110 protein-coding genes and 8 pseudogenes (2 of these 118 only partly in view) are annotated in these 112,306 nt (G+C 69.3%); 48 read left to right on the forward strand and 70 right to left on the reverse strand.

All coding sequences use genetic code 11. The features are described from left to right. Together MJQ72_RS28355 and MJQ72_RS44695 are read right to left on the reverse strand one after the other, a co-directional pair. Positions 1-83 carry the 5' portion of a hypothetical protein gene (locus MJQ72_RS28355; protein WP_240594153.1) on the reverse strand. The gene continues 271 nt to the left of window position 1, outside the view, so the window shows 83 of its 354 coding nt (coding positions 1-83); it begins with the start codon at positions 81-83; the stop codon falls past the left edge of the window. A gap of 225 nt (positions 84-308) precedes the next feature. Further along, a complete protein-coding gene (locus MJQ72_RS44695) occupies positions 309-440 on the reverse strand; it encodes a hypothetical protein (protein WP_256464089.1) in 132 nt (43 codons plus the stop codon). A gap of 152 nt (positions 441-592) precedes the next feature. Between MJQ72_RS44695 and MJQ72_RS28360 the strand changes: the two genes are divergently transcribed. Then, positions 593-1,183, forward strand: coding sequence for a hypothetical protein (locus MJQ72_RS28360; RefSeq protein ID WP_240594154.1), 591 nt, complete (start codon positions 593-595; stop codon positions 1,181-1,183). On the opposite strand, the gene MJQ72_RS28365 is transcribed toward MJQ72_RS28360, so the two are convergent. Continuing rightward, the gene (locus tag MJQ72_RS28365) at positions 1,180-2,553 is read right to left on the reverse strand and encodes an NAD(P)/FAD-dependent oxidoreductase (protein ID WP_240594155.1); all 1,374 of its coding nucleotides are present in this window, start codon (positions 2,551-2,553) and stop codon (positions 1,180-1,182) included. The two genes, MJQ72_RS28360 and MJQ72_RS28365, sit on opposite strands and share 4 nt — an antisense overlap. A 156-nt stretch (positions 2,554-2,709) precedes the next feature. Between MJQ72_RS28365 and MJQ72_RS28370 the strand changes: the two genes are divergently transcribed. Next, a complete protein-coding gene (locus MJQ72_RS28370; RefSeq protein WP_396426882.1) occupies positions 2,710-3,426 on the forward strand; it encodes a histone-like nucleoid-structuring protein Lsr2 in 717 nt (238 codons plus the stop codon). A gap of 94 nt (positions 3,427-3,520) precedes the next feature. Here the strand turns inward: MJQ72_RS28370 and MJQ72_RS28375 are convergent, their stop codons facing one another. The 5 genes from MJQ72_RS28375 to MJQ72_RS28395 form a co-directional block, all read right to left on the reverse strand. After that, positions 3,521-4,264, reverse strand: a complete 744-nt coding sequence (locus MJQ72_RS28375) for a lipoate--protein ligase family protein (protein ID WP_240594157.1) — start codon at positions 4,262-4,264, stop codon at positions 3,521-3,523. Continuing rightward, on the reverse strand, positions 4,261-5,646 hold the full coding sequence (locus MJQ72_RS28380) for an NAD(P)(+) transhydrogenase (Re/Si-specific) subunit beta (RefSeq protein ID WP_125737942.1): 1,386 nt from the start codon (positions 5,644-5,646) through the stop codon (positions 4,261-4,263). Before MJQ72_RS28380 ends, MJQ72_RS28375 begins: the two co-directional genes overlap by 4 nt. Beyond that, positions 5,643-5,942 (reverse strand): NAD(P) transhydrogenase subunit alpha, encoded by a 300-nt coding sequence (locus MJQ72_RS28385; protein WP_007032801.1) that lies wholly within the window; start codon positions 5,940-5,942, stop codon positions 5,643-5,645. The genes MJQ72_RS28380 and MJQ72_RS28385 overlap by 4 nt, the downstream gene beginning before the upstream one ends. After that, a complete protein-coding gene (locus MJQ72_RS28390) occupies positions 5,942-7,048 on the reverse strand; it encodes a Re/Si-specific NAD(P)(+) transhydrogenase subunit alpha (protein WP_240594158.1) in 1,107 nt (368 codons plus the stop codon). Before MJQ72_RS28390 ends, MJQ72_RS28385 begins: the two co-directional genes overlap by 1 nt. A 268-nt stretch (positions 7,049-7,316) precedes the next feature. Further along, entirely contained in the window at positions 7,317-7,937 is a 621-nt protein-coding gene (locus tag MJQ72_RS28395) for a TetR family transcriptional regulator (RefSeq protein WP_396426883.1), read from the reverse strand. Positions 7,938-8,062: 125 nt separating this feature from the next. On the opposite strand from MJQ72_RS28395, the gene MJQ72_RS28400 reads away from it, so the two are divergent. The 6 genes from MJQ72_RS28400 (at position 8,063) to MJQ72_RS28425 (ending at position 12,558) form a co-directional block, all read left to right on the forward strand. Next, a complete protein-coding gene (locus MJQ72_RS28400; RefSeq protein WP_240594160.1) occupies positions 8,063-9,154 on the forward strand; it encodes a ferredoxin reductase in 1,092 nt (363 codons plus the stop codon). A 13-nt stretch (positions 9,155-9,167) separates the two neighbouring features. Then, positions 9,168-10,283, forward strand: a complete 1,116-nt coding sequence (locus MJQ72_RS28405) for an acyl-CoA desaturase (RefSeq protein WP_240594161.1) — start codon at positions 9,168-9,170, stop codon at positions 10,281-10,283. 10 nt (positions 10,284-10,293) lie between these two features. After that, positions 10,294-10,494 carry a hypothetical protein gene (locus tag MJQ72_RS28410; RefSeq protein WP_240594162.1) on the forward strand — a complete coding sequence of 67 codons (201 nt, stop codon included), beginning with the start codon at positions 10,294-10,296 and terminating at the stop codon, positions 10,492-10,494. Between the two features lie 150 nt (positions 10,495-10,644). Next, a complete protein-coding gene (locus tag MJQ72_RS28415) occupies positions 10,645-10,797 on the forward strand; it encodes a hypothetical protein (protein ID WP_240594163.1) in 153 nt (50 codons plus the stop codon). A gap of 23 nt (positions 10,798-10,820) precedes the next feature. Next, positions 10,821-11,876, forward strand: coding sequence for a sensor domain-containing protein (locus MJQ72_RS28420; protein WP_240594164.1), 1,056 nt, complete (start codon positions 10,821-10,823; stop codon positions 11,874-11,876). Positions 11,877-11,913: 37 nt separating this feature from the next. Further along, positions 11,914-12,558, forward strand: a complete 645-nt coding sequence (locus MJQ72_RS28425; RefSeq protein WP_037342386.1) for a response regulator transcription factor — start codon at positions 11,914-11,916, stop codon at positions 12,556-12,558. A 91-nt stretch (positions 12,559-12,649) separates the two neighbouring features. Here MJQ72_RS28425 and MJQ72_RS28430 read toward each other — a convergent pair whose 3' ends face one another. Further along, the gene (locus MJQ72_RS28430; RefSeq protein WP_240594165.1) at positions 12,650-13,180 is read right to left on the reverse strand and encodes a GNAT family N-acetyltransferase; all 531 of its coding nucleotides are present in this window, start codon (positions 13,178-13,180) and stop codon (positions 12,650-12,652) included. Between the two features lie 31 nt (positions 13,181-13,211). On the opposite strand from MJQ72_RS28430, the gene MJQ72_RS28435 reads away from it, so the two are divergent. The 3 genes from MJQ72_RS28435 to MJQ72_RS28445 are packed head-to-tail and all read left to right on the forward strand — an operon-like array spanning position 13,212 to position 15,011. After that, positions 13,212-13,775, forward strand: coding sequence for an XRE family transcriptional regulator (locus tag MJQ72_RS28435; RefSeq protein ID WP_240594166.1), 564 nt, complete (start codon positions 13,212-13,214; stop codon positions 13,773-13,775). A gap of 10 nt (positions 13,776-13,785) precedes the next feature. Further along, positions 13,786-14,595 (forward strand): DUF3626 domain-containing protein, encoded by an 810-nt coding sequence (locus MJQ72_RS28440; protein ID WP_240594167.1) that lies wholly within the window; start codon positions 13,786-13,788, stop codon positions 14,593-14,595. 5 nt (positions 14,596-14,600) lie between these two features. Next, positions 14,601-15,011, forward strand: coding sequence for a secondary thiamine-phosphate synthase enzyme YjbQ (locus MJQ72_RS28445; RefSeq protein WP_126736027.1), 411 nt, complete (start codon positions 14,601-14,603; stop codon positions 15,009-15,011). Here the strand turns inward: MJQ72_RS28445 and MJQ72_RS28450 are convergent. Then, complete coding sequence (locus MJQ72_RS28450) at positions 14,949-15,947, reverse strand: ABC transporter permease (RefSeq protein WP_240594168.1); 999 nt, start codon at positions 15,945-15,947, stop codon at positions 14,949-14,951. The genes MJQ72_RS28445 and MJQ72_RS28450 overlap by 63 nt on opposite strands. Positions 15,948-16,074: 127 nt before the next feature. On the opposite strand from MJQ72_RS28450, the gene MJQ72_RS28455 reads away from it, so the two are divergent. The 4 genes from MJQ72_RS28455 to MJQ72_RS28470 all read left to right on the forward strand — a co-directional run bounded on the left by MJQ72_RS28455 (position 16,075) and on the right by MJQ72_RS28470 (position 20,800). Then, positions 16,075-16,761, forward strand: a complete 687-nt coding sequence (locus tag MJQ72_RS28455; RefSeq protein ID WP_240601439.1) for an HAD hydrolase-like protein — start codon at positions 16,075-16,077, stop codon at positions 16,759-16,761. Between the two features lie 9 nt (positions 16,762-16,770). Then, on the forward strand, positions 16,771-17,700 hold the full coding sequence (locus tag MJQ72_RS28460; protein ID WP_240594169.1) for a hypothetical protein: 930 nt from the start codon (positions 16,771-16,773) through the stop codon (positions 17,698-17,700). Further along, positions 17,697-18,554: a hypothetical protein gene (locus MJQ72_RS28465; RefSeq protein ID WP_240594170.1), complete on the forward strand. Its 858-nt coding sequence runs from the start codon at positions 17,697-17,699 to the stop codon at positions 18,552-18,554. Before MJQ72_RS28460 ends, MJQ72_RS28465 begins: the two co-directional genes overlap by 4 nt. A gap of 71 nt (positions 18,555-18,625) precedes the next feature. Further along, positions 18,626-20,800, forward strand: coding sequence for a bifunctional lysylphosphatidylglycerol flippase/synthetase MprF (locus tag MJQ72_RS28470; protein WP_240594171.1), 2,175 nt, complete (start codon positions 18,626-18,628; stop codon positions 20,798-20,800). On the opposite strand, the gene MJQ72_RS28475 is transcribed toward MJQ72_RS28470, so the two are convergent. After that, on the reverse strand, positions 20,737-21,663 hold the full coding sequence (locus tag MJQ72_RS28475; RefSeq protein ID WP_240594172.1) for a hypothetical protein: 927 nt from the start codon (positions 21,661-21,663) through the stop codon (positions 20,737-20,739). The genes MJQ72_RS28470 and MJQ72_RS28475 overlap by 64 nt on opposite strands. Further along, entirely contained in the window at positions 21,663-23,411 is a 1,749-nt protein-coding gene (locus tag MJQ72_RS28480) for a proline--tRNA ligase (RefSeq protein WP_240594173.1), read from the reverse strand. The genes MJQ72_RS28475 and MJQ72_RS28480 overlap by 1 nt, the downstream gene beginning before the upstream one ends. Before the next feature lie 126 nt (positions 23,412-23,537). Between MJQ72_RS28480 and MJQ72_RS28485 the strand changes: the two genes are divergently transcribed. Together MJQ72_RS28485 and MJQ72_RS28490 are read left to right on the forward strand one after the other, a co-directional pair. Continuing rightward, positions 23,538-23,894 (forward strand): VOC family protein, encoded by a 357-nt coding sequence (locus MJQ72_RS28485; protein ID WP_240594174.1) that lies wholly within the window; start codon positions 23,538-23,540, stop codon positions 23,892-23,894. A 28-nt stretch (positions 23,895-23,922) separates the two neighbouring features. Continuing rightward, a complete protein-coding gene (locus MJQ72_RS28490; RefSeq protein ID WP_240594175.1) occupies positions 23,923-24,837 on the forward strand; it encodes a 2-hydroxyacid dehydrogenase in 915 nt (304 codons plus the stop codon). A 184-nt stretch (positions 24,838-25,021) separates the two neighbouring features. Here the strand turns inward: MJQ72_RS28490 and MJQ72_RS28495 are convergent, their stop codons facing one another. Both MJQ72_RS28495 and MJQ72_RS28500 read right to left on the reverse strand, forming a co-directional pair. After that, complete coding sequence (locus MJQ72_RS28495; RefSeq protein WP_240594176.1) at positions 25,022-25,957, reverse strand: aminoglycoside phosphotransferase; 936 nt, start codon at positions 25,955-25,957, stop codon at positions 25,022-25,024. Between the two features lie 73 nt (positions 25,958-26,030). After that, positions 26,031-26,999, reverse strand: coding sequence for a GNAT family N-acetyltransferase (locus tag MJQ72_RS28500; protein WP_240594177.1), 969 nt, complete (start codon positions 26,997-26,999; stop codon positions 26,031-26,033). A gap of 59 nt (positions 27,000-27,058) precedes the next feature. Here MJQ72_RS28500 and yaaA point away from each other — a divergent pair, with 59 nt between their 5' ends. After that, positions 27,059-27,814 carry a peroxide stress protein YaaA gene (gene yaaA, locus MJQ72_RS28505; RefSeq protein ID WP_240594178.1) on the forward strand — a complete coding sequence of 252 codons (756 nt, stop codon included), beginning with the start codon at positions 27,059-27,061 and terminating at the stop codon, positions 27,812-27,814. A gap of 87 nt (positions 27,815-27,901) precedes the next feature. After that, on the forward strand, positions 27,902-29,353 hold the full coding sequence (locus tag MJQ72_RS28510) for a trypsin-like serine protease (RefSeq protein WP_240594179.1): 1,452 nt from the start codon (positions 27,902-27,904) through the stop codon (positions 29,351-29,353). A 65-nt stretch (positions 29,354-29,418) separates the two neighbouring features. Here MJQ72_RS28510 and MJQ72_RS28515 read toward each other — a convergent pair whose 3' ends face one another. The 3 genes from MJQ72_RS28515 to MJQ72_RS28525 form a co-directional block, all read right to left on the reverse strand. After that, positions 29,419-30,942, reverse strand: a complete 1,524-nt coding sequence (locus MJQ72_RS28515) for an NAD(P)/FAD-dependent oxidoreductase (RefSeq protein WP_240594180.1) — start codon at positions 30,940-30,942, stop codon at positions 29,419-29,421. Positions 30,943-31,014: 72 nt separating this feature from the next. Further along, positions 31,015-32,562 carry a S8 family serine peptidase gene (locus MJQ72_RS28520; protein WP_240594181.1) on the reverse strand — a complete coding sequence of 516 codons (1,548 nt, stop codon included), beginning with the start codon at positions 32,560-32,562 and terminating at the stop codon, positions 31,015-31,017. Continuing rightward, positions 32,562-33,725, reverse strand: a complete 1,164-nt coding sequence (locus MJQ72_RS28525; protein ID WP_240594182.1) for a S8 family peptidase — start codon at positions 33,723-33,725, stop codon at positions 32,562-32,564. Before MJQ72_RS28525 ends, MJQ72_RS28520 begins: the two co-directional genes overlap by 1 nt. Positions 33,726-33,995: 270 nt before the next feature. On the opposite strand from MJQ72_RS28525, the gene MJQ72_RS28530 reads away from it, so the two are divergent. From MJQ72_RS28530 to MJQ72_RS28550, 5 genes and pseudogenes are all read left to right on the forward strand, one after another. Continuing rightward, positions 33,996-35,201 carry an AAA family ATPase gene (locus MJQ72_RS28530; RefSeq protein WP_240594183.1) on the forward strand — a complete coding sequence of 402 codons (1,206 nt, stop codon included), beginning with the start codon at positions 33,996-33,998 and terminating at the stop codon, positions 35,199-35,201. A gap of 1,064 nt (positions 35,202-36,265) precedes the next feature. After that, complete coding sequence (locus MJQ72_RS28535; protein WP_240601440.1) at positions 36,266-36,859, forward strand: helix-turn-helix transcriptional regulator; 594 nt, start codon at positions 36,266-36,268, stop codon at positions 36,857-36,859. Between the two features lie 396 nt (positions 36,860-37,255). Beyond that, positions 37,256-38,196: pseudogene (locus MJQ72_RS28540) on the forward strand (serine protein kinase RIO). Between the two features lie 345 nt (positions 38,197-38,541). Further along, positions 38,542-40,041, forward strand: coding sequence for a DEAD/DEAH box helicase (locus MJQ72_RS28545; RefSeq protein WP_240594184.1), 1,500 nt, complete (start codon positions 38,542-38,544; stop codon positions 40,039-40,041). Between the two features lie 158 nt (positions 40,042-40,199). Then, on the forward strand, positions 40,200-41,387 hold the full coding sequence (locus MJQ72_RS28550; protein WP_240594185.1) for an 8-amino-7-oxononanoate synthase: 1,188 nt from the start codon (positions 40,200-40,202) through the stop codon (positions 41,385-41,387). Here the strand turns inward: MJQ72_RS28550 and MJQ72_RS28555 are convergent. Both MJQ72_RS28555 and MJQ72_RS28560 read right to left on the reverse strand, forming a co-directional pair. Continuing rightward, a complete protein-coding gene (locus tag MJQ72_RS28555; RefSeq protein WP_240594186.1) occupies positions 41,353-41,835 on the reverse strand; it encodes a GNAT family N-acetyltransferase in 483 nt (160 codons plus the stop codon). The two genes, MJQ72_RS28550 and MJQ72_RS28555, sit on opposite strands and share 35 nt — an antisense overlap. Before the next feature lie 33 nt (positions 41,836-41,868). Beyond that, positions 41,869-42,702 carry a trypsin-like serine protease gene (locus MJQ72_RS28560; protein ID WP_240594187.1) on the reverse strand — a complete coding sequence of 278 codons (834 nt, stop codon included), beginning with the start codon at positions 42,700-42,702 and terminating at the stop codon, positions 41,869-41,871. A 334-nt stretch (positions 42,703-43,036) separates the two neighbouring features. Here MJQ72_RS28560 and MJQ72_RS28565 point away from each other — a divergent pair. Continuing rightward, positions 43,037-43,698, forward strand: a pseudogene (locus MJQ72_RS28565) (M15 family metallopeptidase). 74 nt (positions 43,699-43,772) lie between these two features. Then, positions 43,773-45,167: a mycothione reductase gene (locus MJQ72_RS28570; RefSeq protein WP_240594188.1), complete on the forward strand. Its 1,395-nt coding sequence runs from the start codon at positions 43,773-43,775 to the stop codon at positions 45,165-45,167. Positions 45,168-45,246: 79 nt separating this feature from the next. Here MJQ72_RS28570 and MJQ72_RS28575 read toward each other — a convergent pair whose 3' ends face one another. Beyond that, positions 45,247-45,759, reverse strand: a complete 513-nt coding sequence (locus MJQ72_RS28575; protein ID WP_240594189.1) for a hypothetical protein — start codon at positions 45,757-45,759, stop codon at positions 45,247-45,249. Between the two features lie 55 nt (positions 45,760-45,814). Further along, positions 45,815-47,061, reverse strand: a pseudogene (locus tag MJQ72_RS28580) (CynX/NimT family MFS transporter). Positions 47,062-47,109: 48 nt separating this feature from the next. Here MJQ72_RS28580 and MJQ72_RS28585 point away from each other — a divergent pair. Beyond that, positions 47,110-47,799, forward strand: a complete 690-nt coding sequence (locus tag MJQ72_RS28585; RefSeq protein WP_240594190.1) for a FadR/GntR family transcriptional regulator — start codon at positions 47,110-47,112, stop codon at positions 47,797-47,799. Between the two features lie 58 nt (positions 47,800-47,857). Here MJQ72_RS28585 and map read toward each other — a convergent pair whose 3' ends face one another. The 6 genes from map to dxr all read right to left on the reverse strand — a co-directional run bounded on the left by map (position 47,858) and on the right by dxr (position 55,292). Next, positions 47,858-48,715, reverse strand: a complete 858-nt coding sequence (map, locus tag MJQ72_RS28590; RefSeq protein WP_063270782.1) for a type I methionyl aminopeptidase — start codon at positions 48,713-48,715, stop codon at positions 47,858-47,860. A gap of 23 nt (positions 48,716-48,738) precedes the next feature. Next, entirely contained in the window at positions 48,739-50,544 is a 1,806-nt protein-coding gene (locus MJQ72_RS28595) for a penicillin-binding transpeptidase domain-containing protein (protein ID WP_240594191.1), read from the reverse strand. A 50-nt stretch (positions 50,545-50,594) separates the two neighbouring features. Then, positions 50,595-51,449, reverse strand: a complete 855-nt coding sequence (locus MJQ72_RS28600) for a GNAT family N-acetyltransferase (RefSeq protein ID WP_043848294.1) — start codon at positions 51,447-51,449, stop codon at positions 50,595-50,597. Between the two features lie 122 nt (positions 51,450-51,571). Next, positions 51,572-52,723, reverse strand: a complete 1,152-nt coding sequence (gene ispG, locus MJQ72_RS28605) for a flavodoxin-dependent (E)-4-hydroxy-3-methylbut-2-enyl-diphosphate synthase (RefSeq protein WP_167373562.1) — start codon at positions 52,721-52,723, stop codon at positions 51,572-51,574. A 118-nt stretch (positions 52,724-52,841) separates the two neighbouring features. Beyond that, positions 52,842-54,083, reverse strand: coding sequence for an RIP metalloprotease (locus MJQ72_RS28610; protein WP_240594192.1), 1,242 nt, complete (start codon positions 54,081-54,083; stop codon positions 52,842-52,844). Positions 54,084-54,086: 3 nt separating this feature from the next. Next, entirely contained in the window at positions 54,087-55,292 is a 1,206-nt protein-coding gene (gene dxr, locus MJQ72_RS28615; RefSeq protein WP_240594193.1) for a 1-deoxy-D-xylulose-5-phosphate reductoisomerase, read from the reverse strand. Positions 55,293-55,387: 95 nt separating this feature from the next. Between dxr and MJQ72_RS28620 the strand changes: the two genes are divergently transcribed. Then, entirely contained in the window at positions 55,388-55,657 is a 270-nt protein-coding gene (locus MJQ72_RS28620) for a DUF2631 domain-containing protein (RefSeq protein WP_037342353.1), read from the forward strand. Between the two features lie 12 nt (positions 55,658-55,669). Here MJQ72_RS28620 and MJQ72_RS28625 read toward each other — a convergent pair whose 3' ends face one another. Further along, positions 55,670-56,272, reverse strand: a complete 603-nt coding sequence (locus MJQ72_RS28625) for a hypothetical protein (RefSeq protein WP_240594194.1) — start codon at positions 56,270-56,272, stop codon at positions 55,670-55,672. A gap of 257 nt (positions 56,273-56,529) precedes the next feature. Here MJQ72_RS28625 and MJQ72_RS28630 point away from each other — a divergent pair, with 257 nt between their 5' ends. Further along, the gene (locus MJQ72_RS28630) at positions 56,530-57,204 is read left to right on the forward strand and encodes a peptidylprolyl isomerase (RefSeq protein WP_240594195.1); all 675 of its coding nucleotides are present in this window, start codon (positions 56,530-56,532) and stop codon (positions 57,202-57,204) included. Between the two features lie 43 nt (positions 57,205-57,247). On the opposite strand, the gene MJQ72_RS28635 is transcribed toward MJQ72_RS28630, so the two are convergent. From MJQ72_RS28635 to MJQ72_RS28645, 3 genes are all read right to left on the reverse strand, one after another. Further along, positions 57,248-57,541, reverse strand: coding sequence for a hypothetical protein (locus tag MJQ72_RS28635; RefSeq protein ID WP_240594196.1), 294 nt, complete (start codon positions 57,539-57,541; stop codon positions 57,248-57,250). Then, positions 57,538-57,822 (reverse strand): hypothetical protein, encoded by a 285-nt coding sequence (locus MJQ72_RS28640; RefSeq protein ID WP_240594197.1) that lies wholly within the window; start codon positions 57,820-57,822, stop codon positions 57,538-57,540. The genes MJQ72_RS28635 and MJQ72_RS28640 overlap by 4 nt, the downstream gene beginning before the upstream one ends. 142 nt (positions 57,823-57,964) lie before the next feature. Further along, a complete protein-coding gene (locus MJQ72_RS28645; RefSeq protein WP_240594198.1) occupies positions 57,965-58,483 on the reverse strand; it encodes a hypothetical protein in 519 nt (172 codons plus the stop codon). A gap of 275 nt (positions 58,484-58,758) precedes the next feature. Here MJQ72_RS28645 and MJQ72_RS28650 point away from each other — a divergent pair, with 275 nt between their 5' ends. From MJQ72_RS28650 to MJQ72_RS28665, 3 genes and pseudogenes are all read left to right on the forward strand, one after another. After that, positions 58,759-59,847, forward strand: a complete 1,089-nt coding sequence (locus MJQ72_RS28650; RefSeq protein ID WP_240594199.1) for an acyltransferase — start codon at positions 58,759-58,761, stop codon at positions 59,845-59,847. Positions 59,848-59,990: 143 nt separating this feature from the next. Continuing rightward, positions 59,991-63,599 carry a methionine synthase gene (gene metH / locus MJQ72_RS28655; RefSeq protein ID WP_240594200.1) on the forward strand — a complete coding sequence of 1,203 codons (3,609 nt, stop codon included), beginning with the start codon at positions 59,991-59,993 and terminating at the stop codon, positions 63,597-63,599. 12 nt (positions 63,600-63,611) lie between these two features. Continuing rightward, positions 63,612-65,047, forward strand: a pseudogene (locus MJQ72_RS28665) (PLP-dependent aminotransferase family protein). On the opposite strand, the gene MJQ72_RS28670 reads toward MJQ72_RS28665, so the two are convergent. Further along, the gene (locus MJQ72_RS28670; protein ID WP_240594203.1) at positions 65,044-65,772 is read right to left on the reverse strand and encodes an alpha/beta fold hydrolase; all 729 of its coding nucleotides are present in this window, start codon (positions 65,770-65,772) and stop codon (positions 65,044-65,046) included. The pseudogene MJQ72_RS28665 and the gene MJQ72_RS28670 sit on opposite strands and share 4 nt — an antisense overlap. A 48-nt stretch (positions 65,773-65,820) precedes the next feature. Between MJQ72_RS28670 and MJQ72_RS28675 the strand changes: the two genes are divergently transcribed. Continuing rightward, positions 65,821-67,071: a cytochrome P450 gene (locus tag MJQ72_RS28675; RefSeq protein ID WP_240594204.1), complete on the forward strand. Its 1,251-nt coding sequence runs from the start codon at positions 65,821-65,823 to the stop codon at positions 67,069-67,071. A 52-nt stretch (positions 67,072-67,123) separates the two neighbouring features. Here the strand turns inward: MJQ72_RS28675 and MJQ72_RS28680 are convergent, their stop codons facing one another. Continuing rightward, entirely contained in the window at positions 67,124-68,581 is a 1,458-nt protein-coding gene (locus MJQ72_RS28680) for an MFS transporter (RefSeq protein WP_240594205.1), read from the reverse strand. A gap of 86 nt (positions 68,582-68,667) precedes the next feature. On the opposite strand from MJQ72_RS28680, the gene MJQ72_RS28685 reads away from it, so the two are divergent. Further along, a complete protein-coding gene (locus MJQ72_RS28685) occupies positions 68,668-69,054 on the forward strand; it encodes a MarR family winged helix-turn-helix transcriptional regulator (RefSeq protein WP_240594206.1) in 387 nt (128 codons plus the stop codon). A 64-nt stretch (positions 69,055-69,118) separates the two neighbouring features. Here MJQ72_RS28685 and MJQ72_RS28690 read toward each other — a convergent pair whose 3' ends face one another. After that, positions 69,119-70,015 (reverse strand): LLM class flavin-dependent oxidoreductase, encoded by an 897-nt coding sequence (locus MJQ72_RS28690; protein WP_240594207.1) that lies wholly within the window; start codon positions 70,013-70,015, stop codon positions 69,119-69,121. Positions 70,016-70,129: 114 nt separating this feature from the next. On the opposite strand from MJQ72_RS28690, the gene MJQ72_RS28695 reads away from it, so the two are divergent. From MJQ72_RS28695 to MJQ72_RS28715, 5 genes are all read left to right on the forward strand, one after another. Continuing rightward, complete coding sequence (locus MJQ72_RS28695; RefSeq protein ID WP_240601441.1) at positions 70,130-70,552, forward strand: hypothetical protein; 423 nt, start codon at positions 70,130-70,132, stop codon at positions 70,550-70,552. Beyond that, a complete protein-coding gene (locus tag MJQ72_RS28700; protein ID WP_240594208.1) occupies positions 70,546-70,761 on the forward strand; it encodes a helix-turn-helix transcriptional regulator in 216 nt (71 codons plus the stop codon). The genes MJQ72_RS28695 and MJQ72_RS28700 overlap by 7 nt, the downstream gene beginning before the upstream one ends. A gap of 14 nt (positions 70,762-70,775) precedes the next feature. Then, complete coding sequence (locus MJQ72_RS28705) at positions 70,776-71,738, forward strand: NAD(P)-dependent alcohol dehydrogenase (RefSeq protein ID WP_240594209.1); 963 nt, start codon at positions 70,776-70,778, stop codon at positions 71,736-71,738. An 83-nt stretch (positions 71,739-71,821) separates the two neighbouring features. Continuing rightward, positions 71,822-73,357, forward strand: a complete 1,536-nt coding sequence (locus tag MJQ72_RS28710; protein WP_240594210.1) for an alkaline phosphatase — start codon at positions 71,822-71,824, stop codon at positions 73,355-73,357. 163 nt (positions 73,358-73,520) lie between these two features. Further along, complete coding sequence (locus tag MJQ72_RS28715) at positions 73,521-73,862, forward strand: hypothetical protein (RefSeq protein WP_240601442.1); 342 nt, start codon at positions 73,521-73,523, stop codon at positions 73,860-73,862. A gap of 37 nt (positions 73,863-73,899) precedes the next feature. On the opposite strand, the pseudogene MJQ72_RS28720 reads toward MJQ72_RS28715, so the two are convergent. Both MJQ72_RS28720 and MJQ72_RS28725 read right to left on the reverse strand, forming a co-directional pair. Beyond that, positions 73,900-74,762, reverse strand: a pseudogene (locus tag MJQ72_RS28720) (alpha/beta fold hydrolase). 28 nt (positions 74,763-74,790) lie between these two features. Beyond that, positions 74,791-75,615 carry an ANTAR domain-containing protein gene (locus MJQ72_RS28725; protein WP_395868912.1) on the reverse strand — a complete coding sequence of 275 codons (825 nt, stop codon included), beginning with the start codon at positions 75,613-75,615 and terminating at the stop codon, positions 74,791-74,793. Positions 75,616-75,962: 347 nt separating this feature from the next. Between MJQ72_RS28725 and MJQ72_RS28730 the strand changes: the two genes are divergently transcribed. Next, positions 75,963-76,730, forward strand: a complete 768-nt coding sequence (locus MJQ72_RS28730) for a hypothetical protein (protein ID WP_240594211.1) — start codon at positions 75,963-75,965, stop codon at positions 76,728-76,730. Continuing rightward, positions 76,727-77,386: a SpoIIE family protein phosphatase gene (locus tag MJQ72_RS28735; RefSeq protein ID WP_240594212.1), complete on the forward strand. Its 660-nt coding sequence runs from the start codon at positions 76,727-76,729 to the stop codon at positions 77,384-77,386. Before MJQ72_RS28730 ends, MJQ72_RS28735 begins: the two co-directional genes overlap by 4 nt. A 6-nt stretch (positions 77,387-77,392) precedes the next feature. Here the strand turns inward: MJQ72_RS28735 and MJQ72_RS28740 are convergent, their stop codons facing one another. The 6 genes from MJQ72_RS28740 to MJQ72_RS28765 all read right to left on the reverse strand — a co-directional run bounded on the left by MJQ72_RS28740 (position 77,393) and on the right by MJQ72_RS28765 (position 83,951). After that, positions 77,393-77,947 (reverse strand): isochorismatase family protein, encoded by a 555-nt coding sequence (locus MJQ72_RS28740; protein ID WP_240594213.1) that lies wholly within the window; start codon positions 77,945-77,947, stop codon positions 77,393-77,395. Positions 77,948-78,014: 67 nt separating this feature from the next. Beyond that, a complete protein-coding gene (locus MJQ72_RS28745; RefSeq protein ID WP_240594214.1) occupies positions 78,015-78,842 on the reverse strand; it encodes an acetylxylan esterase in 828 nt (275 codons plus the stop codon). Positions 78,843-78,980: 138 nt separating this feature from the next. Next, positions 78,981-79,532, reverse strand: coding sequence for a hypothetical protein (locus MJQ72_RS28750; protein WP_063270762.1), 552 nt, complete (start codon positions 79,530-79,532; stop codon positions 78,981-78,983). Between the two features lie 251 nt (positions 79,533-79,783). Then, positions 79,784-80,965 (reverse strand): cysteine desulfurase-like protein, encoded by a 1,182-nt coding sequence (locus MJQ72_RS28755; RefSeq protein WP_240594215.1) that lies wholly within the window; start codon positions 80,963-80,965, stop codon positions 79,784-79,786. An 80-nt stretch (positions 80,966-81,045) separates the two neighbouring features. Next, positions 81,046-83,031 (reverse strand): peptidase S8/S53 subtilisin kexin sedolisin, encoded by a 1,986-nt coding sequence (locus tag MJQ72_RS28760; protein ID WP_240594216.1) that lies wholly within the window; start codon positions 83,029-83,031, stop codon positions 81,046-81,048. A 116-nt stretch (positions 83,032-83,147) separates the two neighbouring features. Next, positions 83,148-83,951 (reverse strand): sulfite exporter TauE/SafE family protein, encoded by an 804-nt coding sequence (locus MJQ72_RS28765; protein ID WP_240601444.1) that lies wholly within the window; start codon positions 83,949-83,951, stop codon positions 83,148-83,150. A gap of 91 nt (positions 83,952-84,042) precedes the next feature. On the opposite strand from MJQ72_RS28765, the gene MJQ72_RS28770 reads away from it, so the two are divergent. The 3 genes and pseudogenes from MJQ72_RS28770 (at position 84,043) to MJQ72_RS44700 (ending at position 85,690) form a co-directional block, all read left to right on the forward strand. Continuing rightward, positions 84,043-84,816 carry a helix-turn-helix domain-containing protein gene (locus tag MJQ72_RS28770; protein ID WP_240594217.1) on the forward strand — a complete coding sequence of 258 codons (774 nt, stop codon included), beginning with the start codon at positions 84,043-84,045 and terminating at the stop codon, positions 84,814-84,816. Between the two features lie 97 nt (positions 84,817-84,913). Beyond that, positions 84,914-85,440 (forward strand): annotated as a pseudogene (locus MJQ72_RS28775) (SDR family NAD(P)-dependent oxidoreductase); the annotation flags it as partial. Positions 85,441-85,501: 61 nt separating this feature from the next. Beyond that, entirely contained in the window at positions 85,502-85,690 is a 189-nt protein-coding gene (locus MJQ72_RS44700; RefSeq protein WP_256464211.1) for an SDR family oxidoreductase, read from the forward strand. 3 nt (positions 85,691-85,693) lie between these two features. Here the strand turns inward: MJQ72_RS44700 and MJQ72_RS28780 are convergent, their stop codons facing one another. Both MJQ72_RS28780 and MJQ72_RS28785 read right to left on the reverse strand, forming a co-directional pair. Next, the gene (locus tag MJQ72_RS28780; RefSeq protein WP_240594218.1) at positions 85,694-86,509 is read right to left on the reverse strand and encodes a DUF1206 domain-containing protein; all 816 of its coding nucleotides are present in this window, start codon (positions 86,507-86,509) and stop codon (positions 85,694-85,696) included. 92 nt (positions 86,510-86,601) lie between these two features. Beyond that, entirely contained in the window at positions 86,602-87,012 is a 411-nt protein-coding gene (locus tag MJQ72_RS28785; RefSeq protein ID WP_240594219.1) for a hypothetical protein, read from the reverse strand. A gap of 110 nt (positions 87,013-87,122) precedes the next feature. Here MJQ72_RS28785 and MJQ72_RS28790 point away from each other — a divergent pair, with 110 nt between their 5' ends. Beyond that, positions 87,123-87,707: a dihydrofolate reductase family protein gene (locus tag MJQ72_RS28790; protein WP_240594220.1), complete on the forward strand. Its 585-nt coding sequence runs from the start codon at positions 87,123-87,125 to the stop codon at positions 87,705-87,707. A gap of 32 nt (positions 87,708-87,739) precedes the next feature. Here MJQ72_RS28790 and MJQ72_RS28795 read toward each other — a convergent pair whose 3' ends face one another. Both MJQ72_RS28795 and rlmN read right to left on the reverse strand, forming a co-directional pair. Then, complete coding sequence (locus tag MJQ72_RS28795) at positions 87,740-88,033, reverse strand: hypothetical protein (protein WP_240594221.1); 294 nt, start codon at positions 88,031-88,033, stop codon at positions 87,740-87,742. Between the two features lie 31 nt (positions 88,034-88,064). Further along, positions 88,065-89,171 (reverse strand): 23S rRNA (adenine(2503)-C(2))-methyltransferase RlmN, encoded by a 1,107-nt coding sequence (rlmN, locus tag MJQ72_RS28800; RefSeq protein ID WP_240594222.1) that lies wholly within the window; start codon positions 89,169-89,171, stop codon positions 88,065-88,067. Positions 89,172-89,395: 224 nt separating this feature from the next. On the opposite strand from rlmN, the gene MJQ72_RS28805 reads away from it, so the two are divergent. Beyond that, positions 89,396-89,968 carry a PadR family transcriptional regulator gene (locus MJQ72_RS28805; RefSeq protein WP_240594223.1) on the forward strand — a complete coding sequence of 191 codons (573 nt, stop codon included), beginning with the start codon at positions 89,396-89,398 and terminating at the stop codon, positions 89,966-89,968. On the opposite strand, the gene MJQ72_RS28810 is transcribed toward MJQ72_RS28805, so the two are convergent. Then, on the reverse strand, positions 89,902-90,753 hold the full coding sequence (locus MJQ72_RS28810) for a class I SAM-dependent methyltransferase (protein ID WP_240594224.1): 852 nt from the start codon (positions 90,751-90,753) through the stop codon (positions 89,902-89,904). The genes MJQ72_RS28805 and MJQ72_RS28810 overlap by 67 nt on opposite strands. Before the next feature lie 115 nt (positions 90,754-90,868). On the opposite strand from MJQ72_RS28810, the gene MJQ72_RS28815 reads away from it, so the two are divergent. Continuing rightward, positions 90,869-91,714: a VOC family protein gene (locus tag MJQ72_RS28815; protein WP_240594225.1), complete on the forward strand. Its 846-nt coding sequence runs from the start codon at positions 90,869-90,871 to the stop codon at positions 91,712-91,714. Between the two features lie 41 nt (positions 91,715-91,755). Here MJQ72_RS28815 and MJQ72_RS28820 read toward each other — a convergent pair. From MJQ72_RS28820 to rpsB, 6 genes and pseudogenes are all read right to left on the reverse strand, one after another. Continuing rightward, a pseudogene (locus MJQ72_RS28820) lies at positions 91,756-93,302 on the reverse strand (carboxylesterase/lipase family protein). Between the two features lie 45 nt (positions 93,303-93,347). Then, entirely contained in the window at positions 93,348-94,244 is an 897-nt protein-coding gene (locus tag MJQ72_RS28825; protein WP_240594226.1) for a phosphatidate cytidylyltransferase, read from the reverse strand. Further along, the gene (gene frr, locus MJQ72_RS28830; RefSeq protein WP_240594227.1) at positions 94,244-94,801 is read right to left on the reverse strand and encodes a ribosome recycling factor; all 558 of its coding nucleotides are present in this window, start codon (positions 94,799-94,801) and stop codon (positions 94,244-94,246) included. The genes MJQ72_RS28825 and frr overlap by 1 nt, the downstream gene beginning before the upstream one ends. Before the next feature lie 51 nt (positions 94,802-94,852). Continuing rightward, positions 94,853-95,596 (reverse strand): UMP kinase, encoded by a 744-nt coding sequence (pyrH, locus tag MJQ72_RS28835; protein WP_005154669.1) that lies wholly within the window; start codon positions 95,594-95,596, stop codon positions 94,853-94,855. A 93-nt stretch (positions 95,597-95,689) separates the two neighbouring features. Further along, positions 95,690-96,514: a translation elongation factor Ts gene (gene tsf / locus MJQ72_RS28840; RefSeq protein WP_240594228.1), complete on the reverse strand. Its 825-nt coding sequence runs from the start codon at positions 96,512-96,514 to the stop codon at positions 95,690-95,692. 92 nt (positions 96,515-96,606) lie between these two features. Continuing rightward, positions 96,607-97,479: a 30S ribosomal protein S2 gene (gene rpsB / locus MJQ72_RS28845; RefSeq protein WP_016336222.1), complete on the reverse strand. Its 873-nt coding sequence runs from the start codon at positions 97,477-97,479 to the stop codon at positions 96,607-96,609. A gap of 382 nt (positions 97,480-97,861) precedes the next feature. Here rpsB and MJQ72_RS28850 point away from each other — a divergent pair, with 382 nt between their 5' ends. Then, entirely contained in the window at positions 97,862-98,467 is a 606-nt protein-coding gene (locus tag MJQ72_RS28850) for a murein hydrolase activator EnvC (RefSeq protein WP_240594229.1), read from the forward strand. A 555-nt stretch (positions 98,468-99,022) separates the two neighbouring features. Here MJQ72_RS28850 and MJQ72_RS28855 read toward each other — a convergent pair. From MJQ72_RS28855 to ffh, 17 genes and pseudogenes are all read right to left on the reverse strand, one after another. Next, the gene (locus tag MJQ72_RS28855; RefSeq protein ID WP_091600115.1) at positions 99,023-99,871 is read right to left on the reverse strand and encodes a FliA/WhiG family RNA polymerase sigma factor; all 849 of its coding nucleotides are present in this window, start codon (positions 99,869-99,871) and stop codon (positions 99,023-99,025) included. Positions 99,872-99,978: 107 nt separating this feature from the next. Beyond that, positions 99,979-100,974: a tyrosine recombinase XerC gene (locus MJQ72_RS28860; RefSeq protein ID WP_240594230.1), complete on the reverse strand. Its 996-nt coding sequence runs from the start codon at positions 100,972-100,974 to the stop codon at positions 99,979-99,981. Between the two features lie 105 nt (positions 100,975-101,079). Then, complete coding sequence (gene dprA / locus MJQ72_RS28865; protein ID WP_240594231.1) at positions 101,080-102,219, reverse strand: DNA-processing protein DprA; 1,140 nt, start codon at positions 102,217-102,219, stop codon at positions 101,080-101,082. Continuing rightward, positions 102,216-103,726, reverse strand: a pseudogene (locus MJQ72_RS28870) (YifB family Mg chelatase-like AAA ATPase). The gene dprA and the pseudogene MJQ72_RS28870 overlap by 4 nt, the downstream one beginning before the upstream one ends. After that, complete coding sequence (locus MJQ72_RS28875) at positions 103,727-104,113, reverse strand: YraN family protein (protein ID WP_240594232.1); 387 nt, start codon at positions 104,111-104,113, stop codon at positions 103,727-103,729. A 245-nt stretch (positions 104,114-104,358) separates the two neighbouring features. Continuing rightward, entirely contained in the window at positions 104,359-104,682 is a 324-nt protein-coding gene (locus tag MJQ72_RS28880; protein ID WP_003096226.1) for a DUF2469 domain-containing protein, read from the reverse strand. After that, positions 104,679-105,458, reverse strand: a complete 780-nt coding sequence (locus MJQ72_RS28885) for a ribonuclease HII (RefSeq protein ID WP_240601445.1) — start codon at positions 105,456-105,458, stop codon at positions 104,679-104,681. Before MJQ72_RS28885 ends, MJQ72_RS28880 begins: the two co-directional genes overlap by 4 nt. A gap of 58 nt (positions 105,459-105,516) precedes the next feature. Beyond that, on the reverse strand, positions 105,517-106,446 hold the full coding sequence (gene lepB / locus MJQ72_RS28890) for a signal peptidase I (RefSeq protein ID WP_240594233.1): 930 nt from the start codon (positions 106,444-106,446) through the stop codon (positions 105,517-105,519). Between the two features lie 31 nt (positions 106,447-106,477). Then, positions 106,478-106,846 carry a 50S ribosomal protein L19 gene (gene rplS / locus MJQ72_RS28895; protein ID WP_063271552.1) on the reverse strand — a complete coding sequence of 123 codons (369 nt, stop codon included), beginning with the start codon at positions 106,844-106,846 and terminating at the stop codon, positions 106,478-106,480. A gap of 160 nt (positions 106,847-107,006) precedes the next feature. Further along, entirely contained in the window at positions 107,007-107,771 is a 765-nt protein-coding gene (gene trmD / locus MJQ72_RS28900) for a tRNA (guanosine(37)-N1)-methyltransferase TrmD (protein ID WP_240594234.1), read from the reverse strand. After that, positions 107,771-108,283, reverse strand: coding sequence for a ribosome maturation factor RimM (rimM, locus tag MJQ72_RS28905; RefSeq protein ID WP_037342315.1), 513 nt, complete (start codon positions 108,281-108,283; stop codon positions 107,771-107,773). The genes trmD and rimM overlap by 1 nt, the downstream gene beginning before the upstream one ends. 16 nt (positions 108,284-108,299) lie before the next feature. Continuing rightward, complete coding sequence (locus MJQ72_RS28910) at positions 108,300-108,539, reverse strand: RNA-binding protein (protein ID WP_003103110.1); 240 nt, start codon at positions 108,537-108,539, stop codon at positions 108,300-108,302. Beyond that, positions 108,536-108,982: a 30S ribosomal protein S16 gene (gene rpsP, locus MJQ72_RS28915; protein WP_240594235.1), complete on the reverse strand. Its 447-nt coding sequence runs from the start codon at positions 108,980-108,982 to the stop codon at positions 108,536-108,538. The genes MJQ72_RS28910 and rpsP overlap by 4 nt, the downstream gene beginning before the upstream one ends. Before the next feature lie 195 nt (positions 108,983-109,177). Then, positions 109,178-109,996 carry a CPBP family intramembrane glutamic endopeptidase gene (locus MJQ72_RS28920; RefSeq protein ID WP_240594236.1) on the reverse strand — a complete coding sequence of 273 codons (819 nt, stop codon included), beginning with the start codon at positions 109,994-109,996 and terminating at the stop codon, positions 109,178-109,180. 57 nt (positions 109,997-110,053) lie between these two features. Further along, positions 110,054-110,803 (reverse strand): CPBP family intramembrane glutamic endopeptidase, encoded by a 750-nt coding sequence (locus tag MJQ72_RS28925; protein ID WP_240601446.1) that lies wholly within the window; start codon positions 110,801-110,803, stop codon positions 110,054-110,056. Between the two features lie 130 nt (positions 110,804-110,933). Then, positions 110,934-112,007, reverse strand: coding sequence for an amidohydrolase family protein (locus MJQ72_RS28930; RefSeq protein WP_240594237.1), 1,074 nt, complete (start codon positions 112,005-112,007; stop codon positions 110,934-110,936). Positions 112,008-112,010: 3 nt separating this feature from the next. Beyond that, positions 112,011-112,306 carry the 3' end of a signal recognition particle protein gene (gene ffh / locus MJQ72_RS28935; RefSeq protein WP_063271547.1) on the reverse strand. The gene runs 1,246 nt beyond the window's last position, so the window shows 296 of its 1,542 coding nt (coding positions 1,247-1,542); its start codon lies beyond the right edge, outside the window; it ends in the stop codon at positions 112,011-112,013.

Raw genomic sequence — 112,306 nt, forward strand, 5'->3', positions numbered from 1 at the left:
ACGGACGCGCTCTCGCTGTCCGCCGCGTGCACGCACAAGATCGCCGACGTCGCTCCCGGCGCCGGGCCGATCGGCACGATCATCGCCGTCGGCCCCTACGTGGAGACGGTCGACCAGCCCGCCGCGGATCTCGCCGGTTCGGTCCGCGTCCTGTATCCGACGGCGACGACGATGCTCGCCGCGACGGTCTCCCTGGCCACCGCGCCCCGGCCCCGTTCGGTCCAGCAGGCGCGGGACCTGATCGCCGCGCTCGCGCCGGACGCGCCGCCGATGCCCGAGGAGATGTTGCTCGGGGAGGGGTTCAGCGCCTACTCCGACGACGAGCCGACGGTGATCCGCGAGAACCCGCTCGTCGCGATCGCGCCGACGGTCCCGGTCCAGCATCCGGGGAAGGGCAAGAGACCGGCGAAACCGGCGGTGTCTCCCCCACCTCCCGTCAAGCCTGCCCCGCCCGTTCAGCAGGCCGCCGCTGCCAAGCCCGCCCGCCCGTTCAGCAGGCCGCCCCGCGAAGCCCGTTCCCCCGGTCCGGCAGGCCCCGGCGGCGGCCGCTCCCGCCGAGCCCGCCCCGAAGCCGTCGCGACAGTCCAAGACGGTGAAATGGCTCCCGGTCGCCGCGATCGGCTTGCTCATCGTGCTGCTGATCGCGGCCATCAGCGTGGCTTCCGGCGGCGACGACACCGCGTCCACCCAGCCTCCCCCGCCGCCGACCCCGGCGACCAGTCCCCCGCCGCCGAGCAGCAGCGCGGTGGAGAACATCCAGTTCACCTCGCGGGCGTCGGCCGCGGACCAGAAATGCGCGTCGCACGCGTACGGCGACGTCCAGTCGAGCCTTCAGCAGACGAGTTGCTCGGCGGTGAAACGGGCCAGCTTCGCCAGTTCCATCGACGGCCGGGCCGCGGCGGTGACCATCGCCGTCGTGGAATTCCCGAACACCGAGCAGGCGACCGCGTTCAAGGCCACCGCCGACACCCCCGGCGGTGGCGGCATCCTCGATCTCGCCACCGAGACCAACCAGTGGCAGGGCGAAGTGCCGGTGTTCGAAGGCGCCGCCTATCAGAGCAGCCTGGACGGGAAATCGGTCCGGCTGATCCAGGTGGTGTGGCTGCCGGGACCGTCCACTCCGGACGATCCCGGCCTCGTGCGCGGTGCCAAGGCCGCGCTCGAACTGCCCGTCAACGGCTAGAGGCCGGATGCCTCCAGCAGGCGCAACCACACTTCGCTGATCGTGGGGAACGACGGGACAGCGTGCCACAGCCTCGGCAGCGGAACCTCCCCGACGATCGCGATCGTCGCCGAATGCAGGAGTTCGGCGACGTCCTGCCCGACGAAGGTCGCACCGACCAGGACGTCGCGTTCGGTGTCGACGACGATGCGCGCCTTGCCCGCGTAACCGTCCGCGTGCAGTGACGAACCGGCCACCGCGATGTCGATGTCGACGACGCGATGCGGCTTGCCCTCCTCGGGTCCGGCGAGCCCGACCGAAGCGACCTCCGGGTCGGTGAACACGACCTGCGGGACGGCGTGGTGATCGGCCGTGGCGCTGTGCGCGCTCCATGCGGCGGAGTCGACGGGTTTGCCCGCCGCCTGCGCGGCCACCGCGTCACCCGCGGCCCTGGCCGCGTACTTGCCCTGATGGGTCAGCGGCGCCCGGCCGGTGACGTCCCCGACGGCGAACAGCCAGTCACCGTCCACAGCGGACACACGGCCGTTGTCGTCGGTCGTGAGCGGTGTGCCCGCTTCGAGCCCCACCGTCTCCACGCCGAGCCCGTCGGTCGCCGGACGGCGGCCGGTGGCGACGAGCAGTTCGTCGACGACCAACCGGTCGCCACCCTTCAACGCCAGTTCCTTACCACCGTCCACAGCGGACACGGAGTCGAGACCGGAGCCGGTGTGCACGGTGACGCCGGCTTCGCGGAGCCCCGCGATGACGGCGTCGCCCGCGAAATCGGGCAGCCGCGGCAAGGGACGCGCCCCCGAGATGATCAAGTGGACTTCGGTGCCGAGCGTGGCGAAGGCCTGCGCCATTTCGACGCCGACGACACCGCCGCCCAACACGCCGAGGCGGCGCGGGACTGCTTCCGCCGACGTCGCCTCGCGTGAACCCCACGGCGAAATCGTGTCCAGTCCGGGGATCGACGGCGTCCGCGGGACACTGCCCGTGGCGACGATCACGGCGTGCCGCGCGGTCAGCTCGTCACCTCCGTCGACCGTGACCTTCCGCTCACCGGTGATCCGGCCGTGCCCGCGGATCGGGACGATCCCGACGCCTTCGGCCCACTTGACCTGTCCGGTGTCGTCTCCCTTGCCGGTGAACCAGTCCCGGCGCGCGAACACCGCGGCCGGGTCGACCGCCTCGCCCACCGGGACACCGGGGACCCGTTTGGCGGCGGCGAGGAGGTTCCCCGGCCGCAGCAACGCCTTGCTCGGAATGCAGGCCCAGTAAGAACATTCGCCGCCGAAGCGTTCGTGTTCGACGAGCGCGACCCGAAGGCCGCCGCGCGCCGCCCGTTCGGCGGCGACCTCGCCGACCGGGCCGCCTCCGATCACGATCACGTCAAAATCCTGTGCTGACATGCATTCAGCGCACACCACCGCGCAGCTTCGCGCAACCTGCCGCTATCCTCGTGTCGCTGCGTGAGTCATCAGCCGCGGGTTCAGGTTTCACCGTGCCGGTTACGCAGTAGAACGATCGAGCGCGGGAGGTTTTTCATGGCCAGGAACACTGCTGTGCATTTGCTGGATGATCTGACCGGCGAGGCGGCCGAGGAAACGGTCGCTTTCGGTTTGGACGGAATCGCTTACGACATCGACCTTTCGGCCGACAACGCCACCGCACTCCGGGAAATCCTGCGTGCCTATGTGGAGAACGGCCGCCGGATCGGCGGACGCAAATTGCGGCCGCGGGTCGTGCAGCGGCCCAAGGGCGCGCGGGTGTCGAAGTCGACCCCGAAGACCGCGGCCACCGCGGCGAAGGCCGAGGCGAAGACCGCCGCGAAGCCGGGCCGCAAGCCCGCCGCCAAGGGTGTCGCCGGCCGCAAACCCGCCGCCGTGAAGAAGGCCGCCGCTCCCAAGGCGGAGGCCAAGACTCCCGCCAAGACCACGGCGAAAGCCACCGCGGCCAAGGCGAAGACCACCCGCGGCGCGGCGGCGAAGACCACGGCGGCCAAGGCTCCGGCCGGCCGCGCGAAGGCCGCGGCCGCGGCGAAGACCCCGGCCAAGACGGCATCGAAGGCCACCACCAAGACGACGGCCGCGAAGGCCGCTCCGAAGGCCGCGGCCAAGACGACCGCCGCGAAGACGACAGCCACCAAGGCGGCGCCGAAGGCCGCGGCCAAGGCTCCGGCGAAGAAGGCCACCGAGCCGAAGAAGACCACGCGCGCCGCCCGCAAGGTGCCCGCCGTCACTTTCTCGGCCACCGAAAAGTAATTCCGCCAAAAGCAAATGGCCCCCTTCGCGTAATCGCGCGAAGGGGGCCATTTATGTCAAGTCTCGTGAGTGGTAAGGACGGTTCTAACCGTCCTTACCACTCACGAGGCCGCACACGCTGAGCGCCTTCGGCATGCCATTCCGGGTAGTGGTACCGCGTGTGCTGGAGCGAGCGGTGCCACTCCAGCTCCTCGTCCGAGGGCTTCCGGGTGGCGAGTTCACCCAGTTGCGCGGCCGCCGCCACGCGGACGGCGGCCGTGACGTCGGCAACACCTTTACGCAGGCCGTGCTCGGCGAGCGACGCGACCCGGCTCCGGTGGGAGTCGAGCGGGCGGGGATCCGCGGGCGCCGAGGTGAGGTACCGGCCGACCCGTTCGGCGGCGGTCGAAACGAGCAGGGTGGAGTGCGCGAGCAAGCCCGTTCTCGTCCGGAAGACGGCGAAACCGCACAGCTTCGCGTCACCGACGAACAGACCTCGATCACCGAGCCGCGACGGCAGCCCGAGTTCGGCCACCGTCGCGGTCATCAGTTCCCCGAGCGCTGCCAACGGTCTGTCCGACGGCCCCGGCAGGACCAGCGTGATGTTGAGATTGCCGGGATCGTGGAACACGGTGCCGCCACCGCTCGCGCGGCGCAGCACCGGGACGCCGTCGCCCGCGCAGACGTCGGCCTTGACCTCGCGTTCGATCTTCTGCCCCCGCCCCACGACCACACAGTCGGTGTTGCGCCAGATCCACAGGACCGGCGCCTCCGGTGCGGCGCGCAGGAGGGCTTCGTCGAACGCGAGGTTGTCGGCCGGGTCGTCGAACGAGGCGACGACTTCCGAGGGACCACTCACAGTGCTTTGAGTTCCTCCACGATCTCGCCCACCGACGATTTGGCGTCGCCGAAGAGCATGCTTGTCTTCGCATCGTAGAAGAGCTCGTTGTCGATGCCGGCGAAGCCCGAGCTCATCCCGCGTTTGAGCACGATCACCGACCGGCTGTGGTTCACCTTGAGGATCGGCATCCCGTAGATGGGCGAGCCCGGATCGGTCTCCGCGGCCGGGTTCGTGACGTCGTTCGCGCCGATCACCAGCGCGACGTCGGTCTGGGCGAACTCGGAGTTGATCTCGTCCATCTCCTTGAGCTGCTCGTACGGGACGTCGGCCTCGGCGAGGAGCACGTTCATATGCCCCGGCATCCGGCCGGCCACCGGGTGGATGGCGTACGCGACCGTGATCCCCTTGGCCTCCAGCAGTTTCGCCATCTCGCGGACGACGTGTTGCGCCTGCGCGACGGCCATGCCGTACCCGGGCACGACCACGACCTTGTTGGCGTACGCCATCTGGATCGCGGTGTCGGAAGCGCTGGTGCTGCGGACCGGCCGGACCTCGCCAGATCCGCCGCTCGCGACCGCCGTGCCGCCGCCGAACCCGCCGGCGACGATGGCCGGGATCGACCGGTTCATCGCCTTCGCCATCAGGTTCGTCAGGATGGAACCCGAAGCGCCGACGATCATGCCCGCCACGATCAGCGCGGTGTTGTCGAGCGCGAGCCCCATCGCCGCGGCCGACAAGCCGGTGAGCGCGTTCAGCAACGAGATGACGACCGGCATGTCCGCGCCGCCGATCGGCAGCACGACCACCACACCGAGGATGCCCGCCGCGACCAGCAGGCCGATCATCAGCAGTTCGGCGTCGCCGCCGCTCGCGATGACGACCGCGAGCACGATCGCGGCGATCAGCACCAGCGCGTTCACCGGCTGCTGCAGTTTGCCCAGGGTGATCGGACGGCCGGAGATGAGTTCCTGCAGTTTCCCGAACGCGATGTTCGAGCCCCAGAAGGACACCGAACCGACGATCGCGGCGAACAACGACGCGATCGCGACGTACGCCGGCTCGTGCGCGTAGCCCTCGGTAGTGCGGAACTCGACCCACGCGATGAGCGCGACCGCCCCGCCGCCGACGCCGTTGAACAGCGCCACCATCTGCGGCATCGCGGTCATCTTCACCTTGCGCGCGGACGGCACGCCGACGACGACACCGATCGCCACGCCGAGCGCGATGAGCAGCCAGTTGCTCATGCCCGGGGTCAGCAGCGTCGCGATCACCGCGATGCCCATACCGACGGCGGCGATCCAGTTGCCGCGGACCGCCGTGCGCGGACCGGTCAGGCCCATGAGGCCGTAGATGAACAGGGCGAAGGAAATGATGTAGAGGACGGCGATGAAGGTCGTCACTTGTCACCACCGTCTTCCGGCTTCTTCGCCTTGAACATCGAGAGCATCCGGTCGGTGACGAGGAAGCCGCCGACCACGTTGATCGTGCCGAAGGCGATCGCGATCACCAGCAGGATCTTGTTCAATACGCCGTCGACCCCGAGGCCGAGCACGATCAGCCCGCCCAGCAGGACGATGCCGTGGATCGCGTTGGTGCCCGACATGAGCGGGGTGTGCAACGTGTTGGGCACCTTGGAAATGACCGTGAAGCCCACGAATCCGGCGAGTACGAGGATCGCCAAACTGCCGACGAGCATCACTCGCCTCCTTCTTCTTTTCCGGCGACGCAGGCCCCAGCGACGATCTCGTCCGAGAAGTCGAGCGCGAGCTTGCCTTCGGAGTCGACGAGCAGTTCCAGCAACTCGGTGACGTTGCGCGCGTAGAGCTCGCTGGAATGCGCGGGCATCTCCGCGGCGAGGTTGAGCGGCGAGCAGATGGTGACGTCGTGCTCGACGACCTCCTCGCCCGGTTTCGTCAGTTCGCAGTTGCCGCCGGACTCGCCGGCGAGGTCGACCACGACACCACCGGCGGGCATCCCCTTCACCGCGTCGGCGGTGACGAGGACCGGTGCCCGGCGGCCGGGGACGAGCGCCGTGGTGATCACGGCGTCGAACTTCGTGATCGCCTCGGTGAGCCTGCGTTGCTGCTCGGCCTTTTCCTCGTCGGTCAGCTCGCGGGCGTACCCGCCTTCGCCGACCGCCTCGATACCGAGGTCGAGGAATTTCGCGCCGAGCGACTTCACCTGCTCGCCGACCTCGGGCCGGACGTCGTATCCCGTGGTCTGCGCGCCGAGCCGTTTCGCCGTCGCCAAGGCCTGCAGCCCCGCGACGCCGGCGCCGAGCACGAGCACCTTCGCCGGTGGCACGGTTCCGGCGGCGGTGGTGAGCATCGGGAAGAAGCGGGTGAGCTTTTCCGCCGCGAGGAGGACGGCGCGATAACCCGCCACGCTGCTCTGTGACGACAACGCGTCCATCGCCTGCGCGCGGGAGATCCGCGGGATCGCCTCGACGGCGAAGGCGCGGACGCCCGCCGCTTCGAGCGCCGCTATCCCGTCGGGATCACCCCTCGGATTCAGGAAGCCGATGAGAATGGTGCCCTGTTTGAGCTTCGCGACTTCGGCCGCGCTCGGAGGCGCCACCTTCACCACGATGTCGGCATCCCACGGGTCGCCGATCACCGCGCCCGCCTGTACGAAGGTCTCGTCGGCGAGCAGCGCGCCGGCGCCCGCGCCGGGCTCGACCACCACCCGCAGTCCGCGTCCGCGGACGCGCTCGATGAGTTTCGGTACCAGCGCGATGCGACGTTCACCTTGTCCGGTTTCCCGGACCACGCCGACCGTGAGCTGCTCGTTCTCTGCCGCCACAGGCGACCTCCTCGCTGGAGAGGACCACACGAACCCGCACTGTTTACCACGTCCGGCCGACAACTTTCCTGGCTGAACGTATCCGGGCGGCATCTTTCCGTGACATCACTCATCACGATCGATCCAGCCATCGATCCAGGTGCGCGATGTCATAGGGCCGGGGCCGAAGGGGACTTTCCCCGCATCCGACGTGACGAAAGCGTCCTTCACCGCGTGTCACGCGGTGAAGGACGCTTTCAGCCCGCCTTGCAGGGCAACGGTTTCCGCATCACGGAACGCTGCGCCAGTTCGGCACGCCCAGGAAGATCAGCCGCAGCCGCCGTTCGGCCGTGCGCACGATCTCGTCGTCACGCGAAGGGGTTTCGAGCAGCTCCAGCACCGTCGTGAGCATCGTCGTCACGATCAGGTCGGCGAGCAGGTGCAGATCTTCGGTGCTCCAGTCGCGGAGGAAGTCGAAGCGCGCGAGGTCGACGGCGAGCTCGCTGACGAAGAGCTTGAGTTCGAAGCCGATCGCCTGCCGGACCGGGCCGGTGCCGCCGTAGCGCTCCCTGGTCAGGAAGTGGAAATGGTCCTCGTGCGCCCGCACGTGCTCGCGCAGGACGCGCACCGACGAGCGGATCATGTCGTTGTACGCCGACGGCCTCGTCCGCGCGGAACGGATCATCGTGCGCAAGGTGCGCATCGACTCCTCGACCAGCGCCACGCCGAGTTCGTCCATCGACGCGAAATGGCGATAGAACGCCGTCGGCACGATCCCGGCCTGTTTCGCGACCTCGCGCAGGCTGAGCCCGGAGAACCCGCGTTCCGCGACCAGGTCGAGCGCCGCGTCCAGCAGTGCCTGCCGCGTGCGCTGTTTGCGCTCCTGCCGGGAAACGGGCTCCGTTGTCACGACCGACAGCGTAATCGCCTCCGCACTATCACTCACGTCACATCGCCCTCCTCTCGCGTTGACAAGCGGGATCTTCACCACTTCACTATTCAGTGTACAAGCGTTCACTGAATCCGGGAGAAGTGATGACGGCACTGGTACCGCGCAGGGCCAGGCGGCTGGCCTCGCTGGCCGAGGCCCTGCTCACGCCCCACGGCATGGACCGCTACCTCGAACTCGTCGACCCGATGCTGGTCCGCCGCGAGGTCCGCGGCCTGGTCACCGGCGTCCGGCGGCAGACGCCCGACACGGTCACGCTGACCATCCGGCCGAGCCGGGCCTGGCGCGGCCACCTCGCCGGCCAGTACGTGCGGGTGACCGTCGAGATCGACGGCGTCCGCCGCACCCGCTGCTACTCACCGGCCGGTTCGGAGCACGACGGCTCACTGGAACTGACCATCAAGGCCGATCCGCAGGGCCTCGTCTCACGGCATCTGAACCGCACGGTCACCCTCGGCTCGGTGCTCGGACTGTCCACTGCGGACGGTGAGTTCACCCTGCCTTCGCCGCGGCCTCGGCGGATCCTGCTGCTGAGCGGCGGGAGCGGGATCACCCCGGTCTTGTCGATGCTGCGCACGCTGGCCGACGAGAAGTACGAGGGCGATCTCGCCTTCCTGCACTACTCCAACGGCGCCGAAGACGCCCTCTACCGCGCCGAGCTCGCCGACCTCGCCCGCCGCCTGCCCGGTCTGCGGGTGGTACACGCGTTCACTCACGCCAAGACCGGCGGCGATCTGCACGGGTTCTTCTCCAAGGAGCACCTCGCGGAGGCCGCTCCGTGGTACCCCGACGCCGAAACCTTCCTGTGCGGTCCGAAGCCGCTGATGGACTCGGTCCGCGAGGTTTTCGAGGCCGACGGCATCGGTGCACATCTGCACACCGAGGAGTTCACCCCGCCGGCGCTCACCTTCGACACCGAAAGCGCCGAAGGACAGGTGCGGTTCGCGCGCAGCGGCCGCGAGGTCGCCAACTCCGGGAAACCGTTGCTGGAGCAGGCCGAAGAAGCGGGACTGCGCCCGGAACACGGCTGCCGGATGGGCATCTGCTTCTCGTGCACGCAGATCAAGACCTCCGGCTGTGTGCGCAACGCCAAGACCGGCGAGACCTCCAGCGAAGAGAACGAAGAGATCCAGCTCTGCATCTCCGTCCCGGTCGGGGACGTCGAGATCAACGCTTAGAAAGGAGCAGGCCATGACCGGCTTGCAGGACAAGCTGACCCCACAGCAGGTCGAGGACTTCGGCCGCGAACTGGACGAGATCAGGCAGCGGATCGTCGCCGATCTCGGCCAGGTGGACGTCGACTACATCCACAACGTCATCAAGACCCAGCGCGCGCTCGAGGTCGCCGGCCGCGGGCTGCTGTTCGCCGGATTCTTCCCGCCCGCCTGGGTCGCCGGGGTCGCCGCGCTTTCCGTGGCGAAGATCCTCGACAACATGGAGATCGGCCACAACGTCATGCACGGCCAGTACGACTGGACGCGCGACCCGGCGCTGAGCTCCCAGCAGTTCGAATGGGACACCGTCGCGCCTTCGGAGAACTGGCGCCATTCCCACAACTACATCCACCACACCTACACCAACATCCTCGACAAGGACCGCGACATCGGTTACGGCATCCTGCGGATGGACCCGGCGCAGAAGTGGAACCCGTACTACCTGGGCAACCCGGTGTACGCGACGCTGCTCGCGCTGTTCTTCCAGTGGGGCGTCATGCTGCACGACCTCGAGGTCGACCGGGTCGCCAAGGGCGAACGCACCTGGGCCGAGAACAAGCCGGTGCTGCGGAAGATCGTGCGCAAGGCGGGGCGTCAGGTCGGCAAGGACTACGTACTCTTCCCGCTGCTGACCGGTCCGCTCGCGCCGCTGACCTTCCTCGGCAACGCCACCGCGAACCTGACGCGCAACCTGTGGGCGTTCTCGATCATCTTCTGCGGGCACTTCCCCGCCGACGTCGAGAGCTTCACCGAGGAGGAGACCGAGAACGAGTCGCGCGGCCAGTGGTACCTGCGGCAGATCCTCGGCTCGGCGAACATCACCGGCGGCAAGCTCTTCCACATCATGACCGGGAACCTCTCGCACCAGATCGAGCACCATCTGTTCCCGGACATCCCGGCGCGCCGCTACCCGGAGATCGCGGGCGAGGTGCGGGCGATCTGCGAGAAGTACGGCCTGCCGTACAACACCGGCCCTCTGCACAGGCAGCTGTTCTCGGTGGCCAAGAAGATCGTGAAACTCGCCCTGCCGTGGAACGGCGAGCCCCGCACGCCCGCTACCGTGGAGAGCGACAAGACCCTCCGAGCGGCTTAAGGTGTCTGACATGGTCGGTCAGTTCGAAAGCACCAAGGACGTGGTCCAAGAGGTCACCGAGTCCGCGGCCACCCATATCGGCAACATCGCGACGATCATCACCGGCGCGATCCGGGACATCGCCCGCGAGACCGGCGACTGGCTGACGGACGTCATCGAGATGCGCGAGGCGTCCCAGCGGGCGAAGGCGGACGAGAGCCGCGAAGACTAGGGCGTGTCCTGGCGGTAAGACCGCGCACAAGGCTCGCGGAACACGGCCGGGCATGTCGCGAAAGTGGCTTTCGCGACGTACCCGGCAGCAGCGCGAAGACTAGGGAAACCTGGATGGGCACGGGGCGGGTGGCCACGGCAAGCTGAAGCCGTGATCACCCGCCCCGCCCTGCTTGGCCGCGTCCTCAGCGCACAGCTGAACCGCGCGTACTGGGGCGAGCTGGCCTGGGTGCTCATCGGCGCGCCGCTGACGCTGGCGTTCGCGGCGCTCGTGGTCATCGGGCTGCTCCTCGGGCGGGCCTGAGCCTGCTGACCATCGGGGTTCCGGTGCTGATCGGCGTCCTGGCGGGCGCGAGGCTCATCGGCATCGCCCATATCGGCCTGGCGCGTGCCCTGCTCGGGACGACGGTCACCCCGCCCGCCCGGCCCGAACCGCGGCCAGGCCTCTGGAACGGCGTCAAAGGCAGGCTCGGGGATCCGCTCGGCTGGCGGTCGATCGCCTACCTGGTGATCCGGCTGCCGCTCTCGTTCATCGAGTTCTTCCTGGTCGTGTCGCTGTTCGTGTACGCGGTGAGCACGCTGACCTATCCGCTGTTCTGGTTCACCCTGAACGGTGAGGCCATGCCGACGTTCGACCTGCGCGTCGACACCTGGCCCCTCACCCTGCCGCTCGCCGTCACCGGGCTGGCCGTCCTGCTGGCGATGCCGTGGGTGGTCCGCGGTCTCACCGAGTTCGACCGTCTGCTGGTGCGAGGCGTCCTCGGCACCGAGGACCTTTCGAAGCGTGTGCGCGATCTCGAACGCAGCCGCGCGACCGCGGTCGACGACGCGACCCGGCGGCTGCGCCGGATCGAACGCGACCTGCACGACGGCGCGCAGGCGCAGCTGGTGGCGCTGGCGATGAAGCTCGGCATCGCGAAGGACGAACTGGCCGGTGGCGGCGACATCGAGCAGGTCACCGCCCTGGTCACCGCCGCGCACGCCAACGCGAAACAGGCACTCGTCGAACTGCGCGACCTCGCCCGCGGCATCCATCCCGCCGCGCTCGACGCCGGCCTCGACGTCGCGCTGTCCACTTTGGCCGCGGGCTCGGGCATCGACGCGCGGATCACCGTGGACCTCCCGAGCAGGCCGTCCCCGTCGATCGAGACCATCGCCTACTTCACCGTCGCCGAACTGCTGACGAATGCCGCCAAACACACTTCCGCCGCGATCGAGGTCGACGTGGGTATCGTCGGCGAAGGCCTGCGGCTCGTGGTGCGCGACGGCGGCGAAGGCGGGGCCCGGCCGGTGCGCGGCGGAGGGCTCGCCGGGATCGCCGAGCGGCTCGCGACGGTGGACGGCGGGCTCGACATCGACAGCCCTGTCGGGGGCCTACGGTGATCAGCGCGGAAATACCGATACGGAAATAGGGGGCGGCGTGCGCGTCGTGATCGCGGAGGATTCGGCCATCCTCCGGGCGGGGCTCGTCGAACTGCTGAACCTTCGGGGGCACGAGGTCGTCGCGGCCGTCGCCGACGGCGACAGCCTGTGCGCGGCGGTTCGCGAACATCGGCCGGACGTGTCCATTGTGGATATCCGGATGCCGCCGACGCACACGGACGAAGGGCTGCGCGCGTCCATCGCGCTGCGCGCGGAGCTGCCGGGGTGCGCGATCCTGCTGTTCTCGCAGTACGTCGAGACGCAGTACGCGACGGAGCTCCTGGCCGATCGCGCGGGCGGCGTCGGCTATCTGCTGAAGGACCGTGTCGCGGAGGTGTCGGACTTCCTGGACGCGCTCCGCCGGGTCGCCGAGGGCGAGACGGTGCTCGACCCGGAAGTGGTCAGTCAGCTGTTCACCGCCACCCGGAAGACGGACGCGCTCGCGGGGCTGACGCCGCGGGAGCGTGAGGTGCTGGGGTTGATGGCCGAGGGCCGGTCGAACTCGGCCATCGCGGCGGCGCTGTTCCTTTCGGCGGGCTCGGTGGAGAAGTACGTGTCGAGCATCTTCGGGAAGCTGGCGCTGCCACAGTCCGAAGGGGACAACCGGCGGGTTCTCGCCGTGCTGCGGTACCTGGAGTCTTAGGCGGGGCTGAAGGGGCCTTTCCCCGCATCTCACGCGGCGAAGGACGCTTTCACTGCATCGCATGCGGGGAAAGCGTCCTTCAGCCCCCGGATCACCGCGGCTCCGCTGGGGGCCCGTCCACCTCCGGCAGGCAGAGCTGCACCCAAGCGACATCCCGCCAGGCCCCGTGCTTGTGGCCGATCCGCCGGTACGTCCCCACCGGCTCGAATCCGAGCGAGCGGTGCAGCCCGGCGCTCGCGTCGTTCGGCAGCACCATCCCCGCGCAGAAGTTCCGGAAACCGCGCGACGCCAGCGCGTCCAGCAGCGCCTGATAGAGCGCGCGCCCGCCGCCGGTCCTCCGGCGGCCGAGCTCCAGATAGATGCTGACCTCGCAAGACCAGCGATACGACGGCCGGCCGCTGAAAGGGCCTCCGTAGGCGTAGCCGACGACGCGGCCTTCGTCGTCTTCGAGCACGAGCCACGCGTGTGATTTCTGCGCCTTGGCGATGCGCTCGGCCATCTCGTCCGGTTTGGGCGGCTCGGTTTCGAACGAGATCACCGTGTCGGTGACATACGGCGCGTAGATCTCCGCGCAGGCCGTCGCGTCGGCTTCCGTCGCTTCCCTGATCACCATGGCGACCATAGTAACCGAGGCTGCCACTATAGTGAGCAGCATGTCGGATCCCTTGTCCGCGTCGCTCGCCGCGACGCTCCAGTCCGCGAGGCTCGATCAGAACCTTTCGGCCAACGCCCTCGCCGAGTCCTCTGGCGTGTCCAGGGCGATGATCGGCAAGATCGAACGCGGCGAGGCGCAGCCGACGGCGGTCCTGCTCAGCAGGCTTTCCGCCGCGCTCGGCATGACGTTGTCCGAGCTGATCGCACGCGCCGAACACGGCGACCGGCGGCTCGTGCGCGCCGCCGATCAGCCGGCTTGGACCGACCCCGACACCGGGTACGTGCGCCGCGCGGTCTCACCTTCGCTCGGCGGGCCGCTGGAGCTGGTCGAGGTCGTGCTGCCGGCGGGCGCCGAAGTCGCCTTCCCCGCCCACACCTACGTGCTGACCCATCACCAGATCTGGGTGCTCGACGGGCATCTGCGGTTCCGCGAGGGCGATGTCGAGCACGAACTCGACGCGGGTGATTGCCTGCAGCTCGGCACCCCGCAGCCCTGCGCCTACGTCAACCCGACCGCGGAACCGGTCCGATATCTGGTCGCCTTGGCCCGGCGGCACGCCTGATACTCGGGTGATGAAGTCCCGGGCCCTCGCGTACGTCGCGGCGAAGACCCGCGGCGGGCACGAGGCCGCGCTGCCGGTGACGCTGCACTTCCACCCCGACAGATCCACAGTGGACGGACGTCCGCTGCTCGACGCGATGGCCGAAGACGGCTTCTACCGCAACCAGTTCGAAACCGGGACGAGCAACGGAGGGCTCACCGCGCGTCCCGGCGGAGATCGCTGGCACTGGGAAAGCCGGATGTTCGGCGGCGCCTACGACGACGCGCCCGCGGCCGAACGGCCGAAGTACGGCGCGCTGAACTTCCGCCGCCGCGCGGTCGGCGGCGCGCCGAGATTCGGCTCCGCCCACTTCCGCATGGCCGCGCACACCCTCGGCAGGACGACGTTCTGCTACCCGGACAGCGTGCTGGATCCGGCGGATTTCGGCCACGGCACCAGGGTTTCCGCACTGATCGAGCTGGCGGAGCAAGACGACACCGACCTTCTCGACGACTACATCGAGGCACACGTCCACGGCCCTGTCGACCTCGCGACGGACGTCGAAGCCCTGGTTCTCGACCCGAGCCACCGCGGCACCGACGTGGAGAAGGCCGCTTCACGGCTCAGCTGCCCGGTCGAATGGCATCCGGGTTTCCGCCTGTCCATCGAAGAACTCGAACGGCACCCGGCGTACCGCGGCGCCGAATTCGTCGAACTCGGCCTGGCGCTGGCCGAAGACGGCCATCTCGACCCGCGTGTCCTCGGCGAAGCCCGGCACCTCGACCAGCAGGCCCTCAAACGCGTCTGGCACTACGTCGCCCGCTTCGGGGCACTACCGTGAAGAGCATGTACTCCACGGAGATCGAGGTGCGCACCGGCAGCGTGGCCGTGGTGCACGACCTGACCAAGGACGCCGAGGCCTTCCTGCGCGACGCGGACGCCGAGGACGGGATCCTGCACGTCTTCGTCCCGCACGCGACATCCGGGCTGGCGATCCTCGAGACCGGCGCCGGCAGCGACGAAGACCTGCTCACGGCGCTCGACGAGCTGCTCCCCCGCGACGGCCGCTGGCGGCACCAGCACGGCAGTCCCGGTCACGGCCGTGACCACGTCCTGCCCGCGCTGCTGCCGCCGTTCGCGACGATCCCGGTGCTCGGCGGGGTGATGACGCTGGGCACCTGGCAGTCGGTCTGCCTAGTGGACACCAACCTGGACAACCCGGTCCGGCGCGTCCGTTTCAGTCTTCTGGAGGGCTGACCGGCCCGGCCACAGCGCGAGCACCAGTCCTGCCACGAGCAGCCCGGCGAGCACCCACACCCCGGTCGTGACGTCCGGCGCGCCGGGCACGCCCTGCAGCAGGCTCCGGAGCCCTTCCGCCGAGAACCGGAACGGCGTCCAGGACCACAGCACCGCGCGGTACGCGGGGTTCAGCAATTCCGGCACCTGACCCGCGACGGCGGGCGCGACCAGATACAGCGGGCCGAGGATCGCCATCGCCCGCACGCCCAGCAGCCTCAGCAGCCCGGTCTGCAGGGCGGCGAATCCGGTGGAGGCCAGGAAAAGGAAGCCGAGGACGTCCCAGCCGAGCGGGAGCGCGGAGTCCCACAGTTTCAGGAAACCGGCCAGCACGGCGGTGACCAGCACCCCCGCCGAAACGATCTGCGTGAAGCGCGCGGCGGCTCCCGCGTCCCGGCCGGTTCGCTGTCCGGCCAGTACCAGCACGGCGCCCGCGATCAGGCAGCCGACCCACGCCAGCGCGCTCAGCGCGAGCGGCGCGACCCGGCCCGCCGCGCTCGCCGGATGCAGCGTCTCGATCTTCGGTGTCCCGCCGAGAGCCTGTGCGGCGCCGGACAGCGCCTGCTGCGCGAGCTGCGTCCCGGACGGGTTCACCGCCCCGGAGAGCACGACCGTCGACGGAAGTTCGAGGACGCCGTAGACCTCCTTGTCCTCCAACAGTTTCCGGCCTTCCTCGGGCGAGGTCACCCGCCACGAGACCTGTCCTCCGCCCTGGGAGGCGATCCCGTTCGCGGCCGCCTGGAGCGGTCCCGGGGGCGCGGCCACGGCGAGAGGGATTCCGTCGGGCGCCACGGTGGCCTGCGCGCCGAAGGTGAGGAAGCCGAGCACGGCGGCGACCAGCGCACCGGCCAACGCGGCGAGTAGGGCGAAGGCCCCGGCGGGGCGACGGTTCGACATGGCCGTCCTCCATTTATTCGTCACTTGTTGAATTAGCTGCCAAGGTAGGCCTCGGCCGCGCAGAAGTCAACAGACGTTGAATAAGCTCACCGGTACCGTCGATCGCGTGACTACTCCGCATCGGCTCGTGCTGTGGGACATCGACCAGACCCTCGTGGACCTGCGCGGCGTGGGGGCCGCCTGGTACACGACCGCGCTCGCCGAGGTCGCCGGCGTCGAACTGCGGGCCTTGCCGAATTTCGGCGGCCGCACCGAACGCGCCATCAGCGCGGACATCCTGACCTCGCACGGCGTCGAGCCCACCGAAGAGAACGTGCGCAAGCTCTGGCTCGCGCTGATCGCGGTCTCCGAAAGCCACGCCCCGACCCTGTCTTCGAGCGGCCGGGCCCTCCCAGGCGCCAAGGACGCGCTGAACGCCTTCGCCACGCACGGCGGCGTCGTCCAGACACTGGTCACCGGGAACCTGCCGGAGATCTCGGTGCACAAGCTCACCGCGTTCGATCTGCACGAACACGTGGACTTCGAGATCGGCGGCTACGGCTCGCTCTCGGCGCACCGGCCCGATCTGGTGCCCGCCGCCGTCGGCCACGCTTCGGCGAAACACGGCACCGAGTTCGCGCCCGAGTCGGTCGTCGTCATCGGCGACACCCCGGACGACGTGCGTGCCGCGCTCGACAACGGCGCCGTCGCGGTCGCCGTGGCGACCGGGCAGTTCAGCGCGGAGGAACTGGCCGACGCGGGCGCGCATACCGTGCTCGGCGACCTGTCCGACCTGGTAGCGGTACGTGCGGCCGTGCTCGGAGGCGCCAACTAAGCTCGGTTCATGGCATACCCAGGCGGCGGCAACGGCTGGCCGGAGCAGCAACCGCAGCAGCCCTATCAGCAGTACCCACCGCAGCAGGGATACCAGCAGGATCCCCAGCAGCAGTACCAGGGTTACCAGCAGCAGGGGTTCCAGCAGTTCCCGCAGCAGACCTACCAGGGTTTCGCGCCGGAGCCGCCGAAGGGCGGCAAGAAGGGCCTGTGGATCGGCCTCGGGGCGCTCGTGCTGGTCATCGCCGTCGGCGCCACGCTCTTCTTCGTCCTCCGTGACGGCGAAGAACCGCAGCCCCAGGCGGCGCCGCAATCTTCCTCCGCGCCCGCGCCGCCGCCGTCGTCTTCGGCGACGAAACCGCCGTCTTCGAGCAGCGGAGCACCGAAAGACAACAAAGTGCCCTCGACGACGCCCGGCTGGCAGGGGATCCTGTCGGTCAAGGACAAAACCGCCTACGACCTGCCCGCGTCGGGCTGGGAGACCGAGCCGGGCCAGATCGTCGGCTACAACGAGGGCGAATACAAGATGGTCATCCACGAGGCGTCGACGTACAAACTCGGCGCCTGCCCGGAGGCCCGAGGCTCGAACCGCGGTGTCGTCGGCTTCGCCACCGCGGACCAGATCCCGGTCGAGAACGCCGCCAGGGGCGCCGTCCGGCTCTGGATCCAGGCCGCCACCGGCAAACCCGACGTCCCGATGCCCGCCATCACCCAGGTGCCGATCGCGGGCGGCTCGATCCAGGCGGTCAGCTCGACCGGGACGTTCACCCCGGCCGAATCCGAGGAATGCCGCGCCCCGAGCGTGAAGGTCACCTCGGCCGCGTTCAAATCCGGCGACCAGACCATCTGCTTCGTCATGGCCATGGACCAGGGCACCCCCGACGCGCTGCCCGAATCGGAAGCACAGAAGATCCTGGCGAGTCTGAGGCCTCAGCAATGACCGGCCCCGGTGGGCACATCGACGAACCTCGGCAGTGGTTCGTCGATCCGCTCACCGGGCGACCGCTCGAAACCGAAACCGAAGCCGAACAGACGAGCCCGCTCCCGGTCGTCCGGGACACCGTTCCGCCGCGCCGCCGCCTGCGTCTCCGGCCGACACTGGGGATCCTCGGGCTGGTCCTCGTCATCGCCGTCGGCACGACGGCCACCTATCAGGCCAAGACCGCGCCCCCGCCGCCGTCCGCCCACGACCTCGTCCTGCCCGACCCGGTGCCCGCCACCCGGATCGAACCCGTGATCGCGGGCTGGCAACCGGTGCTGTCCGACGATCACCCGCTCGTCTACGACGCACCACCGGACTGGAAACTCGAAGAGCCCGACGTCGCCATCGGCTACGAGACACCGGCGGGGGATCTCGTCACGCTGCAAGGCGTCGCGCGGTACCGGCGTGCCTTCTGCCCGGGCTCCGATCTGTCGGCACGCGCGATGGCGGGGTTCACCACCATCGACGAGGGCGAGGTCGGCGACCTCGCCCAGGCGGCCGAGGAGACGACGATCCGCTGGGCCGAAGCGGCGTACGGACACGCTCCGAAGGCGGAGATCGGCAAGGCGGGGCCGGTGCCCGTCCTGGACGGCGGGACCACCGCCACCGCCGTGACCACCACCGTCGTCCCCGCCCCGGACGGGCCGTGCCCGGCGCCCTCGGTCGCGATCACGGCGATCGCCCTCCCGCTGCGCGCGCTGCCCGGCTCCGGCCGCTACCACGTCCTTCTGGTACTGGCGGACCAGGGGATCCCCGGTGCGATAGCCAGCGGCATCGTCCTCAAGATGGGTGAGAGCATCCGTCGCGAGTAGCACTCCCCTAAGGGAAATATGGGTCCCGTGCCGGATGTGTCCGGGCCCCTCCCGCCCTTAATTTGAGTTCCATGCCAAAAGGGGGAAGCGGGACGGCCGCGCCGGGCCGGACGCACAAGATCGCCACGGTGCTGAGGCACCGGCTGCCTTTCACCACCCTCGTCACGGTGACCATGCTCGCGCTCGCCTTGGCCACGGGCGCGCTCTGGTCGGCCGCCGAGGACCGCGCGGTGTATCCGTACATCGCGTATGGGCTGCCGTCGCTCGAAGCAGGCCGGTGGTGGACCTTGTTCACCGGACCGCTGTTCGCGGTCGTCCCGCTGTACTACCTGCCGATGGTGCTCAGCTTCGCGTTGTTCGCCGGGTTCGCGGAATGGCGGCTCGGCACCCGCCGCGCGATGGCCGTCGCCATCGGCGGCCAGTTCGTCAGCGTGCTGGTCGCGGTCCAGTTCCTGGCTTTGAGCCGCAATTCCGGCTGGGAATGGGCGGAACGCGTCGCGGGCAGCCTCGACGTCGGGTTCTCCGGCGGCGCGCTCGCCGCGGTCGCGGTCGCCAGCGCCACCCTGCGCCCGCCGTGGCGCCTGCGCTTGCGCGCCGGGCTGTGCGTCTACGCCGGGGTCGCGATCATCTTCGTCGGCACGCTCGCCGACCTCGTGCACTTCTTCGCCCTCGTCCTCGCGCTGCCGTTCGGACGGAAGTTCGTCGGTGCCAAGGAATCCTCGCGCGAACGGCGGCCGAGCCTGCGCGAGTGGCGGTTCTACGTGATGGCCGGTCTGCTGGTGCTGACGGTCGCCGAACTGGTGATGTCCTTCGTGCCGGGCAACGGCCCCTTCGGTTCGTCCGAAGAGCTTTCGCTGTCCACCTGGGAAGTCGTCGTCCTGTGCCTGATCGTGGTGCCGATCATGAACGGCCTGCGCAAGGGCAGCCAGGTCGCCTGGTGGTGCGCGATGATCCTGACCTCGTTCGTCATCCTGCAGGTGATGGTCTACGGCGGGGTGCTCACCCTCGCGGAGATCTTCGGCGAGGACGCCGGCATGGTGGATCCGCCGCTGTTCTTCGTGGACAACCTGCTGTGGACGGTCGAATTCGCGCTGCTGGTCTCCTCGCGCGGCGCTTTCCGCGTGCCGTCACGGCGGAAGTGCCGCCGTCTCGGCCGGATGGGCAACCCCGCGCTGGCCCGCACGCTGCTCAGCCGTCACGGCGGAAGCACACTTTCGTGGATGACGACCTGGCCGCAGAACTCGTACTTCGTGGCCGCGGACGGTAAGTCCTACCTCGCCTACCGGCGCCACGCCGGGGTGGCCATCGCCCTCGGCGATCCGATCGCCCCGGACGGCGCCGCCGACCGGACGATCGCCGAGTTCATCACGATGTGCGAGAACACCGGTCTCGTGCCGTGCCTGTTCTCCGCCACCGGCGACACCACCGCCAAAACCGAGGAGCTCGGCTGGAAACAGGTCCAGGTCGCCGAGGACACCCTGATCGAACTGGAAACGCTGGAATTCCGCGGCAAGCGCTGGCAGGACGTGCGGACCGCGCTCAACCGCGCCAAGAAGGACGGCGTCGAGTTCCGGCTCGTCCGGCTCGCCGACCAGCCGCGCGCGGTGATCTCGCAGGTCCGCGCGATCTCCGAGGAGTGGATCGGCGACAAGGGCATGCCGGAAATGGGCTTCACCCTCGGCGGGGTCGACGAGGCGATGGATCCCGAGACCCGGGTGGGGCTCGCGGTGGACGCCGACGGTGTGGTCCACGGCGTGACGTCGTGGCTGCCGGTGTACACCGGCGCGGGCGCGATCGGCGGCTGGACGCTCGACGTCATGCGCAAACGCGCCGACGGGTTCCGTCCGGCGATGGAGTTCCTGATCGCGTCGTCCTGCCTGGCTTTCCGCGAAGAGGGCGCGAAGTTCGTCTCGCTGTCCGGCGCTCCGCTGGCAAGCTCCGGCGAACCCGCGCACGCCGTCGAGCGGGTGCTCGACGCGCTCGGCACGATGATGGAACCGTTCTACGGCTTCCGTTCGCTGCACGCGTTCAAGGCGAAATTCCAGCCGCGCCACGTGCCGCTGTACCTCGCGTTCCGCGACGAGGCTGATCTGCCGCGGATCGGGATCGCGCTCGGCCGGGCCTACCTGCCGAACACCGGGCTGCTGCGGCTGGCGAAGCTCGCACGGTCGGGCAAGAAGCCTCAGCGCAACGTCGAAGGCGGCGGCGTGATGGTCTTGCGGTCGGCCTCCGGAACGCCCCGGTAGGTCTTGAGGATCTTCAGGATCAGCTCGCGATCCGCTCCGCCCGGTGCGTCCTGGCCCGAATAGACGGCCAGGGCCGCCGAGGCTTCACCCAGCTGGGGCGCGATCACGCCGACCAAGGCGCGGTGGGCGCCACAGGCCCCCGGCGGGGTGATGACCTCCGCGAGGACGATGCTCGCGGGGACCTTCTTGCCGGTGCCGAGGGTGAACTCGGTCGTTTGGGGCGGTTCCGCGGTGACCTTGGCCGTCAGCGGGCCGTCTTCGGGGTTGTAGGCGCTGACGGTGAGAGCGTCGACCGCCTTCTTCGCCGCGGCGGCGTGATCGGCGAGCTTGATGTTGGCCACGCCGCTGCCGCCGATCCTGCTTCGCTTCTCCTGCGGGCAGTAGCCTTCCCCGACGAAGGCGCTGGCGACCATGGTGATGCCCGGGACCTGGGTGCCCTTCTCCCAGCCGTGGATCGTGCCGGGTTTCGGCGTCCAGTTCGGCGGGACGTCGTAGGCGTAGACGCCGTCCTTCCCCGCCACCGACTGCCAGCCGTCGGTCACCGGCGGCGCGACGACCCGGGGTGAAGGCGTGTAGACGATCGGCGCCCGAGGTGTCGGCGCGCTGGTCTCCGAAGACCGGTCACTGTTGTTCGCGAGCGCGGCGACCGTGATGACGCCGAGCGTCGCGAAGAAGCCGTACATGGCCCTTCGCCCGCTCCGCGACATCGGCTGCTTCGCGGGCTTCTCCGGCTCTGGCTCAGGCGCGGGGGTCTCGGGAGCGGGCGTGTAGCCGGACGAGTCCGAGGGCTGATAGCCCCCGAACCCGTCCAGCGCCGCGTTGTCCTCGTAGCCCGGGGAATCCTTGCGCTTCTTGCCGAACATTACGAACGGACGAGCTTGACCAGGTGCTCCACGACCGCGTCCACGGCGATCTCCTCGCGGTCGCCGGTGCGGCGGTCCTTGACCTCGACGACACCGTTCGCCAGGCCGCGCCCGACGACGAGGATCGTCGGCACGCCGACGAGTTCGGCGTCCGCGAACTTCACGCCCGGGGTGGCCTTGCGGTCGTCGAGGACGACCTCGATACCCGCGGCGTCCAGTTCGGCGGCGAGCTTCTCCGCGCCCGCGGCGACCGTCTCGTCCTTGCCCGCGATGACGACGTGCACGTCGAACGGCGAGACCTCACGCGGCCAGACGATGCCGAGGTCGTCGTGGTTCTGCTCGGCGAGCACGCCGACCAGCCGCGAGACGCCGACACCGTACGAACCCATGGTGATGCGGATGGGCTTGGAGTCCGGGCCCAGCGCGTCGAGTTCGAACGCGTCCGCGTACTTGCGGCCCAGCTGGAAGATGTGCCCGATCTCGATACCGCGCGCGGCGACCAGGGTGCCCTTGCCGTCGGGCGACGCGTCGCCCTCGCGGACCTCGGCGGCCTCGATCGTGCCGTCGCCGGTGAAGTCGCGGCCCGCGACCAGGTCGACGACGTGGTGGTCGCGCTCGTCGGCGCCGGTGACCCAGGCGGTGCCGTCGACGACGCGCGGGTCGAGCAGGTAGCGGACGCCGTTGTCCTTCAGCGCCTTCGGGCCGATGTAGCCCTTGACGAGGAAGGGGTTCTTCGCGAAGTCGGCCTCTTCGAGCAGCTCGAACTCGGCGGGCTCGAGCGACGCTTCGAGACGCTTCGGGTCGACCTCGCGGTCGCCGGGGAGGCCGATGGCCAGCAGCTCCCATTCCTTCGCGCCCGGCTGACGGGTCTTCACCAGGACGTTCTTGAGCGTGTCCGCGGCGGTGAAGGTGCGGCCGAGGTCCGCGTTGTTCAAGAACGTGACCAGGGACTCGATGGTCGGGGTGTCCGGCGTGTGGTGGACCTTCGCCTCGGGGAGGCCCTCGATCGGCTTCGCCTCGGGAGCGGGCGTGGTGACCGCTTCGACGTTGGCCGCGTAACCCGATTCGGTGCTGCGGACGTAGGTGTCCTCACCGGTCTCGGCGACGGCGAGGAACTCCTCGGAAGCCGAGCCGCCCATCGCGCCGGAGGTCGCCTTCACGACGACGTACTCGATGCCGAGACGGTCGAACAGCTTGGTGTAGGCCTGGCGGTGCAGCTCGTACGACTTGCTCAGGCCCTCGTCGTCGAGGTCGAAGGAGTAGGAGTCCTTCATGACGAACTCGCGGCCGCGCAGGATGCCGGCGCGGGGGCGCGCCTCGTCGCGGTACTTCGTCTGGATTTGGTACAGGACGACCGGGTAGTCCTTGTACGAGCTGTATTCACCCTTCACGGTGAGCGCGAAGAGCTCTTCGTGCGTCGGGCCGAGGAGGTAGTCGGCACCCTTGCGGTCCTTGAGGCGGAACAGGGCGTCGCCGTACTCGGTCCAACGGCCGGTGGCCTCGTAAGGCTCCTTCGGCAGCAGCGCGGGGAACTGGATCTCCTGCGCGCCGATCGCGTTCATCTCGTCACGGACGACGTTCTCGATCCGGCGCAGCACCCGCAGGCCCAGCGGCAGCCAGGAGTAGCCACCCGGGGCCACCCGGCGGACGTAGCCGGCGCGTACCAGGAGCCGGTGGCTCGGTACCTCGGCGTCCGCCGGATCCTCACGCAAGGTGCGAAGGAACAACGACGACATCCTGGTGATCACTTCTGGGCTCCTCGCTGGAATTACGTGCTTAGACGTTCTGCGCAGCGTAGTCACCCCGCCCCGGGCCGGTTCAACCGGTTATCGCGGGCGCCCGGTTTTGTCGGTGGGCGCCGCTAGCGTGCCGCCATGGGTATCGAACTGGGCATGATCACGATCGACTGCGCGGATCCGCGCGAGCTCGCGGCGTTCTGGACGAAGGCGCTCGGGGTCGAGGTGGATCAGGACCACGGCGGCGAGTTCCTGATCCTGCATGCCAAGAAGGAGAACGGGCCGGTGTTCGCCTTCCAGCGCGTGCCGGAGGAGCGGGTGGGCAAGAACCGGGTCCACGTGGACTTCGGGACCGACGACATCGAGAAGGAGGTGGAACGTCTGATCGGACTGGGCGCGAAGAAGCTGGACGAGCACGAGATGCCGGGCTTCGCCTGGGCGGTGCTGGCCGATCCCGTCGGCAACGAATTCTGCGTCGCGACCCACGAGGGCTGACGCCGGTCCTGATGGTCAGAATGGCGGCATGACGGAGCGAGCCATCCTGCCCTGGTCCGACATCGAGCTGCCCGAAGGGCTGAGCGCGAGGCTCTACGACGGCGTGGGCCCGCTGCCGGACGCGGGCCTCGACGACGTCGAGGTCTACGTGCTGCCGTACGACACCGGTACCGAGCCGATGAAGCTGATCGACCGGCTACCTTCGCTGAAGCTCGTGCAGTCGTTGTCGGCCGGGGTGGAGAAGCTGATCCCGCTGGTGCCGGCGGAAGTGAAGCTGGCCAACGGCCGCGGCCTGCACGACCTCAGCGTGGCCGAGCACGCGCTGGCGCTGATCCATGCTTCGCAGCGGGATCTGCCGCGCTGGTTCGCGCAGCAGGCGACGGCGTCGTGGGAGCGCGAGCACACGCGCTCCCTGGCCGACAGCCGGGTGCTGCTGGTCGGCCACGGCTCGATCGGCCAGGCCATCGAGCGGCAGCTGGTCGCGGCCGAGGCGATCGTGACCAGGGTGGCGAGCACGGCCCGGCCCGCGGAGCGGGTGCACGGCGTCAGCGAACTAGCGGAGCTGCTGCCGTCCGCCGACATCGTGGTCCTGATCCTGCCCGAGACGCCCGCGACCATGGGCCTGTTCGGCGCCGCGGAGCTCGCCGCGCTGCCGGACGGCGCCCTGGTGGTGAACGTCGGGCGGGGCTCGGCGATCGACACCGGGGCGCTCACGTCCGAGACCGTCTCCGGGCGGTTGCGCGCCGCGCTCGACGTCGTCGACCCGGAACCGTTGCCCGCCGGGCATCCGCTGTGGACCGCGCCGGGCGTGCTCATCACGCCGCATATCGCGGGCGGTTCGGCGTCGTTCTACCCGCGCGCGAAGCGGCTGGTCGCCGAGCAATTGCGCCGGTACGCCGCCGGGGAGGAACCGCTGAACCTCGTGAGTGGCAGGGACGGTTAGAACCGTCCTCGCCACTCACGAGCCCGGCTGCTGCCACGTGCCTTGGCTGCCCTGCCGGAGGCGTTGCGAAAGTGGCTTTCGCGTCGTGTAGAGCGCCACCGACAAGACGCGAAGGGGCCTATCGCCGCATCGCACGCGGCGAAAGCTCCCTTCAGCCCAGCTGGCGACCACGCCACTTCGCCCACTACTGCCAGTGGGTCCGGTAAGCGAGCCACTCCCGCATGGCGCCGGCGAGACGGCGCTGCGCGGCCCGGACCCCCGTCGTCGCGGGCGGTTCCGGTAAGCGGCACGCTCGTTCGGTGTGCCCGGCCAGTGCGACACCGAACGCGGTGACCGCCCAGACCGGGACACCGGTCAGCACGGGGCGACGCCGGAGCAGCCGGTCGACGTCGGCGGGCTCGTGCCCGGCGTCGAGCAGGTACGGGACGAGCGCGACCAGGTCGAGCCAGCCCGCACCCCTCGCCGGGTAGCGCCAGTTGGTGACGAGCACCCTGCCCGGCCCGGTCCGCACCAGGTACTCGGGCTGGATGTCGTTGTGCAGCAACGTGTCTCCGGCCGACCAGGGATGCCACGACGTCTCCAGCTGGACGAGCCGGTCGAGATTGCGGACGGCCCATGCGTCGAGGTCGCCGGGGCGTTCCTTCGCGAGTTCGTGCCAGCCGCGCAGGAGCGGGCCGAGATCGTCGAGCGCGTCCGGCACGTCGGGCAGCGGGCACGGGGTGAGCGTGCGCCCGAGCGCGCCGAAGGTGGCCAGCACCGCGGAGAGGTCCGGCGATCCCGGGCGCAGGTTCGGCCTGGTGCCGTCGAAGTCGGCGAACGCGAGCACCAGCCATTCACCGTCCACAAAGGACAGCAGCTTCGGTGTGGGCGCCTCCGGGGGAAGCCGCCGCGCGATGGCGGCCTCCGTCCGGTAGCCGCCCGCGCGCGGGCTGCTCGCCGGGATCGCCTTCAGGAAGACCCAGCGATGATCGCGTTCGAGTTCGAGCCGCGCCGAGACACCGCCGTCGAATTCCGGGGTCTGCCACAACGAACGGCGGACCATCGACCCGAGCTCGCGCTCGACGGCGTCACGCGTCGCCAATGGAAGGTCGTGCCAGCCGAGGCGTGCGGAAACCGGCAACGCCCTACCACCCCCAGCGATCTCTCCGAGAAGATCGACTGTACCGAAATCCACCCTTTCAGGTGACAACCGGTCAGGTCGGAACAGGTTTCACGTATCCGGCCCAGCGCTGGAACTCGCTGAACCCGACACGCTCGTAAACCCCGAGAGCGCGGTGCGTGTTGTCCTGGTCGACGTTGAGCGAAGCCCGCTGGAAACCCTTGGCCTTCGCCTGGACGAGCGTGTGCCCGAGCAGCGCTCCCGCGATGCCGCGCCCGCGAAGGCTCGCGTCGGTCGCGACGTGGCTGACGTACAGATCCTTCACGCCCGTAGCGGCCTCGTCGGAGGCGAAGAACGCGCTCAGCACCATCGCGACCACCCTGTCCCGCTCCGGGCTCAGGAGCAGGAACGACAGGTCCGGCTGGAAGTCCTTCCCGCCGACCACCAGATGACGCCAGGCCTCCGGGGACTGCTCGGTGCTCCCCCAGTGATCCGCGAAGGTCTCGTTGCGGGACCGCAGCGTGAAGGCCTCGTACTTCTCCTCGTACGCGACCAGCGGGAACTCTTCGGGCAGCGGTTTCGCCGACGGGATCGAGGCGAGGTCGGCACGCATGTCGACGAACCACCGGGCGTGCTCGTACCCGGCGCCCACGAGCACGTCGGTGAGCCAGCGCTGCTTGGTGTTGACCCCGGCGTGCAGTTCCAGCGGTACGCCCGGATGGGACGTCGCGTGGAGCTTCTTGCCCGCCTCTTCGAACCAGCTCGTGAGGCGCGCGGCGATCGCGTCGTCGCGGTACGCGGGGTGGACGAGCGTCTCCGCCCGCATCATGTGCACCCGGTCCGCCGCGTCACGCTTGCGGAGCAGGCCGTAGGCGACCAGCTTGTCGCCGTCCCAGGCGCTGGTGGACGCCGTCGGCAGGTGGACGGTGGGCGTACCGATCTCTTCGGCGAGATCCTCCGCGCTGTAGTGCTCCTCGATCGGCTCGGCACGCTCCGCCTCGGCGAAGGTCTCGGCCAGTCGCGGCATGTCGTCCAGGGTCAGCGGGCGCCAGGTCAGGCTCATGCGGACGAGGCTAAGCCCGCGCCTCGGGGTGACGCACTCCATTTAGTTACGCTTCCGTGGTGCTCGTGCTGCTCCCCCCTTCCGAAACCAAGGCCGCCGGCGGCACCGGCGCGCCGCTGGACCTCGGCGCGCTGTCGTTCCCGGAACTGAACCCGGCCCGCGCGAAGCTGGCCGACGCGCTGGCCGAACTGGCGGGTGACGTTCCGGCCAGTGTCGCCGCGCTCGGCATCACGCCACGGCAGGCCGACGAGGTCGCCCGCAACGCCGAGCTGTGGACGTCGCCCACGATGCCCGCGCTGCGCCGCTACACCGGGGTCCTCTACGACGCGCTCGACGTGAAGTCCTTCACCAAGGCGACGCTGGCGAAGGCCGAGAAGCGCCTTGCCGTGGCTTCGGCGCTGTTCGGGGTGGTCGCGGCGACCGACCCGATCCCGGCGTACCGCCTTTCCGGCGGCAACGCGCTGCCGTCGCTCGGGACCGTCCGCAGCGTGTGGAAGCCGGTCCTCGAACCGGTGCTCCAGGGCATCGACGGACTCGTGGTCGACCTGCGTTCCGGTACCTACTCGGCGCTGGCGAAGCTCCGCCCGGACGCGGTGACCGTACGTGTCGTGACCGAGGACGCGAAGGGCAACCGCACCACGGTGAGTCACTTCAACAAGGCGTACAAGGGACGGCTGGCCGCGGAACTGGTGAAGTCCCGCAGCGAACCGTCCACTGTGGAGCAGCTGATGCGCGTGCTGTCGAAGGCGGGCCTCGACGTCGAACGCACCGGTGACCACAGTATCGAGCTGCTCACCGGGGACGGAGTGCATTAGTTCCGTACCCATACGGGCTTCTTCCTCGGTTGTTCCACCAGGCGCGGATGCGGAAAGTGATTTCCAGCCACCTGGAAAGGAACCACCGTGAACAGAAGACAACGGCTACTGGGGATCGCCACCGCCACCCTCGGCTGCCTCTCGGTCCTCCTGCCCGCTCCGGCGGCCGCCGCGAACCTGCCCGCCGTCACCCCGACGGATCAAGCGGTCGTCCCCGGTGGACTGCACACGAACTCCATCGGCGGCACCCCCGCCTCGGTCCGGGACTACCCGTTCATCATCGCCGGCCTGCGCGAAGGCGGAACTCGCCCGCAGGGCCAGACCTGCACCGGATCGGTCGTCGCGCCGCGCAAGATCCTGATCGCCGCGCACTGCAAGGACGCGGCGGGCGAGAAGTCCTTCCTCTACGGGCTGGACGATCTCAACGCCGGTGGCGGGACGCGGATAGGCGTCGTCAGCTACGAGAAGCACCCGAAGTACGTCAACTTCGACCAGGGCTACGACGTCGCGGTGGTCACCACGGACGCCGACATCCCGGTGCCCGGCGGGCAGTACGCGAAGGTCGCGACGTCGGCCGACACGGAGCTGCACAAGCCGGGCAAGTCCGGGCTCGGGCTCGGCTACGGCAAGAAGGACCACAACGACGACACCCGCAACGTCGAACTGCACAAGTTCACCCTGCCGATCGTGCCGGGCAGCAACTGCAGTGGTGTCGGCGCCGGCTTCAAAGAAGCCACGATGATCTGCAGCGGGTACAGCGACGGCCACGTCACGATCCTGCCCGGCGACAGCGGCGGGCCGCTCATCGTGGACGGGACGGTCGTCGGCGTCGCGTCGTGGAGCCGCAGCGACTTCAAGTGGTACAGCGTTTACGGCCGGCTGAACAACGACATGGGCGACTGGGTCAAGCAGCAGATCGGCGAGCCGCAGAACCCGGAGAAGTTCTCCCTGGGCGTGACGCCGTCCGCGCTGAAGGTCGAGCCGGGCAAGTACGTTTCGGCCACGGTGACCAGCAAGCCGGGCAAGAACGGCGCGGAGAAGGTCGATCTCAGTGCTTCGGGGCTTCCTGAAGGCGCGACGGCCACGTTCCAGCCCTCGTCCATCACCTCGGGCGAGTCGGCGAAGGTGAGTATCGAGGTACCCGCCGGGACGGCCGAAAAGGACTACGCGGTCACGATCTCGGGCAAGGGCACCACCGACACCGCGACCACGAACCTCACGCTGACCGTCGGCGAAGGTGGACCGCAGCCCGGTGACCTCAAGGTGGGCCTGAGCCCCACCAGCGGGACTTCGCAACCCGGTTTCTTCAGCAACGTCACGGTTTCCGCCACCGGCGGCACAGGCACGATCACGCTGTCGGCGTCCGGGCAAGGGCTGCCGTTCGCCCCGTTCTTCAACCCGCGGACGATCTCGAGCGGCGGCAGTTCGACCATGCAGGTGGTCGCGCCCTTCCAGCGGGGCACGTACCCGGTGACCGTCACCGCGACGGACTCGGCAGGCAAGACCGCCACCGCCGTCTACACCCTCACCGTCCAGTAAGCAGACAAGTCCGTGAAGGCCTCCTTGAGGGACTCTGGGTCCCTCAAGGAGGCCTTCACGGACTTTCAGGATCGGGCCAGCACGGCCATCGCGGCGTTGTGCCCAGGGATGCCGGAGACACCACCGCCCCGGACGGCCCCGGCGCCGCAGAGCAGCACCCGTTCGTGCGTGGTCTCGACGCCCCAAAGACCCACCTGGGTGTCGTCCGCGGCATAAGGCCACGAAAGATCTCGATGGAAGATGTGTCCCGCGGGCAGCCCCAGTTCGGCTTCGAGATCCAGCGGCGTCTTCGCCTCGACGCACAACCGGCCGTCCGGCGCGCGCAGCACACAATCCTCGATCGGCTCGGCGAGCACACTGTCCAAAGAGGACAAGGTCGCTCGCAAAGCCTCGTCCCGTGCGGCGTCGTTGCGGCCCTCGAACAGCCGCGCGGGCATGTGCAGCCCGAACAACGTCAGCGTCTGCACCCCGGCCGCCCGCTCGGTGGGGCCGAGGATCGACGGATCGGTCAGCGAATGGCAGTAGATCTCGCACGGCGGCAGCGACGGGATCCGGCCCGCGGCGGCCTCGGCGTAGGCCGTCGCCAGTTGCCCGTAACCCTCGTTGACGTGGAACGTCCCGCCGAACGCCTCACGCGGATCGACACCCGGATCGCGCAGCTTCGGCAACCGCGACAGCACCATGTTCACCTTGAGCTGCGCGCCTTCCGGCGCCTCCGGCGGCTCCTCCCCCAGCAACCGTGCCAGCGTCCGCGGCGCGACGTTCGACAGCACGTGCCCGCCGCGCACGGCGAATTCGTCGTCGCCGAGCCGATAGCGCACTGAGCCACCTGGGTCGATCGACAACACCTCGGCGCCGGTGATCAGTTTCGCCCCGGCGGAAGACGCGGCCGACGCGAGCGCCCCTGTCACCGCGCCCATCCCGCCCACCGGCACGTCCCAGTCGCCGGTCTCGTTGCCGATCACGTGGTAGAGCAGGCAAAGGTTCTGCCGGAAGTCGCCTTCCCCGGCGAAGGTGCCGATCAGCGCGTCGGTCAGGACGACGCCGCGGACGGTGTCGTCGCCGAACATCCCGGTCAGCGTTTCCGAGATCGGCCGTTCGAACAGCGCGTCCCACGCCGCCGGCTCGATACCCGAACGCAGCTCCTCCCTGGAGACCAGCGGCTGGGTCAGGGTGGGGAAGGTCCGTTTCGCGACCTGCGACGTCATCGCGTAGAACCGTCGCCACGCCTCGAAGTCCTTTGTGGACCCGGTGAGCGCGGAGAACGACGACGCGGTACGGCTCTCGTCACCCGTGTCGACAAGGAGACCGCCATCGCCGACGGGGGTGTACGACGACATCCGCCGCCGCCGGAGATCGAGGCCGAGCCCCAGCTCCGCGATGATCTTGCGCGGCAGCAGGCTCACCAGGTACGAGTACCGCGACAGCCGGACGTCGACGCCGGGGAACGCCCGGAAGGAGACCGCCGCCCCGCCGACCTCGTCGCGCCGTTCCAGCACCAGCACCGACCGGCCGGCCCTGGCCAGGTAGGCGGCCGCCACCAGGCCGTTGTGCCCGCCACCGACGATCACGGCATCGTAGGACTCCACGCAAGACCTCCCAGCGAAAACGACAGTGCGCCGCGGTCATCGTGACCACGGCGCACCGCCGTTCGCAAGGACTCAGAAGGTGATGGAGAAGCCTTCGATCGTCCCGCTGTCGAACCGGTAGACGTCACGGACCCGCAGTTTCCAGGTCCCGTTCGCCGGTTCGGACGAGGCGTTCACCGTGTACGACGTGTGCACGCCGCTCGCCTCGCCGATCCCTCCCGCCTGCTTGAGGCCGAACACCGCACCGCTCGGCCCGATCAGGTCTATCGCCAGGTCACCGGTGTAGGTGTGCGCGATGTCGACCTTGACCGGCAGCGTCGCCGACGCCTTGCCGTCGCAGCCGTCCTGCGTCACCGAACTGGTCACCGCGTCACCCGCGTCCGGAATGGACACCGGTGTCGTATTCGATTTCACCCCGCACGTCGGGGTGGGGCCACCGCCGCCGATGAACGACACGTTCAGCAGCTTGTTGACCGTGCCGGACGGCAGTCCCTTGAGCACGCCGTCGGAGGCGTTGTTCACCAGCGCGTCCCGCGTCTGCTGCGGGGTGGCACCGGTGTTCGCCGCCAGGTACATCGCCGCCGCGCCCACTACGTGCGGCGTGGCCATCGACGTCCCGCTCATGTTCGCCGAACCACCGTTGGACGTGGACAGCGACGTGATGTTGCTGCCAGGGGCGAAGATGTCCACGCACGAACTGTGGTTGGAGAACGAGGACTTGTTGTCGCTCTGGTCCGAGGCGCCGACCGTGATCGCCTCGGGAACGCGGGCGGGGCTGACGTTGCAGGCGTTCTGGTTCTCGTTGCCCGCCGCCACCACGTAGACGAAGCCCGCCGCGATGGACTTCTTGATGACGTCGTCGCCGACCCCGGCCTGATCCATCCGGAGGCTCAGGTTCGCCACCGCCGGTTTGGTGCCGTTCGCGGTGATCCACTCGGCCGCGTCGATGATGCCGGAGTCCGGCCCGTTGCCCGAACAGTCGTTGCCCAGCACCTTCAGCCCGACGAGCTTGACCTTCTTCGCCACGCCGTAGGTCTTGCTGCCGATGGTGCCCGCGGTGTGGCTGCCGTGCCCGTTGCAGTCCTTCCCGTTGCCGCCGAAGAAGTCCTTGCCGACCGACGCGCGCCCCTCGTACTCCGGGTTCTCCGGGTTGATCCCGGTGTCGAGGTCGTACGCGGTGACGCCCTCGCCCGTGTTGCCATAGGTGTAGCTCTTGTCCAGTGGCAGGTTCTTCTGGTCGACGCGGTCGAGACCCCACGTGGGGTTGGTCTGCGTGCCGACGGCACGCGCGGTGCCGTCCTGGTAGACCGCCTTGACCGCCGGGTCGGCCGCGAGCCGCCGGGCCTGCCGCTCGGACATGCCCTTGACCGAGAACCCGCGGAGCACGTTCTTGTACGCCGACCGGACCTCGCCGCCGTAGCGGCCGGTCAGCGCGGCCGAAGACTGCTCGACCGCCATGGTGCCGACCTCGTGGAGCTCCACGATGTACTGATCGCCGTAGTGCTGCTTCGCCTGCACGACAACGCCTTCCGCCTCCGCGGCGAGGGCGTTGCCCGCGGCGAGCGCGGCCAGCGCGGTGGCCGCGACGGCCACCACGCCGGCCCGCACGCCGCGCCGCATCAGAGACCCGCCACGTTCAGCAGCTTGTTGGTCGAACCGGTGCCCGGGCTCTTGACGACGCCGCTGGTGGCGGCGTTGGCGAGACCGGAGGCGACGGCGGCCGGGGTGGCCGACGGGTTCGAGGTCAGGTAGATCGCGGCCGCGCCGGCGACATGCGGCGTCGCCATCGAGGTACCGCTCATCTGCTGCGTGCCGCCACCATTGCGCAGGGAGGTGATGCTGGTGCCCGGCGCGAAGATGTCGGTGCAGCTGCCGTAGTTCGAGAACGAGGACCGGCGGTCGTCGCTCTGGGTGGCGTTGACGGTGATGGCCTCACGCACGCGGGCCGGGCTGGTGGAGCAGGCGTCCGTGTTGGAATTCCCGGAGGCCACCGTGTTCGTGATGCCCGCCGCGACCGCGCGGCGCACGGCGGAATCCACCCCGGAGTCGGCCGGGCCACCGAGGCTCATGGTGAGCACCGACGGGCCCTTGGCGTTCTTCACGACCCAGTCGATCCCGGAGATGATCTGCGAGTACTGGCCGCTGCCCTGGCAGTTCAGCACGCGGACCGAGACGATCTTGGCGCCCTTGGCCACACCGTAGGTGGCGCTGCCGACCGTGCCGGCGACGTGCGTGCCGTGTCCCTGGCAGTCGCGGGCGTCGCTGTCGTTGTCGATGAAGTCGTACCCGCTGGTCGCGCGGCCGCCGAATTCGGACTGGCGGTAGTCGACACCGGTGTCGAGGACGTAGACCGTCGCACCGGAACCGGTGTTCGGGTAGGTGTACTTCTTGTCCAGCGGCAGGTTCTTCTGGTCGATCCGGTCCAGACCCCAGGTCGGGTTGGTCTGCGTGCCGAGCAGATGCGCGACCGCGTCCTGCTGGACGAAGTCGACGTTCGGGTCGGCCGCGAGCCGTTTCGCCTGCGCCTCGGTCATCTTCGCCGAGAAACCGTTCAGCGCGGCGCTGTAGGTCGCCTTCACCTGGCCGCCGTACTTCGCCGCGAGGCCGGCGTCGCCGCTCTTGAGCGAGACGATGTACCCGTCCGTGACGGCTCCCGGCACACCGGCGCCGCGGATCTGCCCCTCGGCGGCCGCGGCCGGTCCGGCGAAGGCCACGGTGGCCGCCGCACAGGCCCCGGCGAGCACCGCACCCGCGATCCGGTGACGTCGAAGTTCTCCACGCATTTCCTGAGCTCCGTTCACTCGAACAGGTGGTTCGCGCCGGCGGGATTCCGGGCCGACGCCGTGACGTGCAGTCACGCATGAATCACTTTCGGGTGGCGGGACCTGCGCGAACAAGCGAGGCAACGGTCCGTAGGACTACGTATCTAATGGCGAAATCCACCGTCCCTACGAAAGTCTGGTGACCGTCCGAGCGGGTTCCGTGATCATCGAACCCGCGCTTAAGCTGCGTTCACTCGAACGGTGTGGTTCGTGAAGCGGGGGTGACCCGGCATGGTGATCGGTGGCTGCCGACGCAGGACGAGTTCGCCCATACTCGTCGGCCGTGAGGCGGAACTACGCGCGCTCCTCGACGGCGCGATGCGCTCGCCGTCGGTGCTCATGCTCGAAGGGGAAGCGGGCGTGGGCAAGACCCGGCTCGCCACCGAACTGCTGGCCTGCGCCGAACTGGCCGGACGGCCGGTCCTCACCGCGGCCTGCCAGCCGCTGCGCGAGCCTTTTCCGTACGGCGTCGTCTTCGACGCGCTGAAGGACGTCCGCCCGGCGCGTGAGCTCAACCCGGTGACCGGCGTCCTCGCGCCCTACTTGCCCGAACTGGCGGCATTCCTGCCGCAGCCGCCACCACGGCCCGGCGATCCGAGGGCCGGACGCCACCAGCTCTTCCGCGCCGTCCGGGAACTGCTCGGCTCGCTGGGCCCGCATGTCCTGCTCATCGAAGACCTCCACTGGGCGGACGACGGTTCCCGCCGTCTGCTCCGGTTCCTGATGACCGAACCGCCCGCCGGCCTGACGCTCCTGGTCACGTACCGGCGCGAAGAGACCCCGGGCGGGATCCCGCTCGGCAGTGCCTACCGGCCGACGCCCGGCACCGCGCACACGCTCGTCACGCTCCGGCCACTGGACCGCGACGGCGTCCAGGCACAGGTTTCGGCCCTGCTCGGCGAAGCGAACGTCTCCGCCGAATTCGCCGCGCGGCTGCACGAGCGGACCGCGGGGATCCCGTTCGTGGTCGAGGAGATCGTGCACGCGATCGGAGGCGTCGAAGGCGCGGTGCACGCCGACGGCGCGACCGCGCGGCGGCTGCTCGACACGGTCGAAGTCCCGGCGCTGCTGCGGGAAGCGACGGTCGAACGGCTCATGGCACTGCCGCCCGTCTCCCGGCGGATCACCGACGCCGCCGCCGTCCTCGGCACACCGTCCACTTCGGACCTGCTGGCCGCCGTGGCCGCGCTCACCCCGAACGCGCCCGCCGCGCGCTCGTGCTCGCGCTCGAACGCAACGTCCTCGTGGAATCCGGCGAAGGCAGGTACGGCTTCCGGCACGCGTTCGCCCGGCAAGCCGCGTACCGCACCATCCCAGGTCCCGATCGCCAGGAACTGCACCGGCGGGCCGCACGGCTGCTGCGCGACCGCCTCCCGCAATCCCTGGTGCGGCTGGCCGAACACTGCCGGAAGGCGGGCGACCGGGCCGGTGCCCTGAAATACGGTGAAGCGGCCGCGGATCAGGCGTCGACGGTCGGCGACCTCGCCACCGCGACGGATCTGCTCCGCACCCTGCTCGACGAACCGGGTCTCCAACCGTCCGATGTGGACAGACTGGCGGTCAAGTTCAGTTCGGTGGCGTGCAACGGGCTCGCGCAGACCGAAGTCGTCCCGGCGCTGGAGCGGCTGCTCACCGACGGCAGGCTGTCCGGACGGCTGAGCGGCGAGGTCCGGCTGGGGCTCGGGCTCCTGCTGGTGCGCCAGGCGGGCGGCTTGGAGGCGGCGAGGACCGAGATCGAGATCGCCGTCAACGACCTCGCCGACCGGCCCGACCTGGCGGGCCGCGGGATGGGCGTCCTCGCCCAGCCCTGGGTCGGCGCGACCCCGCTGCGGGAGCACCGGCGCTGGATGGACCGGGTGGACGAGCTCATCGAAAGCGCCACGGACCGGCGGCTGAAGATCATCCTGCTGGCCAACAACGCGGCGTCACGGCTGCATATCGGGGACCCGCGCGGCTGGGACATGCTGGACCGGGCGCCCACCACCGTCGGTTCCCCCGACGAACAACGGCATCTGGCGCGGCTGCACTGCAACAGCGCCGACGCGTGCGCCTGGACCGGTCACCACCGGCGGGCAAGGAGCCTGCTGCACAGCGGGATGCAGCTGGCCGCCGACTGCGGGGCGCCCTACGTCGTCAGCACCGCCCGCGCGACGGCCGTCCACACCGACTGGCTCACCGGGAACTGGGACGGCCTCGCCGAACGGGCCTGCGCGCTGATCGACGAGTACCGCGACCTCCTGCCGGTGACCAGCGAACTGTGCCTGGTGCTCGGCCTGCTCGCCGCCGCCCGCGGCGAATGGGACGAGGCCGCGGCCCGGTTCGCCGGAACCGCGGCGGATCAGCCCGAGAACGCGTTCACCCCGGTCGCGATCGCCGCGCACGCCGGGATGGCGGGCATGCTGCTCGCGCAGGACCTCGGCGAGGCCGCCGTCACCCAGGCCGAGCAGGGGCTGGAACTCTTGCGCGCCAAGGGTGTCTGGGCCTGGGGCGCCGACCTGCTCATGGCCGCCGTCGACGCGTATTGCGCCACGGGACGGGACGCGGAGGCGCAGGCACTGACCGACGAGTTCGAACGCGAGGTCGGCGACCTCGACGCACCGTCGACCCGGGCCGCGCTTGCCGCGAACCGCGGTCTCATCGCGGCGTCCCGAGGCGACCACACCGAGGCGATCGAGGCCTTCGACCAGGCACGGACCCGGTTCGAGGCACTCCCCGCGCCCTATCACGCGGCGCTGGTCGCCGAACGGGCCGCGCGCTGCCGTCTCGCCCGCAACGAAGACGTCGCCGAGACGTTCGCGGCGCTCGCGGAGACCTTCGACCACCTCGGCGCCACGCGGGACGCCGCGCGCTGCCGCCATGCCTTCCGGTCCACCGGCGCCGTCGCCCCCTCGCGGCGCGGGCGCCGGGGTTACGGCGACGAACTTTCCCCACGCGAGCGCGACGTCGCCCGCCTGCTGGCCGCCGGGCACACCAACCGGGAGATCGCCGAGGTGCTGTTCCTGTCCCGGCGCACGGTGGAACAGCACGTCGCGAGCGTGCTGCGGAAGCTGAAGGTGCGGTCGCGGAGCGAGCTGGCGGGGCTGCGGTCGGCCTAGCCCGGCTCGGTGGATCGCGTGACCGATCGGACGGCACGCGTGATCCGACGGACGGCACGCGTGACTGGATGGACGACACGCGTGATCCGGCGGGCGCGTCCGTGTGCCGTCCCTCCAATCACGTGTGCCGTCCATCTGGACACGAGTGTCGTCCGGCTGGTCACGCGTGACGGACATGGCTTCACGGACCCCGGGAATTAAATCGGTTGCGCACGCCGCGGGGGTCCGGGATGATCGTCCGCGATCCGGCAGGGAGCCGGTGGATGCGACAGGGAGGTGCCTCGTGCTGATGACTGTCCGGGGCCTTGGCCGCCCCCATCCACTCGCCCCTCGCGGCTGAGCGCGGAGCCACGACGCTCGCCCGGTGGGGCATCCCTGATCTAGGAGAACCCACCAGTGCGCAAGCACGACCTCGAAGAGTCTTACGAACAACGTCCTCGCCGCACCCGTCGTGCCCGTTTCGACGACGAACCCGAACCCACCCGAGGCGGACGGCTCACCGAAGCCGAACGTGTCCGCCTCGCCCGGTTGCGGGAGGACGCCTACACCGAGACCGCCATCCCCGACGGCGCCGACCGCTGGAGCACGTGGGGGAAGCGGAGCAAGGACCGTTGCCGCGCCCGGACTGGGTGATCACCGAACTGGCGGCGGTCGACACCGAGCTCGGCATCCTCAAAACCGGCAAGGAGGCGGACGTCCACCTCGTCCGGCGCAACCTGCCCGGCACCGACGGCACCGTGCTCGCCGCCAAGCGCTACCGCAGCGGCGAGCACCGGCTGTTCCATCGCGACGCCGGCTACCTCGAAGGCAGGCGGATGCGGCGTTCACGGGAGATGCGGGCGATGGAGTCGCGCAGCAGCTTCGGCCGCAACCTCATCGCCGAACAGTGGGCCGTGGCCGAGTTCGGCGCACTGAGCAGGCTCTGGTCTGTCGGTGCGCCCGTGCCGTACCCGGTGCAGCGCGACGGCACCGAACTGCTGCTGGAATTCCTCGGCGAGGGCGAGACCGCCGCCCCGCGGCTGGCACAGGTCCGGCCGGAGCCCGATCAGTTGCGGGAACTGTGGTTCCAGACCTCGGCGATGCTGGAATTGCTGGCGTCGCAGGGGCTCGCGCACGGTGACCTCTCGGCGTACAACCTGCTCGTGCACCGCGAACGGATCATGGTGATCGACCTCCCCCAGGTGGTCGACATCGTGGCCAATCCCGGCGGGCTGGAGTTCCTCGCGCGTGACGTGCGGAACATCGCGACGTGGTTCCACTCGCGCGGGTTGCCGGAGCGGCTCACGGCGGTGCCGGAGCTGATCGAGGAGCTGCGAGAGATCGCAGGTCTTCGCTGACCGTCCACAGTGTCTCGAAGGGGTCTTTCCCGGCACGATCACGCCGGGAAAGACCCCGCCGTGGAGACCCTGCCCACAATCGGTCCCTCCAGTTGGGAGGCCGGATAACGGTCCGGTACAGTAGTGACAGACCGCAACCGGCGGCGTGGATGAGTTGGTGTCCGTCGCCTCCAAAGCCAACCGAATGGCTCGCGGTATCCGTATCAATCCATTGGCGCGCGGTGTCACGCAGACGCGGTGTGCCGGGTTCGTCCCTGTGAACGCCCATCTGTGCACACCATCTTGCCCTGCCTGCGTGCGGGCAGCCCGGGCCTCCTTGCGACGTGCCACGTCCGAGAGGCATTTGTGACAGTCACGTTCAACTCCGGCCACGTCTCACCGTCGGCGCGTCAGCACCGCAAGCCGCGCACCCGCCCCGCGGGTGACGCGATGCTGCGCGAAGACGCCGTCGAGACGGTCAAGGCGAAGACCTGGGCGGAACTCGGCCTCCCCGAGCCGCTGCTGCGCGCTCTGGCCGACGCCGGTATCACCACCCCCTTCCCGATCCAGTCGGCGACCATCCCCGACGCGCTCGCCGGGCGCGACGTGCTCGGCCGCGCCCAGACCGGTTCCGGCAAGACCCTGGCCTTCGGCCTCGCGATGCTGACCCGGCTCAACGGCGGCCGTGCCCGGCCGAAGCACCCCCGCGCGCTGATCCTGGTCCCGACCCGCGAGCTGGCCATGCAGGTCGCCGACTCGCTGACCCCGCTGGCCAAGTCCCTCGGCCTGTGGTGCCGCACCGCCGTCGGCGGGATGGCCTTCACCCGCCAGGCCGACGCGCTTTCCCGCGGCGTCGACCTGCTGATCGCCACCCCCGGCCGGCTGTCGGACCACGTCCGCCAGGGCACCGCGTCGCTGTCCGACGTCAACTTCGTCGCGCTCGACGAGGCCGACCAGATGGCCGACATGGGCTTCATGCCGCAGGTCCGCGAGATCCTCGACCTGACCCCGGCCCGCGGCCAGCGCCTGCTGTTCTCGGCCACCCTCGACGGCGACGTCGACAGGCTGGTCCGCGCGTACCTGACCGACCCGGTCACGCACTCGGTCGCCCCGTCGACCGCGAGCGTCACCACCATGGACCACCACGTGTTCCAGGTGTCGCACCAGGACAAGCAGGACATCATCACCGAGATCGGCGCCCGTGAGGGCCGCACGATCATGTTCGTCCGCACCAAGCACCACGTGGACCGCCTGACCGAGCGCCTGCGCGAGAAGGGCGTCCACGCGGCGGCCCTGCACGGCGGCAAGACCCAGGGCCAGCGCAACCGCGTCCTCGCGGACTTCAAGGAGGGCTACGCGCCCGTCCTCGTCGCCACGGACGTCGCCGCGCGCGGTATCCACGTCGACGACATCTCGCTGGTGCTGCACGTCGACCCGGCCGCCGACCACAAGGACTACCTGCACCGCGCCGGCCGCACCGCGCGCGCCGGGGCGTCCGGTGTCGTGGTCACGCTGGTCACCCACGACCAGCGCCGCATGGTGCGCCGGATGACCGACCGCGCAGGCGTCCGCGCCGAGCAGACCACGGTCCGCCCGGGCGACGCCGAGCTGGCTCGGATCACCGGTGCGCAGCAGCCCAGCGGCGAGCCGGTCGTCGAGCGCCGTCGTGAGTCCCCGCGTCGTGGCGGTGGCCGCGGCTACGGTGGCGGCGACCGCGGCTACCAGGGTTCGCGCGAGGGTCACGGTCACCGCGAAGGCGGCCGTCCCGGCGGCTTCCGCGGCCGCCCGCGTCGTGGCGAGTCCGGTGGCGGCAACGGCCGTCCGCAGCGTCCGGGCGGTCGCCCGCGTCGCAGCTACGACAGCTGAGTCGTAACTCGCGTGTTCCTGAGCGGGACTCGCGTGCTTGAAGGCGTAACTCTCGAGTTACGTCCCCAAGCACGCGAGTCCCGTCTTCATTCACGCGAGTTCCGCGTTCCGGCACCCGTCTGACGGGTTTGCGGGACGCGGATGGGAGACTGCGGGACGTGACTTCTCCCGGCCCCGCCTCCCAGAACCTCCCGCCCGACCAGGTCTTCGACTGGCTCGACGTGGAAGCGGAGAAGCGGGCCGAGGCCGGGCTGGTGCGCAAGCTGCGCATCCGGCAGGCGCAGGAACCGGAGCTGGATCTCGCCGGAAACGACTACCTCGGCCTCGCCAGGGACAAGCGCGTCGCCGGCGCGGCGGCCGCGGCCGCGTTGCGCTGGGGCGCCGGGGCGACCGGTTCCCGGCTCGTCACCGGCACCACCGAGGTCCACGCCGAACTCGAGCACGAACTCGCCCGCTTCTGCGGCACACAGGCCGCGCTGGTCTTCTCGTCCGGTTTCACCGCGAACCTCGGCGCCGTCACGGCCCTGTCCGGCGCGGATTCCGCGATCGTCACGGACAAGTACATCCACGCCTCGCTGATCGAGGGTTGCCGCCTGTCCCGGTCGGACATCGCCGCCGTCGCGCACAGCGACCCGAACGCCTTCAAGCACGCGCTGGCGACCCGCCGCAAACCGCGTGCGCTCGTCGTCACCGATTCCGTGTTCTCCGTCGACGGCGACATCGCCCCCTTGGAACAGCTCGCCGGTGTCTGCCGGGAGCACGGTGCGTCGCTGCTCGTCGACGACGCGCACGGCTTCGGTGTCCTCGGCGAAGGCGGCCGCGGCGCCGTCCACGCGGCGGGGCTCTCCGGCGCGCCGGACGTCGTCACCACGATCACCCTGTCGAAATCCCTTGGGGCGCAAGGCGGAGCGGTGCTCGGGCCGCGTCGCGTGATCAAGCATCTCGTGGACACCGCGCGCAGTTTCATCTTCGACACCGGCCTCGCGCCCGCGAGTGCCGCCGCCGCGCTGGCCGCCCTCACCGCGCTGAAGGCCGAGCCGGAGCTGGCCGCCAAGGTGACCGAAGCCGCGGGAAACCTCGCGATGCAGTTGAAATCGGCGGGTTTCCGGGTCAGTCTCCCGGACGCCGCGGTGATCTCGGTGCAGGCTCCGTCGCCGGAGGCGGCCGTCGCGTGGGCTGCCGCCTGCGCCGATCAGGGCGTGCGCGTCGGCTGCTTCCGGCCGCCGTCCGTGCCCGACGGCATCTCCCGCCTGCGCCTGACCGCGCGGGCCGACCTCACCGAGGCCGACGTGGACCGCGCGGTCGGGGTGATCACGGCCGCGGCGCCTCCCGGCGCCACATCGTGAGGTGCGGGATCCCGTCTTCCATGAACTCCTCGCCCTCGACCACGAAGCCGTACTTGGCGTAGAACTTCGTCGCGTACGTCTGCGCGTCGAGGACGCACGGCGCGTCCCCGATCCCCGCCAGCGCCGTCTCCATCAGCCGTCCCGCGAGCCCCTTGCCGCGTGAGCGGACGGCCGTGCACACCCGGCCGATGCGGAAGGTGCCGCCGGCGTCCTGCAACACCCGCAGGTACGAGTCGACGGCGACGGAACCGCCGATCCAGAGGTGCCGCGTGCCGGGCAGGAGGTCGCGTCCGTCGATCTCGTGATAGGCGCAGTCCTGCTCGACGACGAACACGTCCACGCGCAGGCGGAGGATGCCGTGCAGCTGGGCGGCGGTGATCTCGTCACCGGCGACGGACAGCGGGAACGACGAGGTCTCGATGATCGGGGTGTCGGTGCTCACGTCCACTTGTTAGCACATCGGGCGTGAAGAAGGCACCGATCAGCCGATCAGGCCCCGGTTCTTCTGCTGGGAGATCTCGTTCGCGAAGTGGGAGACGCGGGTGTACACGCCGGGTTTGCCCGCCTTCGCGCAGCCTTCACCGAACGACACGATCCCGATCAGCGTGTCGCCGACCATGAGCGGCCCGCCCGAGTCGCCCTGGCAGGCGTCGACGCCGCCTTCGGGGTAGCCCGCGCACACCATGTCGCTCGGGTCGTAGCCCGAGTACGCGGTGCGGCAGGTCTTGTCGCTGACCACCGGGACGACCGCGCTGCGCAGGTATTCCGATCGCGCGCCGCCGTCGGCGACCCGGCCCCAGCCGAGGACCGTCGCCTTCGTGCCTTCCTCGTACAGGTCGGCGTTGCCGCTGTCCGCGACCTTCGCGGGCCGGTACGGCAGCTGACCGCTGACCGTCATCACCGCGATGTCGTCGCCCTTGCCGGGATCGCCGCTGTAGTCGGGGCTGACCCAGATCTTCGAGACACGCAGTTCGACGCCGTCCCGCGAACGCTTGTTGTCCCGCCCGGCCACCACCCGGACGTCGGCGCGTTTGACCGCGACCGCGCAGTGCGCCGCCGTCGCGACCGTCGTGGAGCTGACGATCACCGCGCCGCAGAACTGGTTGCCGCTCCGATCGGCGAGGTAGACCGCGTACGGGTACTGCGAGACCGAAGCCTTGCCACCACCGACGATCCGCGGCTGGGCGGCCTGCTCCGGGCCGCTCACCGCGCTGTCGTCCGCCGACGCGCTGTTGACCGCGACCGGCACCATCACCGCCGTCGCGAGAACCGCTCCGACCGCGAGCAGCAGCGTGCGACGTGACTTCTTGGGCATGTTCTGTCCCTTCACCGGGGCGTACGTACGGTCAGACCCTGGGAAGTCATTCGACTCCAGCGCGTACACGAGCGATCGCGAATACCCTAATCGGAGAAAGCCCGATGCGGTGTCACTGAAACGGGTGGAACTGTGCTCACCGAACGCATCTGTCACCCTGGACGTCGTGCGGGCTACGGCGACGATTCTGGCGGCTACGGCCCTTCTGCTCTCCTCGTGTTCGAGCCCGGCCGTGACCAGTGCGCCCCCGGAATCCCCTTCGGCCGCAACGACTCCGTCCACTTCGGCCCCGCCGCCCGCGCCTGTCTGGCAGGTCGGCGCGAAGCCGCTTCCCTTGCGCCGTGACGGTTTCGGGCAGATCCTCCCGACTCCTCCCGTACTGGCGAACCGTGCCCTGCCGACCACGATCTGCTTCCCCCGCCCGCCGGGAACCGGTTCGCGGGCACCGTGAATCCCGTCCCCGCCGAGGTTCTCGCGCGCAGCACCTGGCAGGCGGCCTGTCCGGTCAAGGCGGGCGAACTGCGCTATCTCACGGTGTCGTTCTGGGGTTTCGACGGCCGCGCGCATACCGGGGAAATGCTCGTGAACGCCTCCGTGGCGAACGCCGTCGTCACCGTATTCGGGCGGTTGTTCGCCGCGAAGTTCCCGATCGAGGAAATGCGCGTGACCGCTCCCGCCGAACTCACCGCTCCCCCGACGGGTGACGGGAACAACACCAACGCCTTCGTCTGCCGTCCGGCCCGCGGCCTGACGAACTGGTCGGCGCACGCCTACGGGCTCGCGATCGACGTCAACCCCTTCTGCAACCCGTACACCAAGGGCGACCTCGTGCTGCCCGAGCTCGCGTCGGCGTACGTCGACCGGGGAAACCGGCGGCCGGGGATGATCACCGACGGGGGCCCGACTGTGGCCGCCTTCGCCGCGATCGGCTGGACCTGGGGTGGCACCTGGACGACGCCGAAGGACCGGATGCACTTCAGCTCCACCGGACGCTGAACCGGGAACAACCGGCCGCCGTGACAAGTTGGCTAGAGTCGGAACCACCCGCTCCCGCCGCAAAGGAAGACAGCGTGCCCCACTACGACCTGGTGATCGTCGGTACCGGATCGGGCAACTCGATCCTCGACCCGCGTTTCGCAGACTGGAACACGGCGATCGTGGAGAAGGGCACGTTCGGCGGCACCTGCCTGAACGTGGGCTGCATCCCGACGAAGATGTTCGTGCACGCCGCCAACGTCGCGGCCACCCCCGCTTCGTCGTCGAAGTTCGGCGTCGACGAGGAGCTGACCGGCGTCCGCTGGCGCGACGTCCGCGACCGGATCTTCGGCCGGATCGACCCGATCGCCGCGGGCGGCCGCGAGTACCGCGTCCAGCACGAGGACAACAAGAACGTCACCGTGTACGAGGGCGAAGGCCGCTTCACCGGGCACAAGGAGCTGCGGGTCAGTTACTCCGACGGCCGCCCCGCCGAGACGATCACCGCCGACAGGTTCGTGCTCGCCGCCGGCGGGCGTCCGGTGATCCCGGACGTCCCCGGCCTCGCCGAGACCGGCTACCACACCTCCGACACGGTGATGCGGCTCGACGAGCTGCCGTCGAGCATCGTGATCCTCGGCGGCGGCTACATCGCGGCCGAGTTCGCGCACGTCTTCGCCTCGTTCGGGGTGGACGTGACCGTGGTCAACCGCTCCGGCGCGCTGCTGCGTTCCGAGGACGACGACGTCAGCGCCCGGTTCACCGAGCTGGCCGCGCAGCGCTTCGACGTCCGGCTCGACCGGAAGACCGTCCGCGCGCGCAAGACCGAGTCGGGTGTCGCCCTGGACCTCGAAGGCCCGGAAGGCGCCGAAACCGTCGAGGCCGACGTGCTGCTCGTCGCGACCGGCCGCACGCCGAACTCCGACCTCCTGGACGTCGCCGCCACCGGCGTGACCACGGGCGAGCGCGGGCACGTCGTGGTCGACGAGTACCAGCAGACCGTGGTCGACGGGATCTACGCGCTCGGCGACATCTCGTCGGTCTTCGAGCTCAAGCACGTCGCGAACCACGAGCAGCGCGTGGTGCAGCACAACCTGCTGCACCCGGACGAGCGGATCGAAGCCGACCACCGGTTCGTCCCGCACGCGGTGTTCACCTCGCCGCAGGTCGCCTCCGTCGGGCTGACCGAACGCGAGGCACGCGAGCGTGGCGTGTCGTACGTGACGTCGCACCAGGACTACGCCGGCATCGCCTACGGCTGGGCGATGGAGGACACCACCGGCTTCGCGAAGCTGCTCGCCGACCCGGCCACCGGGCAGCTGCTGGGCGCGCACATCATCGGCCCGCAGGCGTCTTCGGTGATCCAGCCGCTGATCCAGGCGATGAGCTTCGGGCTGGACGCGAAGAGCATGGCGCGCGGGCAGTACTGGATCCACCCGGCGATGCCAGAACTGGTCGAGAACGCGCTGCTGAACCTGCCCCTGGACTGACCCTCGTCCCGGCGGCTCGGTGAGCATGTCGCGAAAGTGGCTTTCGCGACACGTGCCACCTTGCCTCCCCCTGCCGCGTTCAGACGACGCGCTCGCAGGCGCGGGCCCCGTTCCGCGCCGCGAGCGCGCTCACCGCGTTCATCTCGGTGTCCGAGGCGCCCATCAAGGCGGCCGAGCGGGCCCCGTCCCCGGAAAACCGCTCGGCGGCCTCGACGTACCGGCGGATCGCCGCCAAGAACTCCTCCCGCGCCGATGCCGCCCCTCCTGGCACCGCACGGACCCCCGTCGCCCCCTTGAGGACGTCCTTGGCGTCGTCCACCTTCACCGCGACGTAGTGCTGCCACTTGCGCAGCTCCGTCGCGGCGTCCCCCTCCGGATCCGGCCAGTAGCGCTGGATCTCGGCTCCGCTGTCCTTCCACACCCGCACGCACACCCGGTCGACGGCGCGGTAGAACTCGTGCGGCGAGAGCACCGCGGGAGCCCGCTCCGGCACCACGGCGACGCACACCGCGGCGAAACACGCCAGAGCCGAGCCGTACGCCAGTCCCTCCACCACGCCGACCCCCAGGACCGAGTTTTTGAACAGGTTCAACTCGCTCAGGCTATGACTCCGCCCCGGGACGGGTCAAGAAGTTTTTTGAACGCGTTCAGACGAAGCGGCGGCGACCGGCGAAGGCGCCGAAGGTCATCTGCGCGGCGAACACGGCGAGCATCATGATCCAGGGCACGGTCCAGCCGTGGGTGAGGTCGTGAAGCAGCCCGAAGAGGAACGGCCCGACGGCGGCCATCAGGTAGCCGATGCCCTGCGCCATCCCGGACAGCCGCGCCGTGTCCTCGCCGGTGCGCGCCCGCAGCGCGATCACGGTCAGCGCGAGCGAGAAGACGCTCATGCCGAGCCCGATGAGGAGACACCAGAGCAGCGGCGAGGCGGCGGGCGCGACCATCATGCCGACCATGCCGGCGAAGCCCGGAACGCCCAGCCCGACGATCCACGGGCTCTGGCTCTTGTGCCGGGCGGCCATCGGCGCGACCACGAGACTGATCGGAACGGCGATGAGCGAGATCAGCCCGAGCAGCAGCCCGGAATCACCCTTGCTCACCCCCGCGTCGATCATCACCTCCGGCAGCCAGCCCATCACGACGTAGGCCAAAAAGGCCTGAGTGCCGAAGAAAAGCGTGACCATCCACGCAAGGGGGCTACGCAGGAGCGATCGCCCGCTACCCTGCTTGCCTGCCTCGGCAACGGGCGCACGTCCCGCACCGCGGGCTGCGAGAATCCAGACGAGGAGTGCGAGCACCGCCAGTACCGACCAGGCGCCGAGACCTTGGCGCCAGCCGCCGAACGCGTTCTCCAAGGGAGGGGTGAGCGCGGACCCCAGGGCGCCCCGCCCTGCAGAGCGGCGGTGTACACGCCGGTCATCATGCCGACACGCGCCGGGAAGGAGTCCTTGATGACGACCGGGATCAGTACGTTCGCCAAGGCGATTCCCGCCGTGGCGACCAGGGTGCCCCCGAGCACGACGTACGGTCCGTCGATCACGCGCAGCACCAGGCCCACGGCCAGCACCGAAAGCGCGGACGCGATGGCCGCGCCGATGCCGAACCGGCGGGCCAGCAGCGGCGCGGCGAGCCCGGCGGCGGCGAAACAGAGGCCGGGGAGCGTGGTGAGCACGCCGGCCCAGGTCGCCGTGGCGCCGAGGTCGTCGCGCATCTCGCCGAGCATGGGGCCGACGCTGGTGATCGCGGGGCGCAGATTGAGGGCCACCAGGATCACCGCGACACCGAGCAGGACGCCGCCGGTGATCACTCCCGGCCGCCACTCCGTTTCGATCGAGCCTTCGAGTTCAAGGCTTTCGTCGAACGGGGCCACGGATTCTCGAGAGTCGACACGCACGTCGGCTAGTATCACATACATAGGATGATTGGATGAAGGGACAACGCTGTGCCATTGGCCACCACGCGCCGTGCCGGCCTGGTCGATCAGGTCATCGAGCAGCTGCGTGACGCCGTCACGCAGGGAGAATGGCCCATCGGTCAGCGGATTCCGACGGAACCGGAGCTGGCCGGGCAGCTCGGCGTCGGGCGCAACACCGTCCGCGAGGCCGTTCGCGCGCTCGCGCACACGGGGCTGCTCGAGGTCCGCCAGGGCGACGGAACCTACGTGCGGGCGACGAGCGAGGTCTCGGGCGCCATCCGGCGGCTGTGCGGTTCCGAACTGCGCGAGGTGCTGCAGGTGCGGCGCATCCTCGAGGTCGAAGGCGCCCGGCTCGCGGCCGTGTCGCGGACCGAAGAGGAGGTCGTCGAGCTGCGTTCCCTGCTCGAACGCCGCAACGCCGAGCTGCGCGAGGGCCATTGGGAGGACTTCGCCCGCCTCGACGCGGAATTCCACTTCGCCGTCGTCCAAAGTGGACACAACACCCTGCTGACCGAGATGTACCGCGGGCTCACCGAGGTGATCACGGCCAGCGTGGCCGCCACGTCGAACGTGACGCCGGGACGCGAGTACCTGCCGGAGATAGGGCATGAAGGCCTCGCTGAGGCCATCGCCGACCGCGACGCCGACCGGGCCGCCAGCGAGGCGTGCGGTTTCCTGGACGAGCTCCTGGCCAGGGTGGACCAGGACGAGAGCTGACCCCGCACCTCGTGAGTGGCAAGGACGGTTCTAACCGTCCTTACCACTCACGAGGCGTTTAGGGCAGCGTGAGGATTTCCGCGCCGTCCTCGGTCACCACGAGGGTGTGCTCGAACTGGGCCGTCCACTTCTTGTCCTTGGTGGTGACGGTCCAGTCGTCGGCCCAGATGTCGTAGTCGATGGTGCCGAGGGTGATCATCGGCTCGATCGTGAAGGTCATGCCCTGCTCGATGACCGTCTCGACGGACGGCTCCTCGTAGTGCAGCACGGTCGGCGCGGTGTGGAACGCCGGCCCGACGCCGTGCCCGGTGAAGTCCCGCACGACCCCGTAGCCGAACCGCTTCGCGTAGGACTCGATGACGCGGCCGATCACGTTGAGCTGCCTGCCGGGGCGGACGGCCTTGATGGCGCGCATGGTGGCCTCGCGCGTGCGCTCGACCAGCAGCCGCGCCTCCTCCGAGACGTCACCCGCCAGGAACGTCGCGTTGGTGTCGCCGTGGACGCCGCCGATGAACGCGGTGACGTCGATGTTGCAGATGTCGCCGTCCTCGATCACCGTCGAATCCGGGATGCCGTGGCAGATCACCTCGTTGAGCGAGGTGCAGCACGACTTCGGGAACGCGCGGTAGCCGAGCGTCGACGGGTACGCGTGGTTGTCCAGCAGGAACTCGTGGATCACCTTGTCGATGTCGTCGGTGGTCGCGCCGGGTTTGACGGCCTTGCCGCCCTCCTCCAGTGCCTGCGCCGCGATCCGGCTCGCGACCCGCATCGCCTCGATCACCTCGGGTGTGCGGACCCCGTTGCCCGTGTCGCGTTTCGGCGCCGGCCGGTCGACGTACTCGGGACGGGCGATGCTGGCGGGGACGACTCGCCTCGGCGTCTGGACGCCGGGCTTCAAGGGGGAGCGAACGGACATGGGCCCAGCCTACGACCTGGCGGCTAACCGAGCCCCGTCAGGAAGCGCTGGGCGGCCTCGACCGCGGGCCTGGACGTCCCCGCGTCGGTCGTGAGCACCGCGAAGGCCAGGTCCCCGGTGTAGCCGACGAACCAGCCGTGCGAATGCGTGCCGTCGCCGAACTGGGCCGTCCCGGTCTTGCCCCGGACGTCCGCCAACGGCTTGAGCAGCGTCGCCGTGCCGTCGGTGACGACCTCCCGCATCATCCCGCGCAGCGCGTCGAGCACCTCCGGTTTGATCGGTTTGCCGAGCCCGGACGACGTGGTGGCCATCCCCCGCACCAGTGTCGGCACCGGGACCTTCCCCGACTGGACCGTCGCGGTGGCGACCGCCAGGCCGAACGGGCTCGCCACCACGGTCCCCTGGCCGAACCCGTTCTCCGCCCGCTGCGCGACGGTGTTCGCCGGCGGCGACGAACCGGTGATCGTCGTCAGGCCCGGGATCACGAAGTCGGCTCCGACGCCGAGGTCGCGCGCGGCGTCGGTCAGGGCGGCGGGAGGCAGGTCGGTGGAGAGCTTCGCGAACGTCGTGTTGCAGGACTTGGCGAACGCCGTGGAGAGCGGGACGACGCCGAGGGCGAACTTGCCCTCGTTCGGCACCGTCCGGTTCTCGAAGGTGGCGGTGCCGGGGCAGTCCACGGGGCTGTCCGCCCGCACCGTGCCCGCGGACAAGGCCGCGACGGCGGTGGCCATCTTGAACGTGGAGCCCGGCGGGAAACGGCCGGTGAGCGCGATCGCGCCCTGCGGGTCGGCCGGGGCGTTCTGCGCCACCGCCAGCAGTTCGCCGGTCGACGGCTGGATCGCGACCAGCGCGGAGGGCGTCGGGACCGGGGCGAGCGCCCGTTCCGCCGAACCCAGCGCCTTCACGCTGAGCGTGCTGACGACCGCGGGCGCCGGTTTGGGATTCTCGGAGTGCAGGTCGGTGATCTCGCCGCCGCCCGTGTCGAGCGTGACGACGCGCCAGCCCGCCGAGCCCTCCACCTGGTCCTCGACGAGCGACCGGACCGCGGGCAGCACCTGCTTGCCGAAGTTCTTGTCGTCCGGCAGCAGCCTTTCCTGCTGGCTGAACCGGACCCCGGGCAGGTCGTAGATCTGGGGCTTCACCTCTTGGTAGCTGTTCGCCCGTAGGCTCACCACCGGGTAGCCGGAGCCGGGTTTGAGCGTCTTCACGCCGTCGCGGATCGACTGACCGGTCACCGACGGCTCGAACCGGTTGAGCGCCGCGCCGAGTTTGTCGGAGACGGCCACCAGGTCGCCCGCCTTCGCCGGATCGAGCACGACGCTGACGACCGTCTGCGGGCGCAGCAACGGCATCCCGTCGCGGTCCAGCACCGGCGCGAGATCCGGCGGGTCCGCCTTCAGCGCGATGCTCTGCTGCGCGGCCAGCTGTGGATGGAGCACGGTGGGCAGCCAGCGCACCTTCCAGCCGTCCTGGGTGGAATGGACCTGCGCGTCGGCTTTGTACGTCCAGGCCCGGCCGCGCGGCAGGCGCCAGGTGAGCTGATAGGTCGCCGTGCCGTTGTCCGCGCCGGACGAATGCCGGACCTGCTTGTCCACGATGGTGATCGACTCGGGGGAAAGCGCCTTCCGCGCCATCTCCAGCGATTCGCGCGCGGCGTCCGGCGAATCGGTGAAGGTGGCCGCGGCGGCGACGTCACCGGACGACAGCCCGCCCAGGAAACCCGAGATGGCGTCTTCGGGACCGGAATCGGCGAAGAGACCGCACCCGGCGGCCGAGAGACCCACCATCCCCGCGAGCACGACGACGGCGACACGACGACCTGCAGGCATGCCCCGGATCCTGCCAGCCCGGGCACTGTCCACCCGGACGCAACGCCGATCTAGAACAGAACCGTCGCGTACTGCCCGACCTGCTGGAAGCCGATCTTGCGATAGGCGGCGAGCGCCGGGCTGTTGTAGGCGTTGACGTACAGGCTGGCCGTGCGGCCCATCCCGCGGACGAGCCTGGTCACCACGGACGCCGTCCCGGCGGTGCCGAGACCGCCGCCGCGGCGTTCCGGATGCACCCAGACCCCCTGGATCTGGCCGACCGTGGAGGACATCGCGCCGATCTCGGCCTTGAAGACGACCTCGCCGTCCTCGAACCGCGCGAACGCCCGGCCACCGGCGATCAGCTCGGCGACGCGGGCGCGATACCCGGCGCCACCGTCACCGTTGCGGGGGTCGACGCCGACCTCCTCGACGAACATGGCGATCGCGGCCGGGAGATACCGGTCGAGCTCCTCCGGGCGCACCGCGCGGACCAGCGGATCGGCGGCGACGGACGGAATCCCGTCGAGCGCCAGCAACGGCTGGTCGTGCCGGACTTCCCTGGCGGGGCCCCATTCCGGCTCGAGTTCGTCCCACAGGCCCAATACCTGCTCGGCCGGGCCGACCAGCGACGAGCAGCTCCGCTGACGGCGCAGGGCGCGATCGGCGAAGGAACGCAAGGCGGAGGCGTTGCCGCGCAACGGGATCAGATTCGGCCCGGAGAAGCACAACCCCTGGAGCCTGCCCGCCCGGACCGGGCGGGAATCTGCGGCCCAGAGCTCGCCACCGAGCCGCCAGGGGTCGAGACCCGCGGTCTCCACCCTGGCACTGACCATGCAGCTGCCGACCGGGTCTGTGGCGAGCGCGGCACGGACCGCGGGATAGTCCCGATCATCGAGCAGCCGTGCACCTGCAAGCCGCAACACCACTCCAGAGTGCCAGATGAGCGGCGCAAACGGAACGCAAGCTTCACGACACGCTGAGAGAACTTCGGCAGGTCGGGATCACCACGCCGGGAAAGGTCCGGTCCCGGCGTGGTCTCGACCAGTCAGCCGACGGTGACGGTGGGCTCGCCCTCGCCGATCGTCTGGCCCGACTCCTCGGCGATCCGCATGGCCTCTTCGATCAGCGTCTCGACGATCGCGTGCTCCGGCACGGTCTTGATGACCTCGCCCTTGACGAAGATCTGGCCCTTGCCGTTGCCCGAGGCGACACCGAGGTCGGCCTCCCGTGCCTCGCCGGGACCGTTGACGACGCAGCCCATGACCGCGACGCGCAGCGGGACCTCCATGCCCTCGAGCCCGGCGGTGACCTGCTCGGCGAGCGTGTAGACGTCCACCTGCGCGCGGCCGCACGAAGGGCAGGAGACGATCTCGAGCTTGCGCTCCTTGAGGTTCAGCGACTGCAGGATCTGGATCCCGACCTTGACCTCTTCCACCGGCGGCGCCGACAGTGAGACACGGATCGTGTCGCCGATGCCCTGGCGCAGCAGCGCGCCGAAGGCCACGGCCGACTTGATGGTGCCCTGGAACGCCGGGCCAGCCTCGGTGACACCGAGGTGCAGCGGGTAGTCGCACTGCTCGGCGAGGATCTCGTACGCGCGCACCATGACCACCGGGTCGTTGTGCTTCACGGAGATCTTGACGTCGTAGAAGTCGTGCTCGGCGAACAGCGACGCCTCCCACAGCGCGGACTCGGCCAGCGCCTCCGGGGTCGCCTTGCCGTACTTGTCCATGATCCGCTTGTCCAGCGAACCCGCGTTGACGCCGATCCGGATCGGGGTGCCGTGGTCCTTCGCGGCCCGCGCGATCTCCTTGACCTGGTCGTCGAACTTGCGAATGTTGCCCGGGTTCACCCGGACCGCCGCGCAGCCCGCCTCGATCGCGGCGAAGACGTACTTCGGCTGGAAGTGGATGTCGGCGATCACCGGGATCTGCGACTTCTTCGCGATCGCGGGCAGCGCCTCGGCGTCGTCCGCAGACGGGCACGCGACGCGCACGATGTCACAGCCCGCAGCGGTCAGCTCGGCGATCTGCTGCAGGGTCGCGTTGACGTCGGAAGTGAGCGTGGTGGTCATCGACTGCACCGAAATCGGGTGCTCGCTGCCGACGCCGACCGGCCCGACCTGCAGCTGTCGGGTCTTACGACGCTCGGAGAGGACGGGAGGGGGAAGCGCTGGCATACCAAGAGCGACAGTCACGCCTTCAAGCGTACCTACCCCGATCGGCGGACATACACGACGTCAGCCGTCACGGTGAGCAGCGTTACCTGGGCAGCCCAATGATGCTGACAGCGCGCTCCGTCGCCACCCTCCCGCGTCACTGGAACAGCTTGACCGGGTTCACGATGTCGGCGGTGACGGTGAGCAGAGTCACCGCGCCGCCGATGAAGACGAGCACCATCGTGACCGCGGACAGCTTCGTGTAGTCGACCGGTCCGCCCGCCGCCTTGCCGCGCAGTTTCCGGAACCAGTCCCGGACGCGCTCGTACCAGACGACCGCGATATGGCCGCCGTCGAGCGGGAGCAGCGGCAGCAGGTTGAACACGCCGATGAAGAAGTTCAGGCTCGCCAGCAGGAGCACGAAGATCTCCCACAGGCCGCGCTCGGCGGCCTCGCCACCGATCCGGCTGGCGCCGACGACGCTGACCGGGGTGTTCGGGTCGCGCTCGCCGCCGAAGATGGACTCCACCACCGCGGGGATCCGCGACGGGAACTCGATCAGCCGCTTGGCGGTCTCGGAGAACATCGTGCCGGTGAAGCTGAGCGTCCCGCCGATCGCGTCGACGGGGCCGTAGGTCAGCAGCGGCGGCGCGGTGTTCTGGATCGGCGAGGCACCGATCATGCCGACGTCCTTGACCGTGGTGTTGTTGGAACCGTCGGCGACCAGCCGCTGCACACGCGGCACGTCGACGGTCAGGTTCAGCCGCTGCCCGTTGCGCTCGACGACGAACGGCGTCGGACCGCCGGCGACCTGGACGGCCGCGAGCATTTCGCGCCAGGTCTTGATCGGCTTGCCGGCGACGGAGACGACCTTGTCGCCCGCCTGGAGACCGGCGGTCTTCGCGGGGGTCGGGGCGTTCGGCGGGCAGGTGGTGTCGTTCAGCTGCTCCACCGTGGTGGCCGCACGGGCACACGACGTGGCGCTGATCACGGCCTCGGTGGGAGCGGCCTGGGCGGCCGGATTCGGCAGGCCCATGGTGACGGCCATCAGGTAGAGAATGATGAAACCGAGGATGAAGTGCATCGCCGAGCCCGCCGACATGACGACGGTGCGCTTCCAGGTCTTGAAGCGCCACATCGCGCGCTTCGACTCTTCCGGGGTGACCTCGTCGAGCGCGGTCATGCCCGCGATGTCGCAGAACCCGCCGAGCGGGATCCACTTCACGCCGTATTCGGTCTCACCGCGACGGAAGGAGAAGATGGTCGGCCCGAAGCCGATGAAGTAGCGCCGGACCTTCATGCCGAAGGCTTTCGCCGCCCACATGTGGCCGGCCTCGTGCAGCGCGACGGACAGGCAGATGCCCAGCGCGAACAGCACGATCCCGAGAATGAAGACCACGCGCTACTTCCCCTTACCGATCAGCGCACCGGCACGCGCGCGAGCCCAGCGCTCGGCAGCTAGTACGTCATCAACGTCGCGAGGTTCACGACGCCATTCGTCGGCGGCTTCCACCACCTGGGCAATAGTGTCCACAATCGAGGTGAAGCCGGTGTTCTGTGCCAGGAAGGCGGCCACCAGCTCTTCGTTCGCCGCGTTGTAGACCGCCGGGATGCAGCCACCGACGGTCCCGGCGTGCCGCGCCAGCTCGACGGCGGGGAACGCGTCGTTGTCCAACGGCTCGAAAGTCCAGCTCGCGGGCTTGTCCCAGACGCACGCGGCCGCCGCGCCGGGCACGCGGTCCGGCCAGTGCAGCGCCAGCGCGATCGGCAGCCGCATGTCGGGCGGGCTGGCCTGGGCGATCGTCGAACCGTCCACGAAGGTCACCATCGAGTGGATGATCGACTGCGGGTGGACGACCACGTCGATGCGGTCTGTCTCGATGTCGAACAGGAGCTTCGCCTCGATCAGCTCCAGGCCCTTGTTGACCAAAGTGGACGAGTTGATCGTGATGAGCGGCCCCATCGACCAGGTCGGATGCGCCATCGCCTGCTCGACGGTGACGTCGGCCAGCTCCTCGCGCTTGCGTCCGCGGAACGGGCCGCCCGAGGCGGTGAGCACCAGCCGGGCGACCTCGGACTCGCGGCCGGCACGCAGGGCCTGCGCGATCGCGGAGTGCTCGGAGTCCACCGGGACGAGCTGGCCGGGCTTGGCCGCGGCCAGCACGAGCGGCCCGCCCGCGATCAGCGACTCCTTGTTGGCCAGCGCGAGCGTGGCACCGGTGGCGAGCGCGCGCAGGGTCGGCGGGAGCCCCTGGGAACCGGGGAGCGCGTTGAGCACGACGTCCACGGGGGTGGCGTCGATCATCTCGACGACCGCGTCGGCCCCGGCGTAGATGCGCGGGAGCTTGAAGTCGCCGCTGGAGTAGCCGCGCTTCTGCGCCTCGGCGTACAGCGCGAGCTGCAGGTCTTCCACGGCCGTCGGCCTGCTGATGGCGACGGCGTCGACCTGGTGCGCCAGGGCCTGGGCGGCCAGCGCGGCGGGGTCGGAGCCGCCCGCGGCGATCCCGGCGACCCGGAACAGCTCCGGGTTGCGGGCCGCGACGTCGAGGGCCTGGGCGCCGACCGATCCGGTCGAACCGAGCACGAGCACACTTCGCGAGGTAGTCATCGGGGCTCATTGTCGCTTGGGGCCCGTCGGGCGCGTGCAGCCAGGTGTGGGATCATTCGCGGGCAAGCGAACCATCGGGTTTTGAGGAGTTGATCGTGGCGAGCAAAGCGGTCGAAAAGCGCGGCCGGGTGGGCGTCGACACCGTTGACCCCCGCGACGAGCCGTCGGCCGAGTGGGGCTGGCACGGTTCCTTCCCGAAGGCGACGCGGATCGCGGGCTGGCTGAGCGCGATCATCCTGCTGGTGATGCTGTACGGCAACCACCACGGCTGGACCGAGAACCTGTGGCTGATCGGGCTGTCGCTGCTGATGATGTTCGGGCTGGTGCTCGACATCCGGAAGCAGCGCACCGCCTGGCGCAAGTAGCTCCTTCACGGCTCAATGGCCCCTGTCCACCTTCGTGGGCAGGGGCCATTGGCCGTTCTGGGCCCACAGCTCGTTGACGATCTTGACCGCGTCGTCGGCCTCGACGCCGTAGCGATGCCGGTACTTCGCCGCCGGACGTTGGACCACCGCGGCGACTTCCCCGATGGCGACGTTGTTCCACGAGCCGTTCGGGTAGAACTGCCGCATCACCGCGAGGAACCGGCCGGTCGCCCACACCGGGTCGGTCCGCTGTTCGAAGGAACCCCAGCTCGCGCGCTGCTGGAAGAGCCCGACCGAGTCACCGAGGCCGCCGTCGAGATTGGCGATACTCGACTCGACGATCACCGTCGCGATCGCGATGGCCGCCGCGCGATCGTTGAGCCCCGATCTCTGCACGGTCTCGACGATCACTCTGGCGCACGAGGTGTTGTACGGGTTCATGTAGCCGCGCATCTTGGTGGCGAGCTGCTGGTTGAGGGTTTTGGCAGCGTCCCCGTCGTCGGTCGACGCGCCCGCCTGGACGCAGGGCAGGGCGACGTGTTCGACCTGGTCAGGGCGGATCTCGGTGGGCGGGAGCAGGACGAGGGACAGGGCTAGGTACGCGGCGGTGAACATGCGGCTCCGTTGGTCGTGAGTGGCGATTCGTGTTCTAACCCGAATCGCCGCTCACGACCACCTGGACCGATGGCTCACCGCCACCCTCACCCGCCCGAAGTACATGAAGGCCCCCTTCCTGTACTTGGGGAGGCGTGAAGGTCGCCGGGTAGCGAGGGCCTCCTTCACTACCCTCAGGGTAGGCAAGGAGGCCTTCACGGACCGAACCCCTGTGAAGCGCTACCCGACGGCCATCCTTTTGGGTTAGGTTCCCCCTCATGAAGCTGCGCTGGGGTGTCACCGCTGTCGTTTCCGCTCTCGCCGCCGTGTTCCTGCCCGGCGTCGCCACCGCCGCGCCCGCCCCGGCATCGCTGCCGATCGTGCGCTGCGAGTTCACGCCGACACCGGAAAACCCCGCGGCCCGCCCGGTCCTGCGCCCGCTCCCCTTCGCTCTGACCCGCGGCACCGTCGACGTCACGTTCCGCTTCAACTACGGCCCGGTGACCGTGCGCCTGAATCGCGCCGGTGCCGCCCCGTGCGCCGTCCACAACCTGGCGAGCCTGGCGCTGCAGCGCTTCTACGACCGCAGTCAGTGCTGGCGCCTGACGAACTCCTCACGTCTTGGTGTCCTGCAGTGCGGCGACATCTACGAAGCCGAAAAGGGCGGACCGGGCTACAAGTTCCCGGACGAGGTCGACGGCACCGAGACCTACGAACGCGGCACCATCGCCATGGGTAACCAGGGCCCCGGCACCAACGGCAGCGAGTTCTTCATCGTGCACTCGTTCGCGAACATCCCGAAGAACTACTCGGTGATGGGCAAGGTCGTGCGGGGCATGGAGGTGCTGGACCGGATCGTGGCGAACGGCATCATCCCGACGGATCCGAACGGGCCGCAGGACGGGCTGCCCGCGAAGCCGGTGAAGATCCAGAAGGCGACCGTCGGTTTCTGACCGGAGCGTAGGGATCTCAACCCGCCGAATTCAGCGAGCCCGCTCAGGGCTGATGCCGGACGAAGTCGGGAATCCCGTCGGCCGACGCCGGATCCATGATCGGGTACAGCGTCATCCCTTCAGGAGCGCGGGCACGCGAGATCTGAATGCCGTGCAGACACGCATCGCACCAGAGATAGACCGTGGCGAGACGACTCTCCGGATAGCCGAGATACCTGACTTCCAACCGGTTCTTCCCGCAACGCGGACACGAATGGTGATCGATCCGGTCCGAACCTCCGTCAATGACGGAAATCAGCGTCGACATCCAGCTTGTTCGCCGGGAATTCCGTTTCACGGCGGGCAGCCTCGGAGTTCCCGGACTCCTTCGAGCCCACCCGCGCCCGCCAGTTCGAGCTTCGCGCTGTGCGGCGGGTCCAGCAGCTCGACCGGCCGTTCGTAACGCAGGATCATGACGATTCGCAGATCGACCTTCGTCGACGTGCCGTCCTCGAAGATCGCGGTGGAGAGAAAGTCGCCGACCGAGACCTGCGCACCAAGACACCGGGCGACGCATACGGTCTTCCCCTGAGGCCCTTGCTCGGCACTTTCGACACCGAGTCGAATCGCTGCTGCCATGACCATCCGTGCTCTCGGGTACCGCTGCCGTGGAACCACCATACGGAGCGGTTGCCGGCGGCGCGCAGCTCGATCAAACGCATCGCTGCCTTTCTCTCACTCCACGAGCGAAGGAACCGAAGTCGTCCGCTCGCTTCGAGGCTCACGCGAGGACCTGACCTTCCAGCTCCCTCAGGATGCCGTCCAAGAACTCTCGCAGGTCCTTCGCGACCACTGCCGTTCCCTGTTGATCGGCTTCGTAGGCACCGTCGAGGAAGGAACCGCCCCGCAATCGGTGGACAGCTCCGCAGGCCAGGCGCAAGGCGAACATCGCACCTCCTCCATCCGATCCGAAAACGATGATCCGCCCCTCGGTGGCGCCGGCGAGTCGCGTGGGCAGAGCACCGAGCAGTCCCGCGACCACATGTCCCGCCGGATGCACGAAAACACCGTTGCCAAGATCCGGCAACGACACCTCTCTGACGCAAGCGTAGAAGTCCAGCAGTCCGGTGGGGACACCGAGCTTCGTCAGCTCTTCGAGATCGTCCGAGCCGGAACCCTCAGCCGCGAGGACCCGGTTCTCACCCGGCGGATAGCCGAACCTCGCCTCGAACCCTCGCTCGAACTCGGCGCTCAGCCGGGACGATCGTTCGATCCACACCCTCAGGTCTTCAGGCTCCACGAGCCTCCTCCGTTTGCCTAGCCCGCGTCGATCGAGGAAGTCGAGGAACGCCGGGTTCGTCCTCGCCTTTCCCTTGATCCTTAAGGCGGTGATCCGATTTCAAGAAAACAGATAACCATTGATGATCAGCCGTTGCCAAGCAACGGAACACGCTGTAGCTGTCTTTACTACGCACAGGAAACACACAGCCCCTCACAGGAACCGCCATTTCACCCTTTAGAGTGACGCATCCGCATCGGGCCCGGCTACCGGTGACGTTCCTGGGGGTTCAAAGCATGATGACGCACGAGCAGTACCTGTCCACGAAGAGATTCCCGGCCCTCGACGGGCTGCGCGCGATCGCCGCGCTCCTCGTGGTGGTGTTCCACTACGGAGGACCGTCGTGGGCCATGGCCAACGGGTGGATCGGCGTCCACCTGTTCTTCGTTCTTTCCGGTTTCCTGATCACCACGCTGGCACTGCGTGAAGAAGACAAAAACGGCAGGATCTCGCTCGCGAACTTCTACATCCGTCGCGCGTTCCGCATTCTTCCCGTGTATTTCGCGGTTCTGGGCATCATCATCGTGTTCACCTATCTCCGCGGCCAGTACACCTCCAGCGGGCTCGCCGGAGCGATGCCGTACTTCCTGACGTTCACCAACGAATTCGCCCACAACGCACCTTTCGGTCAGTCGTGGACGCTGGGTGTCGAGCAGAAGTTCTACCTCGTCTGGCCGTTCCTGGCCTTCGGCATCGCGGCATTGAGCTTCCCGAAGAGGCTCGGCCTGGCGATCAGCCTGATCGCGCTCATGATCGCCCTGATCCCGGTGATGCCGTACGCCGGCGCCTACTCGCCCATCATCATCGGTTGCGCGCTCGCCATCGGCCTGCACTACCGCAAGGGGTTCGCGGTCCTCCGCGTCTTCACCCACCCGCTGGCCAGCTTCGTCCTGCTCGCGGCACTCGTCGTCCTCCAGATCCATGTCACCGACATCGAGGCCTTCTTCCACGACGGCGGCACGATCGGCGGCACCACGTACGCGGTGCTGGTCGCACTGTTCATCACCTCGCTGATCCCCCGCGGTCCGATCGCCTGGCTCTTCTCGACCCCTCCGATGCGGTTCATCGGCGAGCGGTCGTACTCCGTCTACCTCCTGCAAGGGGTGGCGGCGACCGTGGTCGCGCTGTCGATTCCCCAGCTGGGCGTCCACCGGACGCTGACCGCGATCGCCGTGACCGTCGTCGCCTTGATCATCTCCGACGTCCTCTACCGCTGGGTCGAGGTGCCGATGATCGAAGTCGGCCGCAAACTGGTCGCCCGGCGCAGGCCCGCACCGCCCCGTCCCACGATCCGGGAAGCCGAACCCGCCCTGGCCAGCGGCTGAGCGATTCGGGCGGATCACCCTTGTGCGGGTCCGGTACTCTGGTCGCCAAGGTCGAGAGGCGCTGCAACGGACCGCGGGGTCCGCCACGCTCGGCCCCGGACTTCACCGCAAGGGCGCCTCCCACGACATGGGAGGAGCGCTGGATGGAAACGACCGCCCTGCGAAAGCTGCTGGATGAGCGCATCGTGGTGCTCGACGGCGCGTGGGGGTCGATGCTCCAGAACGCCGGCCTCAAACCCGAGGACTACCGCACCGAGCGGTTCCAGGACCACCCTCGTGACATCACCGGCGACCCCGACCTGCTGAACATCACCCGGCCGGACGTCGTCCTCGACATCCACCGCCAGTATCTGGACGCCGGCGCCGACATCACGACGACGAACACGTTCACCGCCACCACCATCGGCCAGGCGGATTACGGGCTGGAGCATCTCGCGTACGAGATGAACCTCCGCGGCGCCCAGATCGCGCGCGAGGCGGCGGACGCGGCGGGCGGGAAGTTCGTCGCCGGGTCGGTCGGGCCGCTGAACGTCACGTTGTCGCTGTCGCCCAAGGTCGAGGATCCGGCGTTCCGCGCGGTGACCTTCGACGAGGTGTACGCCGCGTACGCCGACCAGATCAAAGCGCTCGCCGAGGGCGGCGTCGACCTGCTGCTCATCGAGACGATCTTCGACACCCTCAACTGCAAGGCCGCGATCGCCGCGGCCCGTGACGTCGCACCGCATCTGCCGCTGTGGATCTCGGTGACGATCGTCGACCTGAGCGGCCGGACACTGTCCGGGCAGACGGTCGAGGCCTTCTGGAGCTCCATCGAGCACGCGGATCCGCTGCTCGTCGGCGTCAACTGTTCGCTGGGCGCCGAGGAGATGCGCCCGCATATCGCCGAGCTGTCCCGCCTCGCGGGCACGTACACGGCCTGCCACCCCAACGCTGGCCTGCCGAACGCGTTCGGCGGGTACGACCAGACGCCCGAGGAGACCGGCGGGCTGCTCGGCGACTTCGCCACGGCCGGGATGGTCAACGTCGTCGGCGGCTGCTGCGGCACGACCCCCGCGCATATCAAGGAGATCGCCGACGCCGTCCGGGGAATGGCGCCGCGGACCGTGCCGGATCCGAAGGCGCACACCCGGTTCAGCGGGCTCGAGCCGTTCGAGATCGGCAAGGACACCGGGTTCGTCATGATCGGCGAGCGGACCAACGTCACCGGATCCGCCAAGTTCCGCAAGCTGATCGAGGCCGACGACCATCAGGCCGCCGTCGACGTAGCGCTGGAGCAGGTCCGCGGCGGGGCGAACCTGCTGGACGTCAACATGGACGCCGACCTGCTCGACAGCGAAAAGGCGATGACCACGTTCCTGAACCTCATCGCCACCGAACCCGAGGTCGCCCGGCTGCCGATCATGATCGACAGCTCGCGCTGGACGGTCCTCGAAGCCGGGCTGAAATGCGTGCAGGGCAAGGGAGTCGTCAACTCCATCAGCCTCAAGGAGGGCGAGGAGCAGTTCCTCCAGCAGGCCCGCCGCATCCGCGACTACGGCGCCGGCGTGGTCGTGATGGCCTTCGACGAGCAAGGCCAGGCCGACACCGCCGACCGCAAGGTCGAGATCTGCGCCCGCGCCTACGACCTGCTGACCCAGCAGGCCGGTTTCGTCGCCGAGGACATCATCTTCGACCCGAACGTGCTCGCGGTCGCGACCGGGATCTCCGAGCACAACGGGTACGCCAAGGCGTTCATCGACGCGTTGCCGCGGATCAAGGAACGCTGCCCCGGCGTGCACATCAGCGGCGGTATCTCGAACCTGTCGTTCTCCTTCCGCGGCAACAATGTCGTGCGCGAGGCGATGCACTCGGCCTTCCTGCTGCACGCCGTGCGCGCCGGGCTGGACATGGGCATCGTCAACGCCGGGCAGCTCGCGGTCTACGAGGACATCCCCAAGGATCTGCTGGAACTGGTCGAGGACGTGCTCTTCGACCGCCGCGAGGACGCCACCGACAGGCTGGTCACGTTCGCGGAAACGGTCAACGGCAAGGGAACCAAGCGCACGGTCGACCTCTCCTGGCGGGAGAATCCGGTCGAGGCCCGCCTCAGCCACGCGCTGGTGCACGGCATCGTCGACTACATCGAAGAGGACACCGAGGAAGCGCGCCAGAAGCTGCCGAGGCCGCTGGAGGTCATCGAAGGCCCCCTGATGGACGGCATGAAGATCGTCGGCGACCTGTTCGGGTCCGGCAAGATGTTCCTGCCGCAGGTGGTCAAGAGCGCGCGCGTGATGAAGCGGTCGGTGGCCTACCTCGAGCCGTTCATGGAGGCCGAAAAGGAGAAGGCGCGCCTCGAAGGCCGGGTCGAAACCCGCCAGGGCAACGGAAAGGTCGTCCTGGCGACGGTCAAGGGCGACGTGCACGACATCGGCAAGAACATCGTCGGCGTCGTCCTCGGCTGCAACAACTACGAGGTGATCGACCTGGGCGTGATGGTCCCGGCTTCGGTCATCCTGGACACCGCGGTCTCGGAGGGCGCCGACGCCATCGGGCTCTCCGGCCTGATCACGCCGTCGCTGGACGAAATGGTCAACGTCGCCGCCGAAATGGAGCGGCGCGGGCTGAAGCTGCCGTTGCTGATCGGCGGCGCGACCACGTCGCGCCAGCACACGGCGGTCCGCATCGCGCCCGCGTACGAGCACACGACCGTGCACGTTCTCGACGCCTCCCGCGTCGTCGGTGTCGTCGGCGACCTGCTCGACGCCGACCGCGCCGAGCTCCTCGACAAGAAGAATCGCGAGGATCAGGAAGAGCTGCGCGTGCAGCACGCGAACAAGCAGCGGACGCCGCTGCTGACGGTCGAGGAGGCGAGGGCCAACCCGGAGAAGGTCTCCTTCGACGACATCCCGGCGCCCGCGTTCACCGGCGTCCGGTACGTCTCGCCGTCGCTCACCGAACTGCGCGAGATGATCGACTGGACCTTCCTGTTCCTGGCCTGGGAGCTGAAGGGCAAGTACCCGGCGATCCTGGACAACCCGGTGGCGCGCGAGCTGTTCGAAGACGCGAACACCCTGCTGGACCAGATCATCGCCGAGGAGCGATTCCAGGCGAAGGGCGCGTACGCGTTCTGGCCCGCGCACTCCGAGGGCGACGACATCATCCTCGAGTCGGGCCTCAAGTTCCCGATGCTGCGCCAGCAGACCAAGAAACCGCTGTCGCGGCCCAACCGCTGCCTGGCGGACTACATCGCGCCGGCGGGTGCCGGCGACCACCTCGGTGGCTTCGCGGTCACCATCCTCGGCGCCGAGGACTTCGCCGCCGAGTTCGAGGCCAAGCAGGACGACTACCGCGCCATCATGGTGAAGGCGCTCGCGGACCGGCTCGCCGAAGCGTTCGCCGAGCATCTGCACCTCCAGGCCCGGCGGGACTGGTTCGAGCCGGACGCCGATCCGAAGCTGGAAGACCTGCACGCCGAGAAGTTCCGCGGCATCCGCCCGGCACTGGGTTACCCGGCGAGCCCGGATCACAGCGAGAAGCAGGAGCTGTTCGACCTGCTCGACGCGGGCAGCTTCGGCATGGGGCTGACGGAGTCGTTCGCGATGACACCGGCGGCGAGTGTCAGCGGGCTGATCTTCGCCCACCCCGCTTCGCGGTACTTCACCGTCGGGCGGCTGGGCAAGGACCAGATCGAGGACTACGCGGCCCGTCGCGGCCTCGAACTGTCCACTGTGGAACAGTGGCTCCGCCCGAACCTCGCCTACGACCCCGAATGACACAATGATCCGGTGACTGCCGAGGGCTCGGACTTCCTGCAGCTGGACATCGGGGACGCACCGCCGGGGCGCCGGTCGGACTGGCTGGCGTCGCGGTTGCGGCACGCCATCTCCGACGGCCGCCTGCCGGTCGGCAGCAGGCTGCCCGCCACCAGGGCACTGGCCGCGGACCTGCGGGTCTCCCGCGGTGTGGTCACCGAGGCCTACCAGCGGCTGGTCGAAGACGGTCACGTCGCCGGCCGCGGCCGCGCGGGCACGGTGGTCGTCGCGGCGCCGGCGAGGACGAAGGAGCAGACCGCGCCCGGTCCCCGGCCGCGGGCACGATCTTCCGGCCCACCCCCGGGATCGGCGTCTTCGACTCGCTGCGGGCGACCCCGGCGAGGATCGACCTGTCCCCCGGCGTGCCGGATCTGACGGCCTTCCCGCGTACGGCCTGGTTACGCGCGGAACGCACCGTGCTCAACGACCTCTCGGCGGCGGCCTTCGGCTACGGCGACCCGCGGGGCGCGCCCGCGTTGCGGCTGGCCATCGCGCATTGGATCGCCCGCACCCGGGGCATCACCGCCGACGCCGACGACGTGCTGATCGTCGCCGGGGTCGCGCAGGGCCTCGGCTTGCTGGCACAGGTGCTGCGCGACAACGGGATCTCCGAGATCGCCGTCGAGGATCCGAGCTCGCTGGGCGCGCGGCAGCATCTGCACGACCGGCGGCTGGCGACACCGCCGATCCGGGTCGACGAAGACGGGGTCGACGTCGACGAGCTCGTGCGCAGCGGCGCGCCCGCCGTGCTGCTCACGCCCGCGCACCAGTTCCCGACCGGTGTCGTGCTCGGCGGGGAACGCCGTCGTGAGCTCATGCGCTGGGCCGCGGACGGCGGGCTGATCATCGAGGACGACTACGACGCCGAGCACCGCTACGACCGCCCGCCGGTCCCCGCGCTGCGCTCGATGCTCGCCGAGCAGGTCTGTTACGCGGGCAGTGTGTCGAAGTGGCTCGCGCCCGCGCTCCGGGTGGGCTGGATGCTGGTGCCGCCGCGCTACCGGGACGAGGTGGTCGCGGCCAAACGGTTCGCCGACCTCGGCAACGCCGTCCTGCCGCAGCTGGTGCTCGCGCATCTCATGGAATCGGGCGAGATGGAACGGCAACTGCGGTTCGTGCGCAAGCGGCATCGCCGCCGCCGGGACGCGATGATCGAGGCGCTCCGGACGCATCTGCCGGACGCCGTGGTGCACGGTGCCGCCGCCGGGCTGCATCTGACGATCACCTTCGACGGCGACTTCTCCGATCTCGACTTCGCCGCCGCCGCGCTGGAGCGGGGGGTGAAGGTGCAGCCGCTGTCGTGGCACTGCCAGCGGCCGATGAATCCCGGCCTCGTCCTCGGGTACGGGGCGAGCCCGGCGAGCGACATCGCCGAGGGCATCGCCGTCCTGGGCGAGATCGGTCGCTAACCGCCGAACTGCCCGAGGAAGGCCAGGAGCACGGCCGGGTCTTCGACGTGCGCGTTGTGGCCCAGCCCGGGAAGTTCGACGGACGCCTCGCTGAGCGCGCGAAGCTGTTCGGGGCGGCTCATGGGGTCGTGCTCGCCGGCGGCGAGGGCGACCGGGCAGCGCGCCGCGCCGAGCAGGCCGGGCATGTCGGGGGCGCCGACGGCGAACGCGCGGGGATCCAGCGCCAGCCGCCAGCCGCCCTCGGTTTCGACGATGCCGTCGGGATCCGCTTCGGCCAGACCGGTGAGCCCGGCGATCTTGAGGAACGCTCGTTCGGCGTCCTCACGGGCCGGGAAGACCCGGGGCGGTTTCGCCGCCATGTCGGCGGCCTTCGCGAGGTCGGACTCGCTCCAGTCGACCTTGACGCCCACCGCGAGCAACCCGTCGACCCGGAGCCCGAACCACCCGCTGGCCAGCGCGAGCCCGACCACCCCGCCCAGGGAGTGGCCGATCACCAGCAGCGGACCACGTTCCGGGAGCGCGTCGGCGACAGCCGCGGCCAGGCCGCCGAAGGAGTAGTGCGCCGAATGCGGGGATGCCCCGTGACCGGGGAGATCGGGCGCCAGCCAGCGGTAACCGGGTTGCAGCATCAGGCCGTCCCAGACCGCTCCAGTCGCGCCGAGGCCGTGCAGCAGGAGCACGGCGGGGCCTTCGGTTCCGGCGGTGCGCATCTTCAGCGTGTCCACCGGACGGATCTTTCCTCAGTCCCTGGTGTGCGGGCTAGTGTCGACGCCGTGATCACCGATCCGGACGTATACACCCGAGGCGTGCCGTACGAGCACCTCGCGGCGCTGCGCCGGGAGTCGCCGGTCGTGCGCGTGGACGATTTCTGGGCCGTGCTGCGGCATTCGGACGTCAAGCACGTGCTGAAGAACCCGAAGCTGTTCTCGTCGCACCTCGGCGGGACACAGATCCGGGATCCCGCGACCGAGCAGGACCTCGGTTACGTCCGCCGGATGATGCTCAACATGGACCCGCCCGAGCACGCCCGGTTGCGGGGCCTGCTCACCAAGGCGTTCACGCCGCGCGCGGTCGGCAGGCTGACCGAGCGGATCCAGGGCTGGGCCAGGGAACTGATCGCCGGGGTCCGGGAAGACGGCGAGTGCGACTTCGCCACCCTCGCCGCCGATCTCCCGTTGCTGACGCTCGCCGAGGTCTTCGGGATCCCCGAAGAGGACCGGCGGCTGATGTACGACTGGAGCAATCGCGTGATCGGCTACCAGGACGCCGACTACGCGGTGAGCGCGACCGTCGAGGCGGGCGACGTCACCGATCTCGCGCGGGCGGCGCTGGCGGTGCGGCCCGTTCCGGGGCCGGACGGCGCGATGCCCGATCCGCGCACGCGCGCCGGGATGCCGGATCTCTACGCGTACGCCACCGCGCTCGGCGAGTACAAGCGCCGGCATCCGGGCGACGACGTGATGAGCAACCTGATGGGTCACGTGGAAGACGGCGGACGGGTTTCGATCGCGGAGTTCGAGAACCTGTTCTGGCTGTTTTCCGTGGCGGGCAACGAAACACTGCGCAACGGCATCCCCGGCGGGATGCTGGCGCTGCTCTCGCATCCGGATCAGTACCGGCGGCTGCTGGCCGATCGTTCGCTGCTTCCCGGTGCGGTGGAAGAGATGTTGCGCTTCTGGACGCCGGTCATGCACTTCCGCCGGACCGCGACCGAGGACGTCGTCCTGTCCGATGTGGACATCCGCGCGGGCGAGAAGGTGGTCGTCTGGTTCTCCGCCGCGAACCGCGACGAGTCCGTTTTCGAAGACCCGGACCGGTTCGACATCGGCCGCACTCCCAACGATCACCTGACCTTCGGGCACGGCCCGCATTTCTGCCTCGGCGCCCAGCTGGCGCGGGTGCAGCTGCGCGCGATGTTCGAGGCTGTGCTGGATCTGCTCGGCGAGGCCGAACTCGCCGGTGAACCGGTGCGGTTGCGGTCGAACTTCCAGAACGGGCTGAAGTCCCTGCCGATCCGCTGGTAGCGAGAGGCCCCTTCCCGCCCCGAGCGCGGGAAGGGGCCACCTCACCCCCTGGTCATTCAGCGGCGGCGTACTCCGGTTCGGCGACGGCGGAGCGGGCTTCGGCCTTGCGCAGGCCGACGACTCCGGACAGCGCCACCAGGACACTGATCACAGCGATGCCGGTGACGACGGTCAGCGCGGGCGCCAGACCGTTCAGCAGCGCCGCCGGGCCGGTGGCCCCGCCCGAGTTGCCGGTCAGGACCGCGGTCACCACGGCGAGCCCGATCGCGCCGCCGACCTGGATCGACGTGTTCAGCAGTCCACCGGCGAGCCCCTGCTCGTCGTCGGAGATGCCGTTGGTCGCCTGGATGTTCAGCGACGAGAACGCCAGCATGAAGCCGATGCCCAGCAGGATCATGCTCGGCAGCACCGAGCCGGCGTAGCTGGAACTCTCGTCGATCCTCAGGAACAGCGCGTACCCGATGACGTGGGCGACGACACCGGCGAGGATCGTGCGCGGGGTGCCGAGCCGGTCGATCAGCGGCTCGATCCGAGGCGAACCGAAGGCCACGATCAGCGCGGCGGGCAGGAAACCGAGCGCGGTCTGCAGCGCGGACCAGTGCAGCACGGTCTGCAGGTACAGCATCACCACGAACTGGAAACCGATGTAGGCGCCGAAGAACGTGGCACCGCCGAGGTTCGCGCGGGCCAGCGGGCCGGAGCGCAGGATGCCGAGCCGAAGCAGCGGGTGCTTGCTGCGCTTCTCGATGAACACGAAGGTGGCGAGCAGGGCGAGCGCGAGGGCGAACGAGATCAGCGTCCGCGGCGCGGCCCAGCCGATCTCCGGCGCTTCGACCACGGCGAAGACCAGCAGGAGCGAACCGGCGGCACCGGTGATCGCGCCCGGGAAGTCGTAGCCGCCGCCCGTCTGCGGCTGGTACGACGGGATCAGCTTGATCGCGGCGACCAGCGCGGCGATCGCGATCGGCACCGGCAGCAGGAACGTCCAGCGCCAGCCCACCTCGGTGAGCAGACCGGAGAAGACGAGGCCCGCGGAGTAACCGCTGGCGCCGAAGACGGCGAAGATGCTGATCGCCCGGTTGCGGGCGGGGCCTTCGTGGAAGGTCGTGGTGATGATGGACAACGCGGCCGGTGCGGTGAACGCGGCGGCCAAGCCCTTGATGAAGCGGGTGGCGATCAGCAGCGCGCCGTCGTCGACGAGGCCGCCGAGCAGGGAAGCGAGCGCGAAGACCGCGACGGCGACGAGGAAGACCCGGCGCCTGCCGAGCAGGTCGGCGGTGCGGCCGCCGAGGAGCAGCAGGCCGCCGTAGCCGAGCACGTAGGCGCTGATGATCCACTGCAACGCGCCGGTGGAGAGGCCGATGTCGGCCTGGATGGACGGGAGGGCGACGGCGACCATCGACACGTCGAGCGCGTCGAGGCCGACGACAACGGACACAGTGAGCAGGACACCCCAGAGGCGCGCGTCCCACCTTGTCGAGCTGGTGGACAGCTGCACGGAAGAACTCATGATCCGTACAGTACATGCACACGCATCTAATGCAAGTGCATTTAATGACTTTGCATAAAATTCACGTGCATGCTATCTTGGGCCGCGTGAGCGACGTCGCCGAAGAAGACCTGCTGCGGGAGTGGCACGACCTGTCCGCCCGGCATGCGGCGGTCTACGGCCGGCTCGAGTGCCGCCTCCAGGAGCGCCACGGTCTCGGAGTCACCGAGTTCGAAGCCCTCGAACGCCTGGTGACCTGCGTCGTCGGCAAGTGCCGCGCGGCCGATCTGACCGAGGTCGTGCACCTGAGCCAGAGCGCCACCTCGCGGCTCGTCGCCCGCCTCGAGCGCGAGGGCCTCGTCCAGCGCGCGCTGTGCGAGTCGGACCGGCGCGGCATCTTCGTCGTCGTGACCGACGAGGGCCGCCGTCGCTACGAAGAGGCGAAGCCGACACACCGGTCGACCCTCGAAGAGACCCTCACCGTCGACGCCTGACCTCGCGCCTCGTGAGTGGCAAGGACGGTTCTAACCGTCCTTGCCACTCACGAGGCCATGGTGGTCAGCCCCGGGCCAGCTCCTCGCGAACCGCGGGGACGACTTCGTTCCCCCAGCGGCCGAGCGCGCTGTCGGTGGAGGTCCCGTCCTCGACCGGGAAGTAGACGAACCCCGCCGCGCCATGGTCGCGCACCGCCGTGACCAGCTCCTCGGCCCACTGTTCCGGCGAACCACCGACCCAGCGCCCGTCGCCGTCGCGCGGGGACGCCACCGGGTTTTCCGTTATGCGGCCGGGAAAGTTGTAGATGGTCGCGACCTCACCCGGGTCCCGGCCCGCGTCGACGGCCGCCTGGTCGATCACCGGGCGCGATTCGGCGAATCGCGGGCTGAGCCAGTCCGCGGCGTGCCCCGGGATCCAGCCGTCGGCCAGTTTCCCGGTCACCGCGAGGGATTTGGGCCCGACCGCGCCCGTCCACACCGGCGGCGCCGCGGCGGCCGCCGGCGCCAACCCGTCGACGGAGTAGAACTCCCCCTCGAACGTCACCGGCGCCCCACCCCCGGACAGCGCCTTGACCAGGGTGATCGCCTCGCCCATCGCCCGGACCGCCTCGGCGGGCGTCCGATGCTCCACCCCGAGTTTGGCGATCTCCCGCCAGAGCCCGCCCGCGCCGATCCCGAGCGCGACACGACCGCCGGAAAGCGCCGAAAGCGACGTGATCGTCCTCGCCAGCATCGGCGCCGGACGACTCGGCAGGTTGGTGACGTTGACGGCGGCCGTCACGTGCGACGTCCTGCCGAGGATCACGCCCAGTGCGGCGTAGGCGTCCAGCCGGTCGGCGAAGTACGGGTGATCGGACAAGCTGACCAGGTCAAGACCCGCGCGGTCGGCCTGTTCGGCGTGCCGCAACAGGTCGTCCACCTCGCCGACGCCGGTTTCGAGGCCGAATCCGAACAGTGCCATCACCACTCCTTAAGTTCGTAGTACGCACTATTTGTATCACGAACTAGTTCTCGGTGTCGATGTAAAGGATATTTGACATGATGTCTAGAACTCTTTACCTTGGCTCTCGTGGCGATGGAAGAGAAACGCGCATGGATCATGGTGGTGGTCACGATCTGCGCCTACGCGGCGTATCTGGTCGTCGTCCTCGGCCGGGCGGGCTCCGGCCCGCTCGTCGATGTCCCCTACGTGGCGACGTTGCTGTGGACGATCGGGGCGGCCATCGCGGCCTCGATCGTGCTGAACATCGCCGCGGCGATCGCCTCACCGCGTGACGCCGGCCGCAAAGACCAGCGAGACCGCGAGATCGACCGGTTCGGTGAGTACATCGGACAGTCGTTCGTCGTGATCGGCGGCGTCGCGGCGCTCGTCATGGCGATGGCGGAACTGGACCACTTCTGGATCGCCAACGCCGTCTACCTCGCCTTCGTGTGCGCGTCCCTGCTCGGCTCGATCGCGAAGATCGCCGCGTACCGCTGGGGATTCCAGGCATGGTGAAACCGACCAAGGTCACGAACTCCATCCGCGCCCTGCGGTTCGCCGAGGGCGAGATGACCCAGGCCGAACTCGCGGACCGGATCGGCGTCACCCGCCAGACGGTCATCGCGATCGAGCAAGGCCGCTACTCGCCGTCGCTCGAGATGGCCTTCCAGATAGCCCGTGTGTTCGGCGTCGGGCTCGACGACGTTTTTCAGTACCCAGACTAGGAAAAGAGGCCGCCGTGAAGGCGATCGTCCAGAACGAGTACGGCACCGCCGACGTCCTGAAGCCCGCCGATCTACCCGAACCCGAAGCGGGGCCGGACGGTGTGGTCGTGCGGATCCGGGCGGCGGGGGTCGATCCCGGAGTCTGGCACCTCATGGAGGGCTCTCCGTATCTGGTGCGGCTGATGGGTTTCGGGGTACGGAGACCGAAGGCCCGTGTTCGCGGGCTGGACTTCGCCGGTGTCGTGCACGCCGTCGGCGGCGACGTGACGCGATTCCGCCCCGGCGACGAGGTTTTCGGTACCTGTCAAGGATCTTTCGCCGAGTACGCACTGACCACAGTGGACAAGATCGCCCGGAAACCCGAGCGGCTCGGCTTCGACGAAGCGGCGGCCATCCCGATCTCCGCTTTCACCGCGCTCCAAGCCCTCCGGGACAGAGGCCGGGTCGCTCCCCGGCAGAAGGTCCTGATCATCGGCGCGGGCGGCGGCGTGGGCACCTTCGCGGTGCAGATCGCCAAGGCGTTCGGCGCCGAGGTGGACGGCGTCTGCGGCACCGGCAAGGTCGGCCTGGTGCGTTCGCTCGGCGCGACCCGGGTCTTCGACTACACCCGCGAGGACTTCGGCGGCGGCTACGACCTCATCGTCGACACCGCCGGCAACCGGTCGCTGACCTCGCTGCGGAAGTCCCTTACCCCGCGGGGAACCCTCGTCCTCGTCGGTGGCGAGAGCGAGGGGAAATGGATCGGCGCGATGGGCCGCAATCTGCGGGCGCTCGTGCTCGGGCCGTTCGTGAAGCAGAAGCTGCGCGGCCTCTTCTCCACGGAGAACCACGACGATCTGCAGACGCTGCGCGCCCTCATCGAGGCCGGGAAGCTGACGCCGGTCATCGACCGGGCCTACTCGCTGGCCGAGGCACCCGAAGCGGTCCGCTACGTACGGGAAGGACATACGAGCGGCAAGGTCGTCATCACCGTCTGATGTTCTCCCCCACGTCGATCTCCGGTCATCTCGGCGGTGTTCGGTGTCGGAGAGCGATCCGACGAGCGCCGAGGAGACCACCGATGTCCGTCAACCGCCGGGACCTGTTGCGAGGCGCCGCCACCGCGGGCGCGCTGGGGCTGGCTTGGCCGTTGAGTTCGCGGATGACGGTCGCGCAGGCCGAGGAGGCCGCCGCCGCACTGGGCGCGACCTGGGACGAAGCGCCGTTCACGCTGGGCGTCGCGTCCGGCGACCCGGTCCCGTACGGCGTCGCCCTCTGGACCAGGCTCGCGCCGAAACCGATGGAGTTCGAGCAGCCGCTGGACGACACCGTCGAGGTCGGCTGGGAGGTGGCCACCGACCGCGGGTTCCGCCGCCGCGTGGCGCGCGGGACGGCGGCCGCCACCGCCGGGCTCGGGCACAGCGTGCACGTGCCGGTGTCCGGGCTGGAGCCGGGCTCGCAGTATTACTACCGCTTCCACGCGCTCGGGAAGGTCAGCCGGGTCGGCCGCACCCGCACCGCGCCGGTCGGACCGGTGCGGCGGGTGCGGTTCGCCTCGGCGAACTGCCAGGCGTTCCACGACGGGTTCTACGCGGCGCACGCCGGGATCGCGCGGGAGGAGCTGGACTTCGTCGTCCACCTCGGCGACTACGTCTACGAGCACGGTCAGGTCGGCGGCAACCCGCTGCGCGACCACGAGGGTCCCGAGGTGCTGACCCTGCCCGCGTACCGGCGGCGGCACGCGCTCTACAAATCCGACCCCTCACTGCGGGACGCCCACGCGGCCCACCCCTGGTTCGTCACCTGGGACGACCACGAGGTCGTCAACGACTACAGCGGCACCACCCCGGCACTGCGGGCCCGGCGCTCTGCGGCGTATCAGGCCTGGTTCGAGCATATGCCGGTGCGCCCGGACCACCCCTCGACGCCGAGGATCCACCGGCAGCGCCGCTGGGGCGACCTCCTCGATCTGTCCATTTTGGACTTGCGGCAGTACCGGTCGGCGCAGAACCTTCCCGACGGCACGATCCTCGGCGCCGACCAGAAGGCGTGGCTCAAGGACCAGGTGACCGGTGCGGGCGAGGCCTGGCACTGCTGGGTGAACTCGATCATGTTGAGCCAGCTGGCGAAGCCCGGCGGCGGCTACATGTTCACGGACCAGTGGGACGGTTTCCTCGCCGAACGCAAGGAGGTGCTGACCCACGTGGCGCAGAGCGGCCTCGAAGACCTCGTGGTGATCACCGGCGACTGGCATTCCGCGTTCGTCGACGACATCCGCGCGGACTTCGCGGATCCCGCCACCCCGGTGATCGGCACGGAGTTCACCGCGCATTCGATCACCTCCGGCGCCTACTCCCCTGAGTGGAACGCCACGAACGGACCGAAGATGGGCGCGGCGAACCCGCACCTCAAGTACTTCGAGGGCGACCGGTACGGCTACGACGTCTACGAGGTCACCCCGCGCCGCTGGAGCACGCACATGCGGGTGATCGGCGACCGGCGCGACCCGCGCTCCCCGGTGAGCACCTTGACGACGTTCCACGTCGACCGCGGCAGGCCCGGATCCTATGAGGACCGGTCCACCATCACCTCCCCGGCGCAGTACCGGCGACGCTAGGCCAAAAGGGGAGCCGGGAACTCAGAAGAGGGGCGGGCGACGCCCTTTCGGAGCAGCGCGGTTCACCGCACGCGTTCTCGTTTCACCTGCCCGATGAATTCACGACAATTCTTCCGTGCAGCTAATCTGGCCTTTCCACTGGGCACCAGACGCGGGAGAAACAATGAAGAAGAAAATCGCCGCTTTAGCCATGGCCGCCTTTTCGGCGGCCGGTTTCCTGGCCGCCTCGCCGGCCGCCGCGGCGACCGAAGGCCAGTTCCCGCCCTACGGATGCGACAGCGATCGCTACGGAATCCTCTTCGGTGAGGGCATTTCGACGACCTGCTTCTCGCTGCCGAGACACTCGGAAACGTACCGGGTGGTCGCCCACTGCGCGTCCGGATCCTCCTTTTGGTACACCGTCGGGCATTGGGTGCCGATCGGTTTCGGCCCCTCGACGGCGGAATGTCACGGCGCACTGCTTTCGAGCGCATACGTGGCCGGATATCACGTAGACGACTTCTAATATCCGAATGGAACGATGTTGATCTTGGCGGCGCCGTTCAGCGTCCGCTCCCGGCTGGTCCCCACCGGCCCACTTCCGCGGTGAGCCACCGGTGCAGGGAAAAGGCCAGTTCGACCGGCGCGTCGTACTGGATCAGATGCCCGGCATCGGGAATGACGTCCAGGAGGGCACCGGGAATCGCGCCGGCGAGCTGTTCCGCGCGGTCCACCGGGATCCACGTGTCGTCCGCGCCCCAGATCACCTTCACCGGCAACGCGAGTTCCGGATAGCGGTCCTGGATCTCGTCGGTGTACCGGACGTCCGCCTCGGCGATCTGCCGGTAGAAGGCGCGTTGCCCCGCCTCGTCCAGCCAAGGGCCGGTCAGCGTGGCCAGTTGCGCGCCGGTGAGACCACGATGGGAGGCCGTCCCGATGTAGGACTCGAGCGCACCCCTGTGCACCGCCGGGGGTTGCGCCTGGAAGACCTCGGCGTTCTCGGCGACGAGCCGGAAGAACTCCGAACCCCATGGCCGCAGCGCGACGACGTCCACCAGCGCGAGCGAGGCGTATTCCGCACCGTGCAACAGCTTCGCGCGCAGCGAAACGGCACCGCCGTAGTCGTGGGCGATCACGTGCGGAGCGGCCAGCCCCAATACCTGAGCAGGTCGGCGAAGAGCTCGCCCTGCGTACCGAGATCGACCGCGTGGCCGGGGTCCTTCGACGAACCGCCGTATCCGGGCATGTCCCAGACGTGGACCGCGAACTCCTCGCTGAGCGCTCGTGCGAAGGGCGCCCACAGTTGCGCCGACCACGGTGTCCCGTGGCACAGCACCACCGGGGCGCCTTCGCCGAGGCGCTCCCACGCCACCGAACGGCCACGCCACTCGAACGTCCGCGACAACTCCAGCTCGCCGAAACCCATGATCGCGATCGTAGTGGCGCCCACCCGCTCAGTCGGGCAATTGCAGTTCCGTATGCCGTTTGGACAGCATCTCCGCCAGTTCCCGGAGTTTGACGTTCATGTTCTGCGACGTATGCCGCAACACCTCGAACGCCTCCGCGGCGTCGATCCCGCGCCGCGCCATCAGGATGCCCTTGGCCTGCCCGATCGCGTCCCGGCTGTCCAGCGCCTGCTGCAGCTGCTCCTCTTGGAGCTGACCGCGCGTGACCGCGTGCGTCGTCGCCAAAGCCAGCGACGCGTGCGTCGCCAGAAGCAGCAACACGTCGCGGTCGGCCCTGGCGATGCCGTGCGGACGGCGCGAGTAGACGTTCAGCGCGCCGGAAAGCTGCGAACTCGACGCTTCCGGCAGCAAGGCCGTCGAGACCAGCGAGTGGAACCCGAGCGCCGCGGCGGCGGGGCCGAAGCGCGGCCATCGGGCGTCTTCCGCGAGGTTGTCGCTGAAGGCCGCCGCCGGTCCCGAAACCCGCGCCGCTTCGACACAGGCACCCTCGCCGTACTGATACTGCAACTGGTCCAGTTCGCCGGCGATCTCGTCGGTGCCCATCGGGGTGTGGAACCCGCCGTCGGGATCGAGGAGGGTGACGCTGACCAGATCCGCACCCGGCACCAGGTCACGCGTCGCGAAGACCACTCGTTCGAGTACGGCCGCGATCGAGCCGGAATCCAGCAGCGCCCTGGTCAGGGACACGAACTGGTTGACCAGTGGCCCGGCGAGGAGCCGGGCGCCGTTTTCGGAGGTCACCGGCAGTTCGCCGTCGCCGACATCCTCGACGAATCGGTTCTTGTCCCGCTGCCAGTCGATTTCATCGTCCAAAGCCCGCCTCTCCCACTTCTGCACATCGGCGTGATGCACCACGGGAGCCACCGGCGGGAACCGGCGCCGAGCGCGCACCATCAACCGCCGCAACCAACCCGGTTACCGGCGGATCGGCGCTAACTTCTCAACGCTCAGAACCGCTTTCGGAAGCCGACCTTAGCCGAATGCGATCACCCCGCCTACCGCGACCCACGTTCGGCCCGTCCCGGATCGTCTCTTCCGGGCGCGCCGTCGATGAACCGCTCGGCCACCTGGCGTAACGCGGCACCTCCCGGCCATGTTTCATCCGGGGGCCCGGTTGGTATCCGGGCCGCGTATCGCCGAGCACTCCGGGGGTGGTCACTGTGTCCTCGCTCCAGGCCGAGGAGCAGCGGCGGATCGTCGCGGCCTGCTTCGCGCGCACCGGGCTCACGGTGGAGCAGCTGTGGCTGAGGTACTTCGCGCTCGGCGGTGACGTCAGCGAAGTCGAACTGGAGGCGTTCCTGCAGGGGTTGTTCCCCTTGCCCAGGATCCAACGGGACATGGTGGCCCACGCGGTCAACGAGCGCCTCGACGAGGTCTCCGGCGCACGACGCGCGCCGTACAGCCGCGACACCGGTGAGGACATCCGCCCTCGCGGCCCGCTGGCCGCCCTGGTGGGACTTCTCGACGGCGCCCACCGGGTCGCCCCGGAGCGGCTGCCCGAGGTCATCGCCGCGGCGGGGCGCGCGCTCGACCTCCGGATAGCCGTCTATCTCGCCGACTACGACCAGCACCGGCTCATCCCGTTTCCCGGGCCGTCGCCCGGCCGGGTACCGCTGGCCATCGAGAACAGCACCGCCGGGCAGGCGTACCGGCAGGCGGGCACCATGCTGGACGAAGACCCGGCCGGGCCGCGCCTGTGGGCGACGCTGCTGGACGGCGACGAGCGCGTGGGCGTGCTCGAGCTCGAAGCCGACGCGAACACGGACCTCAACGACCCCATGCTGCGCACACAGTGCCGCTGGCTCGCGTCACTGTCCGGCCACCTCCTCGCCGCCGCGATGCGCTACGGCGACGGCCTCGACCTGACGCGTCGCCGCCGGCGGCGCGGCCCCACCGCCGAACTGCTCTGGCAGCACCTGCCCCGTTGACGGCGGCGACGCGCGACGTCGTGGTGGCAGGCGGCGTCGAGCCCGCCTACGACCTTCGCGGCGTCACTTTCGACTACGCCCTCTCCGAAACGACGGCATGGCTGGCGATCTTCGACGCGGGCCGCGGCGCCGGCTCCGCGGGCCTGGTGGTGTCGGCGGCACTCGCGGCCTACCGGGCCGCCCGCCGCGAAGGCCACGGCCTGCACGGACAGGAAAGGGCTGTCGACAAAGCGCTTTCGACGCGGTTCGGCGTCGGCGCGACCGTCCGCGGGACCCTGGCCGAGGTGGACCTCGCCCTCGGGAACCTGCGCCACCTGGAAGCCGGTGGCGAAGCACCGCTCGTGCTCGGTACCGGGCACGGAGCGACCACAGTGGACAGTGCGCGGCGATCGCCGTTCGGCGCCGGGACGCCCGGCCGTGTCTCGACCGCCCGTCTCCGGCCCGGAGATCTCCTCGTCCTGCACACCGAAGGCCTCTCGGACGCGCGTTCCGCCGACGGCGCGCGGTTCTCACTCGCCGGAAGCCTGGACGCCAACGCCGGGAACGTACCGCCCGAAATCGCCCGCCGTGTGCTGCAAGCGGCGAAGTCCCACTGTCACAACACTTTCACCGGTGACGCCGGACTGCTGCTCGCTCACTGGCCGGGAACGCCGTGAAACCGCTCAGCCGGTGAAATCGACGTCTTCGCTCATCACCGTCCCTCCCTTCCGGCCGGGCGCGACGTGAAACCGCCAGTAGCGGTTCGTGTGCGCGATGGCCTGCTCCGGAGTGATCCCCCCGCTCGCCGACTTGTCCCCGGTCGTATGCGCGTCGCCGACCAGCGTCGCGTCGTAGCCGCGGACGATGGCGCCGTGCAGCGTCGAACGGATGCAGGCGTCGGTCTCGGCCCCGACGACCACGAGCCGTCCGACACCGCGTTCGGCCAGCACCTTCTCCAGATCGGTGTCCTCGAACGAGTCCCCGTAGGACTTTTCGACGAGTGACTCGGTTTCCTCCCGCTCCAGCTCGCCGACGATGCGCCATTCCTCGCTCCCGCGCACGAGCTCGTCGTCGGAGTGCTGCACCCACACGACCGGGACGCCTTCCCGCCGTGCCTTGCCGACGAGACCGCCGATGTTCGCGACCACGGCGTCGCGCTCGTATCCGTCGTCGACGACCGCGTTCTGGACGTCGACGACGAGGAGCGCGGTGTTCGGCCGGTTGTCGAGAGTGGTCATGACGGGTATCCCTCCAGGTCAGGCTGCTGAGGCAGACCCTAGCCCGGACCACCGACAAGAACGGCGATCAAGCTCCCGGAACGGCCAGCGCCTTCGCGTTGCGCTGGACATCGGACCACGCGCCGTCGCGGCACAATCCGCAGGACGGGCCGAAGAACTCCGCACGGGCCCGTTCGTCGCCGGAAAGCCAGAACCGGAACCACGCCGTGATCGCGCCACGGAACCCGCCTCCGTCGCCGACGGGCGTGAAATGGGTCGCCCCGCCGAGTTCGCCGTAGACCGCGGGGACCTGGTCCGCGAGGCGGTAGCGCGGAATGACCAGCAACGCGGGGATGACGATGGTGTCGAACTGGCCGCCGAGGAAGAACGAAGGGCCCTTGAGCGCCGTGGCGGAGCCCTGCGGTCCCGGCTCGATCGGGATCGTGGTGGTGACGCGCGGGTCGGCTCCGGCGACGATCGCCCCGCCCCCGCCCTGGGAATGCCCGGTGGCGCCGATGTGCGCGGTGTCGATCTTCCCCTCGTAGCGGCTGCCGGGACGGGAGTTCTCGGCGATCAAGGTCGTGGCTCCGGCCAGCATCTCCTGCCCTGAACCGGCGTTCGGCGTGTCGGCCGCCGCGACGACGAAACCGTGGGAGGCCAGATGCCGCAGCAGGCCGTCATAGATCTTCGGATTCGCACCGGTCCCGTTGCCCCACAGGATCACCGGATGCCTCTCCAGCCGGGAAGGCCGGTACACGGTGTGCGCGCTGTCGAGGGCTTCGACGGTCACCGCGTACGGGCCTGGTTCACTCCACCGGGTGTCGATGCCGGTCGCGGCCGTCGCGGCGGGCGCGAGGCCGACGGTGGTGACCGCGACCATCCCGGCGATCAGTGTCCGTGCGCGAAGTCTCCCCATGGTGGTCACCCGTCCCGTTCCGCCAGGGCCCGTCGCCCACGGCGCTCCTTCTCAGGGTGTCGGTACGGTCACCGTAGGTCCATGGGGCCGATCACAAGATCGGGCGGACGACTCTTGTGATCGGCCCCAAAGCGACGATCAGCCGACCAGCTGCCACAGATAACTCGGGCTCTTCACCGGTGCGACGGCGTTCTTCTTCCAGAGGTACTTCACCTTGCAGGGCGGGACGATCCGGTACTTCTGCACGGTGAACGAACGGCCTTCCTTGTACTGCTGAAGCCGCAACGTCTTCCCCGCGGGCACAGTCGCGGCGTAGGACCACGAATCGGCCTTCGAGTAGCTCGCGCCGACGCTCACCGCCAGCGAGACACTCGCCTTCGCGAAGATGACACCCGCCTCGGCGCTGGTCGTGCCGGTGATGGAGGCGTTGACCGAAGAGGTCGTCGTCTTGTTGTAGGTGATCGTGCCCGGCCCGCGCAGGTAGTCGCTGCGCAGGTTCGTCTTCATCCAGGCCTTGGCACCGTTCGAGATCTTGTAGTCGGGCGGATCGTTGACCTCGGGGCAGGGCTGGATCGCGAGCGACGAGGGCCCGGCCCCGAGTGCCGCGGGCGCCACGCACAGCGCGCAACCGAGAAGAACAGAAGCGGCCACCGACCGGAAACGCATCGCGAACCTCCCGTTGTCGATCATGACCGAACGGTAGTACGGCTCCTGGAGACGGCGAGGAAATCCAACCTGTTCGGGTTACGGGAGGTAAGGCATCCCGGGGTTGCCTCCAGGAGTTCCGGCCTCTGGCGGTCAGGGCTCGGCGAAGTCGGGAGTGCGGCGGACGCGGGACTGTGCCGGCGGCCAGGGCCGAAAGCTCCTTTCGTCGCATCAGACGCGGCGAAAGGAGCTTTCAGCCCACAAGAAAAGCGCGGCGGCCGTGTCCACTGTGGTCCTCACCCGAACGTCGAAAGCCCGTCCAGCAACCTGTCCACGTCGTCGATGCTGGTGTACGGAGCGAGCCCGACCCGAAGCGCCGGATCCTCCAGCTTCAAGGCCGCGAACACTTCGTAGGCGTAGAAAGATCCCGCCGGCGCGACGATGTTCCTTTCGGCGAGAAGCCGTTGCGCCTCGCGCTCGCGGCCGCCGAGGCTCATCAGGACGGTCGGGGTCCGGTCCGCCGCCTTGCAGTGGACGGTGACGGCGTCGCCCAGCCCCTTCTCCAGCTTGGCGCGCAACGCGCTTTCGTGCTCGTGCAACGAGTTCATCGAGTTCGCGAGCCGTTCTCGTCGTGTCCCGCCCGCTCCGGGGTCCAGCGCGGCGAGGAAGTCCACCGCCGCCGTGGCGCCCGCGAGCATCTCGTAGGGCAGCGTGCCGAATTCGAACCGCTCGGGCACGGTGTCGGGCGACGGCATGAGCTTGTCCGGCTCGACGGTTTCGAGCAGGGCGGGCGACGCGCCGAGCACCCCGCAGTGCGGGCCGAGGAACTTGTACGGCGAGCAGACGAAGAAATCCGCTCCGAGCGCGGGCACGTCCACCAGTTCGTGGGCGGCGTAGTGCACTCCGTCCACGAACACCAGCGCCCCGGCGTCGTGGGCGAGATCGGCGATCCGGCGGATCGGCGGTTTGGTGCCGAGGACGTTCGAAGCCGCCGTCACCGCGACCAGCCTCGTCCGTTCGGTGAGGACCAGGGAATCGAGGTCGAGTTCGGTGGTCTCGGGGTCGATGTCGAGCCGCCGGACGGTCATCCCGGCACGTTCGGCGGCCTGGACCCACGGCCGGACGTTGGCGTCGTGATCGAGACGGCTGACGACGATCTCGTCGCCCTCGCGCCAGCTTTTGGCCAGGTGCCGGGAAAAGTCGTACGTCAGCTGGGTGGCGCTGCGGCCGTGGACGACGCCTTCGGCAGGTACGCCGAGGAAGTCCGCGTAGGCGTCGCGGAACCCCGAGACGGCGTTCTCCGCGTTGAGTTCGGACGGAGTGACCTTGCCCCGGTTCGACAACGGACCGGTCAGCGTCCCGGCGATGGCGTCGGCGACCGCCCGGGGTGTCTGGGTACCCGCGGGTCCGTCGAAGAAGGCGGTTCCGTCGGCGAGGGAAGGGAAATGGAGCCGGAGTGCGGCGACGTCGATGGCCATGTCCCCGACTCTGACATCCGGCGAGGCACGCGTAAACGCTTCGTGGCCGGAACCTTCTCCGGCCACGAAGCGTCTCGGACTCAGTACAGCGTCAGCCGGTACGCGCCGGACTGCGCGGTGCCGGCGAACAGATACCGGCCGTCCGCGCTGACCGCCAGGGAGAGCACCCTGGGATCGGGCAGCGCGCCGGGCACGGGCGACCAGGTGCGGCCGAAGTCCGTGCTGCGCAGCACGCCGCCGCCGGTCGAATTGCTCGCGAACCACACCCGGAAGTCGAACGGGTGCGGCAGGATCCGGCTGATCTCACGGGGGTCCTCGCCGTCGAGGACCCGGCGGAACGTCTTGCCGCCGTCCTCGCTCAGGTGGATGCCCGCGCCGCCGATGAGCATGCGGCCGCCACCCCATCGGCTGATCGAGATCGAACTGACCGGTTGGCTGGTGACGTGGGTCCAGGTCTTGCCGCCGTCGTCCGACCGGGACAGGCCGTCGGAGTCCCCGCCCCAGACCCGGTCCGGGTTCCAGGGATCACCGGCGAACGCGATGAAGCCGTTGTCGGTCGCGAGCTTTTCCCAGGTCTTCCCGGCATCGTTGCTGCGGTAGAGCACGTAACCGCTGGGCGCGAAGGCCGAGACGAGCACCCGGTCCGGATCGGCCGGGTGGGCGAAGATCGTCCTGGGGAGGCCTTCCTTCGCCTTCGCGGCGAACTGCCAGGTCCGTCCGCCGTCGCCGCTGCGGAGCACGTCGAGCGAGAACCCGTTACGGGTGACCTGCCAGACGACGTCCGGGCGGCCCGGCGAGACCGACAGACGCGCGTCCTCGTGCAGCCGGTCGGCCGGGTGCGACTGCCAGACCCGGTCCGCCGCGGCCACCTTGCCGCGCGGGAGCGGGGTGTTGTAGATCTCCTGCACGCCCGCCGCGACGACGCTCTCGCGCAGCAGGTTCCCGGTGGTCACGAGGTCGCGCATGGATTCGCCGGGGACGCCGATCTGCCGGTAGCCCCGCTTGCCCTCGTCCGCGTACACCCCTCGGTAGAGCGAGGAGATCAGCGTGGTGGCGGGTTTACCCGGTCCGGCGGGGAGGTCGATCATGTCGCTGACGCCTTCGCCCGCCGCGGGGACCGGTTTGCGGGTCCAGGTGCGGCCGAAGTCCGCGCTGACGTCTATGTCGTTATACGTCGACACGTACAGACGTCCACCGAGGAAGCGCGGTTCGCGCAGGGTCTGCTCGCCGGGATCGCGGCGCAGCACCGTCCAGGTCTTGCCGCCGTCGGTGGAGCCGTGCAGTTCGGGACCGACCGTGACCACGAGCCGCTCGCCGTCCGAAGCGACCTGGTTGATCTCGCCGTTGGTCCGGTAGACGAGTTCGGCCTGCGGCTCCTTGCCACTGACCCCGCGGACCACCCAAAGGGCGTACTCGGGGAGGACCGTCGTGAGGTAGGCGTCGTCGCCGACCATGATGAGCTTGAGCGCGCCGACCGGGGAGGCGTTCCCCTCGCGCGGCCAGGTCCTCGGCACGTCGTTCCAGTGCTCACCACCGTCGGTGCTGACGCTCAGCGAATCCATGTTCTGCACCACGACGACCCGGCCGGTCGGGTCCGTGGCCATGCCGAACGCGCCGTCGGGGTACCACTCGCGCAGGGTCTCCCAGGTCTGGCCGCGGTCGGTGGTCCGCACCAGCACGCCGCGCCACTCGCCGAGGAAGCCCGCCGGTTTGTTGCCCACCGCGAGGATCCGGTCCGGGTTCGCCGGATCGACGAAGAATCCCTGGATGGAGGTGTCTTGAGGCAGTCCGCGGCGCACGCTCCACGATGCGCCGCGATCGCCGGAAAGCCAGAGCGCGGGCGGGCTCGGCTGCATCATCGCCAGCCCGGCGGGCGAAGCGGCGAGCAGTCCGCCGACGCTGTTCGGGCCGATCGGTTCCCAGCCGCCGCGCGGCAGCCCGGTCGCGTTGACGTCGGCGGGCGGTGTCTGGGGTTCGGCGGTGGCCACCGACGTCGCCCCGGTGGTGCCGAGAACCGTCAGCAGCCCGAGAACGAACATGCGTTTGGTGATCGATCTCAGTTTCATGCGGGAGATCTTGGCGCAAGATCCGGAAAAGAGATAGAGGATTCGTCGGATCTTTGCCTGCCGATAACCCCTTGCCAGTTCCTTGATTCCTTGTCAAGACTTGACTTCGCGGAAACTCATCGGATGACTACGGCGATCAGCGCGGCGGCGAGCAGGCCGAGGTACGCGATCGCGTGCGCGCGGTCCGGGATCCGGCCGACCATCCGGCGCGTCACCGCGATGGTCGGCAGCGACCCGCACAGCAGCGCGCCCGCGGCCACCAGGTCGACGTAGCCGACGTGAGCGGCGCCCGAAGCCGTGCCCGTCGCCGCGAAGGCGTAGACGGCCGTGCCGATCACCGCCACGGGCAGGCTCAGCGGATTCGCCAGCGCGGTCGCGTCGGCCATCGGCAGTCCCTTGCGCCGCATGAGCGGCACGGTGAGGACGCTGCCCCCGACGCCGAGGAAGCTCGCGACGGCACCGATCCCGGTCCCGCCCGCGATGGCGGTGATCCCGCCGAGAGCGCGCGGCCCGTCATCGTCCCGCCTGCTCACGAACCCCTTCCGGGCGGCGCTGTCGACGATGGTCAGCGCGAGGTAGGCGACGAAGAGCCAGCGCAGGACACTCTCGTCTGCCACGGTGGCGGCGAAGGACCCGAGCACGGCGCCCAGACCGATGAAGGCGATGAGCGGCCACAGGTAGTCGCGGCGGAGCCGCCCCGTCCGAAGCTGGGCGAGGGTCGCGCTCCCGGCGTTGACCACCATCACCGCGGTCGACGTGGCCACCGCCACGTGCATCGCGCCCGATGCGTGTCCCGGATCGGCGAGCGCGAAGGCGTAGACGACGGGCACGGTGACGAAGCCGCCGCCGAATCCGAAAAGGACGGTGGTGACGCCGCTCAGGCAACCGAACCCGAGGAGCACCGAGATCTCGATCAGCACTCCCTCGACGGTAGGCCCGGCGGGCACGGCGGGCATTCGAAAGAGCGCCAGTTTCTTTCGCGGATCGGACACCCGGCGTAGGCTCGGTGAGATGCGCGACATCCCCATCGACGAGGTCGACCGCCTCGACCGCGCGGTGGTGGCGATCCGCACCGATTACCCACCGGGGCACCGGATCCTCCCGCATCGGCACCGGCGGGCGCAGTTCCTCTACAGCGCGACGGGATCGATGCGGGTCGAAACGGCCGACGGCACGTGGACCATCCCGACCCGGCGCGCGGTGCTCGTCCCGCCGGAGACCGTCCATCAGGTCTTCACGACGAACGTGAGCACCAGGAGCCTGTACATCGAGCCGAAGGCGGTGCCGTGGTTCCCGCGCCGCTGCCAGGTCGTCGAAGTGTCCGCGCTGCTGCGGGAACTTCTGAACGAGGCCGTGGAAGTGCCGGAGCTGTACGCCTCCCGGGGACGGGACGCCGCGGTCATCGGGCTGGCCCTGCACGAGATCCGCCGGTCCGCCCCGGTCCGGCTCGACCTCCCGCTGCCGAAGCACGAACGGCTGCGCGCGCTGTGCGAGTCCTTTTTGGACGCTCCGGACATCCACGATCCGGCGGGTGCCTGGGCCGGGCGGCTGCACGTGAGCGAGCGGACGCTGAACCGGCTCTTCACCGCGGAGACCGGGATGGGTTTCGCCCGCTGGCGGCAGCGGGCCTGCGTCCTGCATTCCCTGTCACTGCTGTCGGACGGCCTGCCCATCGCCGCGATCGCCGCCTCGCTCGGCTACGAGAGCCCCGCCGCGTTCTCGACGATGTTCACCCGGCTCATCGGCACCTCGCCGAAGGACTACCGCGCCGCGTCCGCGCTCTGAACCCCGGTGTCTCAAAGTGAGACACGACGCCCCTCCCCCGGTACCGCCGCCGCCCCTACCTTTCGGTCAAGCCCAGGCGAACAAAGGAGTTCAGCGCATGAGCAAGAACGTACTCGTCACCGGTGCGGCACGAGGGATCGGCAAGGGCATCGCGCTCCGGCTCGCCGCCGACGGACACGACGTCGCGGTCAACGACGTCGCCGCCAACGAAGCGGAACTCGAAGCCGTCGCCAAGGAGATCCGCGAAACGGGACGGCGCTCGGCGGCGCTCACCGCGGACGTCTCGGACCCGGCGTCCGTCACCGCCATGGTCGGCGAAACCGCCGCCGCGCTGGGTTCTCTCGACGTCATGGTCGCGAACGCGGGGATCGCGCAGGTCCTGCCGCTGCTCGAAGTGACCCCGAGGACTGGGACCGGATGATGGCCGTCAACGCGCGCGGCATCTTCCTCTGCTACCAGGCCGCGGCGAAGCAGATGATCGAACAGGGGAACGGCGGGAAGATCATCGGCGCGGCGTCCATCGTCGCCCACCGCCCGTTCGCCTTGCTGGGCCACTATTCCGCGTCGAAATGGGCGGTGCGCGGGCTGACCCAGGCCGCCGCGATGGAATGGGCACGGCACGGCATCACCGTCAACGCGTACTGCCCCGGCATCGTCGGAACCGCCATGTGGGACCTCATCGACGATGAAACTGGCGGAATCGGAAGGAATCCGGAAGGGCCAGGCGATCGAGAAGTACTCGAACCTGATCCATCTCGGGCGGGTCTCCGTTCCCGAGGACGTGGCGTCGTACGTGTCGTACCTCGCTTCCCCGGATTCCGACTACATGACCGGCCAGTCGGTGATGATCGACGGCGGGATCCAGTTCTCCTGAGGCTCAGCCACGCTGCGCGCGTGCCGCCCCGACGCAGTACACACCGAAGGCCGCGACCCCGGCGGCCACCACGATGAGCAGCACCGTGCCGAACGGCTGGGCGGCCAAGGTCCGGAGGGCCGCGTCGAGCCCGCCGGAACGGGACGGATCATGCGTCAGCGCCGCGTACCCGACCAGTACCGCGACCACACCGAAGACGAAACCCCTTGCCACGTAACCGATCCGGCCCAGCCGCTCCACCCACCGCCGGGTTCCCGACGGGAGCTTCGCGAGATCGAGATCCTGTTCGAAGGTCCGGCGTATCCCCTTCACCGCCGAACCCACCGCGACACCGAACACGATGACGGCCACCACGGTCACCAGGAACGGGCCGGCGGGCAACCCGAGCAGCCACGCGGTGAACTCCTGCTGCTTCTGGTCGCCACTGCCCTGTTCCCCCGCGCCCATGGCGACCTTGGCCGCATACACACCGAGCGAGATCCCGACCAGGCAGCGCACTCCGGACGTCACCCGCTTGACGGTGCGAGTGCGCTGCCTGTCGATCCAGGTGTAGCCCACCGCGGCCAGCAATCCCTGCCACAGGCCATAGGCCACCAGCCCTGCCGCCAGTACCCACAACAGCACCCCGCCCGCCGCGGTCGAACCGACCTCGGCGATCGCGCCGCGGCCGTCGGCCTCCTGGCCGCCACCGCCGACGGCGACGCGCACCGCCAGGTATCCGATGAGCAGGTACACCAAGCCGTAGCAGCCCATGCCGATCCGTCCGAGCACCTGGACGGCCTTGTTGCGGCGCACCTGTCTCGCCTTGGTCGCGGACATCCGGTCCACCTCCTTCGAGTCTTCATCGAGTGTCGCCGCCGTCGATGAAGACCGCCGCGTGACTGGTCCGTCCAGCCCAGCGCGAAGGACGCTTAGGCGGACAGCCAATCGTCGGTGACGCGATGCCTGCCGAGCCCGGCGGCATCGAACTCGTCGAAGTGGTCGCCCTTGAGCACGCCCAGCCGCCGAAGCGCCTGGGAGATCGGACTGCCATCGGCCGGGCCGGGTTCGTCTTCGCCGACGTGCAGCGGGCCGAGGACGGTCTCGCCGCGCTCCCACACCTGCGCGGACTGCGTCCCTGTACCACCGAAGTACTCGGCCTCGACGTACGCCACTGCTCCGTCCTGGGAACACGCGGCGAGCGGCCCGGTGTCGAACGGCGCCTCGATCACCGGCATCAGCGACAGGCCGTGTCCGAGCGACACCAGCCGCGCGCCTTCGATCGCATCGAGCAATCGGCTCCGCGCGGACTCGGTGACGATGACGGCTTGAAGGCAGTACACGCCCGCATCCTGCCACTTCGCCGTCCCGCGAAGAATTTCCGCCGCCGATGTCGATCGGCACCGGACGCGTTCGTAGCCAGGGTGAGAGACGAACTCACCGAAGGAGCATCATGACCGCGATCTACACGTTCGACGTCTTTTCCAGCCTCGACGGCTACGGCTCCCACACCGGCGATTGGGGCGGCTACTGGGGCAAGCAAGGCCCTGAATTCCTCGACCACCGCCTCGCGCTGTACTCGGAGGAGCAGCGGATGGTCTTCGGCGCCACCACGTTCCGGGCGAACATGGAGATGCTCAACGCGGAGACCCCGGACGTCGAGGCGCTGGATCCGTGGGTCTCCCGGCTGAAGCACCTGCCGGCGACGGTCGTCTCGTCCACGCTGCGGGAGCCGCTCGACTGGCCGGACGCGACCGTCGTGAGCGGGGACGCGGTCGACGTCGTCGCCCGGCTCAAGGAGGAATCCGAAGTGCCGCTTCGCTCGCACGGCGGCCTCGCGATGAACCGGGCGCTGATGGCCGCCGGTCTGGTGGATCGCGTGCAGGTGACGGTCTTCCCGGTGATCACCGGAAGGACCGGGGCAGGCTCGATCTTCCAGGGCGCGGCCGACTTCGACCTCGAACTGCTCGAGAGCCGGACGTTCGACGGGCGTATCCAGGAGCTCGTCTACCGGCCCGTTCCGCACGAATCGAGCTGACCATCCACAAAGGACGGCCGCGTCGATCCTGCCTACGCGGTGATCGACGCGGCCGGCGCGCCGAGCCAGGGCGCCAGCAGGGCTTCGAGGTCGGCGTCCGACAGCGCATACGGCCCGCCGTGGAACTCGTGCCACCGCGAAGCGTCCCGCGCCGCCGTGTACTCCACCTCGAACGCCCGCATCAGGACGTACATGAAGGTCACCGAGCTGAACCGCTCACCGAGCAACGTCCTGGCCTCGCGCGCGACACCGGTCGCGCCACGGCCGAGCACGTCCGCGAGCTTCAGCTCCTCCGCAGCCGGATCCAGCAGGCTGGGGGCATACATCACGACAAAATCTCCATCACTGAAAGGAAACTCAGTTCTCGGCGGCGAGCTGACCGCACGCCGCCGCGATCTCCTGACCACGCGTGTCACGCACCGTGCACGCCACACCGCCCGCGTTCACCAGCCGGACGAACTCCCGCTCCACCGGCTTCGGCGAGGCGTCCCACTTGCTTCCCGGCGTCGGGTTCAGCGGGATCACGTTCACGTGCACCAGCTGGCCCAGGTGCTGGCGAAGCCGTTTCGCCAGCAGCTCGGCACGCCAAGGCTGGTCGTTGACGTCCCGGATCAGCGCGTACTCGATCGACACGCGACGACCGGAGGTGTCCGCGTAGTACCGCGCGGCGGACAGCACCTCGTCCACCGACCAGCGCTCGTTCACCGGCACCAGCGTGTCCCGCAGTTCGTCGTCCGGCGTGTGCAGCGAAACCGCCAGGCGCACCTGCATCTTCTCGTCCGCCAGCTTCCGGATCGCCGGCGCGAGACCCACCGTCGACACGGTCACCGAACGCTGACCGATACCGAGCCCCTCCGGCGAGGGATCGGTGATCCGCCGGACCGCCGCCACCACCCGCTTGTAGTTCGCGAGCGGCTCGCCCATGCCCATGAAGACGATGTTCGACAGACGGCCGGGGCCGCCGGGCATGAGCCCGTCGCGCATCACGGCGGCGGCGGAACGGACCTGGTCGACGATCTCGGCGGTCGACAGGTTCCGGTCGAGGCCGCCCTGCCCGGTCGCGCAGAAGGGGCACGCCATGCCGCAGCCCGCCTGGCTCGAGATGCACAGGGTCGCGCGGTCCGGGTAGCGCATCAGCACGCTCTCCAGCAGCGTCCCGTCGTGCGCGCGCCACAAGGTCTTGCGGGTGGTCCCGTCGTCGCAGGCGAGCGCCTTGACCTCGGTGAGCAGCGTCGGCATCAGATCGCCGACGAGCTTCTCCCGCGACGCCGCCGGGATGTCGGTCATCTCCTCCGGGTTCACCGTGAGCCGCGAGAAGTAGTGGTTCGAAAGCTGCTTCGCGCGGAACGGCTTCTCACCCAGCTCGGCGACGGCCGCGGCCCGCTCGGCGGCGGTGAGATCGGCGAGGTGGCGCGGCGGGAGGCCACGCTTGGGCGCGTCGAAGACGAGAGGGAGGGCAGTCATAGCCCACCCAGTCTCCCATGTCCACCTTCTCCGCCCCCGGGCCGCCCCGATCACTGTTCCCCAGATCACCACACCACAAGCCACTGAGACCCAACTCACACGAAAGAGGTTGTCGTACGACCGTTTCCGATATATCGTGAATGAGTCGGAACATTACGAAGAGAGGATTTCCATCATGCGACGACGACCTTTCCCCCAGAACACGGCCGACCCGCCTTCGGGCCTTGGGCACGCGGCGGCTTCGGCGACTTCCCCCGGGGCCTGGCGGACCGGGCCACCGGCACCGGCACGGCCGCCGCGGCGGACCCGGTGGGCGGCGCGGCAAACGCGGTGACGTCCGCGCCGCCATCCTGGCGCTGCTGTCCGAGCAGCCGAGGCACGGGTACGAGATCATCCGCGAGATCGGCGAACGCAGCGGCGGCTTCTGGAAGCCGAGCCCCGGCTCGGTCTACCCGACCCTGCAGATGCTGGCCGACGAAGGCCTGGTGATCAGCAAGGACGAGAACGGCAAGAAGCTGTTCGAACTCACCGAATCCGGCCGTTCCGCGGCCGAGCAGCAGGACGCCGTCCCGCCGTGGGAGCAGATCGCCCACGACGTCGACCCGGTCGAGGTGAACCTGCGCAAGGCGGGCGCGACGCTGGCCGCGGCGGTCGCGCAGGTCATGCACGCCGGCAGCGAAAGCCAGCAGGCCCGCACCGTCGACGTGCTCAACGAGGCACGCCGGACGATCTACGGGATCCTCGGCGAGGCCGAGGACACCACTCCGGACGAGGCATCCGACGAGGACACGGAGTGATCCGGCACGACGAGGCCGGTGGGCTTGACGCGCGTATGCACGCGATAGCCCACCGGCAGCGTCACCTGCTTCTCCCCGGCTCCTGACGAAACCTCGTTGAGGCGGCAGACCTCCGCGATCGCCTTCGCGGCGACAGGTGCGCTGAACTCGATCTTCAGCACCGCTTCCATCGCGGCGGCGTCTTCGAACGACCACCGCGTCATCACCTTGCGGCAGTCGAATCCCTGACGGGCGAAGAACTTCTCGACACCGGGCGGGTCGTAATGCGGCAGATCCAGCCGCATCCAGCGGCCGTAGGGCTCACTCGTCACATCGAGATCCACGATCATCATCAGCCCACCCGGGCGCAGCACCCGCTCCGCTTCGCGAAGACCAGGTTCGCAACCGGGGCCGAAGAAGTACGCGGTGCGCGCGTGGACGACGTCGAAAGCCGCGTCCGGCAAGGGAAGCCGCTGCGCACGCCCTTGCCGCACCTCGACGTTCGCCAGCCGCCCCACCCGGTTCCGCGCGTCGCGGACGAGCGGCTCATGGGGTTCGACCCCGACCACCGACCGCGCCGTCGCGGCGAACCGCGGCAGATGGAAACCGTCACCACAGCCGATGTCGAGGACGTCCGCCCCGGACCAATCGCGAGAGCCGGCGAGCACGCGCCAGATCTCGTCGTCGACGTCCTGCGCGCGGTTTTCGACCTCGTAGGCCTTTTGGTAATACCAGATGTTCGGGCTCGGCAGCACCTCCTCGCCGCCGCGGCGGGAGGAGGAGAGGGCTCGGGGAAACCAGCGCACGGAAGCTCCAACGAAGGGACACCGGGCCGGGTTCCGGGGTATCCGGGTCGAAATCTTTAACGGAAACAATGCGGTCAGCGACTAGACTTTACTCCCACCGGTAAGGGAGAACCGCATGTCGCTTGGCTCGGCCGCCCACACTTCCGTCATACCTTCAGGAATCCCGTGCTGGATCGAGCTCGCGTGCAGAGACGAAGCGGCCGCACAAGCCTTCTACAGCGGGCTTTTCGACTGGGAGTTCATCGTTCAGCGTGATCCGGCGACGCCGACCGGCCGGTACTCGATCGCGACCCTGAACGGCGTCCCGACCGGTGGCCTGTACCGCGCGGGCGCGGAGGGGCCGTCCGGCTGGAGCGTCCACATCTCGGTGCACCAGGCGGCCGCCGCCGCCGAATGGGTGGACAGTCTCGGTGGCCGGGTCACGCTCGGGCCGATGGCGATCCCGCATCGCGGCAACATCGTCCACGCCGTCGACGCGTGCGGCGCGCACGTCGTCTTGTGGGAGCCGCCCGCCACCTGGGAGTTCGCGACAGGGGTGCCGAACACCTTCAGCGGTGCGGACCTCAACACCCACGACGGCGCCGCGGCGGATCACTTCTACTGCCGCCTCTTCAACTACACCAGCCACCAGATCGGCGACGGCGCTTCGCTCGACTACGCCGAATGGCTCATCGAGCACGAACCGGTGCTGTACCGGTACGTCATGGGCTCGGAGTACCGGCCGGACACTCCCCCGCACTGGATGGTCTATCTCGGGCTCGACCCGGCTCGCGGCGCGGACGCCGCGGCCGGACAGGCCCTGATGCTCGGCGGCGCCGTCGTGGTCCAGCCCTACGACACCCCGTACGGCCGGATGGCGATCCTCGCCGACCCGGACGGTTCGGTCTTCGCCGTGATCGACCACTCCCGGGCCGTCGAGGGCTGGGGCACCGCCGAAGTCGACGATCCATACGACGACTGAAGCCGAAGAGCCGGGACGACACCGTCGCCCCGGCTCTTTCGTCAGAGACCGGCCCAGAAACCGCAGCCGTGCACGGCACCGAGGTCCACCGGGCCGATCACGTCCGGCGCCAGCGACTGCGTCCGCGGCGAGGACCGCCATTTCGGCAGTTCTTCGCCGTTCGGATCACCAGTGCGCGCGAACGCGGTCCAATACCGGATCATTTGCGCCGCGAGATCCCGCTGGGCGGGCGTCAATTCGGCCGGAAACGCGGTTAAATCAGACAAATAAGCCAATTCGGCTCCATGGGATGCACCGAGACGCATTCCGGGAGGAGCGGGGAAAAGCGGCGGAGCGTCCCGATCGGCGAACTCGTAACCGAAGGTCCGCGTGCGCTGACGCAGCAGCCGCTCGGTCCCCGCCTGCGGGCAACCCCAGATCCGATCGGTCATCGCGTCCGCGAACGCCATCGCCGGGCCGCCGTGCTTCGCCGACGGATACCGGGCCTCGACGAGCGGCGCCTTCTCCCCGAACGCCGTCCGCAGCAGTTCCCGGTAATGCTCCTCGGTGAACGGATGGCCGGGGAACAAGGCGACGAAAAGCCTCGCCTCGTCCCTGGTGACCCCGGTCAGCACCGGCACACGGGCGAAGTGACCCGCCTTCAGCGCCTCGGCCGGATGCTCCGGCAACAGGCCGGTGCCGAACGCGGGCGTCGAGAACGGCTGGTTCACCAGGTCCTTGACCGGCAGCCGCCGGAGACAGGCGACGTCGGCGCAGCCGAGCTTCTTCGTCGCGTCGGCACCCATCGCTTCGACGTCCGCGCGGGGCAGGTACGGCGAACCCGCGGGCACGCCGGGGAAGAACCCGCCGTCGGGCCAGGTCAAGGTGCACGGACCGCTCTGGATGATCGCGCGGTGGAACAGCCCCGCCGCCGACGGCGAGGTCAGCTGGGCGCAGGTGCTCATCGCGCCGGCGGATTCACCGAACAGCGTGACATTCCGCGGATCTCCCCGAAGGCGCGCGCGTTGCGCTGCACCCAGCGAAGCGCGGCCTGCTGGTCTTGAAGGCCGAAGACGCCGGAGTCGCGTCCCAGCTCCGGATGCCCGAAGAAGCCGAACACCCCCAGCCGGTAGTTCACGGTCACCACGACGACGTCGCCGCCGAGGGCCATGCGCTTGAAGTCGTAGTCGCTGCCCGCCCCGGAGGTGAAGCTGCCACCGTGCACCCACACCAGCACCGGACGCGGCTTGCGCGCCACCTTGGCCGGGCTGATCACGTTGAGATACAGGCAATCCTCGGCGTCGCTCGGCGGAGAGCCGAGCCCGGCGCCCTGGGCGCATCGAGGCCCCGGCCTGCTCGCGTCCCGCACGGCGGACCACGGTTCGGGATTCCGTGGCGGCGCCCAGCGCAGGTCGCCGACCGGGGGCGCGGCGAACGGGATGCCCTGGAAGCTCCGGTATCCGTCGGCGCTCACGCCACGCACGGGACCGGAATCCGTGCGGACGACCGGGCTTTCGCCCGCTTCCGCCACGGTCGTCGTCAGGGCGCCGAGCGTCACCACGCTCAGTGCCATGGCCAGAATTCGCTTACTCACCCGTCGAGTCCGCATATTCCGACCTTGGCCCAGCGTCCCGGGCTTGTCACACGGATTCGGCTAAACGGGGACGAACGCCGAAAGCAGCAACCAGGAGACGACGGCCGAAGGAAGCAAGGAATCGAGCCGGTCCATCAAACCGCCGTGACCCGGCAGCATGTTCCCCATGTCCTTGACCCCGAGATCGCGTTTGATCAGCGACTCGACGAGATCGCCCAGCGTCGCCGTGCAGACGATCGCCGCGCCGAACAGCACACCCTGCCAGGCATGGCCGTCGAGCAGAAGGCTCAGGGTCAGCGCGCCGGCGACCACACCGGCCACTAGGGAACCGGCGAAACCTTCCCAGGTCTTCTTCGGGCTGATGGTGGGCGCCATCGGATGCTTGCCGCCCAGCACACCGGCGATGTAGCCACCGGTGTCCGAGGCGACGACACCGATCATGAACGCCAGGACCCTGCCGACACCGTCGTCCGGCGGGACGAGCATGGCGGCGAAGGCACCGAAAAGCGGGATGTACGCGGCGGCGAAGACCGACGCGCTGATGTCGCGCAGATACCCGTCCGCGCCGCCGGGCAACCGCCACAGCAGGCAGACGAGCACCGTCAGCACGAACGCCGTCAACGCGCCTTCGCGGCCGTACGGCCACGCGAGCCAGATCATCGCCTGACCGCCGACGAGCACCGGGACCAGCGCGATCCGGATGCCCGCCGCCCGTTTCAGTGCCCCGGCCAGCTCGATCGTGCCGACCGCGATGGCGATCGCGATGATGCCGATGAACAGAAAGCGCACGGTGAGCAGGGACGTGACGATCGCCGCGCCCAGCAGCAGCCCGACCCCGATCGCGGCGGGCAGGTTGCGGCCGGCGCGGGAAACCTTCTTCGCCGGTTCCGGCTTCTCGGCCGGAACCGGTTCCGGGTTCTCCACCCGGTCCTCGCGTTCCTCGCTCACCTGGCTCATCAGACCTCGAGTAGCTCGGCTTCCTTGTGTTTCACCAGCTCGTCCACCTTGTGGGTGTAGGTGTCGGTGAGGTTCTGGAGTTCCTTCTCGGCGTGGACGACCTCGTCCTCGCCCGCCTCGCCGTCCTTCTTGATCCGGTCGAGTTCTTCCTTGGCCTTGCGGCGGACGCTGCGGATCGAGACGCGGGCGTCCTCACCCTTGGCCTTGGCGACCTTCACCATCTCCTTGCGGCGCTCTTCGGTGAGCTGCGGGATGACGATGCGGATCACGTTGCCGTCGTTGCTCGGGTTCACGCCGAGGTCCGACTCGCGGATCGCCTTCTCGATGGCGTTCAGCGAGCTCTGGTCGTAAGGCTTGATCAACGCCATCCGGGCTTCGGGGATGTTGACGCCCGCCAGCTGGTTCAGCGGGGTCGGCGCGCCGTAGTAATCGACGACAACGCGCGAGAACATCCCGGGGTGGGCCCGGCCGGTGCGTACCGACGACAGGTCCTCCTTGGCGACGGACACCGCTTTTTCCATCTTCTCCTCGGCGTCGAGGAGGGTCTCGTCGATCACGGCAACTCCCGTTGTTGTGTATGCGTACCGATTACGGAGATCAGAGCAGGACTACGCGGGCACCCCGTCGGCGGGGGTGTCGACCAGGGTGCCGATCCTTTCACCGCTGACCGCACGGGCGATGTTCCCCTCGGTGAGCAGATTGAACACGATGATCGGCATGTTGTTGTCCATGCACAGGCTGAACGCGGTGGCGTCGGCGACCTTGAGGTCCCGTTCCAGCACCTCGCGGTGGCTGATCTCGTGGAACATCTCGGCGGTCGGGTCGCTCTTCGGGTCCGCGGTGTAGACGCCGTCGACGGCCTTCGCCATCAAGACGGCTTCGCAGCCGAGCTCGAGCGCGCGCTGCGCGGCGGCGGTGTCCGTCGAGAAGTACGGCATACCGACCCCGGCGCCGAAGATGACGACGCGACCCTTCTCCAGGTGACGCTCGGCGCGGCGCGGGATGTACGGCTCGGCGACCTGTCCCATGGTGATGGCGGTCTGCACCCGGGTGGGCAGGCCCTCCTTCTCCAGGAAGTCCTGCAGCGCCAGGCAGTTCATGACGGTGCCGAGCATCGCCATGTAGTCCGCGCGGTCGCGGTCCATGCCTCGCTGCGACAGTTCCGCGCCGCGGAAGTAGTTACCACCGCCGATCACGACGGCGATCTGCACGCCCGTCCGCGCGACGTCGGCGATCTGCTGGGCGACCGAGTGCACCACATCCGGATCAACCCCGATGGAACCGCCGCCGAACATCTCGCCGCCCAGTTTCAGCAGCACCCGCCGGTATCCGCCTTCGACCCGGACACCCATGTCGCCCTCCCTAATGCTCTGAAACCCGACTGTGCCCCGTCCCCGATGGACGGAGACGGGGCACAGTGGTGATTCTTGTGTTCCGCGCCTGGATCAGGCCTGGCCGACCTCGAACCGGGCGAACCGGCTCACGGCCACGCCGGCCTCGTCGAGCAGGGCCTTGACGGTCTTCTTGTTGTCCTTGACCGAAGGCTGCTCGAGCAGGACGTTGTCCTTGTAGTAGGCGTTGACCTTGCCCTCGATGATCTTGGGCATGGCCTGCTCCGGCTTGCCCTCTTCGCGGGCGGTCGCCTCGGCGACGCGGCGCTCGTTCTCGACGACCTCGGCCGGAACCTCGTCACGGGTGAGGTACTTCGCCTTGAGCGCGGCGACCTGCATGGCGGCGCCACGAGCGGCCTCGGCGGCGGCCTCGCCCTCACCGGTGTACTCGATGAGCACGCCGACGGCGGGCGGGAGGTCCGCACCGCGACGGTGCAGGTACGTGGTGGTGGTGCCCTCGTAAGCGGCGACACGGCGCAGCTCGAGCTTCTCACCGATGCGGGCGGCCAGCTCCTGGACCTGCTCCTCGACGGTCTTGCCGTCGAGCGAGGCGGCCTTCAGCTTCTCGACGTCGCTGGTCTTCTCGGCCTTGGCGACCTCGACGATCTTCGCGGCGAGGGCCTGGAAGTCCTCGTTCTTCGCGACGAAGTCGGTCTCGGAGTCGAGCTCGATCAGCACGCCGCCGTCACCGGCGACGAGGCCCTCGGCGGTGGCGCGCTCGGCGCGCTTGCCGACGTCCTTGGCGCCCTTGATGCGCAGGAACTCGACGGCCTTGTCGAAGTCGCCGTCGTTCTCCTCCAGCGCCTTCTTGCAGTTCATCATGCCGGAGCCGGTGAGCTCCCGGAGACGCTTCACGTCTGCGGCGGTGTAGTTCGCCATCGTGGGTGTGTCCGTCCTTTTTCAGGTACGAGAAAGTCTTTTGGGGAATTCACTCGTGGGGCCGCCCGGAGGCGGCCCCACGAGCGGGTGGATCAGGAGGAGGCGGTGGCCTGCTCGGCCGGGGCCTCGGTGGCGGCGTCGGTCGCGGCGGCGGCTTCCTTGGCGTCCGCGGCGGCGGTCTCGGAGCCGGCCAGCAGCTCCTTCTCCCACTCGGCCAGCGGCTCGTCCGTGGCGACACCGGCCTCGGGCTTGGCGTCGGCGGAGGAACCGTTGCGGCTGGAGCGGGCCATCAGACCGGCGGCGGCGGCCTCGGCCACGACCTTGGTCAGCAGCGCGGCCGAACGGATGGCGTCGTCGTTACCCGGGATCGGGTAGTCGACCTCGTCCGGGTCGCAGTTGGTGTCCAGGATCGCGACCACCGGGATGTTCAGCTTGCGAGCCTCGCCGACGGCGATGTGCTCCTTCTTCGTGTCGACGATCCACACGATGCTCGGCACCTTGGCCATGTCGCGGATACCGCCGAGGGTCTTCTCGAGCTTGTCCTTCTCACGGGTGAGCGTGAGGATTTCGCGCTTGGTCAGGCCGGCGAAACCACCGGTCTGCTCCTGCGACTCGAGCTCCTTCAGGCGGAGGAGACGCTTGTGCACCGTCTGGAAGTTGGTCAGCATGCCGCCGAGCCAGCGCTGGTTCACGTAGGGCATGCCCACGCGCGAGGCCTCGGAGGCGATGGCTTCCTGAGCCTGCTTCTTCGTGCCGACGAACATGATGGTGCCGCCGTGCGCGACGGTTTCCTTGATGAACTCGTACGCACGGTCGATGTACGTCAGCGTCTGCTGCAGGTCGATGATGTAGATGCCGTTGCGCTCGGTGAAGATGTAGCGCTTCATCTTCGGGTTCCACCGACGGGTCTGGTGCCCGAAGTGCACGCCGCTGTCGAGCAGCTGCTTCATGGTGACGACGGCCATTGCCGGAATCAACCTCTTCTGTGTCGTGCGCGCCCGGCTCCGCCGGAACGCGCTTGCTCGGTTCGTCGCTCTCGGCCGGGTGGCCGATCGCCCTGGTGCCGATGCTCGGGCCCGGACCCTGTGGCGAAGTGACCTCAAGGACCGCCGGGCCGTGTGCCCCCGCCTGTCCTGACCCTCCGTGAGGAGATCGGCCATCGGGAGCGCGCACGTGCACGCGAAGTCAGTCCGCTGCCGCGGACCGCGCAAAAGAGTCTACTCCCTGTCGCCACCGGGTACCGCACCGGCAGCCCCTGATGAGAGGGGTTGTCCACAACCACCTCGGTTATCCACAGATTCCCCCGGCGCGCCCCGCCCGCCACGCCGGTCCCCCAGCCTGGAACACATGACCATGACGACCTGTTCCCGCCCTGTCACCAGGCACTCCTTCGCTCTCGACCGCACCGGCGGGAGGCACCGCCGCCCTGGGGGCCCTCGGCGGCTCCCCCGCCTCGCGATCCTGGCGACACTGCTCGCGATCTTCGCGTCGGCGGCCATGCCGGGAACGGCCAGAGGCGCGCCCTCCCCGCAAGGGCGCCTCTCTTGGCCGCTTTCGCCGGCACCGAGCGTCACCAGGTACTTCGAGCCGCCCTCGACTCCGTACGGCCCCGGCCATCGAGGCGTCGACCTCGCCGCGGCACCGGGCACGAACGTGCTCGCGGCCGCCGAAGGGGTGGTGATGTTCGCCGGGCAGGTGGCGGGCCGCGGCGTGGTGTCGATCGACCACGAAGGAGGGCTTCGCACCACCTATCAACCGCTCGCCCCGACGGTCACCGCGGGTGATCAGGTCTACCGGGGGCAAGTGCTCGGGACACTCGCGGCGGGCCACCCCGGCTGCCCGGAGCCGGCTTGCCTGCATTTCGGTGTCCGGCGGGGCGAGGAGTACGTCGATCCGCTCGCGTTGATCGGAGAGCCGTCCGAAATCCGGCTCAAACCGTGGGAAGGAGACTGAGTGACCGTTCCGGGGATAGCGGTGCCCCGTTGCCCGCGGATGCTCAAGGCGGCTCATGAGTTTCCAAAGCGGGACGCGGGTCCTCGGCAGATCGCGCAATTCGCGTGCCCAGGCACGGAACTCGCGTGATCGACGACCGAACACGCGTGCTTGGAGACGGAACTCGCGTGCTGGAAGACGGAACTCGCGTGATGCGAGGGCGATCACTCCGAGTCCGGGGCGGCGGCGTGCCTTCCGGCTCCACGCTTGTTCCGGCCCAAGCACACGTAACCCGGCCCGAACACCTGCCGTCCCTCCACTCGCACGCGATGCATGCGGACACATGCGTCGTCCCTCCAGACACACGCGCCGTCCTCCCAGACACGCGCGTCGTCCCTTCAGACACGCGCGTCGTCCCTCTGCCACGAGGAGCGTGCGGCGCACTCACTCGAGAAAGGGGCTTCCAGCAGGGCGACAAGGCCGCGACGTGCGGCCTTCGCAGCTCACCCGGGATGCGGCGCCGGGCGGGCATTGGGCAGGCGGCAACGCGGCCGATCGTCGCGGAGCCGACCGAGGCTAGGCCTGCTCGACCAGTTTGGCGCGCAGCCGCATGACGGCGCGGGTGTGCAGCTGGCTGACCCGTGACTCGGTGACGCCGAGGACCTTGCCGATCTCGGCGAGCGTCAGGCTTTCGAAGTAGTAGAGACCGACCACGATCCGGTCGCGTTCGGTCAGCTGCGCGATCGCCTGCGCCAGTTGGCGCCGGTTGTCCTGATCGACCAGGACGGCCACCGGGTCGACGGCGCCGTCGTCGGGCAGGGTGTCGACCAGCGAGCCGCTGTCCTTGCCCGCGGCGACCAGGTCTTCCAGTGCGATGACGCTGGTCAGCTGCATCTGTCCGTAGAACTCGCGCAGGTCGTCGACGCTGATTTCGAGCTCGGCCGCGAGTTCAGCGTCGGTCGGTGTGCGGTTCAGCCGGGCGCCGAGGCGTTCCAGGGCACGCTCGGCCTCGCGGGCCTTGCTGCGGACCGCCCTGGGGACCCAGTCCTGGGAGCGGAGATCGTCGAGGATCGCGCCCCGGATGCGCTGCATTGCGTAGGTCTCGAACCGCAGGCCCCTGGCGGGTTCGAACTTCTCGATGGCGTCGACCAGGCCGAAGATCCCAGACTGGATCAGGTCACCGACGTCGACGTGAGTGGGCAGGCCGGTGCCGACCCGGCCCGCGACGTACTTGACGAGCGGGGCGTAGTGCAGCACGAGCCGGTCGCGCACGACCTGGTCCGGCGACTCGGTGAACTCCCGCCACAGTGCCTGGATCCCGGCGTCCACTTCGTAGCCGGTCCGTGCTTCGGGCGCGACGGCAGGACCGTCCCCGCCGGGACGATGTTTCCCGGCGGCTTCGGTGACATGTGGGTCGGCGGTCATCGGACCGCCGTTCTCAGCATGCGACTCAGCGTGGTCTCCGTGCTCGTGCGGATGCGCGTGCGCCGCCGGTCCGGGCCGCCGGGTCACCTGCCGAGTTCTCCCCGGCATCATCGGGCCCGGGGGTGCGCGCGGTCGTGGATCGCCTTCAGCCGATCGACGGTCACATGAGTGTAGAGCTGCGTTGTAGCCAGCGTAGCGTGACCAAGCAGTTCCTGAACGCTTCGAAGATCAGCGCCGCCTTCGAGCAGATGGGTGGCCGCGGAATGTCTCAGGCCGTGCGGGCCCATGTCGTTCGCGCCCGGCACCGAACCGACGGCGTCGTGGACGATCCGCCGGGCCGCCCGCGGGTCGAGCCTGCCGCCCCGCGCACCCAGGAAGAGCGGGGCTTTCCCCGGATCCTTCGCTTCGACGGCGAGCCTTCCCCTGCCCTCGTCCAGCCATGCCCGCAACGCCGTCTCGGCGGGGACGCCGAACGGCACGACCCGTTCCTTGCCGCCCTTGCCCAGCACGAGCACGACCCGGCGGGAGAAGTCGACGTCGCCCACATCCAGCCCGCACAGTTCCGAGACCCGCACGCCCGTGGCGTAGAGCAGTTCCACGATGGCACTGTCCCTCAAAGCCACCGGGTCGCGCTGTTCGGCACCGGCGGCTGAGAAGCGCATGACATCACTCGCCTGCTCCGCGCGGAGCACCCCGGGAAGCTTGCGGTGCGCGCGTGGCGCCACCAGCCGTCCGCCAGGATCCGACGCGAGCGCCCCACCTCGGTGGGCCCACGCGGTGAAGGTGCGGGCCGCGGCCGCACGCCTCGCCAAAGTCGTCCGGCTGGCCCCCTCCTCGCGTTGCCGGGCGAGCCAACCGCGCAGGACCCCGATATCGAGATCTTCGAACCGGCCGCCGTTCCCATCGACGAAACCCAGCAGCGAAACCACGTCGCCGAGGTAGGCACGGACGGTGTGCGCGGACAGCCCGCGTTCCAGGGAAAGGTGCCGCTCGTAGTCGTCGATCAGCTTCCGGACAGGCTCCGGCAGCGCGGCACGGGCGGCGCGCAGATCGGGTCTGCGGGCGCGTTTCCCCGTGCCGTGGGGACCTTCGGTCGACGGCATGCCGATCACGCTGCGCGATGTACGGCGGATGGTCAAGTATCGCCGCACCCTGTTGCGGTGTCCGTGGTCGGATCGTGCCGGGATGGCGTCTCAGGTGTAGGCCAGTCAGGTCTTGGCGGCCCTTCTTCGCCACCCTGCGTCACTCCTTTCCGCGAAGCCCTCGAGTTCCAGTTCGGGGAGCAGGGAGCGAACGCGCTCGACCGGGATGCCGGACTCGGCGGCCAGCCGTTCCTCGGGTCTCGCCGACCGCTCGGACAACGCGTCGTGCACTCGCAGCGCCTCCGGACCGAGCCGATCGGTGCGGCGGCGCGGTTTCGACGGATCCGCTCCCGGCGCCCCCAACCGTCCGGCGGTCTCGAGGATCTCGTCGACCGAGGTCACCAGCGTGGCCTCGCCTTCGCGGATCAGCGCGTGGCAGCCGGCGGACATCCCTGACGACACCGGCCCCGGCACGGCCATCACGACCTTGCCCAGGGCTCCGGCCGTGCTCGCGGTGTTCCGCGCGCCGCTGCGCCTGCCCGCTTCGACCACGACGGTCCCTTCCGTGAGCGCCGCGATGAGCCTGTTCCGCACGAGGAACCGATGCCTCGCGGGCGACGTGCCCGGCGGGTATTCGCTGACCACCGCGCCGACCTTGCCGATGTTGCGCAGCAAGGTCGCGTGCTGCGCCGGGTACCCGACGTCGGCTCCGCAGCCGAGAAGGGCGACCGTCGTCCCGCCCGCGCTCAGCGCGCCCCGGTGGGCCGCGGCGTCGATGCCGTACGCCGCTCCCGAGAACACCGGGATCCCGCGGCTCGCGAGGTGATACCCCAGCTCGGCCGCGTTGTGCTCGCCGTACCCGGTCGCAGCGCGGGCGCCGACGATCGCGATCGCCTGGTCGACCGCTTCATCGAGCTTGGCCGGGCCGCGGACCCACAGTGCCAGCGGAGGTGCCACACCGGGAACGCCCCTGCTCTGCGCCACGGCCAGCGAAAGCAACGGCCAAGCGGGCCATTCGCCGTCTTCCGGGATGACGAGCCTGGTCTCGTCCGCCGCGGCCCGCTCCAGATCCCGCTCGGCGTAGTCGTGCGCCCGCCGGGCGGCTGTCTCGTCGCGCACCTTCGGTGGGCAATCGGCACGCCGAACCCGTTCCGCGGCGACGACAGGGCCGACTTCGCCCACGAAGCCGGCCAAAGCGGGTGCCGGAGGCTCGGCCACACGCAGGAGATACGACCGCGCGACACGTTCGGCTTCGAGTTCACTCATCCGGATGACCTCTCCCGGAAGTTGAGGGCAGCCGCGACCTCGTCCGCCTCCGGTTTGTCGGCCCCCTTCAAATCGGCGAGCGTCCAAGCGATGCGAAGGCAGCGGTCGGCGCCGCGCGCGGTGATCGCGCCTCTGTCCAGCGCACGGTCCAGCAGGGCCGTGACCTGCGACGGCAGGGCGAACTCACGGCGCAGAGCGGGGCCAGGCACTTCCGCGTTCGTGAGCCAGCCCTGCTCCGCCCAGCGCTTCCCGGCCCGCTCGCGTGCCTCCAGCACTCGCTCCCGGACGGCCGCCGACGCCTCGGGCGGCTCGCTCAGGTGCGCGCTGAGCGCGGACAGCGGACGCAGCCGAACCCGCAGATCCACCCGATCGAGTAATGGCCCGGACAGCCGGCCCAAGTAGCGCCTTCGCACGGTCGCCGAGCAGGTGCAGTCGGCGTCCTTCGTCGGGGCGCAAGGGCAGGGGTTGGTCGCCATCACCAGCTGGAACCGTGCCGGGTACCGCACGGCGCCCTTGACCCTCGCGATCCGCACTTCGCCCTCTTCGAGCACCGTGCGCAGCGACTCCAGCCGCTCCGGACCGAACTCGCACACCTCGTCGAGGAACAGGATTCCCCGGTGCGCGCGGCTGATCGCCCCGGGGACCGCCAGGCCGCTTCCGCCGCCGATCAGGGCGGGCACGCTGATCGAATGATGCGGCGCGACGAACGGGGGCACGGTGACCAGCGGTTCGGTGCGGGAGAGCGAACCGTCGATCGAATGCACCGCTGTCACCTGCAACGACTCTTCGGCGGTCAGCCTGGGAAGCAGGCCGGGAAGCCGTTTCGCGAGCAGTGTCTTGCCCACCCCGGGCGGGCCGGTCATGAGCAGGTGATGCCCGCCGGCCGCGGCCACCTCCAGCGCCCATCGCGCTTCCGGCTGCCCCACCACGTCGGCGAGGTCCGGTACCCGGGGCGGCTCCTGGACGACCGACGGCTCGGGGCGGGTGAGTTCCCCTTCGCCCTTGAGCCAGTCCACGAATTCGCTCAGCCTCGCTACCCCACCGACCTCCAGTCCGTCCACGAGTGCGGCTTCGTACAGCGATTCGGCGGGGACGACGGCCCGCCGGTACCCGGCGTTGCGCGCCGCCAGCAGCCCCGGCAGGACCCGCGGACCGCCCTTACCCGGCCGTCGAGGGCGAGCTCACCGAGCAGCACGGTGTTCAGCAGCTTCGTGGCCGGGACCGAGCCGGTGGCGGCCAGGACCGCCGCCGCGATCCCCAGGTCGTAACCGGACCCCACCTTCGGCAGATTCGCCGGTGACAGACCGAGGATCACCCTCTCGTCCGGCCAGGTCCGCCCGGAATTGCGCACGGCCGAACGGACCCTGTCCTTGGCCTCTTTCAGTCCGGTGTCGGGAAGGCCGACCATCGTCACCTTCGGCGATCCACCGCCGATGTCGGCCTCGATCTCGATCATCCTGCCGTCGACGCCGAGCAGCGCCACGGACCAGGCCTTCGCCAGCGCCATTCAGAACGCCGCCTTGATATGCCGCACCCGGGGCGGGATGCCGGGCGGGGCGACGATCGCGATGATGTCGTAGCGGACCGGGCACCAGCGGAGCATGAACTTGCGCTGCCACTGGTACGCGAGACGACGGATGCGATCCGCCTTGTCCGGGGTGACCGCCTCGGCCGGCGTACCGAAGTCCAGCCCCGTCCTCGTCTTCACCTCGCAGAAGACGAGCCGTTTGGTGTCCGTCGCTATGAGATCCAGTTCGCCGTCACGGCAACGCCAGTTGCGGCTCAGGACGACATAGCCCGTCTTCTCCAGATGCCGGACCGCGAGGTCCTCTCCCCAGCGGCCCAGCTCGATCCGTGGTGTCCCGGCGGGCCGCTGTTCGGCAGTGCTCGTCATCTCGATCCCCCTCAGCGATCGTCACGGTGTGTGTGCGATCAACGCTGCCAGGGTGAACGGGTGGCGGACAGGGGCGATTCGGCCGCCTGTGGACAACTGGGGTGTTGTGGATGGTTCGGCCGTGACGGGAGCTCGCCGGCCGGGATCGTCGGTGGGCTGTGCTATGCGCCCCGGACAAGTACGGAGAAGGCCCCCTTCACGGCGCTGGACGCCATGTGAAGGGGGCCTTCTCCGTGCTCAGGGGGTCAGCCGGAGAACGGTCCGTCTTCCGGCAGCCGGAGATCCGGTTTGTCGAGCTCCTCGACGTTGACGTCCTTGAACGTGATGACCCGGACGTGCTTGACGAACCGGGCGGGCCGGTACATGTCCCAGACCCACGCGTCGGACATGCGGACCTCGAAGTACACCTCACCGCCGCCGTCGCGCACCTGCACGTCGACGGCGTTGGCCAGATAGAACCGCCGCTCGGTCTCCACCACGTACGAGAACTGGCCGACTATGTCGCGATACTCGCGGTAAAGCGAGAGCTCCATCTCGGTCTCGTACTTCTCGAGATCCTCTGCGCTCATGAAATCCGCGCCCCTCCTCGCGATTTTGCTGCTGTTCCAGCGGCGGAGCGTTCATTGTTACCCACGTACGGGCCGAGGGCACGTATCGGCACGCTCGGGTTTTCCAGCGCCGCGACGGTGAGCACGACCGGGTGAGGCGGCCGCACCCGGTGCGCGGCGGCCGCGGTGGCCACGTTGGCGTACGACCAGCGATGGACCGGACTCGGACCGTGAGTGTTCAGCGCGGCGCTGTGGTCGGTGGTGCTGTACCCCTTGTGCACGTCGAAACCGTAGTGCGGGTGGACGTCGTGCAGGTCGCTCATGATCCGGTCCCGGGTGACCTTCGCCAGCACGGAAGCCGCCGCCACGCACGCGACCGCCTTGTCCCCCTTGATCACCGGGACACTCGGGGCGGGCAGCCCGGACACACGGAATCCGTCGGTCAGGACGTAGCCGGGCGTGTTCCGCAACGCCGAGACGGCACGCCGCATGCCTTCGAGGTTCATGACGTGGATGCCGAACAGGTCGACCTCGGCCGCGGGGATGACGATGACCGAGTAGTCGACGGCGCGCTGGACGACCCGGTCGTACACGCGGTCGCGTGCCTTGGCCGTGAGCACCTTCGAATCGGTGAGCTCGGGCAGGCGTGCGGCGTCGCCGGGACGCAGGACGCAGGCGGCCACGACGAGCGGTCCGGCGCAAGCACCGCGCCCCGCCTCGTCGACTCCGGCGACGGGCCCGAGGCCCCGCCGGTCCAGCGCACCCTGCAAACCCCAGAAGAGGTCGCCACGCACCACTGCCCGCGGCGGCCGAAGCGGCTCGGCCGGTGTGAGCGGTACAGGAACTCTCAAGGCCTTACCGCCTCCGGTCGACCGCCTTGCGCACTCCGGCCGACATCCGCCTGCCGAGGAAGAGCACGGGCCACGCCGCGGCGATACCGACTCCCAAGGGGAGCCCCTGCTGCCAAGCCGGGGCGCCGAGCGCCAGCGGCTGAGCGTTCGCCTGCGGGTTGTGGTCCGAAACGCCACCCCAGCGGCCGGGCGGGAGCACGATGACCCGTGCCTTGCCGATGATGTTGTCCACCGGGACTGCGCCGTTGACCCCACCGCCACCCTGGATACGGGAGTCGCTGGAGTTGTTGCGGTTGTCGCCCATCACCCAGACGTAGCCGGCGGGCACCTTGACCGGCTCGAACGTCCGCTCGGTGGGGGCCATGCCCTCTTCCCAGTGGACGTACGGCTCGTCGAGTGCCTTGCCGTCGACGACGACGCGGTTGTTGTCGCAGCACTGGACCGTCTGGCCGCCGACCGCGATGATCCGCTTGACGAAGTCGCGCTCGTCCGGTGGCGCGAACCCGATCAGGGAACCCAGCGTGCGGAATCCGGTGACGAAGATGTTGCTGGACTCCGGCGTGTCGATCTCGCCGACCCAGGCGGGCGGCCCCTTGAAGACCACCACGTCGCCCGGGCTGGGATCGGTGAAGTCGTACGTGATCCGGTCGACCAGGATGCGGTCGCCCGTGCATCCCGAGCAGCCGTGCAAAGTGGTCTCCATCGACCCCGACGGGATCATGTAGACCTTGGCGAGGAACTGCTGGATCAAGATCGTCAGCACGAGCGCGACGACGATCAGGATCGGCAGTTCCTTCCAGAACGACCGCTTCTTGTTGACCTTGCCGAATTTCTTGGAGCCGGATCGGCCCCGGCGGGAGGCCCGGGTGGGGCGCTCCTCTTCGGGGCGATCGGGCTCGTCTTCGGAGGTGTTCTGGGACACGGGTTCGACCACGACGCCAGGTTACCTGTAACCGTGCGGCTACCTACTTGGCGGAGGCCGTCTCGCGGTTTTCGCGGCGTTCCTTGATCTTGGCGGCCTTGCCGCGCAGCTCGCGGAGGTAGTACAGCTTCGCCCGGCGGACGTCGCCGCGCTTGAAGACCTCGACCTCGGCGATGTTCGGCGAGTGCACCGGGAAGGTGCGCTCCACGCCGATGCCGAACGACACCTTGCGGACCGTGAAGGTCTCGCGGATGCCGCCGCCCTGGCGACGCAGCACGACGCCCTGGAAGATCTGGTTGCGCTCGCGGTTGCCCTCGATGACGCGGACGTGAACCTTGAGCGTGTCGCCCGGTCGGAAGTCCGGGATGTCGGAACGCAGTGACTGCGCGTCCAGCGCGTCCAGGGTGTTCATCGGTGGTCCGTCCTCGTCTTCGTATGGCTTACGTGCAGCTTGGGCGCGCAGTGTCGGGCACTGCGACCTACCCGGGGGCTGATGGCGTTCCGGTGTACGGCGCCGGCTGCGAAGCCGCGCGTCCACTCACGCCAACCTGTCAAGTATTGCAGACCAGGTCTCAGGCGTTTGACCCGGCCTGGCCGGTGCCCTCGTCCAACCGTTCGAGGACCCCGAGATCGTGCTTGTCGAGACTACCCTCCGGCAGCAGGCCGATCAGTTCGGGCCTGCGCCGGGCGGTGCGTTCCAGCGCCTGGTCGCGGCGCCAGCGGTCGATCAGCGCGTGGTTTCCCGAGCGCAGGACGTCCGGTACGGCCAGCTCGCGCCAGACCTCCGGGCGGGTGTAGCTGGGGCCTTCGAGGAGGCCGTCGGAGAACGAGTCCTCCTCCGCGGAGCGGGCGTTGCCGAGGACTCCGGGCAGCAGCCGGACGACCGCCTCGACCATCACCAGCACCGCGGCCTCGCCGCCGACCAGCACGTAGTCGCCGATGGAGACCTCGTCGACGGGCATCCGCCGCGCGGCGTCGTCGATCACCCGCTGGTCGATGCCCTCGTAGCGGCCGCAGGCGAACACCAGGTGTTCCTCCGCGGCGTACTGGTGGGCCATGGCCTGGGTGAACGGCCGCCCGGCGGGGGTCGGGACCACGAGGCGGGTGTTCTCGCCGCAGACGTCGTCCAGGGCGGGGCCCCAGATCTGCGGTTTCATCACCATGCCGGGCCCGCCGCCGTACGGGGCGTCGTCGACGGCGCGGTGGACGTCGTGCGTCCAGTCCCGCAGGTCGTGGACGCCGACCTCGATGAGGCCGCGGTCGATCGCGCGCCCGAGCAGCGCGGCGCGGAGCGGGTCGAGGTATTCGGGGAAGATCGTGACGACGTCGAGGCGCATCAGGCGTCCAGCAGGCCTTCCGGCGGGTCGAGGACCACGCGGCCGCCCGCGACGTCGACGGCGGGGACGATCGCCTTCACGAACGGCACCAGTACTTCACGTCCGTCGTGTTCGATCGACAGGAGTTCCCCGGCCGGCGAATGCACGATTTCGAGCACCTTGCCGACGACGGTGCCGTCGGCGAGTTCGGCCCGGAGGCCTTCGAGTTCGTGGTCGTAGAACTCGTCGGGGTCTTCGGTCGGCGGCAGCGTCGAGGTGTCGGCGATCAGCAGCGCGCCGCGGAGGGTCTCCGCGACGTCCCTGGTCAGCACCTCTTCGAAACGCACCAGCAGCCGCCCGCTGTGTTCGCGGGCGGCTGCGATGGTGAGGTCTCTGCTGCTGCCGTCACGCAGCTTCGTCGTGACGGCCGAACCGACCGCGAACCGCTGTTCCGGCGAGTCCGTGCGCACGTCCACCGCGAGTTCCCCGCGGATTCCGTGCGCCTTGGCGATCCGGCCGACTACGACGTCCATCCCGTTCAGTCCTTGGTCAGCGATCGGTGTCGACGACGTCCACGCGGACGCCGCGGCCACCGATGCCGCCCATGACGGTGCGCAGGGCGGTCGCGGTACGACCGCCCCGGCCGATCACCTTGCCGAGATCGTCGGGGTGCACGTGCACCTCGAGCGTGCGGCCACGGCGCGTGGTCAGCAGCTCGACCCGGACCTCGTCCGGGTTGTCGACGATCCCGCGCACCAGGTGCTCGAGGGAGTCAGCGAGGAAGCTCACGCCTCGGCCTTGTCACCCTCGGCGGCTTCGGCCTTCTCGGCCTCGGCCTTCTTCGGGGCGGACTTCTTCTTCGGCGTGGTGGCCTCGGCGGAGGGCTCTTCGCCGGCGGCGGCGAGCGCGGCGTTGAAGAGGTCCTGCTTCGACGGCTTCGGCTCGGCGACCTTCAGGGTGCCCTCGGCGCCCGGCAGGCCCTTGAACTTCTGCCAGTCACCGGTGATCTCGAGGATGCGCTGGACCGGCTCGGTCGGCTGGGCGCCGACGGACAGCCAGTGCTGGGCGCGGTCGGAGTTCACCTCGATGAGGCTCGGCTCCTCCTTGGGGTGGTACTTGCCGATCGTCTCGATGGCCTTGCCATCACGGCGGGTGCGCGCGTCGGCGACGATGATGCGGTAGTACGGCGCACGGATCTTGCCGAGACGCTGCAGCTTGATCTTGACGGCCACGGGTGTGGGTACTCCTCAGTTCTCTCTGATGCATGTGGAAGGCGCACGCCAGCCGAGTGGGGACACGGCTGCGCACACCCGAAGGGTGAGCTCGGGCGCGGTGAGAGGGTCCGGCCAAAGCAGGCAAGCGAACATTCTGCCAGAGAGCTGTGTGCATGCATGCACGTGGGTTGCTTGCGTGCATGCACGCGGCTGTCAGAACGCGGCTATCCCGAGCGAGGCGAGCAGGATCGTCACGGCCGGGAGGAAGTTGTTCACCTGATGGGCGACGACGCTGCCGAGCAGCCGCCCGGTGAACACCCTGGCCAGCCCGATCGGGATCGCGATCACCAGCAGCAACGTGGTGCGCAGCGGTTCGAGGTGGCTCGCCGCGAAAACCGCCGTGGAGACGAGGAACGCCGCGATCCTCCCCCAGCGTTCGGTGCGCCAGGTCAGCCGCTCCACCGCGCCCCAGAGCAGGCCGCGATAGATGATCTCCTCGCAGATCGGCCCGACCAGCCACAGGTAGATGAACATGACGACGGCGGCCGAGACCGACATCCGCCGGTCCTCGACGAGCGCGGAGATCGCCGAGGTGGCGTTCTCGTTGCCGACGGCCTGCGTCCAGACGTAGGCGGCGAGCGACGTGAACCCGAGCCCGAGCAAGCCGAGTTTGAGCCCGACCTTGACGTCGGCCCAGCTCCAGCCGATCCTCAGGTCGGTGAACGGGCCGTTGCCACGCAGCCGGGTGATCAGCAGCGCGACCCCGGCGGCGATCATCGTCGGCAGCATGGTGCCCAGCAGCACCATGCGCATCGGCAGGGGCTGGCCGGGCTGGACGTCGCCGAGCAGGACGCTGATGAACGCCGCCGACGCCAGCAGGACGGCCTCCACCAGGAGGAAGGCCCCGAATCCCCAGCGATGCGGCGGTGGCGTGTCGGGCGCGGCCACCTCACCTCCGGCAGTGACTTCTCGGGAGAGCTCGTCCGGCGGCGCCGCCTCGGGGATCGGCTCCCTGGGCTGAGATACGGTCACGCCGATCCTCCGGTGATCGTTCGGTTACTCAAAGACTCTAACCGCCTGGACCGGCGATCACCGCGCCGCGAAGAGCAATACAGCCGGTGGGAGGTTGTTGGCCGCGTGCGCGATCACGGAAGCGCTCACCCGGCCGGACAGATAACGGGCGAGACCGATGGCGATGCCCTGGCCGAACAGCGCGATCGTGCGCGCGGCCTCGCCGTGCAGCTGGGCGAACACCAGCGCGGTGACCAGCAGGATCACCCACGAGGGCAGGCGATGGAAGCCCATGGCGTTCCACAGGGTGCCGCGGAAGAGCAGCTCTTCGGTGATCGGAGCGGCGAGGACGACGATGACCGCGGCCAGCACCAGCCAGATCGTGTCGCCTTCGGTGGTGCCCGACAGTTCGGTGATCGGGCCGGGCGAGACGTCGGAGAAGGTCCTGTCGTCGCTGTCGGTCCCGTAGACGGCGAGCAGGAGCAGGTTGAGCAGGTAGCCGGCGGCGAGCGCGGCGGCTCCGCAGGCGAGCCCGATCCGGACGTCGCGCCAGGTCGGTTTGAGCCCGAAATCCGTGCGAAGTCCTTGGCCCCACAGGCGTGAGCCCACCGCCGGGCCGAGTCCGAGCACGAGGGTCGGCAGGAACGCGAGGATCAGCAGCGGGCCGACGTCACGGAGTTCGAGCGGGTCGTAGCCGCCGAAGCGGCCCGACATCAGGAAGCTCATGACGAGCGTGACGAGGTGGTATCCGGCGATTCCCGCGAAGAACGCTACGAATCCCCAGTGCGCTCCGAGCACCAGACGCTCGCGAGCCTGCCCGTCGTCCACCACGCCTCCACGCTAGGTACCGCTCCTGTCACGGATGGAGTCGGGTCAGGGAGCTGAAGGACGCTTTCCCCGCATGTGATGGGGGTAAAGGGCCCTTCACCTCGTGAGATGCGGGGAAAGTCCCCTTCAGCTACGCGTAGATCTTGCCACGCAGGACGATATGGCTCGGATGCCGGAGCACCGCGAGATCCTCACGCGGATCGGAGGGGTAGACGAGCAGATCGGCCGAAGCGCCGTCGACGATTCCCGGCACGCCGAGCCAGTCGCGGGCCGCCCACGAAGCCGAAGCCAGCGCCTGCTCCGCGGACATGCCCGCCTTGTGCAGCGCTTCGATCTCGTCGACGAGCCTGCCGTGCTCGACCATGCCGCCCGCGTCGCTTCCCGCGTACACCTGGACACCCGCCTCGATCGCCGTCGAGACCATCTCCCCCACGCCGGCGTGCAGCGCCCGCATGTGGTCCGCGTACACCGGGTACTTGCCCGCCTTGTCCGCGATACCGGGGAAGTTCTCGATGTTGATGAGGGTCGGCACGAGCGCGATCCCGCGTTCGGCGAGGACGCCCAGCTGGTCCGGCGAGAGCTCCGTGCCGTGTTCGAGGCAGTCGATCCCCGCGGCGATGAGACCGGGCAACGCGGCCTGGCCGAACACGTGCGCCGTCACCTTGGCGCCCTCGGCGTGGGCGACGGCGATGGCCTCGGCGAGGACTTCGTCGGGCCAGAGTGGCGCGAGATCACCGGCGCCCCGGTCGATCCAGTCGCCGACGAGCTTGACCCAGCCGTCGCCGTCGCGGGCCTGTTCGGCGACCGCCTTCGGCAGCTCGGAAGGGTCTTCGAGTTCGATGCCGAGGCCGGGGATGTAGCGCTTGCGCAGGGCGAGGTGCCGTCCGGCGCGGATGATCCGCGGCAGATCGGCCCGCTCCTGCAACGGCCGGATGTCGATCGGCAGCCCGCAGTCGCGGATCAGCAGTGTCCCGGCGTCGCGGTCGGTGATCGCCTGCTCGGTGGCCTCTTCGAGCGTGGTCGCGCCGCCGACCCCGATCCCGGGATGACAGTGCGCGTCGACCAGTCCGGGAACGAGAAAGCCTTCACGGACAACGGTTTCCGCTCCGGCCACCGGTTCGGTCGTGATCCGGCCGCCGGTGACCCACAGCTCGCGGTGCTCGCCGTCAGGTAGGACGACGCCGGCCAGGTGCAGCGCCTCCACGGGCTACTTGTCCTTCGGCAGCTTGAACTTCTTCGGGTCGAACCCGGGTACGTCGTTCATGCCGCCGAGCTGCGAAAGGTCGGGCATGCCGGCTCCCCCGGGCATCCCGCCGCCCGGGGGCAGCATCGGCATGCCGCCGGGGAAGCCGCCGCGGACCTTGGGCTGCGTCGGGCCGCGCCCCTTGCCCTTCTTCCCCTTCTTGCCCTTGCGGTTCTTGCTGCCGCCGCCTCCGCCGCCGAAGCCGAAGCGGCCCGCCATCTGCGCCATCATCTTGCGCGCTTCGAAGAACCGGTTGACCA

The sequence above is a fragment of the Amycolatopsis sp. EV170708-02-1 genome, from assembly GCF_022479115.1.
Taxonomy (GTDB): domain Bacteria; phylum Actinomycetota; class Actinomycetes; order Mycobacteriales; family Pseudonocardiaceae; genus Amycolatopsis.

What these genes read in the sequence shown, in the direction of transcription:
- MJQ72_RS28370 (WP_396426882.1), top strand. Translation starts at nt 2,710, where the DNA reads ATGGCCAGGAACACTGCTGTGCATTTGCTGGATGATCTGACCGGCGAG.
- rpsB (WP_016336222.1), bottom strand. Translation starts at nt 97,479, where the DNA reads ATGGCCGTCGTCACCATGAAGCAGCTGCTCGACAGCGGCGTGCACTTC.
- MJQ72_RS28410 (WP_240594162.1), top strand. Translation starts at nt 10,294, where the DNA reads ATGGTCGGTCAGTTCGAAAGCACCAAGGACGTGGTCCAAGAGGTCACC.
- MJQ72_RS28690 (WP_240594207.1), bottom strand. Translation starts at nt 70,015, where the DNA reads ATGGCACTGTTCGGATTCGGCCTCGAAACCGGCGTCGGCGAGGTGGAC.
- MJQ72_RS28855 (WP_091600115.1), bottom strand. Translation starts at nt 99,871, where the DNA reads ATGACCGCCGACCCACATGTCACCGAAGCCGCCGGGAAACATCGTCCC.
- MJQ72_RS28430 (WP_240594165.1), bottom strand. Translation starts at nt 13,180, where the DNA reads ATGGTCGCCATGGTGATCAGGGAAGCGACGGAAGCCGACGCGACGGCC.
- MJQ72_RS28760 (WP_240594216.1), bottom strand. Translation starts at nt 83,031, where the DNA reads ATGAAACTGAGATCGATCACCAAACGCATGTTCGTTCTCGGGCTGCTG.
- dxr (WP_240594193.1), bottom strand. Translation starts at nt 55,292, where the DNA reads ATGACTACCTCGCGAAGTGTGCTCGTGCTCGGTTCGACCGGATCGGTC.
- MJQ72_RS28850 (WP_240594229.1), top strand. Translation starts at nt 97,862, where the DNA reads ATGACCATGACGACCTGTTCCCGCCCTGTCACCAGGCACTCCTTCGCT.
- MJQ72_RS28470 (WP_240594171.1), top strand. Translation starts at nt 18,626, where the DNA reads ATGCCAAAAGGGGGAAGCGGGACGGCCGCGCCGGGCCGGACGCACAAG.
- rplS (WP_063271552.1), bottom strand. Translation starts at nt 106,846, where the DNA reads ATGAACACCCTGGACGCGCTGGACGCGCAGTCACTGCGTTCCGACATC.
- MJQ72_RS44700 (WP_256464211.1), top strand. Translation starts at nt 85,502, where the DNA reads ATGAAACTGGCGGAATCGGAAGGAATCCGGAAGGGCCAGGCGATCGAG.
- MJQ72_RS28435 (WP_240594166.1), top strand. Translation starts at nt 13,212, where the DNA reads ATGTCGGATCCCTTGTCCGCGTCGCTCGCCGCGACGCTCCAGTCCGCG.
- MJQ72_RS28405 (WP_240594161.1), top strand. Translation starts at nt 9,168, where the DNA reads ATGACCGGCTTGCAGGACAAGCTGACCCCACAGCAGGTCGAGGACTTC.
- tsf (WP_240594228.1), bottom strand. Translation starts at nt 96,514, where the DNA reads ATGGCGAACTACACCGCCGCAGACGTGAAGCGTCTCCGGGAGCTCACC.
- metH (WP_240594200.1), top strand. Translation starts at nt 59,991, where the DNA reads ATGGAAACGACCGCCCTGCGAAAGCTGCTGGATGAGCGCATCGTGGTG.
- MJQ72_RS28440 (WP_240594167.1), top strand. Translation starts at nt 13,786, where the DNA reads ATGAAGTCCCGGGCCCTCGCGTACGTCGCGGCGAAGACCCGCGGCGGG.
- MJQ72_RS28500 (WP_240594177.1), bottom strand. Translation starts at nt 26,999, where the DNA reads ATGAGCCTGACCTGGCGCCCGCTGACCCTGGACGACATGCCGCGACTG.
- MJQ72_RS28790 (WP_240594220.1), top strand. Translation starts at nt 87,123, where the DNA reads ATGACCGCGATCTACACGTTCGACGTCTTTTCCAGCCTCGACGGCTAC.
- MJQ72_RS28650 (WP_240594199.1), top strand. Translation starts at nt 58,759, where the DNA reads ATGATGACGCACGAGCAGTACCTGTCCACGAAGAGATTCCCGGCCCTC.
- MJQ72_RS28740 (WP_240594213.1), bottom strand. Translation starts at nt 77,947, where the DNA reads ATGACCACTCTCGACAACCGGCCGAACACCGCGCTCCTCGTCGTCGAC.
- MJQ72_RS28780 (WP_240594218.1), bottom strand. Translation starts at nt 86,509, where the DNA reads ATGTCCGCGACCAAGGCGAGACAGGTGCGCCGCAACAAGGCCGTCCAG.
- MJQ72_RS28700 (WP_240594208.1), top strand. Translation starts at nt 70,546, where the DNA reads ATGGTGAAACCGACCAAGGTCACGAACTCCATCCGCGCCCTGCGGTTC.
- MJQ72_RS28625 (WP_240594194.1), bottom strand. Translation starts at nt 56,272, where the DNA reads ATGTTCACCGCCGCGTACCTAGCCCTGTCCCTCGTCCTGCTCCCGCCC.
- MJQ72_RS28595 (WP_240594191.1), bottom strand. Translation starts at nt 50,544, where the DNA reads ATGCCTGCAGGTCGTCGTGTCGCCGTCGTCGTGCTCGCGGGGATGGTG.
- MJQ72_RS28680 (WP_240594205.1), bottom strand. Translation starts at nt 68,581, where the DNA reads ATGAGTTCTTCCGTGCAGCTGTCCACCAGCTCGACAAGGTGGGACGCG.
- MJQ72_RS28530 (WP_240594183.1), top strand. Translation starts at nt 33,996, where the DNA reads ATGGTGATCGGTGGCTGCCGACGCAGGACGAGTTCGCCCATACTCGTC.
- MJQ72_RS28560 (WP_240594187.1), bottom strand. Translation starts at nt 42,702, where the DNA reads ATGCCCAAGAAGTCACGTCGCACGCTGCTGCTCGCGGTCGGAGCGGTT.
- rlmN (WP_240594222.1), bottom strand. Translation starts at nt 89,171, where the DNA reads ATGACTGCCCTCCCTCTCGTCTTCGACGCGCCCAAGCGTGGCCTCCCG.
- MJQ72_RS28520 (WP_240594181.1), bottom strand. Translation starts at nt 32,562, where the DNA reads ATGCGGCGCGGCGTGCGGGCCGGCGTGGTGGCCGTCGCGGCCACCGCG.
- MJQ72_RS28640 (WP_240594197.1), bottom strand. Translation starts at nt 57,822, where the DNA reads ATGGCAGCAGCGATTCGACTCGGTGTCGAAAGTGCCGAGCAAGGGCCT.
- MJQ72_RS28465 (WP_240594170.1), top strand. Translation starts at nt 17,697, where the DNA reads ATGACCGGCCCCGGTGGGCACATCGACGAACCTCGGCAGTGGTTCGTC.
- trmD (WP_240594234.1), bottom strand. Translation starts at nt 107,771, where the DNA reads ATGCGCCTCGACGTCGTCACGATCTTCCCCGAATACCTCGACCCGCTC.
- MJQ72_RS28400 (WP_240594160.1), top strand. Translation starts at nt 8,063, where the DNA reads ATGACGGCACTGGTACCGCGCAGGGCCAGGCGGCTGGCCTCGCTGGCC.
- MJQ72_RS28450 (WP_240594168.1), bottom strand. Translation starts at nt 15,947, where the DNA reads ATGTCGAACCGTCGCCCCGCCGGGGCCTTCGCCCTACTCGCCGCGTTG.
- MJQ72_RS28825 (WP_240594226.1), bottom strand. Translation starts at nt 94,244, where the DNA reads ATGAGCCAGGTGAGCGAGGAACGCGAGGACCGGGTGGAGAACCCGGAA.
- MJQ72_RS28710 (WP_240594210.1), top strand. Translation starts at nt 71,822, where the DNA reads ATGTCCGTCAACCGCCGGGACCTGTTGCGAGGCGCCGCCACCGCGGGC.
- MJQ72_RS28630 (WP_240594195.1), top strand. Translation starts at nt 56,530, where the DNA reads ATGAAGCTGCGCTGGGGTGTCACCGCTGTCGTTTCCGCTCTCGCCGCC.
- rimM (WP_037342315.1), bottom strand. Translation starts at nt 108,283, where the DNA reads ATGGACGTCGTAGTCGGCCGGATCGCCAAGGCGCACGGAATCCGCGGG.
- MJQ72_RS28445 (WP_126736027.1), top strand. Translation starts at nt 14,601, where the DNA reads ATGTACTCCACGGAGATCGAGGTGCGCACCGGCAGCGTGGCCGTGGTG.
- pyrH (WP_005154669.1), bottom strand. Translation starts at nt 95,596, where the DNA reads ATGGGTGTCCGGGTCGAAGGCGGATACCGGCGGGTGCTGCTGAAACTG.
- MJQ72_RS28880 (WP_003096226.1), bottom strand. Translation starts at nt 104,682, where the DNA reads ATGAGCGCAGAGGATCTCGAGAAGTACGAGACCGAGATGGAGCTCTCG.
- MJQ72_RS28795 (WP_240594221.1), bottom strand. Translation starts at nt 88,033, where the DNA reads ATGTATGCCCCCAGCCTGCTGGATCCGGCTGCGGAGGAGCTGAAGCTC.
- MJQ72_RS28525 (WP_240594182.1), bottom strand. Translation starts at nt 33,725, where the DNA reads ATGCGTGGAGAACTTCGACGTCACCGGATCGCGGGTGCGGTGCTCGCC.
- MJQ72_RS28535 (WP_240601440.1), top strand. Translation starts at nt 36,266, where the DNA reads ATGGCCGCCGTCGACGCGTATTGCGCCACGGGACGGGACGCGGAGGCG.
- MJQ72_RS28490 (WP_240594175.1), top strand. Translation starts at nt 23,923, where the DNA reads ATGACGGAGCGAGCCATCCTGCCCTGGTCCGACATCGAGCTGCCCGAA.
- MJQ72_RS28815 (WP_240594225.1), top strand. Translation starts at nt 90,869, where the DNA reads ATGTCGCTTGGCTCGGCCGCCCACACTTCCGTCATACCTTCAGGAATC.
- MJQ72_RS28385 (WP_007032801.1), bottom strand. Translation starts at nt 5,942, where the DNA reads ATGCTCGTCGGCAGTTTGGCGATCCTCGTACTCGCCGGATTCGTGGGC.
- MJQ72_RS28745 (WP_240594214.1), bottom strand. Translation starts at nt 78,842, where the DNA reads ATGGGGAGACTTCGCGCACGGACACTGATCGCCGGGATGGTCGCGGTC.
- MJQ72_RS28460 (WP_240594169.1), top strand. Translation starts at nt 16,771, where the DNA reads ATGGCATACCCAGGCGGCGGCAACGGCTGGCCGGAGCAGCAACCGCAG.
- MJQ72_RS28695 (WP_240601441.1), top strand. Translation starts at nt 70,130, where the DNA reads ATGGAAGAGAAACGCGCATGGATCATGGTGGTGGTCACGATCTGCGCC.
- dprA (WP_240594231.1), bottom strand. Translation starts at nt 102,219, where the DNA reads ATGAGTGAACTCGAAGCCGAACGTGTCGCGCGGTCGTATCTCCTGCGT.
- MJQ72_RS28755 (WP_240594215.1), bottom strand. Translation starts at nt 80,965, where the DNA reads ATGGCCATCGACGTCGCCGCACTCCGGCTCCATTTCCCTTCCCTCGCC.
- MJQ72_RS28475 (WP_240594172.1), bottom strand. Translation starts at nt 21,663, where the DNA reads ATGTTCGGCAAGAAGCGCAAGGATTCCCCGGGCTACGAGGACAACGCG.
- MJQ72_RS28715 (WP_240601442.1), top strand. Translation starts at nt 73,521, where the DNA reads ATGAAGAAGAAAATCGCCGCTTTAGCCATGGCCGCCTTTTCGGCGGCC.
- MJQ72_RS28860 (WP_240594230.1), bottom strand. Translation starts at nt 100,974, where the DNA reads ATGCCGTCGACCGAAGGTCCCCACGGCACGGGGAAACGCGCCCGCAGA.
- map (WP_063270782.1), bottom strand. Translation starts at nt 48,715, where the DNA reads ATGTCCGTTCGCTCCCCCTTGAAGCCCGGCGTCCAGACGCCGAGGCGA.
- MJQ72_RS28485 (WP_240594174.1), top strand. Translation starts at nt 23,538, where the DNA reads ATGGGTATCGAACTGGGCATGATCACGATCGACTGCGCGGATCCGCGC.
- MJQ72_RS28875 (WP_240594232.1), bottom strand. Translation starts at nt 104,113, where the DNA reads ATGACGAGCACTGCCGAACAGCGGCCCGCCGGGACACCACGGATCGAG.
- MJQ72_RS28770 (WP_240594217.1), top strand. Translation starts at nt 84,043, where the DNA reads ATGCGCGACATCCCCATCGACGAGGTCGACCGCCTCGACCGCGCGGTG.
- MJQ72_RS28750 (WP_063270762.1), bottom strand. Translation starts at nt 79,532, where the DNA reads ATGATCGACAACGGGAGGTTCGCGATGCGTTTCCGGTCGGTGGCCGCT.